Source organism: Sphingobium sp. LMC3-1-1.1 (assembly GCF_040676285.1).
In the GTDB taxonomy this organism is placed as follows: domain Bacteria; phylum Pseudomonadota; class Alphaproteobacteria; order Sphingomonadales; family Sphingomonadaceae; genus Sphingobium.
Window position 1 is genome coordinate 403701 of sequence record NZ_JBEGHQ010000012.1, and the last position, 115343, is coordinate 519043.

At 62.7% G+C, this 115343-nt stretch carries 100 protein-coding genes (1 of these 100 only partly in view); 40 read left to right on the forward strand and 60 right to left on the reverse strand.

What is annotated here, in order from left to right; all coding sequences use genetic code 11:
- Positions 1–73: 73 nt before the first annotated feature.
- From MRBLMC3_RS12080 to MRBLMC3_RS12090, 3 genes are all read left to right on the forward strand, one after another.
- Positions 74–2230, forward strand: a complete 2157-nt coding sequence (locus tag MRBLMC3_RS12080) for a molybdopterin-containing oxidoreductase family protein (protein WP_363829059.1) — start codon at positions 74–76, stop codon at positions 2228–2230.
- 123 nt (positions 2231–2353) lie between these two features.
- Positions 2354–2776, forward strand: coding sequence for a DUF983 domain-containing protein (locus MRBLMC3_RS12085; RefSeq protein ID WP_133651386.1), 423 nt, complete (start codon positions 2354–2356; stop codon positions 2774–2776).
- A gap of 47 nt (positions 2777–2823) precedes the next feature.
- Positions 2824–4206 (forward strand): PLP-dependent aminotransferase family protein, encoded by a 1383-nt coding sequence (locus MRBLMC3_RS12090; RefSeq protein ID WP_363829062.1) that lies wholly within the window; start codon positions 2824–2826, stop codon positions 4204–4206.
- A 164-nt stretch (positions 4207–4370) separates the two neighbouring features.
- Here MRBLMC3_RS12090 and MRBLMC3_RS12095 read toward each other — a convergent pair whose 3' ends face one another.
- A complete protein-coding gene (locus MRBLMC3_RS12095) occupies positions 4371–4928 on the reverse strand; it encodes a TetR/AcrR family transcriptional regulator (protein WP_363752316.1) in 558 nt (185 codons plus the stop codon).
- 258 nt (positions 4929–5186) lie between these two features.
- On the opposite strand from MRBLMC3_RS12095, the gene MRBLMC3_RS12100 reads away from it, so the two are divergent.
- Both MRBLMC3_RS12100 and MRBLMC3_RS12105 read left to right on the forward strand, forming a co-directional pair.
- Positions 5187–6461, forward strand: coding sequence for an MFS transporter (locus MRBLMC3_RS12100; RefSeq protein WP_363829065.1), 1275 nt, complete (start codon positions 5187–5189; stop codon positions 6459–6461).
- Between the two features lie 25 nt (positions 6462–6486).
- Entirely contained in the window at positions 6487–8730 is a 2244-nt protein-coding gene (locus MRBLMC3_RS12105; protein WP_363829068.1) for a TonB-dependent receptor, read from the forward strand.
- A 78-nt stretch (positions 8731–8808) separates the two neighbouring features.
- Here the strand turns inward: MRBLMC3_RS12105 and MRBLMC3_RS12110 are convergent, their stop codons facing one another.
- Positions 8809–10023 (reverse strand): MFS transporter, encoded by a 1215-nt coding sequence (locus tag MRBLMC3_RS12110; RefSeq protein ID WP_363829071.1) that lies wholly within the window; start codon positions 10021–10023, stop codon positions 8809–8811.
- 130 nt (positions 10024–10153) lie between these two features.
- A complete protein-coding gene (locus MRBLMC3_RS12115; protein WP_414714642.1) occupies positions 10154–10942 on the reverse strand; it encodes an EamA family transporter in 789 nt (262 codons plus the stop codon).
- On the opposite strand from MRBLMC3_RS12115, the gene MRBLMC3_RS12120 reads away from it, so the two are divergent.
- Both MRBLMC3_RS12120 and MRBLMC3_RS12125 read left to right on the forward strand, forming a co-directional pair.
- A complete protein-coding gene (locus tag MRBLMC3_RS12120; RefSeq protein ID WP_363829077.1) occupies positions 10935–11636 on the forward strand; it encodes an Lrp/AsnC family transcriptional regulator in 702 nt (233 codons plus the stop codon). The two genes, MRBLMC3_RS12115 and MRBLMC3_RS12120, sit on opposite strands and share 8 nt — an antisense overlap.
- 275 nt (positions 11637–11911) lie before the next feature.
- Positions 11912–12610, forward strand: coding sequence for a pirin family protein (locus MRBLMC3_RS12125; RefSeq protein WP_363736377.1), 699 nt, complete (start codon positions 11912–11914; stop codon positions 12608–12610).
- A 108-nt stretch (positions 12611–12718) separates the two neighbouring features.
- On the opposite strand, the gene MRBLMC3_RS12130 is transcribed toward MRBLMC3_RS12125, so the two are convergent.
- Positions 12719–13198 (reverse strand): pyridoxamine 5'-phosphate oxidase family protein, encoded by a 480-nt coding sequence (locus tag MRBLMC3_RS12130; RefSeq protein ID WP_363829080.1) that lies wholly within the window; start codon positions 13196–13198, stop codon positions 12719–12721.
- 212 nt (positions 13199–13410) lie between these two features.
- On the opposite strand from MRBLMC3_RS12130, the gene MRBLMC3_RS12135 reads away from it, so the two are divergent.
- Together MRBLMC3_RS12135 and MRBLMC3_RS12140 are read left to right on the forward strand one after the other, a co-directional pair.
- On the forward strand, positions 13411–13926 hold the full coding sequence (locus tag MRBLMC3_RS12135; protein WP_363736380.1) for a cupin domain-containing protein: 516 nt from the start codon (positions 13411–13413) through the stop codon (positions 13924–13926).
- Entirely contained in the window at positions 13923–14678 is a 756-nt protein-coding gene (locus MRBLMC3_RS12140) for an SDR family NAD(P)-dependent oxidoreductase (protein WP_363829083.1), read from the forward strand. Before MRBLMC3_RS12135 ends, MRBLMC3_RS12140 begins: the two co-directional genes overlap by 4 nt.
- Positions 14679–14693: 15 nt before the next feature.
- Here MRBLMC3_RS12140 and MRBLMC3_RS12145 read toward each other — a convergent pair whose 3' ends face one another.
- Positions 14694–14867, reverse strand: coding sequence for a hypothetical protein (locus MRBLMC3_RS12145; RefSeq protein ID WP_363752331.1), 174 nt, complete (start codon positions 14865–14867; stop codon positions 14694–14696).
- A gap of 97 nt (positions 14868–14964) precedes the next feature.
- Here MRBLMC3_RS12145 and MRBLMC3_RS12150 point away from each other — a divergent pair, with 97 nt between their 5' ends.
- Positions 14965–16116 (forward strand): alpha/beta hydrolase family protein, encoded by a 1152-nt coding sequence (locus MRBLMC3_RS12150; protein ID WP_363829086.1) that lies wholly within the window; start codon positions 14965–14967, stop codon positions 16114–16116.
- A 168-nt stretch (positions 16117–16284) separates the two neighbouring features.
- Here MRBLMC3_RS12150 and MRBLMC3_RS12155 read toward each other — a convergent pair whose 3' ends face one another.
- The 4 genes from MRBLMC3_RS12155 to MRBLMC3_RS12170 form a co-directional block, all read right to left on the reverse strand.
- Entirely contained in the window at positions 16285–17373 is a 1089-nt protein-coding gene (locus MRBLMC3_RS12155; RefSeq protein WP_363829089.1) for a VOC family protein, read from the reverse strand.
- A gap of 122 nt (positions 17374–17495) precedes the next feature.
- Positions 17496–18506 carry a LysR family transcriptional regulator gene (locus MRBLMC3_RS12160; protein ID WP_363736385.1) on the reverse strand — a complete coding sequence of 337 codons (1011 nt, stop codon included), beginning with the start codon at positions 18504–18506 and terminating at the stop codon, positions 17496–17498.
- Between the two features lie 12 nt (positions 18507–18518).
- On the reverse strand, positions 18519–19436 hold the full coding sequence (locus MRBLMC3_RS12165; protein WP_363829092.1) for an NAD-dependent epimerase/dehydratase family protein: 918 nt from the start codon (positions 19434–19436) through the stop codon (positions 18519–18521).
- Between the two features lie 12 nt (positions 19437–19448).
- Complete coding sequence (locus tag MRBLMC3_RS12170) at positions 19449–21896, reverse strand: TonB-dependent receptor (RefSeq protein ID WP_363829095.1); 2448 nt, start codon at positions 21894–21896, stop codon at positions 19449–19451.
- Between the two features lie 262 nt (positions 21897–22158).
- Here MRBLMC3_RS12170 and MRBLMC3_RS12175 point away from each other — a divergent pair, with 262 nt between their 5' ends.
- From MRBLMC3_RS12175 to MRBLMC3_RS12200, 6 genes are all read left to right on the forward strand, one after another.
- Positions 22159–22872 carry an SDR family NAD(P)-dependent oxidoreductase gene (locus MRBLMC3_RS12175; RefSeq protein WP_363736389.1) on the forward strand — a complete coding sequence of 238 codons (714 nt, stop codon included), beginning with the start codon at positions 22159–22161 and terminating at the stop codon, positions 22870–22872.
- Between the two features lie 142 nt (positions 22873–23014).
- Entirely contained in the window at positions 23015–24154 is a 1140-nt protein-coding gene (locus MRBLMC3_RS12180; protein WP_363736390.1) for an FAD-dependent monooxygenase, read from the forward strand.
- Positions 24155–24383: 229 nt separating this feature from the next.
- The gene (locus tag MRBLMC3_RS12185; protein ID WP_363829098.1) at positions 24384–25094 is read left to right on the forward strand and encodes a Crp/Fnr family transcriptional regulator; all 711 of its coding nucleotides are present in this window, start codon (positions 24384–24386) and stop codon (positions 25092–25094) included.
- A gap of 57 nt (positions 25095–25151) precedes the next feature.
- Positions 25152–25349 carry a hypothetical protein gene (locus MRBLMC3_RS12190; protein ID WP_363736393.1) on the forward strand — a complete coding sequence of 66 codons (198 nt, stop codon included), beginning with the start codon at positions 25152–25154 and terminating at the stop codon, positions 25347–25349.
- Between the two features lie 103 nt (positions 25350–25452).
- Positions 25453–26943 carry an ATPase domain-containing protein gene (locus tag MRBLMC3_RS12195; protein WP_363736395.1) on the forward strand — a complete coding sequence of 497 codons (1491 nt, stop codon included), beginning with the start codon at positions 25453–25455 and terminating at the stop codon, positions 26941–26943.
- Positions 26940–28946: a hybrid sensor histidine kinase/response regulator gene (locus MRBLMC3_RS12200; RefSeq protein ID WP_363829101.1), complete on the forward strand. Its 2007-nt coding sequence runs from the start codon at positions 26940–26942 to the stop codon at positions 28944–28946. Before MRBLMC3_RS12195 ends, MRBLMC3_RS12200 begins: the two co-directional genes overlap by 4 nt.
- Positions 28947–29009: 63 nt before the next feature.
- On the opposite strand, the gene MRBLMC3_RS12205 is transcribed toward MRBLMC3_RS12200, so the two are convergent.
- Complete coding sequence (locus MRBLMC3_RS12205; protein ID WP_363829104.1) at positions 29010–31538, reverse strand: ABC transporter permease; 2529 nt, start codon at positions 31536–31538, stop codon at positions 29010–29012.
- Entirely contained in the window at positions 31535–32254 is a 720-nt protein-coding gene (locus MRBLMC3_RS12210; protein ID WP_414714646.1) for an ABC transporter ATP-binding protein, read from the reverse strand. Before MRBLMC3_RS12210 ends, MRBLMC3_RS12205 begins: the two co-directional genes overlap by 4 nt.
- Here MRBLMC3_RS12210 and MRBLMC3_RS12215 point away from each other — a divergent pair.
- A complete protein-coding gene (locus tag MRBLMC3_RS12215) occupies positions 32253–32954 on the forward strand; it encodes an arylesterase (protein WP_363829106.1) in 702 nt (233 codons plus the stop codon). The two genes, MRBLMC3_RS12210 and MRBLMC3_RS12215, sit on opposite strands and share 2 nt — an antisense overlap.
- A gap of 77 nt (positions 32955–33031) precedes the next feature.
- Here the strand turns inward: MRBLMC3_RS12215 and MRBLMC3_RS12220 are convergent, their stop codons facing one another.
- The 7 genes from MRBLMC3_RS12220 to MRBLMC3_RS12250 are packed head-to-tail and all read right to left on the reverse strand — an operon-like array spanning position 33032 to position 39885.
- The gene (locus tag MRBLMC3_RS12220; protein WP_363736400.1) at positions 33032–34006 is read right to left on the reverse strand and encodes an NAD(P)H-dependent flavin oxidoreductase; all 975 of its coding nucleotides are present in this window, start codon (positions 34004–34006) and stop codon (positions 33032–33034) included.
- 23 nt (positions 34007–34029) lie between these two features.
- The gene (locus MRBLMC3_RS12225; RefSeq protein ID WP_363829109.1) at positions 34030–34812 is read right to left on the reverse strand and encodes an enoyl-CoA hydratase-related protein; all 783 of its coding nucleotides are present in this window, start codon (positions 34810–34812) and stop codon (positions 34030–34032) included.
- A 2-nt stretch (positions 34813–34814) separates the two neighbouring features.
- The gene (locus MRBLMC3_RS12230; protein WP_363829112.1) at positions 34815–35975 is read right to left on the reverse strand and encodes an acetyl-CoA C-acetyltransferase; all 1161 of its coding nucleotides are present in this window, start codon (positions 35973–35975) and stop codon (positions 34815–34817) included.
- Positions 35972–36775: an enoyl-CoA hydratase/isomerase family protein gene (locus MRBLMC3_RS12235; RefSeq protein WP_363829115.1), complete on the reverse strand. Its 804-nt coding sequence runs from the start codon at positions 36773–36775 to the stop codon at positions 35972–35974. Before MRBLMC3_RS12235 ends, MRBLMC3_RS12230 begins: the two co-directional genes overlap by 4 nt.
- Positions 36772–37533: a 3-hydroxyacyl-CoA dehydrogenase gene (locus MRBLMC3_RS12240; RefSeq protein WP_363829118.1), complete on the reverse strand. Its 762-nt coding sequence runs from the start codon at positions 37531–37533 to the stop codon at positions 36772–36774. Before MRBLMC3_RS12240 ends, MRBLMC3_RS12235 begins: the two co-directional genes overlap by 4 nt.
- A 27-nt stretch (positions 37534–37560) precedes the next feature.
- Entirely contained in the window at positions 37561–38745 is a 1185-nt protein-coding gene (locus tag MRBLMC3_RS12245; RefSeq protein WP_363829121.1) for an acetyl-CoA C-acyltransferase, read from the reverse strand.
- 12 nt (positions 38746–38757) lie between these two features.
- Positions 38758–39885 (reverse strand): acyl-CoA dehydrogenase family protein, encoded by a 1128-nt coding sequence (locus MRBLMC3_RS12250; protein ID WP_363829124.1) that lies wholly within the window; start codon positions 39883–39885, stop codon positions 38758–38760.
- 133 nt (positions 39886–40018) lie between these two features.
- On the opposite strand from MRBLMC3_RS12250, the gene MRBLMC3_RS12255 reads away from it, so the two are divergent.
- Positions 40019–40705: an SDR family NAD(P)-dependent oxidoreductase gene (locus MRBLMC3_RS12255; protein WP_363829127.1), complete on the forward strand. Its 687-nt coding sequence runs from the start codon at positions 40019–40021 to the stop codon at positions 40703–40705.
- 73 nt (positions 40706–40778) lie between these two features.
- On the opposite strand, the gene MRBLMC3_RS12260 is transcribed toward MRBLMC3_RS12255, so the two are convergent.
- Both MRBLMC3_RS12260 and MRBLMC3_RS12265 read right to left on the reverse strand, forming a co-directional pair.
- Positions 40779–41561 (reverse strand): SDR family NAD(P)-dependent oxidoreductase, encoded by a 783-nt coding sequence (locus MRBLMC3_RS12260; protein ID WP_363829130.1) that lies wholly within the window; start codon positions 41559–41561, stop codon positions 40779–40781.
- A complete protein-coding gene (locus MRBLMC3_RS12265; RefSeq protein ID WP_363829133.1) occupies positions 41558–42355 on the reverse strand; it encodes an enoyl-CoA hydratase-related protein in 798 nt (265 codons plus the stop codon). Before MRBLMC3_RS12265 ends, MRBLMC3_RS12260 begins: the two co-directional genes overlap by 4 nt.
- Before the next feature lie 156 nt (positions 42356–42511).
- Between MRBLMC3_RS12265 and MRBLMC3_RS12270 the strand changes: the two genes are divergently transcribed.
- A complete protein-coding gene (locus tag MRBLMC3_RS12270; RefSeq protein WP_363829136.1) occupies positions 42512–43771 on the forward strand; it encodes an MFS transporter in 1260 nt (419 codons plus the stop codon).
- 119 nt (positions 43772–43890) lie between these two features.
- Here MRBLMC3_RS12270 and MRBLMC3_RS12275 read toward each other — a convergent pair whose 3' ends face one another.
- Positions 43891–46434 (reverse strand): TonB-dependent receptor, encoded by a 2544-nt coding sequence (locus MRBLMC3_RS12275; RefSeq protein WP_363752374.1) that lies wholly within the window; start codon positions 46432–46434, stop codon positions 43891–43893.
- Positions 46435–46801: 367 nt separating this feature from the next.
- Between MRBLMC3_RS12275 and MRBLMC3_RS12280 the strand changes: the two genes are divergently transcribed.
- Positions 46802–48238 (forward strand): hypothetical protein, encoded by a 1437-nt coding sequence (locus MRBLMC3_RS12280; protein WP_363829137.1) that lies wholly within the window; start codon positions 46802–46804, stop codon positions 48236–48238.
- 40 nt (positions 48239–48278) lie between these two features.
- On the opposite strand, the gene MRBLMC3_RS12285 is transcribed toward MRBLMC3_RS12280, so the two are convergent.
- From MRBLMC3_RS12285 to MRBLMC3_RS12295, 3 genes are read right to left on the reverse strand one after another with little or no spacing between them, the layout of a single operon-like run.
- The gene (locus tag MRBLMC3_RS12285; protein WP_363829138.1) at positions 48279–51395 is read right to left on the reverse strand and encodes an efflux RND transporter permease subunit; all 3117 of its coding nucleotides are present in this window, start codon (positions 51393–51395) and stop codon (positions 48279–48281) included.
- A 4-nt stretch (positions 51396–51399) separates the two neighbouring features.
- Positions 51400–52515, reverse strand: coding sequence for an efflux RND transporter periplasmic adaptor subunit (locus MRBLMC3_RS12290; protein WP_363829140.1), 1116 nt, complete (start codon positions 52513–52515; stop codon positions 51400–51402).
- A gap of 1 nt (position 52516) precedes the next feature.
- Positions 52517–53701 carry a TolC family protein gene (locus tag MRBLMC3_RS12295; RefSeq protein WP_363829142.1) on the reverse strand — a complete coding sequence of 395 codons (1185 nt, stop codon included), beginning with the start codon at positions 53699–53701 and terminating at the stop codon, positions 52517–52519.
- A gap of 461 nt (positions 53702–54162) precedes the next feature.
- Between MRBLMC3_RS12295 and MRBLMC3_RS12300 the strand changes: the two genes are divergently transcribed.
- Positions 54163–55074 (forward strand): glucosamine inositolphosphorylceramide transferase family protein, encoded by a 912-nt coding sequence (locus tag MRBLMC3_RS12300; protein ID WP_363829144.1) that lies wholly within the window; start codon positions 54163–54165, stop codon positions 55072–55074.
- Here the strand turns inward: MRBLMC3_RS12300 and MRBLMC3_RS12305 are convergent.
- From MRBLMC3_RS12305 to MRBLMC3_RS12335, 7 genes are all read right to left on the reverse strand, one after another.
- Positions 54986–56125 carry a glycosyltransferase family 4 protein gene (locus MRBLMC3_RS12305; RefSeq protein ID WP_363829146.1) on the reverse strand — a complete coding sequence of 380 codons (1140 nt, stop codon included), beginning with the start codon at positions 56123–56125 and terminating at the stop codon, positions 54986–54988. The two genes, MRBLMC3_RS12300 and MRBLMC3_RS12305, sit on opposite strands and share 89 nt — an antisense overlap.
- The gene (locus MRBLMC3_RS12310; RefSeq protein ID WP_363736423.1) at positions 56122–57423 is read right to left on the reverse strand and encodes a lipopolysaccharide biosynthesis protein; all 1302 of its coding nucleotides are present in this window, start codon (positions 57421–57423) and stop codon (positions 56122–56124) included. The genes MRBLMC3_RS12305 and MRBLMC3_RS12310 overlap by 4 nt, the downstream gene beginning before the upstream one ends.
- Positions 57420–58211, reverse strand: a complete 792-nt coding sequence (locus MRBLMC3_RS12315) for a glycosyltransferase family 2 protein (RefSeq protein ID WP_363752389.1) — start codon at positions 58209–58211, stop codon at positions 57420–57422. Before MRBLMC3_RS12315 ends, MRBLMC3_RS12310 begins: the two co-directional genes overlap by 4 nt.
- Positions 58208–59404: a hypothetical protein gene (locus MRBLMC3_RS12320; protein WP_363829148.1), complete on the reverse strand. Its 1197-nt coding sequence runs from the start codon at positions 59402–59404 to the stop codon at positions 58208–58210. The genes MRBLMC3_RS12315 and MRBLMC3_RS12320 overlap by 4 nt, the downstream gene beginning before the upstream one ends.
- Before the next feature lie 69 nt (positions 59405–59473).
- Positions 59474–60589 (reverse strand): epoxide hydrolase family protein, encoded by a 1116-nt coding sequence (locus tag MRBLMC3_RS12325; RefSeq protein WP_363829151.1) that lies wholly within the window; start codon positions 60587–60589, stop codon positions 59474–59476.
- The gene (locus MRBLMC3_RS12330) at positions 60586–61386 is read right to left on the reverse strand and encodes an SDR family NAD(P)-dependent oxidoreductase (RefSeq protein ID WP_363829153.1); all 801 of its coding nucleotides are present in this window, start codon (positions 61384–61386) and stop codon (positions 60586–60588) included. Before MRBLMC3_RS12330 ends, MRBLMC3_RS12325 begins: the two co-directional genes overlap by 4 nt.
- A 107-nt stretch (positions 61387–61493) precedes the next feature.
- Complete coding sequence (locus tag MRBLMC3_RS12335; RefSeq protein WP_363829156.1) at positions 61494–63209, reverse strand: N-acyl-D-amino-acid deacylase family protein; 1716 nt, start codon at positions 63207–63209, stop codon at positions 61494–61496.
- 137 nt (positions 63210–63346) lie between these two features.
- Here MRBLMC3_RS12335 and MRBLMC3_RS12340 point away from each other — a divergent pair, with 137 nt between their 5' ends.
- Positions 63347–63898, forward strand: a complete 552-nt coding sequence (locus MRBLMC3_RS12340) for a hypothetical protein (protein ID WP_363829159.1) — start codon at positions 63347–63349, stop codon at positions 63896–63898.
- Between the two features lie 45 nt (positions 63899–63943).
- On the opposite strand, the gene MRBLMC3_RS12345 is transcribed toward MRBLMC3_RS12340, so the two are convergent.
- The 4 genes from MRBLMC3_RS12345 to MRBLMC3_RS12360 all read right to left on the reverse strand — a co-directional run bounded on the left by MRBLMC3_RS12345 (position 63944) and on the right by MRBLMC3_RS12360 (position 68964).
- On the reverse strand, positions 63944–64756 hold the full coding sequence (locus tag MRBLMC3_RS12345; protein ID WP_363829162.1) for a sugar phosphate isomerase/epimerase family protein: 813 nt from the start codon (positions 64754–64756) through the stop codon (positions 63944–63946).
- A gap of 84 nt (positions 64757–64840) precedes the next feature.
- Positions 64841–66001, reverse strand: a complete 1161-nt coding sequence (locus tag MRBLMC3_RS12350; RefSeq protein WP_363829165.1) for an aromatic ring-hydroxylating oxygenase subunit alpha — start codon at positions 65999–66001, stop codon at positions 64841–64843.
- A gap of 48 nt (positions 66002–66049) precedes the next feature.
- Positions 66050–67075 carry a zinc-dependent alcohol dehydrogenase gene (locus MRBLMC3_RS12355; RefSeq protein ID WP_363829168.1) on the reverse strand — a complete coding sequence of 342 codons (1026 nt, stop codon included), beginning with the start codon at positions 67073–67075 and terminating at the stop codon, positions 66050–66052.
- A 95-nt stretch (positions 67076–67170) separates the two neighbouring features.
- Positions 67171–68964, reverse strand: a complete 1794-nt coding sequence (locus MRBLMC3_RS12360) for a flavin-containing monooxygenase (protein ID WP_363736441.1) — start codon at positions 68962–68964, stop codon at positions 67171–67173.
- A 209-nt stretch (positions 68965–69173) separates the two neighbouring features.
- Here MRBLMC3_RS12360 and MRBLMC3_RS12365 point away from each other — a divergent pair, with 209 nt between their 5' ends.
- Positions 69174–69935 carry a TetR/AcrR family transcriptional regulator gene (locus MRBLMC3_RS12365; protein ID WP_363736443.1) on the forward strand — a complete coding sequence of 254 codons (762 nt, stop codon included), beginning with the start codon at positions 69174–69176 and terminating at the stop codon, positions 69933–69935.
- Between the two features lie 27 nt (positions 69936–69962).
- On the opposite strand, the gene MRBLMC3_RS12370 is transcribed toward MRBLMC3_RS12365, so the two are convergent.
- Complete coding sequence (locus MRBLMC3_RS12370) at positions 69963–70586, reverse strand: TetR/AcrR family transcriptional regulator (RefSeq protein ID WP_363829170.1); 624 nt, start codon at positions 70584–70586, stop codon at positions 69963–69965.
- Positions 70587–70757: 171 nt separating this feature from the next.
- Here MRBLMC3_RS12370 and MRBLMC3_RS12375 point away from each other — a divergent pair, with 171 nt between their 5' ends.
- Complete coding sequence (locus tag MRBLMC3_RS12375) at positions 70758–71033, forward strand: hypothetical protein (protein ID WP_363829173.1); 276 nt, start codon at positions 70758–70760, stop codon at positions 71031–71033.
- Positions 71034–71202: 169 nt separating this feature from the next.
- On the opposite strand, the gene MRBLMC3_RS12380 is transcribed toward MRBLMC3_RS12375, so the two are convergent.
- Positions 71203–72147, reverse strand: a complete 945-nt coding sequence (locus MRBLMC3_RS12380) for an alpha/beta hydrolase (protein ID WP_363829176.1) — start codon at positions 72145–72147, stop codon at positions 71203–71205.
- An 11-nt stretch (positions 72148–72158) separates the two neighbouring features.
- Positions 72159–73394 (reverse strand): hypothetical protein, encoded by a 1236-nt coding sequence (locus MRBLMC3_RS12385; protein ID WP_363829179.1) that lies wholly within the window; start codon positions 73392–73394, stop codon positions 72159–72161.
- 181 nt (positions 73395–73575) lie between these two features.
- Between MRBLMC3_RS12385 and MRBLMC3_RS12390 the strand changes: the two genes are divergently transcribed.
- The 5 genes from MRBLMC3_RS12390 (at position 73576) to MRBLMC3_RS12410 (ending at position 79481) form a co-directional block, all read left to right on the forward strand.
- Entirely contained in the window at positions 73576–74451 is an 876-nt protein-coding gene (locus MRBLMC3_RS12390) for an AraC family transcriptional regulator (protein WP_363829182.1), read from the forward strand.
- 52 nt (positions 74452–74503) lie between these two features.
- The gene (locus tag MRBLMC3_RS12395; RefSeq protein WP_363752406.1) at positions 74504–75262 is read left to right on the forward strand and encodes an SDR family NAD(P)-dependent oxidoreductase; all 759 of its coding nucleotides are present in this window, start codon (positions 74504–74506) and stop codon (positions 75260–75262) included.
- Between the two features lie 26 nt (positions 75263–75288).
- Entirely contained in the window at positions 75289–76539 is a 1251-nt protein-coding gene (locus MRBLMC3_RS12400; RefSeq protein WP_363829185.1) for a sulfotransferase family protein, read from the forward strand.
- 85 nt (positions 76540–76624) lie between these two features.
- Entirely contained in the window at positions 76625–78046 is a 1422-nt protein-coding gene (locus MRBLMC3_RS12405) for a hypothetical protein (RefSeq protein WP_363829187.1), read from the forward strand.
- 4 nt (positions 78047–78050) lie between these two features.
- Complete coding sequence (locus MRBLMC3_RS12410; RefSeq protein WP_363829190.1) at positions 78051–79481, forward strand: acyl-CoA reductase; 1431 nt, start codon at positions 78051–78053, stop codon at positions 79479–79481.
- A 24-nt stretch (positions 79482–79505) separates the two neighbouring features.
- Here the strand turns inward: MRBLMC3_RS12410 and MRBLMC3_RS12415 are convergent, their stop codons facing one another.
- Entirely contained in the window at positions 79506–80321 is an 816-nt protein-coding gene (locus MRBLMC3_RS12415; protein WP_363829192.1) for an enoyl-CoA hydratase-related protein, read from the reverse strand.
- Between the two features lie 507 nt (positions 80322–80828).
- Here MRBLMC3_RS12415 and MRBLMC3_RS12420 point away from each other — a divergent pair.
- Positions 80829–83135 (forward strand): arylsulfatase, encoded by a 2307-nt coding sequence (locus MRBLMC3_RS12420; RefSeq protein ID WP_363829195.1) that lies wholly within the window; start codon positions 80829–80831, stop codon positions 83133–83135.
- Between the two features lie 12 nt (positions 83136–83147).
- Here the strand turns inward: MRBLMC3_RS12420 and MRBLMC3_RS12425 are convergent, their stop codons facing one another.
- A complete protein-coding gene (locus MRBLMC3_RS12425) occupies positions 83148–83978 on the reverse strand; it encodes an SDR family NAD(P)-dependent oxidoreductase (protein WP_363829197.1) in 831 nt (276 codons plus the stop codon).
- Positions 83979–84114: 136 nt separating this feature from the next.
- Positions 84115–84975 (reverse strand): SDR family oxidoreductase, encoded by an 861-nt coding sequence (locus MRBLMC3_RS12430; protein ID WP_363829199.1) that lies wholly within the window; start codon positions 84973–84975, stop codon positions 84115–84117.
- Positions 84976–85154: 179 nt separating this feature from the next.
- On the opposite strand from MRBLMC3_RS12430, the gene MRBLMC3_RS12435 reads away from it, so the two are divergent.
- Both MRBLMC3_RS12435 and MRBLMC3_RS12440 read left to right on the forward strand, forming a co-directional pair.
- The gene (locus tag MRBLMC3_RS12435) at positions 85155–86018 is read left to right on the forward strand and encodes an SDR family oxidoreductase (protein WP_363736463.1); all 864 of its coding nucleotides are present in this window, start codon (positions 85155–85157) and stop codon (positions 86016–86018) included.
- A gap of 68 nt (positions 86019–86086) precedes the next feature.
- Positions 86087–86839, forward strand: a complete 753-nt coding sequence (locus MRBLMC3_RS12440; protein WP_363829202.1) for an SDR family NAD(P)-dependent oxidoreductase — start codon at positions 86087–86089, stop codon at positions 86837–86839.
- Positions 86840–86868: 29 nt separating this feature from the next.
- Here the strand turns inward: MRBLMC3_RS12440 and hcaB are convergent, their stop codons facing one another.
- Positions 86869–87702, reverse strand: coding sequence for a 3-(cis-5,6-dihydroxycyclohexa-1,3-dien-1-yl)propanoate dehydrogenase (gene hcaB / locus MRBLMC3_RS12445; RefSeq protein WP_363829204.1), 834 nt, complete (start codon positions 87700–87702; stop codon positions 86869–86871).
- 198 nt (positions 87703–87900) lie between these two features.
- Here hcaB and MRBLMC3_RS12450 point away from each other — a divergent pair, with 198 nt between their 5' ends.
- On the forward strand, positions 87901–88845 hold the full coding sequence (locus MRBLMC3_RS12450) for an alpha/beta hydrolase (RefSeq protein WP_363829206.1): 945 nt from the start codon (positions 87901–87903) through the stop codon (positions 88843–88845).
- The gene (locus MRBLMC3_RS12455) at positions 88842–89552 is read left to right on the forward strand and encodes an SDR family NAD(P)-dependent oxidoreductase (RefSeq protein WP_363752422.1); all 711 of its coding nucleotides are present in this window, start codon (positions 88842–88844) and stop codon (positions 89550–89552) included. The genes MRBLMC3_RS12450 and MRBLMC3_RS12455 overlap by 4 nt, the downstream gene beginning before the upstream one ends.
- A 101-nt stretch (positions 89553–89653) precedes the next feature.
- Here the strand turns inward: MRBLMC3_RS12455 and MRBLMC3_RS12460 are convergent, their stop codons facing one another.
- The 9 genes from MRBLMC3_RS12460 to MRBLMC3_RS12500 form a co-directional block, all read right to left on the reverse strand.
- On the reverse strand, positions 89654–89878 hold the full coding sequence (locus MRBLMC3_RS12460) for a hypothetical protein (protein ID WP_363829208.1): 225 nt from the start codon (positions 89876–89878) through the stop codon (positions 89654–89656).
- 220 nt (positions 89879–90098) lie between these two features.
- A complete protein-coding gene (locus MRBLMC3_RS12465; RefSeq protein ID WP_363829210.1) occupies positions 90099–91754 on the reverse strand; it encodes a thiamine pyrophosphate-binding protein in 1656 nt (551 codons plus the stop codon).
- Positions 91755–91818: 64 nt separating this feature from the next.
- Positions 91819–92856 carry a 4-hydroxy-2-oxovalerate aldolase gene (dmpG, locus tag MRBLMC3_RS12470; RefSeq protein WP_133651455.1) on the reverse strand — a complete coding sequence of 346 codons (1038 nt, stop codon included), beginning with the start codon at positions 92854–92856 and terminating at the stop codon, positions 91819–91821.
- Positions 92857–92859: 3 nt separating this feature from the next.
- A complete protein-coding gene (locus tag MRBLMC3_RS12475) occupies positions 92860–93831 on the reverse strand; it encodes an acetaldehyde dehydrogenase (acetylating) (protein WP_363829450.1) in 972 nt (323 codons plus the stop codon).
- 10 nt (positions 93832–93841) lie between these two features.
- On the reverse strand, positions 93842–94624 hold the full coding sequence (locus MRBLMC3_RS12480; RefSeq protein ID WP_363829213.1) for a fumarylacetoacetate hydrolase family protein: 783 nt from the start codon (positions 94622–94624) through the stop codon (positions 93842–93844).
- Positions 94621–95130 (reverse strand): flavin reductase family protein, encoded by a 510-nt coding sequence (locus tag MRBLMC3_RS12485; RefSeq protein WP_363736476.1) that lies wholly within the window; start codon positions 95128–95130, stop codon positions 94621–94623. Before MRBLMC3_RS12485 ends, MRBLMC3_RS12480 begins: the two co-directional genes overlap by 4 nt.
- Before the next feature lie 47 nt (positions 95131–95177).
- Complete coding sequence (fdhA, locus tag MRBLMC3_RS12490; protein ID WP_363736478.1) at positions 95178–96377, reverse strand: formaldehyde dehydrogenase, glutathione-independent; 1200 nt, start codon at positions 96375–96377, stop codon at positions 95178–95180.
- Between the two features lie 158 nt (positions 96378–96535).
- Positions 96536–97765, reverse strand: a complete 1230-nt coding sequence (locus MRBLMC3_RS12495) for an NAD(P)/FAD-dependent oxidoreductase (protein ID WP_363829215.1) — start codon at positions 97763–97765, stop codon at positions 96536–96538.
- Between the two features lies 1 nt (position 97766).
- Entirely contained in the window at positions 97767–98093 is a 327-nt protein-coding gene (locus MRBLMC3_RS12500; RefSeq protein WP_363736482.1) for a 2Fe-2S iron-sulfur cluster-binding protein, read from the reverse strand.
- A 242-nt stretch (positions 98094–98335) separates the two neighbouring features.
- Here MRBLMC3_RS12500 and MRBLMC3_RS12505 point away from each other — a divergent pair, with 242 nt between their 5' ends.
- Positions 98336–99790, forward strand: a complete 1455-nt coding sequence (locus tag MRBLMC3_RS12505; RefSeq protein ID WP_363829217.1) for an NAD-dependent succinate-semialdehyde dehydrogenase — start codon at positions 98336–98338, stop codon at positions 99788–99790.
- 187 nt (positions 99791–99977) lie between these two features.
- Here the strand turns inward: MRBLMC3_RS12505 and MRBLMC3_RS12510 are convergent, their stop codons facing one another.
- Positions 99978–100463, reverse strand: a complete 486-nt coding sequence (locus MRBLMC3_RS12510; RefSeq protein ID WP_363829219.1) for a nuclear transport factor 2 family protein — start codon at positions 100461–100463, stop codon at positions 99978–99980.
- A gap of 131 nt (positions 100464–100594) precedes the next feature.
- Here MRBLMC3_RS12510 and MRBLMC3_RS12515 point away from each other — a divergent pair, with 131 nt between their 5' ends.
- Positions 100595–102994 carry a membrane-bound PQQ-dependent dehydrogenase, glucose/quinate/shikimate family gene (locus MRBLMC3_RS12515; RefSeq protein ID WP_363829221.1) on the forward strand — a complete coding sequence of 800 codons (2400 nt, stop codon included), beginning with the start codon at positions 100595–100597 and terminating at the stop codon, positions 102992–102994.
- A gap of 73 nt (positions 102995–103067) precedes the next feature.
- On the opposite strand, the gene MRBLMC3_RS12520 is transcribed toward MRBLMC3_RS12515, so the two are convergent.
- Both MRBLMC3_RS12520 and MRBLMC3_RS12525 read right to left on the reverse strand, forming a co-directional pair.
- Positions 103068–104315: a cytochrome P450 gene (locus tag MRBLMC3_RS12520; protein WP_363829222.1), complete on the reverse strand. Its 1248-nt coding sequence runs from the start codon at positions 104313–104315 to the stop codon at positions 103068–103070.
- A 75-nt stretch (positions 104316–104390) separates the two neighbouring features.
- Complete coding sequence (locus MRBLMC3_RS12525) at positions 104391–105281, reverse strand: hypothetical protein (protein WP_363752444.1); 891 nt, start codon at positions 105279–105281, stop codon at positions 104391–104393.
- A 196-nt stretch (positions 105282–105477) separates the two neighbouring features.
- Here MRBLMC3_RS12525 and MRBLMC3_RS12530 point away from each other — a divergent pair, with 196 nt between their 5' ends.
- On the forward strand, positions 105478–106011 hold the full coding sequence (locus MRBLMC3_RS12530; RefSeq protein WP_133651465.1) for a nuclear transport factor 2 family protein: 534 nt from the start codon (positions 105478–105480) through the stop codon (positions 106009–106011).
- Positions 106012–106079: 68 nt separating this feature from the next.
- On the forward strand, positions 106080–106637 hold the full coding sequence (locus tag MRBLMC3_RS12535) for a VOC family protein (protein ID WP_363752448.1): 558 nt from the start codon (positions 106080–106082) through the stop codon (positions 106635–106637).
- Positions 106638–106685: 48 nt separating this feature from the next.
- On the opposite strand, the gene MRBLMC3_RS12540 is transcribed toward MRBLMC3_RS12535, so the two are convergent.
- The 5 genes from MRBLMC3_RS12540 to MRBLMC3_RS12560 all read right to left on the reverse strand — a co-directional run bounded on the left by MRBLMC3_RS12540 (position 106686) and on the right by MRBLMC3_RS12560 (position 113243).
- Positions 106686–107906, reverse strand: coding sequence for a cytochrome P450 (locus MRBLMC3_RS12540; protein WP_363829224.1), 1221 nt, complete (start codon positions 107904–107906; stop codon positions 106686–106688).
- Positions 107907–107973: 67 nt separating this feature from the next.
- Positions 107974–109125: an NADH:flavin oxidoreductase gene (locus MRBLMC3_RS12545; protein WP_363829226.1), complete on the reverse strand. Its 1152-nt coding sequence runs from the start codon at positions 109123–109125 to the stop codon at positions 107974–107976.
- A gap of 97 nt (positions 109126–109222) precedes the next feature.
- Positions 109223–109558: an EthD domain-containing protein gene (locus MRBLMC3_RS12550; protein ID WP_363829228.1), complete on the reverse strand. Its 336-nt coding sequence runs from the start codon at positions 109556–109558 to the stop codon at positions 109223–109225.
- 109 nt (positions 109559–109667) lie between these two features.
- The gene (locus MRBLMC3_RS12555) at positions 109668–110591 is read right to left on the reverse strand and encodes a nuclear transport factor 2 family protein (RefSeq protein WP_363829231.1); all 924 of its coding nucleotides are present in this window, start codon (positions 110589–110591) and stop codon (positions 109668–109670) included.
- A gap of 216 nt (positions 110592–110807) precedes the next feature.
- Positions 110808–113243 carry a TonB-dependent receptor gene (locus MRBLMC3_RS12560; protein ID WP_363829233.1) on the reverse strand — a complete coding sequence of 812 codons (2436 nt, stop codon included), beginning with the start codon at positions 113241–113243 and terminating at the stop codon, positions 110808–110810.
- Between MRBLMC3_RS12560 and MRBLMC3_RS12565 the strand changes: the two genes are divergently transcribed.
- Entirely contained in the window at positions 113224–113688 is a 465-nt protein-coding gene (locus tag MRBLMC3_RS12565; protein WP_363829236.1) for a hypothetical protein, read from the forward strand. The two genes, MRBLMC3_RS12560 and MRBLMC3_RS12565, sit on opposite strands and share 20 nt — an antisense overlap.
- A 26-nt stretch (positions 113689–113714) precedes the next feature.
- Here MRBLMC3_RS12565 and MRBLMC3_RS12570 read toward each other — a convergent pair whose 3' ends face one another.
- Positions 113715–114542, reverse strand: coding sequence for an enoyl-CoA hydratase/isomerase family protein (locus MRBLMC3_RS12570; protein ID WP_363736501.1), 828 nt, complete (start codon positions 114540–114542; stop codon positions 113715–113717).
- 219 nt (positions 114543–114761) lie between these two features.
- On the opposite strand from MRBLMC3_RS12570, the gene MRBLMC3_RS12575 reads away from it, so the two are divergent.
- On the forward strand, positions 114762–115343 hold the 5' portion of the coding sequence (locus MRBLMC3_RS12575; protein WP_133651472.1) for an acyl-CoA dehydrogenase family protein. The gene runs 555 nt beyond the window's last position; 582 of the gene's 1137 nt are visible here — the first part of the coding sequence; its start codon is at positions 114762–114764; the stop codon falls past the right edge of the window.

A 115343-nucleotide genomic window follows, 5' to 3' on the forward strand; every position in this document is an offset into this window, starting at 1 on the left:
AATGCGGTGCAGGGCGTTTCCCATTCTGGCATAATGGAATGGACATGGCGACATCTTCGACCGGGAGAGTGGCATGAAGAAGGCGGCACCCCATGAAACTGATATCAGCCGCATCACGACATGCCGGATCTGCGCCGGCCAATGCGGCATCATCGTGGAGCTCGATGCGGCGGGCCGCGTCGATCGCGTCCGGGGCGATCCCGATAATCCGCTTACAAGGGGCTATGCCTGCATCAAGGGGCTGACGCTCGGCGAGGCGCACAGCAGCCCCAATCGCATCCTGCACCCTTTGCGGCGCACCGACGATGGCCGCTTCGTCCAGGTGGGGATGAACGAAGCGCTGGACGAGATCGCCGAACGGTTGGGGAAGATCCTGGCCGAGCATGGCCCGGATGCGGTCGCCGGCTTTCGCGGCACCATGAACTACACCAACAGCCTGGCAGCGCATATGTTGCCGGCCTGGCTGGCGGCGATGGGATCACACAGCTTCTTTTCGACCATGACCATAGACCAGTCCGCCAAGTGGATAACCGCAGACCGGCTGGGCGTGTGGGAGGCTGGCAAGGACCCCTATGAAAACGCTGAAGTCCTGCTGGTCATCGGCGCCAATCCATTGGTGTCGCTATCCACTTTCACCATGGTGATGCAGAACCCGGTCAAGGCCCTGAAAGAAGCCAAGGCACGCGGCACGCGCCTGCTGGTGATCGATCCCCGCCGGACGGAGACGGCCGCCTTTGCCGACCGATTGCTGCAGCCGCTGCCGGACGAAGATGCGGCGTTGGTCGCGGGCATGTTGCGCCTGATATTGGAGGAGAATTGGGCCGACAGGGAGTTTTGCGAACATAATGTGGAGGGCGTGGAAGCGCTGCGGGACGCCCTTGCACCTTTCACTGTCGACCATGTGGCGCAGCGTTGCAACATCGCGGCCGAAGACCTGGTCGCGATCACCCGCGACTTTGCCGAACCGCATCCTGACGGGCGGCGCAAGCGGGGCGCTGCAGCATCGGGCACCGGGGCGAACATGGGCGCCTTTTCCAATCTCACGGAACATCTTGTCGAATGTCTCAATGTGCTGTGCGGCCGGTTCGCGCGAGAGGGCGATGCGATCGGCAATCCGGGTGTGCTGGGGGCTCGCTGGCCGCGCCGCGCGCAGGCGATTGCGCCAACGCGCGGCTGGGAAAGCGGTTGGCGTGACGGGTGGGGATACGGCCTTCTGATGGGTGAGCGCATGAGTGCCATCCTTCCGCAGGCGATCCTGGGAACCGGGACAGGCGCTGTTCGCGCGCTCGTGGTGGATGGCGGCAATCCCGTCAATGCGCTGGCGGAAACCGCCGAAACAGCAGCGGCCTTCGGCAATTTGCAGTTGCTGGTATCGATCGACCCTTTCCTCAACGAGACGTCGCGGCTCGCCCATTTCATCCTGCCGCCGCCGATGATGCTGGAACGGGCCGATATACGCAGCCGCGACTGGGAGAGCTACACCCTGCACGAACCCTTCCACCAGTTCGCGCAAATGGTTGCCCGGCCGCCTGAGAACAGCGAACTGATCGAGGATTGGCAGGTCTTCTGGGAACTCGCAAAGCGCACCGGCCACAAGATCATTTTCGACGACGTGCCGATCTCCATGGAGACCCGCCCTGAGACCGAGGACCTGTTCCGCATCCTCCTGCGCCATTCGGCCTTCCCGGCGGAGGATCTGCTGGCGGAAAAGCGGGGGGTCGTGTTGCGCGGGGATCCCATGTGCGTCAAACCCGCCGAGCCCTGCCCGCCCCGCTTCCAGGTGGCGCCGAGCGACGTCCTGGCTGAACTTGAGACACTGGCCGGGGTCCGTCGTCAAACCTCTGCGCTACGCCTTGTCTGCGGACGGGTGCGACATGTGCAGAACAGCATGTACCATGACCTGCCATCGATCGCGCGGCGCATGCCCGAAAACCCGCTCAGCATGCATCCCGACGACATGGCTTCCCGGGGACTCGTCCCTGGTGCCCTTGCTCGCGTGCGCTCGGCACATGGTGAGCTGCGCGTCACGGTGGCCCCGGACCGCAATCTGCGTTCAGGCGTCGTGACCATGCCGCACGGTTGGGGCGACGGGCGAGGCGCCAATGTGAACAGCCTGACCAGCCTGATCCAAGGCCGCCAGACCATCAATGCCATGCCCATTCTCAGCGGCTTCGATGTGATGGTGGACCCCATTGATCGGGATGCCGGACAAGGTGGCCCAGGTAATTGAAGACGCCCGCCGCAATCTTGGGATCGCGGCGGCGATAGGCTCGTATATCCATACATATACCGCTATATTTTCCATACATAATATTCTATGTCGGCATCAGCAATGACGATTCGGAACAGACCCATGGCCAACGGTAGCGACAAATTCCAATGGATCCTCAGCAAAGGGTGGCATGGCGACTGCCCGCGCTGCGGCGAGGGGCGGATGTTCGCATCCTGGCTCAAGATCGCGCAGACCTGCGACCGCTGCGGCCTGGACTATCGATTCGCCAGTCCAGACGACGGTCCGGCCTTTTTCTCGCTCTGCATCATCGCCTTTCCGCTCACCTTCATGGTGGTGTGGTTGCAGGTCGCCTTCACGCCGCCATGGTGGGTCCATATGCTGGTCTCGGCTCCACTCATGATCCTGGGTTGCCTGCTGCCTTTGCGACCGATCAAAGGCTGGCTTGTCGCGTCGCAATATGTGAACAGGGCACAGGAAGCGGGCACGGAAAAGGTCTGGGCGCATCTCTATGGCAACGGCTCCGGCAAGGCCTTTGACGATTGACGGCCTTTTGTCTGGATTGTGAAGGCATGCAGTTCAAGGATTGATCCATGCAAAACTGGATGCCCGACATAGATGGAGTGGCAGGGCCGAAATATCTCGCGATTGCCCATGCAATGATGCTGGATATCAAGGCAGGCAGGCTGACTGCGGGCGTGCGCCTGCCCCCGCAACGCGTCCTTGCCGATGCGCTGGACATTGACCTGACGACCGTGACCCGCGCCTATGGTGAAGCGCAGCGACTGGGCCTTATCGAAAGCGATGGCCGTCGCGGCAGCTTCGTACGGGAACAAAGGGTCGAAACACCGAAATATGCGCGCGCCAGGCTGGGCGACGCGGGTATGAACGCACCGCCCGAACAGGCTGGCAGCCTGCTGTCGAGAGAATATAGGCGCACCGCCGAAGCCTTGCTCGGCGATCATGAGTCACTTTCCCTCTCCTATCCGCCGCGAGGCGGAATGCCGGCTACGCGAGAAGCCGGCGCCCAATTGCTGCAGAAGCGCGGCATACCCTGCCTGGACGACACTGTGCTGGTCACAGCCGGCGGCCAACATGCGCTCCACGCGATATTCAGTGCCGAGTTGCGGGCGGGAGACGTGCTGGCAGTGGCCGGCAATGTCTATCCGGGAGTGCTCGCGCTCGCTCGCCGCTTCGACATCCGGCTGGTCGCGATCGGCTCCGACAGCGAAGGCATTGATCCCGATGCGCTCGACGCCCTTTGCCGGACCGTCGAGCTCAGGGGAGTCTATGTCGTTCCGACCAACGACAATCCGACAACGGCGACGATGTCGGTAAGCCGTCGCAAGGCGATCGCCGCCGTTGCGCGACGCCATGGGCTGATCGTGATCGAGGATGACGCCTATGGCCTGTTGCCGAAAGACCCGCTGCCACCCATCGCTTCCTTTGCACCAGAGCAGAGCTGGCACATTGCGAGCACGTCCAAGATCCTGTCCCCGGGTCTTCGCGTCGCCTGGCTTTGCGCGCCCGGCGTGGCCGATGCCTGGCGGCTGGCGGCCGATGTCCATGACACCGCCATCATGGCCCCGCCGCTCAATGCCGCAATAGTGGCGAGATGGGTCGGGGACGGCCTGTTCGAGCGCCTTGTCGCCGAAATTCGCAGCGAGGCTGCCGCAAGGCAACTTCTCGTACGGAAATGGCTCCATGAAGGCAGCTTCCGGGCCCATGAAACAGGCTATCATCTTTGGGTGCCGCTTCCTGCCGACATCAATGGCGCCGCGGTGATGGAGGCGTTGCGACCGCATGGGCTGTCGGTCGTGGGCGGCGAGGCTTTTGCCGTCGATAGGTCGGCGGCGGCGCCGGCACTGCGCATCTCGATCGGTGGAGCGCTGACGCGGGATCGGCTTGAAAAGGGCATCCGGCTGCTGGCCGCCCTGATCGGACCGGAAGCCTCGGCACGCATTCCATTGGTTTGAGGGATGGGCGTTTGGCGTGACGCCGCAACAAGCGCCCTGGTTCCGCTCTGTCGCCGACGGGCATGACCCGCCTCATCGCCGCCATGTTGTGGATCAGCCCGGTTCATCCCATCGGGAAGCAATGGACGAAAGATCAGGCGTCGACCGCATTCACCCGAGCGTCTTCAAGCATATTGCATCAATGAGCGCGCGAAAGTTCGCGAAGTAATGTCTACATCCAGATACCAGGTGCCGTCGGCCGAACTGGATGCGAATTGTTCCACCTGAATTATCAGGAGATGGGCCGCCGCGCGACGTTCTTCCCGTTCCTCGCGATTGCTGATCGCAAGGTCCAGTCGACGGAAATTCTGCCCCAGGATCTCCGCATATTTATCGCGAGCCCTGACGAACCGCCGCATCAGATCAGGATCCAGTGCGACAGCCAGACGCATGAGCCGGACGATACCGGCTTGCTCCTGGCTCGTTTCGCCCACTTTTCTGAACCACAGGGCAACTTGCTCCACATCGGGCCGGCCGAGTTGCGCCAGATCATGGAAATGGCGCATCCTGCGTTCGATATGGTCATCGGCCAGCGCAGCAAGCAAGGCGATCTTGTTCTCAAAATAGGTGTAGAAGCTGGCGCGGCTGATCCGGGCCGCACCCAGCAGATCCTCGACACTTGTCTGGAGGAACCCGCGCTCGACAAACAGGCGCGTCGCCGCCATGACAAGGCGAGTTCGCACGTCCCCCTGCGATTGTCCTCGCGGCCCGCTTGCCCGCCGACGCGCCGCCGCAGTGCTGACAACCGGCGCACCACAGGTCGATTCTGCCGCCAATGTCATCCTACGCCCATATCCTACGCCCATGTGATGTTTTGACGATTATGGCCGCAAGCCGCCCCGACTGGCAAGCTTGTCATTGACCACCATACAAGTTGTATGGAATCTCGCCCGGCAACCCAAGGCCATAAAATACAAGGGCTGCGCGGGAGGAGCAGGATCGTGACAAGGCGCCCATCTTCATATGGGACGACCAGCCAAAGCGCTGGGGGGTCCGCCGGCATATATCGTGGCTGGGCCGTCGTCGCACTTTGCTTCGCCATGCTGATGCTGGGCGCCGGGCCTGTCTATTATGCCTACGGCAATTACGCCCTGGCTTTCGCCCAAAGCTTCAACGCGGATCGGGCCACCATCAACATCGGCTACACGATGGTGCTGCTGCTGGGCAATCTCGGCTCGGCCCCCGTGGGGATGATGGCCGAGCGTTGGCCGATCAAGGGCGTTGCGCTTTTGGGCGTGCTGGGCACCGCCGCCGGTTTCGCACTGGTGTCGACCGCGTCCTCGATCCTGCAGGTCCTGCTGGTGTTCAGCACGCTTATCGCCCTGGCGGACATCTGCATCGGTACCGTGGTCACGAACATCCTGGTGTCGCACTGGTTCGAAAGACGTCGCGGCCTGGCGATCGGCCTCTCCGTGATCGGGACCGCAGTTGCCGCCGTCATCTTTCCACCACTGACGGACATTCTGTTTTCGCGCTTCGGCTGGCGCGCGACTTTCCTGATCTACGCGGTCCTGATGCTGGTGTTGATACCGCCGATCTGGTTCCTGGCGCGACTGCCCGACAACATAGCCGAGCATGAGCGGCTTCCCCTCGCCCTTCGCCGGCCCGGCGGCCCGCCCATCAGCCTTAGTGAAATGTTCCGTTCCCCTGCCTTCTGGATCGTCACGCTGACGATCGGGGCCATGATCGGGGCCAATACGGGGACCATGGTTTCGATCGTCGCCTTTGCCGTATCGCGCGGCTTCAGCAGCCTGGAAGGTTCAGCCCTGCTGTCCGTGATCGGCGCAACGTCGGTGGCGGGAAAGCTGGTATTCGGCATTGCCGCTGACAGATTGTCGCCCGTCATTGCGCTGCGCATCGGCCTGGCTCTCATGGCATCCGGTCTGATCGTCCTTGCGACCGGCCTGCTCTACCCGATGCTGTTCGGGGGCGCGATGCTGTTCGGCTTTGGCCTTGGCGCGATGCTGCCAGTCTGGGGCGGGATCGTCGCGAAGATCTTTGGCCTGGGCAGCTATGGACGCGCACTGGGATGGACGCGCGCGGCGATGGCCCCCATCAGCATGGTCTGCCCGATATTCGCCGGACTGATTTCCGATGCGACGGGTGACTATGCGCCGGTATGGATGATGTTCGCCGCGCTGCTGGCGCTGTCCTTCGCCTTGACTTTCGCGGCGCCGGGTTGGTGGCGCCCAGGGCATGCATCCACCGAAATATAATCTGAACATCAAAAAGGGGAGGAAGATGATGAAGATATCGGCATCCATATTACTGCAGGCTGCGAGCGGGATCGCCTTGTCCGCCGCGACGCCGGCCTGGGCGCAAAATCAACCCATTTCAGCCGCCCAGGCGCCTGACGGTTCGGAAGACATAGTGGTGACGGCCCGCCGGAAGGAGGAGCGGCTGATCGACGTCCCGGTGGCCGTGACCGCCAAAAGCGGCGACGCTCTGCGCGCGGAAGGGGTGCAGACGCTGCTGGATCTTGGGCGTGTCGCCCCATCGCTTACTGTCTCCCAGTCGCCGCGCGGGTCCAACACGCCCAGCTTTACCATGCGCGGTCAACGCGTGATCGACACCTCGCTGGTGCTGGATCCCGTGGTCGTCAATTATTTCAACGAGGTCCCCTTCATGCGGCCTCAGGGTTTGAATGCGGCGCTGTTCGACATCCAGTCGGTGCAGGTGCTGCGCGGGCCGCAGGGAACGCTGTTCGGCCGAAATACAACGGGCGGTGCGGTGCTGGTGACGACCGTCCAGCCCAGCAATGCAATGGAAGGCAATTTCGAAACAACGATGGGCAATCTGGGGCTGCTCGACGCCAAGGGTGCTTTCAACATCCCGCTTGCCGAGGGCGCCGCGCTCCGTATCGCCGGGACGATCCGCACGCGCGACGGGTTCATGCACGATCGGCAGACCGGATTTGATGCCAATAGCCAGAACTACAAGGCGGTGCGGGCCACGCTGAAGCTGGAACCGGCGGCAGGCGTTACCAGCACCTTCTACGCCAATTATTTCCAGTCCAAGGATCATGGCACGGCCAACGTCATCTATGCCGTCAATCCTGCCATTGCGTCGCTGGCCCCCGTTCTCCCGACGCTGAATGCGCAGGTGGCGGCAAACAAGGCGGATCCGTGGAGCTTCAACAATAATGACGCCCCGATGGAAACCGCCAAAACCTATGACTTCTCCAACATCTCGACCATCAATCTATCGGATTCCCTGACTCTCAAGAATGTTGCGGGTTATCGGAAGATCAATACCTTCTCGAAATGGGATATTGACGGATCATCCCTGTTTCTGCTGCGGTTCAAGGGTGAATCGCACATTCGGCAATTTAGCGATGAATTGCAGTTGCAGGGCAACAGCCGCGCCTTCGACTGGATTGTCGGCTTGTTCTATTTCAACGAGAAAGGCAGCGACATCGCCACCAGCAATCTTCCATCTGCGCCGACCGTCGATCGCCCATCCGGTGTCTATGCGAAGAATATCAGCTACTCGGCCTTTGCGTCGGGCACATACCGCTTTGGCGAAACGGGGCTTTCGCTCAACCTCGGCCTTCGCTACACCCATGACAAGAAAGCCAGCGACGGCCTGCAGATGACCGGCAGCAACTGCACTTTCAGGCTGCTCGACGGGACGGTCATCGCACCCCCCTGCCTGTTCCATCAGGAAGTTTCGTTCAACGAACCGAGCTGGCTTGCCAGTCTCAACTACAAGTTCAACGACGAACTGATGATCTATGCCGCGCACCGTCACGGTTATCGCGCCGGCGGATTGCAGTCCCGCGCCACTACGGAGGCAGCGGCGATCCCCTATGACCCTGAGAAGGTCAACGACGTCGAACTTGGCCTGAAGTTGGACACCGACCTGGGCGGCGGAGCAAAGCTGCGGTTCAACGTGGCGGCTTATGAGGCCTGGTACAAGGATATCCAGCGACAGGTCAGCTTCGTTTCGCCGACCAGCGGCACATTGGTGTCCTCCATCTTCAATGCGGCGCGGTCCCGCATCCGTGGTGTGGAAGTAGAGGCGACGCTCCAGCCAGTGACGGGTCTCAGCCTGTCGGGTAGTTTCAGCTATACCGACCCGAAATATAAGAGCTTCATCAATAATGGCGTCGACGTCGCGGCCATCACGCCCTTCGGTTATATTCCCAAATATACGGCGAACGCCCAGGTCAGCTATACCTTGCCAGCCGATGACAAGGGTGGCGAAATTGTCGGTACGGCGGGATACAGATATCAAAGCCGCTATTATTCAGCGGATGTTGTCGTACCCGTGGGAGGCTATATCAATGGGTGGGATCTGGTCAATCTACGCCTGGATTACAATAATATCGGCGGCAGCGGGATCGGCCTGTCGGCCTATGTCAACAATCTGTTCAACAAGGCCTATTTCGCCTACGCGACCAACCTGACGGCTTCCAGCGGATATGCCACGGGCCTTCGCGGTGATCCGCGCATGTATGGGGTTTCCGCACGGTTCGAATTCTGAGGTCCGATCGCGAGTGGAGGCTTCGCTTGATACCGGCCTTCACTCGCGAGCACTTCGGATCATGCGTGGTGCCGCAAGTCAGGACGAAACCGGCTCCGCCACCTGCCGGCGAGCCAGCACCATTCCGAACGCGATGCCGGCCCCGATCAACCCGACAAGCGCGCCGAACAGCAGGAACACGCCGCCCAGACCAGCCACGGATCGCAGCCATGCCGCCAGTAACGGAAAGGCCAGTTGCGCGCCGAACATCACGCCATTGGCGAGGCCGATGGCCTGTGCGGCGAGATGAGGCGGACTGAATGCGACGGCCGAGGCGCTGACATTGGGCGCCATGAGCGCAACCATCGCGCTGTTGGCGACAACGGCGACAGTGAACAGCGTCATGTTGGTGCTGATGCCGGCCAAGACCAGCGCGGCCCCCATCGCAAGCATGGCGACCGCCCATAGGCCGCGAATGCCCAGCACGGCGTGCATCCGGCCATAGAGGGCCGATGCGCAGACAGCGGCGATCGAACCACATGTCGCCGGGACGGCGAACAACCGGGTATCGCTGATCCCCAGTTGCACCAGATAGAGCGGCGCATAGATCGGCCCGATCAACATGCCCATGCCCGCCATGGCCGCCAGGACGAGAAGGCCGATCATCGCCGCATTGAGCAGACCGCGATCCCGCGCCGCGTCCAGCCGGATGGCCGCGTCCTGCGGCGCCGCCATGCCGAGCGTCCGGGGCAATGTCATCGCCAGGGGCACGGCCGCCAGAGCCATAAGGTTCACCAGAAAGGCCGGCTGCCAGCCGAAATGGCCGATCGCGCCGATCAACGGGAACAGGATGATCGCCGTCGCCCCGCCGACCACGGAAAACAAGCCGAACAGCCGCATCTTCAGACCCTCCGGCAAGGCGCCGATGCCGGCCAATGCACTGGTGAAGACTCCGGACAAGGCAAAACCAAGCACGAGACGGGCGGCCAATATGCCCCAAAGATCCTGCAGCAGCGCCGGGGCGGCACCCGCAACGGCAAACAGCAACAGGGCGGGCAAGAGAACACGCCGACAGCCAAGGCGCGCGATCAGTGCGCCTGCTATCGGCGCGCCTATGGCGAAGGCGAAGCCGGCCAGCGTCCCGACCAGTTCGGTCAACAGCTTCACATTGGGCGTGTCGATGAACGCGTGCTCAATCTGCGGCAGCACCAGGCCGGGCGAAAACAGGCCGATGGTTGGAAACAGGCCGCAGGCCAGCAAAGCCGCCACCCCTATCTTTGGCAGCACGGCGCCTTCATTCCTCTCGCCCATCATCGGTTCTCCCCGGCATCATGGCCGTTTGGGGCAATGGGGTTCCAGAAAGACGTCGGCCGGTCAATCCAACCGCCCCTTCGCGCCAAAACACCATGTGTGTGATGGACCTTCGCGGCCGATCCGCAGGGTATCAGGGCTGTTCCATCACCTCACCCGATCGGCCGGTGACGGCAGTGCCGATGGAAGCGCAGATGATGAGGCCGATCGCCATCCATTGGGACAGCGTCAGTACCTCGCCCAGCAGGACCAGCGCCATGATGGCGCCGACGGCGGGCTCGGCGCTCATCAAAATACCGAATGTGTTGGCGGGTAGCCGGGGTAGCGCGACCATCTCCAGCGAATAGGGAATGGCGCTGGAGACGATGCCCACGGCTACGCCAAGCAGAAGCACCTCCGGCCTCAACAGCGCAGAACCGGCATGGACCAGCCCGACCGGCGCGATCAGCAGGGCTGCAACGATCATGCCTCCGGCCGAGGCCGCCGCGCCATGGATGCGCCCGGCATGCCGCCCGATCAATATATAGCCGGCCCAGCATGCCCCGGCCAGAAGCGCCAGAGCGATACCACGCCCGTCCATCCGGGACGATGCGCCCCATAGCGGCAGCAGGCTGGCCAGGCCCGCCACCGCAAGACTGATCCAGAGAAAGTCCAGCTTCCGCCGCGAGGTGAGCAAGGCCACGGCCAGGGGGCCTGTGAATTCGATCGCTATGGCAAGGCCCAGCGGAATATGGGCCAGGGCATTGTAGAAGGACAGATTCATGACGCCCAGCACCACGCCATAAGCCAGCAGGGGGCGCCAACCCGCGCGCCAGTCCAGCCGCCACGGCCTGAACACCAGCGAAAGGATGACCGCACCCACGATGAGGCGCAGCGTCGTCGCGCCTTCGGGCCCGACCAGCGGAAACAGCCGCTTGGCCAAGGAGGCGCCGCAGGTCACCGACAGAAGGGATAGAGAAAGCGCTCCCAGCGCGACGGGATCGACGCGCGCGGTGGTGGGCCGCGGCGCAGCAACACAGGACATGCAGCACTCGAAATTTGTGGACGATTGCCAGCCTGCTAGCGCAAGGGGCCGGATAAGTGCGTTCTTTTTTGTCCCTTTTTCGATAAAATTTATCGCATATCCTGCACGAGCGATGAAAAATGATCCCCTTGATTCGTTCGACAGAAAGCTGATCGAATTGTTGCAGGCCGATGCGCAGCGGCCGGTCTCCGCACTGGCGGAATCCGTCGGCCTGTCGCCTCCCGCCTGTTACCGGCGCATACGCCGCCTTCGCGCAATCGGCATCATCGAACGCGAGGTCGCCATCGTACGCCCGCGAAATCTGGGCTGGCCCCTGTCGATGATCGTCCTCGTCTCGCTGGAACGCGAAAGCGCGCGCACGATGAACGAGATGATGGAGATATTTCGCAACGAGCCTGAGATACTGGAGGCCTGGAACGTCACGGGGGATCATGACTTTGCGCTACGTATCGTGGCCCGCGACATGGAGGGCTATGACAATCTCGCGCAGCGCCTGTTCGCCGCCAATGACGGCATCCGCACGTTCAAGACGCTGGTGATCATTCGCGAGGTCAAGCCGCTCAGCCCGGTCCCGGTCAAGGGACCGTCGTGATCCGGCCAATGTCGGTTACCGCACCGGCCCGCAAATGACGCCGGAGGAGGTGATGGCGTTCGTGCAGGCGGAAAATCACTCCCCTCATCCTGAAGCGTCAGCCGCAATGGCTGGATTTCAATCCGGATCGCCAACGCAGGAGCCTGATCAAATCTTCCATTTTCTCGAACGGTTTGATGCAATTTATCCCACTGAACGGGAAAGCCGGTCCGCTGTAAAGAGATGTTCAACAGGGCGAGGCCATTTCCGGTCCCCACCCGATCAGGAGACAAGACATGATCGAACTGCGTCCTTTCGACAGCCTCGGCAGCGCCAATCACGGCTGGCTGAACGCCAAGCACCATTTTTCCTTCGCCGACTATCATGATCCGGCCCGCATGCACTGGGGCAATCTGCGCGTCTGGAACGACGACACCATCGCCCCCCAGACCGGCTTTCCGCCGCATCCGCACCGCGACATGGAAATCATCACCTATGTCCGGGAAGGCGCGATCACGCATCAGGACAGCCTTGGCAACAAGGGCCGCACCGAAGCGGGCGACGTGCAGGTGATGAGCGCCGGTACGGGCATCCGTCATTCGGAATATAATCTGGAGGATGTGACGACCCGGATTTTCCAGATCTGGATCATGCCCACCCGCAACGGCGAAGCGCCAAGCTGGGGCGCCCGGCCCTTTCCCAAGGGCGATCGCACCGGTCAGTTCGTGACGCTGGCTTCAGGCTATGACAATGATCATGATGCCCTTCCGATCCGCACGGATGCGCGGGTGGTTGCCGCGACGCTGAAGGCCGGGGAGAGCGCGGATTATCCGATCGGTCGTGATCGCAAGGCTTATCTAGTGCCGGCGACCGGCGCGATCCAGATCGACGATGTCCGGATCAACGCCCGCGACGGCGCGGCCATCAGCGATATGGACGTCATCCGCGTCACCGCCATCGAGGACAGCGAGATTGTCCTGGTGGACGCAGCATGAGGCCAGCATGAAGCAAAGGAGGGCCGCGACTCCCTGGTCGCGTCCCTCCTTCGAGCACGTCGGGAGAACCGCCCTGCCGAATATCGCCACGGCCCACCGGGGCGAAATTCAGGTCGCTGTCGTCTCGACGCGGGCGTGGCTGCCCTCCTCGCTCGGGCGGATCTTGCCGCCGAACAGCATCTTCAGCTTTCCGGTCAGCGACACATCCGCTTCCCACAGCTCAGCCTCGTCAATGTCAAAACGCAACAGGGCAAGATTGGGATCGGACTTGCCACCGGGGAACCAGGCTTCCACCGTCGTCGACCACAGCTTGTCGATCATCGCCGGGTCATTGTCGATACGCGCGCGTCCAGCAAGGCAGGCGAAGAAATCGTGCCCCTTGGACACGAACTGGCTCATGGCCGCGCCGCCGCCGGCAAGACGGTTATCCTTGCCGATGAAGAACCAGAGCGTGTCCACCTGATCCCTGTCCAACTGAACGGTGAGAGGCTCGCTATGCTGCCCGCCGCCCGTCAGGCCCATCATCATGAACGGGCTGTCCGACATGCGGGCCCACAGATGTTCCTTCAGCTTCTGCGCATCGGTCATGATCATCTCCTGATTATGGAACCCACTATACGAACGGGACGCGCGAAGGGTCCGATGCGCCAGGCCGGACGCAAGGAGGCCGTTGTCGGCTGAGGTTGCCGACGTGCAGGTCAAATCGAATTTATGGAGGCCGACTATCCATATATTGGCTTTGACCATCACGGTCCACCTGCCCCATCGCTTGCCGCATGGCACAAGGAAGAGAAGCCCCGATGACTGAATTGAGCGACTCCGGCCTGCCCCTGGTGCAACGCGTCGTCACGGGCCATGATGCGCAGGGGCGCGCCATCTTCAAGTCCGAGGACATGACCCCGACGCGGATGATTCCATCGGGCGACGCAGCCTTCCTCCTGCTCTGGACGACCGAAACAGTCCCGGCCGACAATAATGACGAGACGGACGGCCGCGAACGCGATGCTGGCCTGACATTGAACAGGGGGTCGGTGATCCGCATCGTCGACATGCTGCCCGGAAAGCAGTCCCCCATGCATCGCACCAACAGCATCGACTATGGCATCGTCATGTCGGGCGAGGTCGAGCTGGAACTGGATGACGGCCGGAAAACGCGCATAGGCGAAGGTGGCATCATCATCCAGCGCGGGACCAATCATCTTTGGCGCAACGTTTCGGACAAGCCGTGCCGGATCGCTTTCGTCCTGATCGAGGCGCCCGCCTATCTTCATGACGGCCGGCCTTTGCCGGAAGACAAGCCGGAAGCGGCGCATTGAACCTGTTCGACCTGCACGGCAAGGTCGCGATCATCACCGGGTCAACGCGCGGCATTGGCCTGGCGATAGCCCGCGCCCTTCAGGATCAAGGCGCGAAGGTGGTGATCTCCAGCGAAAATGCGGACGATTGCGACCGTGTCGGCCAGGAGATGGGCACGCTGGCCATTCCCGCCGATGTCACCGATGCAAGGCAGCTTGAGAAGCTGGTCCATGGCACGGCCGATCATCATGGCGGAATCGACATTCTGGTCTGCAACGCGGGGATCACGGGTCGCCCCGGCCCTTTCGCCACGGTCGACATGGACGATTTCGATCAGGTCATGGCGATAAACCTGCGGAGCCAGGTGACGCTGTGCAACCTTGCCTTGCCTCATATTGCGGCGCGGGGCGGCGGCAGCACCATCCTTATTTCTAGCCTCTCGAGCCTGCGCGGTAACAGCGCCATCAACGCCTATGCGCTCGCCAAGGCGGGTGTGGCGCAACTGGCCCGCAATCTTGCGGTCGAGTGGGGGCCGCGCAACGTACGCGTCAACGCAATCTCACCGGGCTTCATCCGCACCGAATTGTCGGCGCCGCTGCTGGCCGACGCTGCCTTCATGCAGCGGCGCATGGCCATGACCCCGCTGCGCCGACCGGGGGAAGTTCATGAGGTTGCCGGGGCAGCCCTTTTCCTGGCTTCGGCCGCCGGCGCTTTCGTCACCGGACAGAATCTGGTGGTGGATGGCGGGACATTGATCAGCGACGGAACATGATGCTGAACACCACCGTCATGCAGCCTGCGTGCACAGGACAAAGGCATTTGGTCGATAGCCTGCCATCGATATAATGCGATGGTCGCGCGCCGTGACCTGTTGCAAGGGCAGCATGATTGCAAACAACCGCGCGGGGAGATTCATGGCGATCTGGCGAAGCGGCCGATGCTGCCGCAGCTCAGTGAACATGCCGCCCGATCACCAGGATTACCGGCGTTGTCATGCCGGATGACCGGAACCGCCATCCTAGCCCCCGCCGTCTGAGCACAGCACAGGACTTATCGCAATGTTCGAACCCTTTCCCGGAAATTACATCTGGAACCTTGGCATCAACCTTGCCCTGATCGCCGGGGGCAATCACGGCGAACTGGACGAAGTATGCCGTCCCGTGCGGGAGGCGGCAAAGGCCGGGGCCGATGCCGGATCGTCCCAACTTTTCGACAGTTGGATCGCCGTGGCCGATCAGGTTGCGCGCAATGCCGAAAGGGACGAGGCCGAGGGCTTCCTGCTTTCCGCAGGGGCCAAATATCTGCGCGCGTCCGGCTATTATCTTGGCGCCGAGCGCCTGCAGAGCCGCGATTATGCCCCACGCTGGGCAGCCTATAACAAGGGCCTTGAGCTCTATCACAGGGGCAGCGCGCTCAGCGGCCTGCATGTCGACAAGGTCGAAATCCCCTATGAGGGAACAAGCTATCCGGCGATCTTCGTGCACGATGGATCGGGCACGCCACGTCCGGCGCTGGTTTCGGTCAATGGCCTGGACTCCATGAAGGAGCAGGTCAATATGGCTGGCCACGGCGCGGTCAATCTCGCACGCGGAATGAACACCTTGTTCGTGGACCAGCCGGGCACAGGCGAGGCGATCCGCAAGCGGAATCTGGCCGCCGTCTACGATGCCGAACGCTGGGGCAGCCCCGCCTTCGACTATCTGCTGACCCGCGACGATGTGATCCATTCAAGGATCGGCATTTTCGGCCTGTCCTTCGGCGGTTATCACGCGCCGCGCATCGCCGCCAACGACCCACGCTATGCCCTGTGCGCGGTCATGGGCGCGAACCATGTCTGGGGCCAGCGCCAGCGCGAACGCGTCGCCAATGAGGGCGAGAACCCGGTGCCGCATTATTGGGATCATGTGATGTGGGTATTCGGCATCGATGATCGCGATGCCTTCCTGGAATATGCCGACCAGATCACGCTGGATGGGCAGGTTGCGAAGATCAAGGTTCCGTTCCTGATCACCCATGGCGAAAACGACCGGCAGATTCCGGCCTACAATGCTGAGATGAGCTACGATCAGGCGGTGAACAGCCCCAAGCGAACATTGCGGATATTCACCAAGGATGATTTCGAGGTGGAGCATTGCGGCGCCGACAACGGCACCGGCATGCGCGACTATATCGCCGACTGGTGTGCGCAGACTTTCGCCGAGATGCGCTAGGGCATTTTCCAACTTGACCGTTTACGGTCAACGGCTCGGAAAATGCGGCATCAAAAGACGGGAGCTATTTCCTGGCTCGGTACCGATTGCCGGTCAGGACAAGCGGATTGAGGTCCACAAGCAGGAGGGCAACGGCGGCGCTGATCGCCGCTGTTGCCCTCCTGCCATTCAGATCGCGTGCTCGTCATCGGCCGTGAGGCGGGAGAGATCCCCCTCGATTGGCTGCTTGCCCTGCCGTGCACGGCGAAACGGTTCGAAGCTGCTGCGATCGGCATCGAAGGTCATGTCCCAGGGAATGTTGTCGCCGCGGAAAATGGCCGGCGCATTATGCGACCACAGCAGCGAACCGAACTTGAAGTCCCACGCCCGCGGTACCCAGTTGTCGTCGAGATAGTCGGTGTCGGCATGATATTCAGCCTCGCCCGCATGGCCGGGCATCTCGCAATAATAATAGATGGCGCTGGAAATCCGATGGCGCGAAATACCGCCGGAGGTGTTCATCGTGGTGTTCTTCCAGCCCTTGTTGTCCATGATGTTGGCGCCCAGCATGACCTCGTCAATGTCGTCGCAACCGAAGGCGATGTGCATGAACCTGAAATGATCCGGCGCGATCGGCAGGTCGCAATTGACCCAGAAGATCGAGTGATGCTCGAACGTGCCGCCCGCGCGCGCAAAGATGCCGGTCCCCTTCGAATGGTCGACATAGCGGAAGCCCAGGTGCCGTTCGTAGAATTCAAAGCTGCCCACATAGTCCGGGCTGAAGAACACGACATGGTTGATGGTCTTTGGGATCGCGCGTTTGCGCCATATACGGTGCTGGTTGAAGCGCGGCCAGTTGGAGGGCGTGTTGACGGGGCTCGCCTCCGATACCACGGGACGCTTGTCCCACGGGCGCAGCGCGATCGGCTGGCCGTCGGGGCAGACGCAACGGACCGTGCCGTCCGGATCGCGCGTGACCGTCACCTCGCTGGCAAGGCTCGCCGCGATCCGATCGAGATTCTCGGCCGTGTCCACTCCCCACACGGTCTCCTTCACGCCATCGCCGGGGAACGGATCAGGTGACGGCAGCCGCTCATCGCCATGCTGCAACAGGATGATGCGGCTGCCCGACTGCAGTCGGAACACGGTCTCGCTTTCGCTTGCCGATTCCAATGGCAGGCCGAAATCGGTCCAGAAGCGGGTGTGTTCGGCAAGATCGGCGACACCGAAGACGACGGCTTCGACACCTAGCACTGCGGGGGTAAGATGATGGGACATGGTTTCTCCCGAATTTGTTTCAGGACATATCCATGCCCAAGCGGAGGCAAGTCCGGAAACGCAAGTTTCCGGACCCAAGCTATCGACGTTACAGATGGATCAGCGCGGAAGTCCGTACGGGCTTAACGCTGGGGGTGGTTCATGCGGTATTCGGCCTCGATCTCGTTGAGGTCAATCTCATTGACGGCATTGAGCGTCACGACATTGCCCTCCGGCGCCGGCACCTCTCGCATTGCCGCGGCCTGAAGCCGCTCGGTAACCCAGCGCAGGGCGCGGTCGTTGCTGTTTGCGATGTTCCACTGCACGCTTTCGCGGATCGGTGGGATGGCAAATGGGATTTCGCGCATGACCAGCGGCCTCGACCGCACGACGATATCCGCCATGCGCCGATGCATCGTCGCGATGCGGTTGGTGCCGACGATCAGGCCGGGCAGCGAGAGGAAAGTGGGCGCGATCACCTCGATACGGCGCTGCTGCTTCTGGCGACGCACGAACCAGTCCTCAAATGCCGGAACCCGTTGTTTGCCGAAGCGGGGCGAAACATGGCCAAGCCGGAAATAGAGATCGCGCGTCATCGGTTCGTTCATCGCCGGATTGCTGCGATCACCGACCACGACATAATCGTCCTCGAACAATAGCTGGCTGGGATGGTCGGGCGAAATGGCATAGTCGATCGTCAGCAGCAGATCGACATAGCCCCGCTCGATCGCCTCTATCGGACTGTCGTTCATCGGCTGAATTTCGAAACGCATCTGCGGCGCTTCCTTCTCCAGCTCGGCCAGAGCGCCGGCCAACAGCACCTCGGTCGAATAATCCGAGGCCATGATGCGGATCATGCGGTCCGTCGTCATCGGGTCGAAGGGCGGCGCGACCGCAACCGTGGTCCGGATTTGTTCCAGCACGGCGCGAACGGGGTCGATCAACTCCTCCGCGCGGGCCGTCAGGATCATGTTGCGTCCCTTGACCACCAGCAGTTCGTCGCCGAAATATTCGCGCAATCGCCCAAGCGCGCTGGACGTGGCCGACTGCGACAGGCACAGGCGATCTGCCGCCAGGCTGACGCTGCGCTCGGTCAGCAACGCGTCGAGCGCCACCAGCAGGTTGAGGTCGAGCCGTCCGAATCGCATCGCCATCTCCAATCGCCCTCAGATCGTTGCGAGGGCGTTGGAGACAAGTGTAGCAAGGTCTCCGTCATGCGCAAAGCCGGCGCGCTCGGCCGCAGGCGTGGCGAGCGGCGGCTGCGCGGCAAAAGCCGCTTCAAGTGCCGCGTCCGGCGCATAGCGCACAAGGTCCGGCGACACGGCGCATTGCCGCGCGATTTCCGCGACAAGGTCCGCCATGCTGATGCGCAGAGCAGGCAGCGTTACCGCGCGGGTCGGCGGCATCAGCCCGGAATCCAGCGTCAGCGCATGAAGGAAGTTGCGCGCGCATTGCCGCACCGACTGCGCCCAGATGCTGCCAGCGGCGGAAACGGGACAAGTATACCCCTCCCCCGCCCGCAGCGCATGGAACAGGTCCGACATGAAGGCCGACTTCATGCCCGACGGCCCCTTTGGCCGGGCGAGAATACCGGGCAGTCGCACGGTCACCCCATCGATCAGGCCTCGATTGGAAAACATGGCCACGGCATGTTCCATCATCGCCTTGTGCCCGCCATAGATCATCCTGGGTGAAAGCGGCGTGGCATCATCGACCTGGGCTGGCAGGGGATCGCCGAACACCGCGATGGAGCTGGCATAGACCACGCGAAGACCGGGCTTCAGCGCCGAAGCCTCGACCAGCAGGTCGTACATCGCGTCGACATTGATGCGGCGCGAAGCGGACGGGTCGGCCTCCGCCGCGCCGCCCGGCACCGTGGCCAGGTGGATCAGCGCGTCGCAGCCGGTGCCGAGCGCTTCGGCCCGAACCGCAGGATCGGCAAGATCCCCCTCAACGGCACGGATGCCGGCGGGAATCCCCCCGGCATCCGTGTCGATCCCGACAAGCGCGTGATCGGCGCCCACCAGCAGGCGGCCAAGTTCCCGCCCGACAAATCCGCCGGCCCCGGTCAGCAGGATATTCACGTCGGCATGCCCCTAGAAATTGCCGGAAAGACGCAGGCCGTAGGTGCGCGGTGCCGAGAAGTGGCCGACCGCCATGCCCAGAGGGGACGCCTGCGGAGCGAGGTTGCGGCGCTTGTCCTCGAGATTGCGGACATATGCCGTCAGCGACCATCCACCGCTGGGATCACGCAGGGTCAGCGCTGCATCCGTCGTCCAGTAGGCGGGAATATTCTCGAACGCGAGATATTCAAATCCTCCCCACTGGCGGTCGCGCCATGCCGTATCGACATTGGCGACCAGTTCCAGTTTTTCGCCCAGCGGCACGATCTGTTCCGCGCCAAGATTGACCGTCCATTTGGGCGAGAACAGCAGAGGGTTGCCCGAACAGTTGAAGTCCTTGACCGGCGCGCCGCCGGCCGTGCCGCCGGTGAAGGTGTACGGGCAATTGAAGTTGTCACGCGGCGCGGCAGTGTAGAGGTGAAGGTCATCATATCTGCTATCGAGATACTGTACCTTGGCATTAAGTGTGGTGCGACCCGTCGGCTTTATGAGTAGATCCACGTCGAAGCCCTTGATCGTGGCCCGACCGGCGTTTTCGTTCGAATTGATCAGCGTGCCCGAAGTATCGACGGTGAAATAGGTGATCTGCTGATCACGATATTTCCAGATGAAGCCTTCGAGGTTGAGCTGGACGTGATTGTCAAAGAACCTGTTCTTCGAACCGATCGTGTAGGCGGTGATGAACTCCGGCTTGTAGCTGGTCTTGCTTTCCGTCATCTGCAGGCCGCCGGCACGGTAGCCGCTCTCGACCGTTGCATAGAGCAGATTCTGTGGGCTGAGGTCGAACTCGGCCGAACCCTTCCAGGTCACGCGCGAGAAACCCTTGCTGTCCACCACTGGATTGTAGGTCTTCAAAATGGCGCCCGCGCCCGTCAGCAACGGGAAGACCTGATAGCCCGCCTGATCCGTGCTGCCCGACGCGATCCAGTTGTTGGTCCTCAGCCAGTTTATCGTATCCGTGGTGTTCAGGAAGTTCGGATAATAGGGCATGTTGCCGGGCGTGGCGCAGCCGATGCCGAAGGAGGCAGGCGGCGTCACCAACGCCGGGGGCGGACCGCCGCAGAAGGTGATGAAGTTGTTGATCAGGCCATTGATCGACTTCTTGTCATGCGTATAGCGCGCGCCGCCGATCAACCGGAAGCGGTCTGATATATTGGCGGTCAGCTGGCCAAATCCGGCATAGCTGTCGGTCTTGTGCCGATAATTGACGATCGGGAGAACGAACTCCTGATTATACTGGTTGTTGGCATCGATCTTCTCATTGAAGAAGAACCCGCCCACCACATAGTCGAACATGCCGGTCTTGCCGGCGAGCCGCGCCTCCAGGCTGGTCTGGCGGATTTTTTCGTTCGTCATCGCCGTATTGAAGGCAGGACCGTAGAACAGCGAGTGGTCCTCACTCTCGCGATAGGCGGGGATGATCGTGACCTTGCCGATGCCAGTCGTCCAGTTGAGCTCTGCATTCACGCCCCAATAGGTGCTGTCCTGCCGCTGGTCGCTGTTCATCGCGCTGAGGAAGGCAAATGCCGGGGCGCCAAGATTCTGGTTGCGGAAGGCATTGGCGGCGGGCGTATTGAACCCTTCGCTGGCATCCAGACCCGACGGGAAGAAGGCATAGCCGCCCGCGCCGTCGGGCGCATAGCCGCCGACATAGGATCCGCCCACGCCCCTGCCGCCCAGATGCGTATAATCCGCACCGATGCGAAGCGAGAGATCGTTGGAAGGCTCGATGAGGAATTGCGCGCGCAGCGATCCGCGGCGCAGGTCATCGGTTCCATCGCGATTGTAACCGTCGCGCACCGCATAAGCCGCGCCCAGGCGCAGCGCGCTGATATCGCTGACGCCAAGGTTCACATAGGCATCGGCATCGACCGCATCGTAGTTGCCAGCGCTCACGTTGAACCCGGCGCCATTGCGGCCTATGACCGGCCGGTTCGGGATGATGTTCACCGCGCCGCCGGTGGCATTGCGGCCATAGAGAATGCCTTGCGGCCCCTTGAGCACCTCGACCCGCGCAAGATCATAGAAGGCCGCGCCGAAAACGCCGGCGCCGCGACCCAGCACCACGCCGTCATAGCTCGGCGTCACTGCCGGATCATTATAGCTGCTGGTCGTGACATTGCCGACGCCGCGAATGAAGATGGACGAGATGTTGCCGCCCGGCGATGGCAAGGAGATTGCCGGAACAGCCTTGGTGATGTCGGTCGCACTGGCGATGCCGCGCTGGGCCAGATCGTCGCCCGAGACCGCGTCGATCGCCAGAGCGGCCTTCTGCAGCGATTCTTCCTTGCGCTGCGCGGTGACGATGATCTCGCTGATGCCGCCATTGTCCGATGCCGCCGATTGCGCCTCCTGGGCGAATGCGGGCGAAGCAAGGGCGATCGCCGTCATTGCCGTGGTGACCAGAAATGCTGTGCGCATAAGGATTCCCCTCCCCTTTCACGATATTTTGCTTGGAGACGGGATAGAGGCTTTCAGGCCGAAACTCCCGCCATTTGTATCAATGCATTCCTATCCATGGTTCGAATGTATGCGCCGCAACGGCACGGCGAAGGTTGCACGAACCTTGCGCATGGATGGTTTTCCATCGACAATTCGAATTTTCCCACGGAGCTGCAGCCTATTAGGCTACCCAGATGGTATCAGGGCGTCACGGGCGCGGAACAGATCGAGGGAGAGGACATTGGCAAACCGTCTGGCAGGCAAGGTGGCCGTGGTCACGGGCGCCGGCAACGGCATCGGCAAGGGTTGCGCGGAAATCTTCGCCGCGGAAGGCGCGACGGTGATCGGCGTCGATCTTAAAGATGCCGATCGCGCCTGCAACCTTCTCGACGAAGCGGCAACCAACGCGCTGTTCGCCGATATCGGGTCGGAGTTCGGCAAGGTGGACATCCTCCTCAACGCGGCGGCCTTTGCCGTCTTCGCCTGGATCGAGGACCTGACCTATGCCGACTGGAGGAAGACGCTCGACGCCGAACTGGACATCGTCTTTCTTCCCACCCGTGCGGCCTGGCCATGGCTCAAGGCCAGCGGGGCGGCGAGCGTGATCAACTTCGCCAGCGCAAATGCGTGGAAGGCACTCGAAGGCTCGCCCGCCCTCGCCCATTGCGCCGGCAAGGGCGGAGTCCTGGCCATGACGCGCCAGTTGGCGATGGAAGGCGCCCCACACAACATCCGCGCCAACACCATCGCCCCCGGTTTTATCCGGACCGAAGCAACCGGGCGCCATCTCGACGCGCATCCCGAATTCCTCGACATCGTGCTGTCCAAGAACATGCTCAAGTTGATCGGAGAGCCCTCCGACATCGGCTGGTGCGCCACCTGGCTTGCCAGCAACGAGGCGCGCTACGTCACCGGGGCCGACTTTTCGGTCGATGCCGGGGCGACCGCCTGGTAGGATTGGACGCGGGTCATTTGCCGACCGTGGCGGAGAAGGGCGCCCTTGCACCCTCGTCCTCTCTATCGCACCGTTCGCGTGGATGGGTTCCTATCCATTGTTCCAATTTGCCTGTTGCCCATGCTCCGTTCATGCAGAGGGCATGACTGAAGCGGCAATCAAAAGCATCGCAACGGCGCTTGTCGTGGGCGGGGGTATCGGCGGAATGGCAAGCGCGATCAGCCTTGCCGAACGCGGCGTGAAGGCAGAGCTGATCGATCTGGATCCCGACTGGCGCGTCTATGGCGCGGGGATCACGATCACCGGCCCCACATTGCGCGCCTACAAGCGCCTCGGCCTGCTCGACCAGATCAAGCAGAAGGGAGCGATCACCAGCAAGACGCGCCTGTTCCGCTATGACGGAACGCATATCCTCGATCTCGACGAACCAGTGATCGAGGAGGGGCTGCCCGCGACCGGCGGTATCATGCGTCCGGTGCTGCACCAGATCATGCAAAAGCGCGTGGGTGAGCTTGGCATCCCGGTCCGCCTCGGGCTGACGGTGACGGCGCTTGAAAACGACGGCAGTGGGGTCAATGTCCGCTTCTCCGACGGGAGCGAGGGCCGCTATGATCTGGTCGTGGGCGCGGACAGCATATTTTCCGCCGTGCGAGACATCGCCTTCCCGCACATGGGACCGGCCAAGATGACCGGCCAGGGGTGCTGGCGCATTTCGATCCGCAAACCACCCGAACTGCAGATGGGCGAATTCTTCCTTGGCCACGCCAATCCCTGCGGCATCACAGCCTGCGCGCCCGACCGCGTCTACATGTGGATGCTGACGCCCCATATGGAGCGGGACAGGTTCATGGACAAAGAGGAACTGTTCGTGACGCTCACCGGCCTGCTGCATGATTTCGGCGGCAATGCAGGGTGGATCCGCGACAACATGACCAGCGACGACTGGATCAACTACCGCCCGCTCGCCGCTGCATTGCAGCCCAGGGACTGGTTCAGCGGCCGCATTGTGCTGGTGGGGGACGCTGTCCACGCCACCACGCCGCACCTTGCATCGGGAGCGGGCATGGCGGTGGAGAGCGGCATCGTCCTGGCCGAGGAACTGGCGCGGACCGACGATGTCGAAACCGCACTCCACGCCTATCAGGAACGGCGGTTCGATCGTTGCCGCGATGTGATCGAAACCAGCATCGCCCTGGGCAAGCTGCAACTTGAACATGGCGATCCCCAGGTTCACGCGCAGATGCTCGAAGGCGCGCTGAAGCGGCTCAACGAGCCTTTTTAGAGCATTTTAAAGTTGACCCTTTACGGTCGACGGTTCGGAAAATGCGGCATCAAAGGACCAGAGCGTTTCCGCTCATAGTGAAAACGCTCTAGCGCCTTCTTCCCTCACCGATAGCGGTACGCCGCGGCGCGCTGCTAGAGCGAGCCATTGTTCGCAAGAGAAGAAGCTGGCCGCCGACATTGGCTGCTGTTAAGTCTTGAGGCCGACCTCATGCCTTGGGACATGCCGGATGATCTTCGCCGACTTCCTTCGCAATCGTCGCCGCGAGCAGTTATCGGACCAGGATCTCGCGGCGCTGGAGGCCAGCGTGAGCCAGGTCCGGAAAGCCCATGCGCGACAGATCATCGCCCAGGCCGGCGAGCCGATCTCCTGCAGCACCTATCTGATGGACGGCTTCATCTGCCGCTATATGGACGACAGGAATGGCCTGCGCCAACTCGTCGCCGTCCATGTACCCGGCGATTTCGTCGACCTGCATGGCTATCCGCTCAGGCGGCTCGACCATGATGTCGCGACACTCGGCGCCTGCAGGATCGCTCTGGTGCCGCATGAAACACTCGACCGCTTGCTGCCCGAACGGCCCAATCTGACCAAGCTTTTGTGGTTCAGCACCCTGCTGGACGCAGCCATGCACAGGGAGTGGATATTCCGCCTTGGCAGGCTCGACGCCGTGGCGCGGATCGGCCATTTCTTCTGCGAGATGGAAGCGAAGCTGCGCGCGGTGGGCCTGAGCGACGGCAGCCGGTTCACCCTGCCGCTGACGCAGGCCGATCTGGGTGAGGCCTGCGGCATGACATCGGTGCATATCAACCGGATGCTGCGCGAATTGAGGGAACGAAAGCTGCTCCAGATGCAACGCGGCAAGGTCACGATCTTCGATCTCGCCGCGCTGCGGCGGCTTTGCGATTATGATCCATCCTATCTGTTCATAGGCGGCTGAGGGAACAACATCCGCCTGCGAAGCGTCCTGAACTGCCGAACAGGAAGAGGATGGTGCATGCCCCGCGACGGCGTATTTGATGAATCCGGCAAGGCCTATGCCGAGGAAGGACAGGTGATGCTGGACGGCCCCGACGGGGTCGCGATCAGCATGACGCCCGACGCCGCGGACGAGACGGGGCATGAACTTATTCGCGCAGCATCGGAGGCGCGGGAACAGATCGGCGAGATGAAGAGCGGCACGCCCGGCGGATGAGAGGATTCGGACGGATCGACTTGATCGAAATCAATCTGCAACGCATTCAGGGCCGCCGCGTCCCGTGATAATCGCCGATGCTCCTGATCTGAAAGGAGATGACGTGAAGACCCATTCGACCGAACAGGCTCTTTCCGGCGTGGATGGCTTTGACGACATCCTTTCGGGCGGACTGACCCGCGGGCGCGTCTTCCTGCTGGAAGGTAGTCCAGGTACGGGCAAGACCACCATCGCGATGCAGTTCATGATCGAAGGCGCGCGGCATGGCGAACGTTGTCTTTACATCACCTTGTCCGAAACAGAGGATGAAATGCGCGACAGCGCCGCATCCCACGGCTGGACGTTGGAAGGGGTGGACCTGTTCGAGCTGGTGCCGCCCGAAAGCCTGCTGGATGAACAGCAGCGGCAAAGCCTGCTCTATTCATCGGACCTGGAACTGGGCGAAACGACCCGCCGGATCTTCGAAGCGTTCGAACGGATCCGGCCCGACCGCGTCGTGCTGGACAGCCTGTCGGAAATCCGGCTGCTGGCGCAAAGCTCGCTGCGCTACCGCCGCCAGATCCTGGCGCTCAAGCATTTCTTCTCCAAGCAAAATGCGACCGTGCTGATGCTGGACGACCTGACGGCGGAGGTTTCCGACAAGACCGTGCACAGCGTCGCCCATGGCGTCATCCGGCTGGAGGAACTGTCCCCCGGCTATGGCCCGGAACGCCGTCGGTTGCGCGTCATCAAATATCGCGGTCGGCATTTTCGCGGCGGCTTCCATGATTTCGTCATTGCGCAGGGCGGCGTCCGCGTCTTTCCCCGGCTGGTGTCGGCTGAGCACAAGACCAGCTTCCGCCGGGACATGTTGAAAAGCGATTCCGGCGAGCTCGATGCCCTGCTGGGCGGCGGGATAGAGCGCGGTTCGAGCGTACTCGTCCTCGGCCCGGCGGGCACGGGCAAGTCGCTGCTCGCCCTCACCTTCGTCACGGCAGCGGTCGCGCGGGGGGAAAAGGCGGCGATGTTCGTCTTCGACGAGGAGCTGAGCCTGCTCTTCGACCGCGCGCTCGGCCTTGGCATCGACATGCGGTCCATGGTCGAAAGCGGCGACCTGATCGTCGAGCAGGTGGACGCGGCTGAACTGTCCCCCGGCGAATTCTCCCAACGCGTGCGCAATTGCGTGGAACGACATGGGGTGATGACCGTCGTCCTCGACAGCCTGAACGGCTATCAGTCCGCCATGCCGGAGGAAAATGCGCTCGTGCTGCACATGCACGAGCTGTTGCAATATCTCAACCGGCAGGGGGCGACGACCTTCCTGACGGTCGCGCAGCACGGGCTGGTGGGCGACATGAAGACGCCAGTCGATGTCACCTATCTGGCCGACACGGTCATCCTGCTGCGCTATTTCGAAGCGCTGGGACGTGTGCGCCGCGCCATGTCGATCATCAAGAAGCGCACCGGGTCGCATGAGGACACGATCCGCGAATTTCGCATCGGCTCCTACGGCATCCGTCTGGGCGAACCGCTGGTGGGCTTTCAGGGCGTGCTGCGCGGGGTTCCGCATTTCGTCGGCAGTGCGCCCGCGCTGCTGGAAGACGACAAGGCGTGATACCGCATCTGTCCGAACGGGCGCTCATTCTCGCTCCGGTCGGGCGTGACGCCGACATTGCGGCCTCGGTGCTGGCCGAGGCGGGATTGCGGACCCAGATCTGCCAGGATCTTTGCGCATTGTTGAGCGGCATCGACAATGGCGCCGGCTTCGCGCTGGTGACGGAGGAGGCCTTGCACAATCGCGACCTGCATCCCCTGGTCGGCTGGTTGCAGAACCAGCCCAAATGGTCGGATTTCCCGTTCATCCTGCTGACCCGCCGCGGCGGCGGGCTGGAGCGCAACCCATCGGCGGCGCGCTATCTGGAGGTGCTGGGCAACGTCAATTTCCTGGAGAGACCCTTTCACCCCACCACGCTGATCAGCCTGGCCCGATCGGCATTGCGCGGCCGGCGCCGGCAATATGATGCCCGTGCGCGGCTGGAGGAACTGCATCACGGCGCGGAGAAATATCGTTCCCTCTTCAATTCGATCGAAGCGGGCTTCTGCATCATAGAGATGATCTTCGACGAGGCGGGAAAGCCCGTCGACTATCTCTTTATCGAAACCAATCCCGCCTTTGCGCGCCAGACCGGCCTAAACGACGCGGTGGGCAAGAGGATGGGCTCGCTGGTGCCCGATCACGAACAGCATTGGTTCGACATTTACGGCCGGGTCGCCCGCACCGGAGAGGCCGTACGTTTCGAGGACGGGGCGGACGCGTTGGGGGGCTATTGGTACGATGTCTACGCATTCCGCGTGGGCGACCCCAAGGCACCCGTTGTCGCCGTGCTGTTCAACGACATCACCGAACGGCGCCGCATGGAGGCCGCCGTGCGGCGGAGCGAAGAGCGGTTGCGCGCGCTCAACGAGACATTGGAAGAGCGCGTGCAGCAGCGCTCGCATGAGCTGGAATTGGCGCAGGAGGCACTGCGCCAGTCGCAGAAGCTGGAATCCATGGGCCAGCTTACCGGCGGAGTCGCCCATGACTTCAACAATCTGTTGACGCCGATCGTGGGCAGCCTCGACCTGCTCCACCGGCGAGGACTGGGCACGGAGCGGGAGCGGCGACTGATCGAGGGGGCGCTGCAATCGGCCGACCGGGCGAAGATGCTGGTGCAAAGGCTGCTGGCCTTCGCGCGCCGGCAGCCTTTGCAGCCCACCGCCATCGACATAGGCGATCTGGTGCGGGACATGCGCGACCTGATCGTCAGCACGTCCGGCCCGCGCGTGCAGGTCGAACTGGCGGTGGCGGACGATCTGCCGGCGGCCCATGCCGACGCCAACCAGATCGAGATGGCTTTGCTGAATCTTACCGTGAATGCGCGCGACGCCATGCCCGATGGGGGGCAGCTTCGTATAGAGGTAAGCTGCGAAAGCATCGCCGCCGACAGCCGCTTCCGGGAAGGAAGATATGTCAGGCTGTCGGTGAAGGATACCGGCGTCGGCATGGATCAGCGGACCGCCGAAAAGGCGATCGAACCCTTTTTCACGACCAAGGGCGTGGGCCAGGGGACCGGCCTTGGCCTGTCGATGGTGCACGGCCTCGCCGCGCAGCTGGGCGGCGGCCTGACCATCGACAGCACCGTTGGCCAGGGCACGACGGTCAGCCTGTGGCTGCCGACCAGCGAGAGCGCGGCGACCAGGAATATCGCCGGTCCCGACGTCGATCCGGTCAAGCTCGATCATGGGACCGCTCTGGTGGTCGATGACGAGGATCTGGTGCGCGCAAGCACCGTGCACATGCTGCGCGAACTGGGCTATGACGTGCTCGAGGCGAGTTCGGCCGAACATGCGCTGGCGATCATGAAGACCGATCCGGACATCGACATACTGGTCACCGACCATCTGATGCCGGGCACCACCGGCACCGACCTTATCGAACAGGCGCGAGCGCTGAAGCCCGAAATCCGCGCCCTGCTGATTTCGGGCTATGCGGAGAATGCCGGCATCTCACCAGGGCTGCCGCGGCTGACCAAGCCCTTCAGGCAGGTCGATCTGGCTCGGAGCCTCGCCACCCTGTGAAGACCCCGTGGCAGGGAGGAACGATCACGGGGCTGGAGCGGCGGCTGTACCCGGACCCAAAGCTCACAGCGCCCGCAGCGCTCTTGCCGGCCGCACCGACATCAGCGGGATCGATCCCAGCAACCCGATGCCCAGCGTCAGCATTGCGCCCGCGCCCAGCGTGGAGAGTATCAGCAACCAGTCCGGCGCCCAGTGGAAGTCGAATACCCGCACGATCACGAACCACCCCGCCGCCAGGCCCAGCGCCAGGGCCAGCAGAGCCACGGTCCCGGCCAGCAGCGCATATTCGATCCCCTGTGCGCCCAATATCTGCCAGCGCGTCGCGCCCAGCGTCTTCAAGATCACGCCATCATAGGCGCGCGCCTGACGCGAAGCCGCGATGGCGCCGATCAGCACGGCGATCCCCGCCAGGATCGCGACCGATCCCGCCAGCACGATCGCCGCCGACATCTGTCCCAATAGGAGAGTGACCTGCGTCACCACCTCGCTCACCGCGATGATGGATATGGAGGGGTAGGCCGCCAGCAAGGCGCGCGTCATCACGCCTTGCGATCCGCCCTTCATCGTGATCGTCGCGGACAGGCTGTGCGGTGCGCTTTGCAGTGTATGGGGCGAGAAGACCATGATGTAATTGAAACCCATCGTCTGCCAATTGACCTGCCGCAGGGAGGCGATGCGCGCCTCTATCTCGCGCCCCAGCACCGAGACGGTGAGCATGTCGCCAATGCCGACGCCCATAACCTCCGCCGCCTGACGGTCCAGCGAGACAAGCGGCGGCCCGGCATAATCGCGCGGCCACCATTCGCCCTTCACCAGCTCTGAACCCTCCGGCAAGGTCTCGCTATAGGTGACGCCGCGCTCACCGCGCAGGAACCAGGCGCCCTCCGGCAACTGCTTGAGGTCCGCGACCCGCCGTCCGCCATAGGCGACGATGGTCCCTCTCAATGTCGGCACCATGTTGACCCTGGCGCCGGGCGCCTCCTTGCCGACCAGCGTCAGGAACCGATCCCTGGCCGCTATCGGAATGTCGAGCACGAACTGGTCGGGCGCGGTCCGGGGAACGGTGTTGCGTATCTCCGCGCTGAGGCTCGACTGGATCGCCGCCAGCGTCACGAACAGCGTCAGGCCCAGGCCCAGCGCCACCACCAGCGCTGAAGTCTGCGCGCCCGGCCTGTGCAGATTGGCGACGGCCAGCCGTGCCAGCGGGCGGCGTGGCGGGGGCAGGCGGCGGGCGATCCGCCGCACCAGCAGCCCGATCCCTGTCAGCAGCGTCAGCACGGCGGCGACCGCGCCCAGCATCGCCGCCGCGAACCACGGCTCCTTCGCCGTGCCGAGGGCCAGCGCAACGAGCGCAGCCCCCGCCGCGCCAACCGCAACCATGCTCGCGCGATCCAGGCCGCGCCGCCGGTCCACCACATCCCGGAACAGGGCGGCAGCCGGCAGGGTCCGCGCTCGCGCCAGCGGCGGAACGGTGAAGATGAAGGCGATCAGCAACCCGTAAAGCGCGCTGCTGATCAAAGGCCAGGGCGCTACGGCAAAACCGGGCTGCACCGGCAATATGTCCCGCATCGCCGTTGTCAGCGCCAGCGGCAGCACAATGCCCGTCGCCAGTCCGCACGCGATGGCAAGCAGCGCAACCGCGCCCACCTGCATCAGGTAGATGCGGGCGATGTCGGCGGACGATGCGCCCAGGATTTTCAACGTTGCAATGCCGTCCCGTTTGATCGCCAGATAGGACGCGACACCATTGCCGACGCCGATCCCGGCTATGGCGAGCGCGGCAAGTCCGATCAGCGACAGGAATTGCCCCATCCGTTCGAGGAAACGGCTGGTTCCCGGCGCTGCGCCGTCGCGATCCTTGATCTCGAACCCGGCAGAGGGAAAGACGCGCTTCAACCTGTCGGCCGCGGCGCCGGCATCGACGCCGGGCGCCATGCGGATGCGATATTTGCTCTCATACAGGCTGCCCGGCTGGATCAGTCCAGTGCGCCTGATGCCCTCCATCGACGTCAGCGCGACCGGCCCCAGGGTGAAGCCCTCCCCCACCCGGTCCGGCTCGTCCGAGATGATGTCGCGGATGCGGAAGGTCGCCGTGCCATAGCGCAAGCGGTCGCCCGGCCTAACGTCCAGCCGGTCGGCCAGCGCCTGTCCGATGACCAGTTCACCGGCGCGCATCGGCCCGGCCCATCCGCCTTTCAGCATCAGCGCGCCGTAAAGAGGATAGGCCGCGTCCACGCCCTTGAGTTCGGTCAGCACGGCGGACGGGCCCGCGCCTTCCGCCCGTTGCGCTCCCGCGCGCTGCGCCATGGCGCGCAGCCTGATCGTTTCGCTCACCACCCCGTCACGCCGGAAGGCCGCCTTCTCCGCCCTGCTCGCCTCGCGTTGCGACATCGCCACCTCAATGTCGCCGCCCAGCAGCAGCTGTCCCTTGCTCGCGATCTCGCCGGTGATCGCGGCGGTCAGGCCGCCGATCGTCGCCAGCGTCGCCACGCCCAGAAACAGGCAGACGAACAGCAACCGCAATCCCCGGAAACCGCGATGCAGGTCGCGTCGCGCTATCCGCCAGCAGGCGCCCCAACCCAAATCCGTCATGGGCGCCGATCCGCGACGATGCGCCCGTCGCGCATCTCCACGATGCGGTCGCACCGCTCCGCCAGCGCCGGATCATGGGTGATGATCACCAGCGTGGCGCCGTTCGCCGCCCGCCGGGCAAACAGCAGGTCGACGATGGCGGCGCTGGTCACACCATCCAGATTGCCGGTCGGTTCATCGGCGAAGATGATGTCCGGCGCCGGCGCGACGGCGCGGGCGATGGCCACCCGCTGCTGCTCGCCGCCGGAAAGCTGGGCCGGATAGTGATGCAGCCGGTGCCCCAGCCCCACAGCCTCCAATTCGCTCGCCGCGCGAGGGAAGGCGCTCGTGAATCCCGCCAGTTCCAGCGGCACGGCGACATTTTCCACCGCCGTCATCGTCGGCAGCAGGTGGAAGCTCTGCAACACGATGCCCACGCGCCCGCGCCTTGCCCGCGCCAGCGCGTCTTCATCCAGCGGACCATAATCGATCCCGGCAACCCGCACCTCGCCGCCGCTGGCACGCTCCAGCCCGGACAGGATCGCCATCAACGACGACTTGCCCGACCCTGACGGTCCCAGGATCGCCAGGCTTTCGCCCTGGGGAATGGACAGGTCCACGCCCTTCAAGATCAGGGTCGGCGCTTCGCGGGTGCCGAGCGAAAGGGTGACATTGCGCGCTTCAATCGCAATATGGACATGGGTGGACGAGCCGTGCATCAGCGAAAGGAACCCCATGAAGGCGGGAAGATGGTCGATATATGTGGGCGCCATGGCGATTGTGCAATTGCTCACCGCCTGTTCGGGCCAGCCCACGGGAAACCAAGGCACGGCACAGACGGCGGAGGTCCGGAACACCGCTGCCCCGGTTGCCGACGGCAAGCTGGTCGTCGCCTTCGGAGACAGCCTCTATGCCGGCTATGGCGTGGCCCAGAATGAGAGCTTTCCCTTCCGCCTCGAACAGGCGCTGAAAGCCGGGGGGCTGGCGGTTCAGGTCCACAATGCGGGCGTGTCCGGTGAAACATCCCTGGGCGGCATGCAGCGCCTTGCCTTCACGCTGGACGGGCTGCCGCGCAAGCCCGACCTGCTGCTGCTCGACCTGGGCGGCAACGACATGCTGCGCGGCTTGCCGCCGGAGGACAGCGAGAAGAATCTGCGCGCCATATTGGACCAGCTCAAGCAGCGGCATATTCCCGTGCTGCTGACCGGTATGATGGCCGCGCCCAATATGGGCAAGGATTATGGCGCGAAGTTCGATGCCATCTATCCCCGGCTGGCGAAGGATTACGACCTGCCGCTCTACCCCTTCTTCCTGGATGGCGTGATCGGTGATCCGAAGCTGATGCAGGCCGACTCGATCCACCCCAATCCTGCCGGGGTGACCATCATCGTCGGCAAGATCGCGCCGATGATCGCGGGCTTGCTGAAGGACGCCTAGGGAGAGACTAGGGGCAACCGGATTGGACCCAAGCCAATCCGGATTCTTCGCCCCCTTCTGCGCCCTGCCAGAGCCGGTCAGGGCCGCAGATAACCGGCGAGCCTGTCCCTGATGATCGCTTCGGCCTCTGCGACGATACGGGCGATCAGAGCATCGCAGGTCGGAATGTCGCGGATCAGCCCCTGAACCTGCCCGGCCCAGACGAGTCCGGCATCGACGTCTCCGGTCTCCAGTGCGGTACGTCCCTTGGCGCCCGATACCAAGGGACGGATATCTTCAAAGACCGCGTCTTCGCGCGTGCTGATCGAAACCACTTCGTCGGACACGCTGTTCTTTGCAACGCGGCCGGTGTTGTGGAATTTGCGAAAGATCAGATTGGTGGACCGCTCATCATTATCGACGATGAACTGCTTGATCCGCGGATGGATCGGCGCCTCCACGGTGGCGCAGAAACGCGTGCCCATGTTGATCCCCTCCGCGCCGAGCGCCAGGGCGGCGACAAGGCCGCGACCGTCGCCGAAACCACCGCTCGCGATCATCGGGATCCTGACCTTGTCGGCGGCGGCCGGGATCAGGATGAGGCCCGGAATGTCGTCCTCCCCCGGATGGCCGGCACATTCGAAGCCGTCGATCGAGATCACGTCCGCTCCCATGCGTTCTGCCGACAATGCGTGACGGACGGCCGTGCATTTGTGGATGACCTTGATCCCGTTCCCCTTGAAATCGTCTATATGCTCCTGCGGCTTATATCCTGCCGTCTCGACGATCTTCACGCCGCTGTCGATGATCGCCCTGCGATATTCGGCATAGGGGGGCGGGGACACGGACGGCAGGATGGTCAGGTTCACGCCGAACGGCTTGTCGGTCATGGCCCGGCACCGATCGATTTCGCGGCGCAGATCGTCGGGCGTGGGCTGCGTCAGCGCCGTCAGCATGCCCAAACCACCGGCATTCGACACCGCCGAGGCGAGTTCGGCCCGCCCGACCCACATCATGCCGCCCTGCACGATCGGATATTGAACGCCGATCAGGTCCGTGAAACGTGTACGCATATATTCTCCCTACCCCCTGCCGTTCAGCGGCCGCGCCATTTGCCGGCACGCTTTTCGACGAACGCCTGCATGCCTTCCAGCCTGTCCTCGGTCGCCGTCAGGATCTGAAAAAGTCGCCGCTCGGTAATCAGCGCCTGGGACAGGGTCGTCTCGAAGGCGAGATTGACCATTTCCTTGTTGATCATCGCGGCCATGGGCGGCATCGCCGCGATCGCCGCGGCAGTCTTGAACGCTTCGTCGATGAGCTGGTCGGCGGGCACGACACGGGTGACCAGACCCGCCCTTTCCGCTTCCGCCGCGTCCATCATCCTGCCTGTCAGGCACATGTCCATCGCCTTGGCCTTGCCCACGGCGCGTGTCAGACGCTGTGAACCGCCCATGCCAGGCGCCACGGCCAGCTTGATTTCCGGTTGTCCGAATTTCGCCGTGTCGGCCGCAATGATAAAGTCCGCCATCATCGCAAGTTCGCATCCGCCGCCCAGTGCGAAGCCGGCCACAGCGGCAAACCATGGCTTGCGCGCCGCGGCGACATGATTTTGCCACCCGGCGAAAAAATCCTGGAGGAAGAAATCGGCGCCGGATTTCTCGACCATTTCCTTGATGTCGGCGCCGGCGGCAAACGCCTTCGCGCTGCCGGTCACGATCAGGCATCTCTGATCGGGATCCCGTTCATATTCGGCGAACGCATCCGTGAAGTCGGCCAGAACCTGGCTGTTGAGGGCATTCAGCGCATCGGGCCGGTTCAATGTCAGCAGCGTCACGGCGTCGCGTCGTTCGACCAGGATGGTCTCATAAGTGCGGGGCATGATCACAACGCCTCCACGATGGTGACATTGGCCATGCCGCCGCCTTCGCACATGGTCTGAAGGCCCCACCGCTTGCCCTGCTGTCGCAGGGCGTGGATCATCGTCGTCATGAGCTTGGTACCGCTGGCGCCAAGCGGATGGCCCAGCGCAATCGCGCCACCCCTGGCATTGAGTTTCGCGGGATCGGCGCCCAGCGCCTTGAGCCAGGCCATGGGAATGGAAGCAAATGCTTCGTTCACTTCAAAGAGATCGATATCCTCCAGCGTCATGCCGGCCCTGGCCAGGGCCTTGCGCGTCGCGGGAATGGGTTCCTCCAGCATGATGACCGGGTCCCCGGCAGTGACCGCCAGGGAATGAATGCGCGCAATAGGGGTCAACCCATGGTCCTTCACCGCCTGCGCGCTCGCCACCAGAACCCCCGATGCGCCATCGGTCATCTGGCTGGCGTTCGCCGCCGTGATGGCGCCGCCCTCGATGATCGGCTTCACCCCGGCCATGCCCTCTGGCGAGGCATCGAAGCGCACGCCTTCATCCGTGTCGAAAATCGTGCCATCGACATGCACGGGCACGATCTCTTCGCGGAAGAGACCAGCCTTGATCGCGTCTGCCGCCCGCCTGTGGCTCTCCAGCGCGTAGCGATCCATATCCTCCCGACTGAAGCCATATTTGTCGGCTATCGCCTGGGCCCCATGAAACTGACTGAATTCGGATACGCCGTAACGGTCCAGTATCCGGCGGCTCCAGGGCCCCTGGCCCATTCCGGCCTGGGCATGCAGCGTATAATTCGATCCCATCGGCACGCGGGTCATGCTCTCGACACCAGCGGCGATGAGCAGGTCCTGCGTGCCTGACATCACGGCCTGCGCCGCGAAATGCAGCGCCTGTTGGGAGGAGCCGCATTGCCGGTCGATCGTGACTGCAGGCACGCTGTCGGGCAGGCCGGACGCCAGCACCATGTTGCGGCCGAGGGCGAAAGACTGCTCGCCGGCCTGGCTGACGCATCCGGCGATCACATCCTCTATCGCGGCGGGATCAATGCCGGACCGCTCCACCAGCGCGTCCAGCACCATGCCGCCCAGATCGGCGGGATGCACGCCCGCCAAGGCACCCTTTCGGCGCCCTCCTGCGGTTCGCGCCGCTGCGACAATGAAGGCATCGGTCATTTACTATTCTCCTGATGGAAATTCGGCGGACGTTTTTCGACGAACGCGGCAATGCCTTCTCGGCCTTCGAACGTCCGGGCGCGGGCGGCGATCGCGCGGCTTTCCAGTTCCATCTGTGTTTCCAGAGGTCGCGTGAAGGCATCGAGCAGCAGCGCGCGCGTCGCGCCGATCGCGCCCGTCGCGGCATTGCTCAGCTCCAGCGCAATGGCATCGGCCTCGGTCGCCAGGGTTCCTTCCGCGACCACGCGAGTGATGAGGTTCATGGCCGCGGCATTCTCCGCCGAGATCCTGGGGTTGCGCAGCATCATTTCCTGCGCCTTTCGCAGGCCGACCAGCCGAGGAAGAAGCCAGGTCGTGCCCCCGTCGGGCACCATGCCGATCGCGGTGTAGGCCAGGGTGATGTGCGCTGCGGGCTCCGCCAGGACAATGTCGCCCAGAAGGGCAAGGCCGACGCCCGCACCCGCCACGGGACCATTGATGGCGGTCACGACCGGCTTGTCCATGCGTGCAAGCCGGGCGATGCCCGAATGCAGATAGGCGGTAATTTCCTTCAGGAATGATGGCAGCGCATCGCCCGCCCCGTGAAATGCGGCCACATCGCCGCCGGCGCAGAACAGCCGGCCTGCCCCGCTGATCAAAACGCACCGCACGCCGTCATCCTCATCACAGAGGATGGCCGCATCCATGAAGGCGCGCGCCATCGGGATATCGATGGCGTTGCCGACCGCCGGCCGGTCGAGCGTGAGGCGCATGACGGCGCCGTCCCGCTCGACCCGCAGGCCATTGTGCGTCTCGGTCATCGCGGGGCCATGCGGATGGCGCCATCCAGCCGGATGACTTCGCCATTGAGCATCGGATTGCGGATGATGCTTTCGACGAGCTGCGCATATTCGGAAGGTTTGCCGAGCCGGCTGGGATGGGGCACCTGCGCGCCCAGGGCATCCTGGACATTCTGCGGAAAGGATTCCAGCATTGGCGTCAGGAAGATGCCGGGAGCAATCGTCATCACGCGGATCTTGAACTGGGCGAGATCGCGCGCCACCGGAAGCGTCATGCCAACCACGCCGCCCTTGGACGACGAATAGGCGGCTTGCCCGATCTGCCCGTCAAAGGCCGCGACCGACGCTGTGTTGACGATCACGCCGCGCTCGCCCTCGATTTCCTCCGCGGCGGCAAGCTGCGCGGCAAATTTCGAGATCATGTTGAAGGTGCCGATCAGGTTCACTTCGATCGTCCGGCGATAGATATCCAGCGCGTGCGGCACATTTTCCTTGCCGACGGTCTTCACCGCGGGCGCGATGCCCGCGCAATTGACCAGGATGCGCGCCGTGCCATGCCTCTCGGCAGCCCGGCGCAGCCCTTCGGCGACGCTTTCGTCCTCGGCCACGTTGACCTTGAAGAAGGCGCCGCCCAGTTCCTGCGCCGCTTTCTGGCCGACCTCCTCATTCAGATCGAAAATGGCGACCTTCGCGCCTGCTGCTGCCAGCATCCGGGCCGTCGCATTGCCGAGGCCCGAAGCGCCGCCAGTGACAATCGCCGGCATGTTCGTGAGATCCATATTCCTACTCCTTCAATCTGCTTCGGGTCACATCAGTTCGACGGCGATCGCGGTAGCTTCACCCCCACCAATGCACAATGAAGCTATGCCACGCTTCAACCCGCGATTCTGCAATGCTGCGAGCAGCGTCGCCAATATGCGGGCACCCGATGCGCCGATTGGATGGCCGAGGGCAGTCGCGCCGCCGTTCACGTTTAGCTTGTCTGCGGGAATGGAAAGATCCCTGGCGGCGATCATGGCGACGACCGCGAAGGCTTCGTTGATCTCGAACAGATCGACATCCCCGATGGACCAGCCCGTTTTCTCCAGCAGCTTGCGGATCGCCGGGACCGGGGCCGTGGTGAACTTTGCAGGATCGTGGGCATGTGCGGCGGTCGCGACGATCCTGGCGATGGCGGGCAGACCGTGCTTCACCGCGACGCTGGCACGGGTCAACAACAGGGCAGCCGCACCGTCGGAAATGGACGAGGCATTGGCGGCGGTGATCGTGCCGCCTTCGAGAAAGGCCGGCTTTAGTGAAGGAATCTTGTCGGGTCGGGCCTTGCCGGGCTGTTCGTCCGTATCGACAATGACGTCGCCGCCCCGGCCGGGCACGCGGACGGGCTCGATCTCATGCGCGAAAGCGCCGCTTGCGATGGCATCGGTCGCGCGGCTGAGCGAACGCAGCGCATAATCGTCCTGCTCGGCACGCGAAAACTGATATTCGCGGACGGCGTCCTCCGCAAAGGCGCCCATGGGCTTGCCCGGCGCATAAGCGTCCTCAAGGCCGTCCATCATCATCGTGTCAATGACGCGATCATGACCGATGCGTGCACCGGCGCGATGTTTTGGCAGCGCATAGGGCGCGTTGCTCATGCTTTCCATGCCGCCCGCAACGATCGCTGCCGCTGCGCCCGAGGCAAGCGCCTCCGCCGCCATGATGACCGCCTGCATGCCTGAGCCGCACATCTTGTTGACTGTCGTCGCCTCCGCTGACTGGGGCAATCCGGCGCCAAGCGCCGCCTGTCGCGCCGGAGCCTGCCCCAGGCCCGCGGGAAGGACGCAGCCCATATAGACCCGATCGATCATGGAGCGTTCCATGCCGGATCGCTCGACCGCAGCCCTGATCGCGGCAGCGCCCAGTTCCGTGGCCTTCATCCCGGACAACGCGCCCTGGAAGCCGCCCATCGGCGTGCGCGCATAGCCAAGGATCACGACGGGGTCGTCGGTCATGTTTTGTACCTCCTAGAGTGAGCGGGCGATGACCATCCGCTGAATATCGGACGTTCCCTCGTAAATCTGGCATACGCGGACATCGCGATAGATTTTTGCGACGCCGAATTCCTCAAGATAGCCGTAGCCGCCCAAGGTCTGGAGCGCGCCGGAAACGACGGTTTCGGCGGTCTCCGACGCGACCAGCTTCGCCATCGACGCCTCGGCAAGGCATGGCAGATGTCCATCTTTCATCGAGGCGGCATGCAGGACCAGCTGCCTGGCCGCCTCCAGCTTCGCGGCCAGGTCGGCCAGCCTGAAACCGACGGCCTGATGATCTATGATCGGCTTGCCGAAACTCTTGCGTTCCTTGGCATAGCCGATCGCGATGTCGAGAGCGGCCTGCGCCATGCCGATGCATTGCGCGGCAATCCCTATCCTGCCCGCTTCCAGATTGGCCAGCGCGATGCCATAGCCCGCGCCTTCCGCACCCAGCCGCAGGTCATCGGGCACGAACAGATCATCGAAGCGGATCGCGCATGTATCGGACGCGGCCTGGCCCAATTTATGTTCGACCTTGTCGACCGCATATCCCTTGCTGTCCGTAGGCACGATGAAGGCGGTGATGCCGCGCTTGCCTGCCGCCGGATCGGTCACGGCATAGACCATGGCAATACCGGCGATGCGGCCGGACGTGATGAACTGTTTCCCGCCGTTGAGGACATAGCCGCCCTCCACCTTCACGGCCCGCGTCCGGATCGCCGACGCATCGGAACCCGCGTCGGTCTCCGTGAGGGCAAATGCGCCGATCAGGCGGCCGGCGATCAAGTCAGGAAGGAAGCGCGCCTGCTGCGCCGGCGTGCCGTCCTTCAGCAAACCCGCGACGATCAGGCTGTTCTGGATGCTGACGATGGTCGAGAGAGCGCCGTCAGCCGCAGCGATCTCCATCAGCGCCAGTGCATAGGATATATAGTCGGCCCCTGCCCCGCCCACGGCTTCGGGCGCGGTCATGCCCATCAGGCCCAGGGTCGCCATTTCTTCAAAGAGGCTGTCGGGATAGGCTTTGGCCGATTCGAATGCGAAGCTGTTGGGCCTGATCCGGTCCTGTGCGAATGCCCGCACCGCGTCCCTGATCGCGCTCTGAGTTTCGTTCAATAGCATATATGCTCCACTGGATGGCCGGAAGGCCTATTGCAGGAAGATCGCGCCGCGCGGTTCGTCCGTTTGAACGTGTGCAGCATTGAGGATTGCGGCAATGGCCGTGGCCTTACGGAGATTTATCCAGGAGGAAGAAATGTTGCCGCGCATTGCCGTCGTGACCGGGGCGTTCGGGATATTGGGCGAGGCCGTCTGCGCCGCCCTGCTTGCCAATGGCGATCGCGTTGCCCGCGTCGATTATGCGCAGCCTCGCGCCGCTCTGGCGGGCTGTGTCGATTTTGGCGGCGTCGACCTGGCGGATGCCGATTGCGCCAATCGGACGATCGACGCGATCGTCGAAACAATGGGACCGCCCGACATCCTCGTGAACGTGGCCGGCGGCTTCACATGGGAGACGCTGGCCGACAGCACGATGGAAAGCTGGTCCCGCATGTTCTCCATGAACGCCATGACCTGCCTCAACATGACCAAGGCCGCGCTTCCCCAGTTACGCAACCGGCCAAATGCCCGGATCATCAACATCGGATCGATGTCCGCGACATCGGCGGCGGCCGGAATGGCGACCTACGCCGCCTCCAAGACCGCCGTCCACAAGATCACCGAAGCCCTCGCGGCCGAGCTTGCCGACACATCCTGCACCGTCAATGCCGTATTGCCGAACGTGATCGACACCCCGACCAATCGCGCCGACATGCCCGACGCCGATTTTTCGAAATTCGTGCAGCCAGCGGCAATCGCGGACCTGATCCTGTTCCTCGCCTCCCCGGCGTCGCGCGGCATATCGGGCGCGCTCATTCCTGTGTCACGCGGCGGAACCGAATAACCGTCGCTGGGGGAGCGCAAGCTTTCACAGGCGATTTGCTGATACCGACCGCTTCCATGGCCGGACACTACAGCTAAACCGCCTCCCCGCCATCGGCGGTGATAGTCTGGCCGGTGATGAAGCCGGCCAGACGAGAACAAAGGAATAGCGCGGTCTGGCCTATTTCTTCTGGCAGTCCCAGACGTCCCAGCGGAATCGACCTGCGCTTGCTCTCCGCGAGGCCGGGCATCGCCGCCAGAAGCCGATCATTGGTCTTGCTGGAAATCCAGCCGCAACGCAGGCTGTTCGCCCGGACGCCATATCGGCCTTCCTCCTTGGCGATGACGGCGATCATGCGATCGAGCGCCGCCTTCGATATCGCCGAGGTGCCGCCCCGCACCTCGATCATGTCACCCTGATAGCTGCTCAGAGTCAGGAAAGCGCCACGGCTGCGCCGCAAGTGAACGATCGATTCCTGCGCCAGATGGATCGCCGCCAGGACATCGCCTTCCAGCCAGCTGCGCCACATATCCTCTGATGTCCGACCGAAGAACTCGGGCGAAAAGGACGGGCCGGCCGCGTATATGATGCTGTGAAGCCCTTCGAAGTCCTCTGCCGCCTTGCTCAACGCATCGTTGACAACAGCTCGTTCGCGGGCGTCCACGGCGTAGATTCTCGCCCGTACGCCATAGCTTTCGACCATGTCCGCTACCCGCCGGGCAGCCGCCTCATCGCTGCGATAGCTGAACGCCACGGGTATGCCGGCTTGCGCGAACGCCTGGCATATCGCCGAACCCAGTCCGCCGCTTCCGCCGAGCACGAAAGCGCCGCCGGCGGGGAACATATCCGGCAGCGCTGTTGCCCGCTCCCCGCTCATAGACCGTACCAGCCGGCATTACGGTCGAGCGGAAGGTAGGACGGATCGCGCCCTTCGCGGAACGCCGCCAGGGCTTCCTTGGAATCGGGATGGCCGCTCATCCTCTCGGTCGCCGATTGTTCGAACGCATAGCCCTCTTGAACGTCCATCCACTCGATACGATCGAGAACGCGCTTGCTGACCCGGACCGCCGTGGGGCTATATCCTGCGATCCGTCCTGCCAGGCGTTCCGCCTCGGCCAGCACGGTCTCACCGTCGCAGACCTTGATCGCGCCGCCTGCCGCGGCGAAGTCCGGCGCCGACATCGCCTCTCCCGTGAAATACATGCGGCGGACCAGCGGCTGTGGCGCAAGGCGGGCGAGGTGACGCGCCCCGCCCATCACGCCGACCGTCAGTTCGGGCAAGCCGAAGAGCGCATCCTCACCCGCCAGTACAAAGTCGCAGGACGCCGCGATCGCCAGCCCGGTGCCCAGGGCGGCACCCCTCACCACGCCTATGACGGGGACCGCGCATTCCATGATCGCGAAAAAGGCTTCGCGTACCCGCCACATGCGTTCGCGCGCGTTCACGGGGGTCATCGACGCGAATTCGTCCAGGTCGTTACCACCGCAGAAATGCCGGCCAGCGCCGCTCAATATGATGGCCCGTACCGATTTGCAGAACGCGTCGGGATTTCTGAACAGCTCCGCGATCTCGACATACATCGCCTGGTCCACGGCATTCACCGGGCCGCGATTCATGGTCACATGCACGATGCCATCCCGATCGCCTGTCGCAATGTCCAGAAACTTCATGCACCTCTCTCCGACCGATAGAGGCAGCGGCAGTCCTGCCCTCGATCGCGCCCTAATATCCTTCGCTGCTCCAGGCTTCGTCCGTTTGAGCGAATTGCAATTCCCTTTGGGAAGATAGGCCAAGCACGAAGACCGACGACAGAGAGGATGCCAGCCATGACGCATTTCAGCGGATCCCCCCAATCGGCCAAGGAGGAGTGGCGCAGATATTGGCCGGTGGTGCTGGGCGGCGCGATGGGCTATTCCTGCATAGGTCTTCAGACTTTCTGCTTCGGCCCGTTCGTGGGTGCGATCGAGCAGGAATTTGGCTGGTCGCGCGCGCAGACCATGTCCGGTTTTACGGTCATGTCAGGGGCGGCGATACTGTTCAACCTGCTGGGCGGGCTCGCGGTCGATCGCTTCGGTGCGCGGCCCGTCGCCCTTTTCGGCCAGTTGCTGCTGTGTTTGTCCTTCGCACTGCTGTCCCAGGCGGACGGAAGCATGGGCAACTGGATTGCGCTTTGGGCGCTGGTGGCACTGGCTGTTGGAATGATGCAGGGTCCGGTATGGACCAGAAGCATCGCCGCCCTGTTCGACAAAGGGAGAGGGCTGGCCATTGCCGCCGTGCTCAGCGGTTCATCCCTGACGGCGGCCCTCGCGCCGCTCATCGCGACGGCACTGATCGAAGCCTTTCAATGGCGCGCAGCGTTGATCGGTACAGCCGCCATCTGGCTCGGCCTTACGCTGCCCTTCTCCGTCAGCCTCTTTGCCCGGCCGACCGGCCCGGCGCGATCCGCAGCTGCGCCGATGGGCATGGATCCCACCTCTTCCCTCCCCGGCGTGACAGCGCGGGAAGCCATGCGCCAGCCGGCCTATTGGCTGATCGTCGGCGGCATGTTCAGTTTCATACTATATACGATGGCGCTCGCGCCCAATCTGGTTCCCCTTCTGATGAGCAAGAATATCAGCCTTGGGGCAGCGGCGCAGATCGCGGCGCTTGTCGGCATCGTCGGCCTGGTTGCCCGACTTTCGGTCGGGCATCTCCTCGACATCTTCCCCACCCATATCGTCGCGACCCTCATCTTCCTGTTGCCCCTGTTCGGCCTGGGGTTGATGATGCAGCACGATCCCGGCGTTGGCGTGCTTGTGATCGCGACGGCCATTTTCGGGGCTACCGTCGGCGCGGAGAATGACGTCGTCATCTATCTGGTGTCGAAATATTTCGGCATGCGCAGCTTTGGCGCACTGCTTGGCGGCATCAATTCGATCGCCGCGGTCGCCGCGACGATGGGGCCGATCGGCGCCGGCTGGATATACGACCGAACCGGCACTTACGACATGATGTTGCTGGTCCTGGGGGGGGTCATGGGTATGGGCGCGCTTGGCATGTTCGCGCTGGGCAGGCTGCAGCCGCCGGTACCCGTTCCAACCATGTAGGGCATTTCCACATCGCGTCCCGCTCGGCGAGGAACACCGCGACCCGAACGTCCGGGCGGCGAATGCGACAGACGCAAAAAACCGGGCGATGCAATCGCATCGCCCGGTGGTCTTGTTGATCAGAACTTGACTGACAGCGTCGCGCCATAGGTGCGCGGATCGCCCCACTTGCAAGCGGCGTAGCCGATGCTGTTGAGGTTATTGCTGCAGTAAAGCTTGTAATAATTGTTTGTTATGTTCGATCCCCACAGGGCAAGGGAGAAGTTGGATTCGAAAAGTTGATCGAACGACAGGCGCGCGCCAAGCGTATCGAAAGCAGGCGTTCCGAAATTACCCTGCACCGCCAGCCCCTTGGTTTTCGTGCGGTAGAAGTAATTCACGCTCAAACGCGTCTTGGCAAAGCTTTCGGGGATGAAGTCGGCCTCATACGTCCCAGAGAGCGTCAGCGTCTGGCGTGGAACACCCGCGAATTCCTTGCCCGAAAGGTCCACCCCACCCGCGAAGTTGATGGGATTGGCCGCGTTGACCGGATTGGCAGGGTCGGTAGGCTGAGGCACGATAGAACCACTGCCATAGCGGCCAACCTGATAGGAATAGCCGGCATTCAACTCAAGCTGCGGGACCGGCTTGATCGAACCTTCCACTTCGATGCCTTTGATCGTGGCCTTGCCGACATTGAGGAGGATGAGTTCGGTGAACACGCCGCCACCAGAGCAGCCTACGTTGTCGTTGGTGCAGAATTGAAGGATATCCGACGTCTGGATATCGCGATATTTGCCGATAAATCCGGCAATGTTCAGACGATAGGGAACGCTGCCCAGGCGCCCCTGATGTTTGAGCCCCAATTCGAAGTCCGTAATCTTCTCCGGTCCGAACATGCTGAATTCAAGGACTCGGGTCGTCGGGTTCGGGCCGCCTGCCTTGAAGCCCCGGCGCGAGGCGAAATACAGGAGTGTGTCGGGCGTCGCTTGATATTCCAGCGATCCTGTCCAGGTTACAGCCTTATAGGTCCGATGGTTCGTCAAAGAGCATTCAGCGCCATTGTTCACGCCGACAGCATTGCCGAAAGTGCCGTTCAGTTCGTTGCATTGTCCTTGCGGGAACGCAGGATTCCACGACTGCACTGTCTCCGTAGACGTAGAGTAGAAACCTTCCCCCCGCATCTCTTTCTTGTCGCGGGTATAACGCGCGCCCAGCGTCAGGCGCAGGCCGTCCAGCCCGACACCACTGAAATCATAGGTGCCCTGAGCAAACGCAGCCATCGATTCGGTCGAATCCCGCATCGCTCCATGCTTCTCAAAAGCCGGACCGTAGAAAGATGCGGGGCCGACGACGAAGGATGAATTGACGTTATACTGATGCTTGACATGGGCATAGTACAAGCCGGTAATCAGATTGAGATTACCCCATCTTCCGATGACCTGGAACTCATCAGAAAATGTTTTATACTGATTTCGATAATATGTGTCGTTGTTCGTAGCCTGACCTGTCACAAACCCTGGAGGCGCGCCGAACAACGTACCGAAGTCGAAAGTCATTCCGGTAATTCCCGAAGGATCCTGAAAGTCCAGAGCCTCCTCATAGCGGGCGCCGATGATGTTCTTCAGCGTGACCGCGTCACTCAGTTCGAAGCTGGTGGTATTGGCGATCCCATAGACTTCGGAACGTGCCCCGAAGCCTGTCAGGGCAGGATAACGCGCATTGGTGAGCGTTTTACCAATGCCCGTGAAGGCGACCGAGCGGAATGGATTGCCTTGGCGCACCAAAAGACCGTTGGCCGTGTCCACAAGAGGAGTGCTGCCACCAAGGGCGCTTTGCTGCGTCACCGCCTGCTGCGTGACGCTGCGGAAGAAATTATTTGCGAGCGGCGCAGCCTCGATCAAGGACGGCGTGGGTATTTCGTCTTTGTGAATATAGTCGAATGTCGTGAGGTTTTCAAAACGATCGCCCGGTTTCACCAAAAGGGAGACACGGAAACTTTCGTTGTTTCGGTCGTTCAGATCCTTGCCACCCGGACGCAGATTCTTGAAGAATCCATCCTGCCTCTCGATTCGCCCGGCGATGCGGAGCGCCGCCACTTCGTCGATTAGGGGAATGTTGCCCATCACGGTGCCCTGGACGCGATTGTAATTGCCCATTTCCAGGTCAAAACGCGCTTCAGGATCGAATTTGGGCCGGGCGGTGGTGAAGACCATGGCGCCACCCATCGAATTCTTGCCGAAGAGCGTCCCCTGGGGACCCTTTAGCGCCTGAACATTTTCAAGGTCATAGAGAGACAGACCGCGCGTACTTTGCGCAACGCCGTTGACATATGTCACGACGTTCTCATCGGTATAGAGAACCTGACGCTGTCCGCGAATGATGAATTCGGGCAGGCTTGGATTATTGTTGCTGGGCTTGATCTGCAGATTGGGGACACTGAACTGAAGATCGTTCACTGCAACCACGTTTCGGCGTTCCATGGACGCCGCCGTCAATGTCGTCACGGCGACCGGAATTTTCTGTTGATTTTCCTCGACCCGGCGTGCCGTCACGATGATATCTTCAAGATTGCTGGCCTGGTTGCCCGACTGCGCCTGCGCGATAGTCGACGACCCAGCCATTGCAATCGCAATACACGCAGCGGAGACGGTGTAGTGGAATGCGGGTTTTACGGCCCTCATATTCATCCTCCCATTTCTACCTCTCCATGACCCCGGAGATGGTGCAACGAATCTACCACCGGCGTTCGCCATAATTTTAGGCCGAACGGACTAGAGAGGGTTCCATCTGGTCGAATCAGATTGCCGCCATTGATTTTTTGCGTGAATTCCTGCCCGAAGACAGCTTCCGATCGAATGGATTCGCTCTGGTCCGCATATAATTTGAACGGCACCCCAGCCATGGCTTTCCACAGGGCGGCTGTCCGGCCAGTCCGCCGCGACGCGCACGAGCGTCTGGTCTTGGCGAAAGCAAGGTCATGCTCCATGAGGATTGCATCATGCTGACTGGATGAAGCTTCGCATATCAATATATTCGGGAAGTCACCTGATGGAGGCAAGCAAAGCGATGGAGGGCAGCCCAGAACAGCGGATGGGCTCCGCGCCGGCCTGGCCGATGATCGCTGCATGCTTGCTTCTGGCCGCATCACTGCCGCTGTTCTGGCCAGGCATCGCCGCATATGACACTATCGTCCAGTATCGCGAGATACTGAGCCAAAGCTACACCGACTGGCATCCGCCGGTGATGGCGCGGCTCTGGTCCCTGTTCGCTTTCGCCGGGCCTAGCGCCGCGGTTCTGCTGGTCATCCAGATGGCGGCATATTGGATCGGACTGGGATTGACAGGACAGGCGGTCGGCAGCAACCGCAAGGCTGCGGCGCTGCTGGCCGTCGGTGCGTCGCCACTGCTGCTCGGCTGGCTCGCGGTCGTGATCAAAGACAGCCAGCTTGCAGGTGCGTTGACCTTGGCCACCGGCATTGTCAGCGCTTATCGATTGCGCGGCAGGCCCGTTCCCCTTACCGCCTCGACGATCGCCATTGTCTGCCTGGTCTATGCCACGCTGGTCCGCGCGAACGGCGCATTTTCCACAATACCCATCGCGATGCTGCTCTTGCCCCGGCCGCGCAATGACCTTGCCTGGATCGCGGCCATGATCGTGGCGATCCCGGCCGCGCTGCTTCTGTCCCAGCCGGTCAATCATGTCCTGCTTGGCGCGCGCGACAGCGGCGTGCGCAGCAGCCAGCCGATATATGACCTTGCCGCGATAGCCGTCCGGACGGACGACCCGTCCTTCGGCCTTCCGCGTCCGTCCATCTGGGTGCTGCAGGCGCATCATTGCGTCAAGCCGCTGTTCTGGGATCCTCTCGACGAAAATGCCACATGCGCCGCCGCCATCCGTCCCTGGAGCCACGCATCGCTCGGCCAGCTCTTCCGCCAATTTTCCAGAGCGCTGGCGACACATCCCGCCGCCTATGCCGCCCATCGGCTCGCGCATCTGAATTCGACCGAGCGCTGGCTCGTGCCATTGCACTGGCCCCTGGCAGCGCCGCCGATGCGATCGGAACCCAATGATCTGGGTTTCGCCGACCCCTCGCCCATTGCGATGCAATGGCAGAAGGCCGCAGGATGGATGACGGACGTTCCCCTGGCGTGGCCGATCCTCTGGACCGTGGCTGCCATTTGGGGATTGTGGAACGCCTGGCATCGACCGGCGGATGCGCGGCGCGACCTTGCAACGGCGCTGTTCCTCTCCGCGCTCTTTCAGGAGGCGAGCTTCGTCCTGATCAGCATTTCGTCCGACCTGCGCTATCACCTCTGGGTCATGCTGGCGACGGCGCTGGGGTGGATCATCCTTTGGCAGCCGGGGAAAGCCCTGCACGCAAGGAGGCTGGCTTTGCTGACGATGGCATTTCTTCTCGTCTCGGGCGCCATGGCGCGCGCCACCCTCCCATTGCCGCCGACGCACTATCACGACCTCATGAACTGACGTCCCAAGCACTTTCGACCGCTGTTCAGAAGGCGGCAGGTCAGGCCGGTTGCCGTTCGCGCTCTATCCACAGCAGTGAGAGAGGCAAGAGCAGCAGCATGAACAAGGTTGCGGAGATGATGCCGCCGACGATGACGCACGCAAAGGGACGCTGCGTCTCGGACCCTATCCCCGTCGACAGCGCCGCCGGCAGCAGGCCCAGCCCCGCCATCAGGGCCGTCATCAATATCGGCCGCAGGCGGTCGATCGCACCCTCCACCACGGCCATGCCAAAGGCGTCGCCATTTTCAAATCTGTGGGTAATATGCTCCAGCATCACCACGCCATTCTGGACGGAGATGCCGGCGACAGCGATGAATCCGACAGCCGCGGATACCGACATATGAAGGCCTGCGAGCGCGAGCGCCGCAACGCCCCCGATGGCGGTGAAAGGAACCATCGCAAGGATCAGCAGGGCCGATCGCACCGAACGGAACGCTCCGAAAAGCAGGATGAAGATGCCAAAGAGCGCGATGGGAACGATCATTTCCAGCCGCTTCATGGCGCGCTGCTGATTTTCGAACTGGCCGCCCCAAACCATCCGGTAGCCGGCGGGCAGCTTCACCTGCTCGGCCACCGCCTTTTGTGCATCCGCCACGAAGCCGCCCTGGTCGCGACCGTCGACATTCGCCTTCACCGCGACGTTGCGACTGCCATTTTCGCGGCTGATGCGGGACGCGCCCATTTCAACGCTGATATGCGCAACCTCGCCCAGCGAGATGGTGCCGCCCGCCGGCAGCGGAATTTGCAGCTGGGCGACATCGTCGATCGCATTGCGCTGGTCCGCCGCAAAGCGCACGACAATGTCGAAATTCCGGTCACCTTCATAGGCTGAACCGACCGTCGCGCCGCCGAACGCCGTCGCGATCGCCTTGTTGGCATCATCGGAATTCAGGCCGTAGCGGGCCATGGCATCCCGATCCAGCACGGCGCGCACTTCGGTCTGGCCGCCGATCTTCACGGCATCGACATCCGAAGCGCCAGGCACGGCCGCAACCACGCGCGCTGTCTTTTCGCCAAGCGCTTCCAGGATGTTGAGGTCGGTGCCGATGATCTTGATGGAGATTTCGCCCTTCACGCCGGACAGGCTTTCCTCGACACTGTCCTCGATCACCTGGCTGAAATTGGTCGGCACACCGGGTATGGCGGCGATCTTCCTGCGCATGTCGTCCTCCAGCGCCGCCTTGGTCGGGAATTGCGGACGCCATGTGTTCCGTGGCTTGAGGTCGATCAGCATCTGCATGCTGGACGGCCCCTTGGGGTCGGTACCGTCGTCAGGGCGCCCGGTTTCCGAACCTACATGGGCGACTTCAGGATAGGACAGCATGATCCCGCGAATGCGCGCTTCCACCTTGCGGGTGGTGTCCATCGATGCCGACGGGGTCAATTGCACGGTCAGCCAGATATTGCCTTCATCAAGCTTGGGCAGGAATTCCGAACCCAGCCGGGGCACCAGCGCGACCGTGATGAGCAGCACCAGCGCGGAGGCGCCGAAAAGAACCTTCGTGCGCGGCTGCGACCGGGTGATGATCCGCCGATAGCCATCCTTCAGCCGGTCCATCCACGCAATGTGCTTTTCAGCCATGTCGTAGCGTTCCACCAGGAAACCGAGCACGGCGGGCAGAAAGGACAGGGTGAGCACCAATGCGGCGCCCAGCGCGAAGGACAGCGTCAGCGCCACCGGCGAGAACATCTTTCCTTCCACCCGCTGGAAGGTGAAGATGGGTACAAAGGCCATGATGATGATGGCCTTTGAAAAGAGGATCGGCCGCGCCAGGCTGGTGACCGTATTGCGCAATACCTGCTTGCGGCGGATCTTGTCGGGCTGGGTACCCTGATGTTTCGCCGCCTCCAGCGCCAGTGCGACCATCAGCGCTTCGACCAGCACCACGGCAGAGTCGATGATGATGCCGAAATCGACCGCCCCCATGGAGATCAGATTGGCCGGCACATTGGCGAAGCTGAGCCCGGAAAAGGCAGCGAGCAGCGCCAGCGGAATGATCGCCGCGACGACGAGAGCGGCGCGCCAGTTGCGCAGGAAGACGAGCAGCAGCACCGTCACGAGAGTCGCGCCGACGACCAGGTTTTCTGCGACCGTCTCGACCGTGCGGTCCAGCAGCTTCGTGCGCTGATAGGTCGCCCTGATCTGGATCGGTTCATGCCCCGTTCGCTGGGCGTCAAGGCGGAACTGCGCGTTCAACCTGTCCACCGCCTCGCGGACGCCGGCGACGACCACAGCGGCATTCTGGCCCTTTACCATGGTGACGATGCCTTCACTCACATCGTCCTTGTGGTCATAGGCGACCATGCCGCTTCGTTCGGGCGTGCCGATCTTCACGTCACCCAGGTCTCGAACGCGCACGGTATTGCCGTTCTGCGCCTTGACCACGGTGTTCCCGACATCGTCTATGCCCTGATAAAGGCCGATGCCGCGCACCACGACAACCTCGTCGCCGCGCGGAATGACGCCGCCGCCGACGTTGGAATTGGCGTTGCCCACCGCCGACTGGATGTCGGCGACCGTGACGCCATAGCGTTTGAGCAGATCCGGACGGATCAGGATCTGATATTGCTTGATGCTGCCGCCAAAGCTGGTGACGTCCGCGACACCTGGCACCATGCGAAGCGCCGGACGCACCACGAAGTCCTGGATCGCGCGCGCTTCGTACAGCGGCATGTCCTTGGGCTTGTCGAGAACATAGCGATAGACTTCGCCGACCGCGGTGGAAAGGGGCGCCAGACTGGGCACGACGCCGTCCGGAAGATCGGCGTCGCGCAGCTTTTCAAGCACCTGGGATCGAGCGAAATAATCGTCGGTCCCGTCGTTGAAGATCAGCGTTACGACGGAGAGGCCGGTGATCGAGACCGAACGGATGTCATTGACCCCTGGCGTCCCGGCCAGCGCACGCTCGATCGGCAGCGATATGGAGCGCTCGACCTCCTCCGGCGCCTGCCCCGGCCGCTGGCTGATGACGACCACCTGGACGTCCTGCACGTCCGGAAAAGCCTCGATCGGCAGCGTCGTCACGGCGCTGCCGCCAACGATGATCAGAGCGACCACCATCATGATCACGAATATCCGCTTCTCCACGACGAAGCGGGCCAGACGTTCCAGCATCGATTCAGTCCCCGGAGAGCTGTGCGTTCAGCAGCAAGGCGCCCTCGCCCACGATGCGATCGCCGTTGCGCAGGCCGGCGGTCACATAAGAATAGGCGTCGCCGCGCTCGCCCACCTCTACCGCCACGCGCCGGAAGCAGTCCGCCCCTTCGGCACGGAAGACGTAGTTTTTCATCCCTGATTCGAAGATCGCGGCATTGGGCACCTTGATCGCGCGGCGGCCGTCATCCGTCGTCAGACGCGCCCGGGCGTACATTTCGGGTTTCAGCGCAAGGTCGGGATTGTCCGCTTCCGCGCGTACCTGGACGCGGCGGGTGGCGGGATCGACCGCGAGACCGATCTGGGTGACGGTTCCGCTGAAGTGGCGGTCGGGATAGGCCGGAACATCGAATTCGATCCGTTCTCCAACACGCACGCGGCCGACGGAATCCTCGGGCACATCGACATTGACCCAGAGATGACGCGGATCGGACACCGTGTAGAGCGGGCTCTGCCCGGCTGAAATCTGCTGCCCAGGGTTGATCTGCCGATCAATGACATATCCGCCGACCGAGCTTGTGAGCGGCAAGGCATCGCCGCTCCCGCCGCCCAGATTGCGCAGCCGCAGGCTGGCGCGCTCCAACTCGGCGGATGCGGAGGCAGCATCGGCCTCGGCCGCATCGACGTCGCGGCGAGCTATGGCGCCGCCCGCGAAGAGCATCCGCGAACGTTCCATTTCCCGCGCCTTCAGATTGCGCTGCGCCTGCGCCGTCAGCAGGTCTGCGCGCGACTGGCCGACGTCGGGCGCATCGAGATAGGCGAGCGGCTGGCCCGCCCGAACGGCCTGACCGATATCCGCCAGCACCCGGGTCACGCGACCCGCCACGGGCGCGCCGACGCGACTGGTGCGCGCTTCATCCAGGACGATGCGGGCATTGAGATCGGCGGAAACGGGCAAAGGACCGCTCGACGCCGTTACCAGTTGCAGCGAATCCAGTTCTGGCGAACCCGGCGCATAGCTGATCATGTCCGGCGATTTTTTCGGCGCCTTGGGTGGCGGCGCATCGGCGGCGCCACAGGCTGCAAGCAGCATCAGCACAGCCAGCGAGGCGCCGGAGCGCAGAGGAAAACTCCTCGTCATATCAGCGATCGTCTCCGGTAGTTTCAGCGGCGCTTAGCCGCGCAATGGCGTTGGCCACATCAGATTGCGCATCGATCGCGCCCAGTTCCACGGCGCGCAGCGAACGGCGGGCGTCCAACAGTTCCATCAACGATGTGGCGCCGTGGCTGTAGGCGAACTCGGCCACCTCCGCCGCCCTGCGGGCTGCGGGAAGCTGCGTTGTGTCGAACGCGCGCTGGCGATCGACGGCTTCCTGGAGCGCCTGTCGCGCAATCATGATGTCGGCCGTGGCGACCGAGATCGCCTTGCGTTCCTCGGCTTCCGCCTGGACCAGCGCGGTCTCGGCAGCCTCTCCCTCTCCGACATAGCGGTTTCGAACAGGGATGGGCAGGGACACGCCCAGACCAACCGAGTCGCCGACGCCCAGGGCGCCGCTGGCGCGTTCATACTGGACCCCGACGGTCACATCGGGATGGCGCAGCGCGCGCGCGCCATCGACATCACGCCTCGCCGCCATGGTCCTGGCCTGCGCCGCGAGAACATCCGGCCGACGCAGAGCGATCAGATCGGCCGCCTGTTCATTCATGCCGCCGAGCGCGGGCCAGTCGCCGGTCGTCGCCAGCATGTCCGATTGCACCTCTCGCCCAATCAGCGTTCCCAGCGCGAGTTGCGCGGCATGCCATTGGGTGACGCTCTGCGCCGCGTCGGTGCGGGCGCGGGCGGCCTCCACCGTCTGCCGGGCGAGATCCCCGCTGGAGAGAGCCCCGACATGCTGCTGCTTGCCTGCAATGGCGAGGCTGTCGGCATAGCTGCTGGCTATGGTCTGCAATATCCGGACGCGGTCTTCGGCCGCCTTGAGGTCGAAATAGGCGTCATACACGGCCTCGCGCATGTCACGGCGCGCACTGACCAGATCATCCTGCGCCGCGTCGATCAGCGCGTTGGCCGCCGCCGTTCGCGCGCGCCGCTTGCCCCCCCGCTCAAGCGGAAGGTCGACGCGGGCCACCGTGTCGGCCAGCCGATCATAAGGAACAACCCCGATTTGCGACGGCCTGATCTGCGTAGAATTGACGCTGAACACCGGATTGGGCGCCGTATCGGCCATGCGGAGGTTCGCCTGCGCGGTTTTCAGCGCAAGACGGGCACGGATGACGTCGATATTCGCCTCGTCCGCCAGGGTCAGGGCGGCATCCAGGCTGATGGGCACGGCGGCTGTCTCTGCTTGCGCGGGAACAGCCGCAATCGCCGGAAGCGGATGCAGAATCGCTGCGCAAAACAGGCATGCCGCCAGGCTCGCAAACCGCGAGCCTGGCGCAACGTTGGAAAACGGCATTGGCGGCTGAACATTCCCTGAAGATGGACTTGGCCCATCTATCAGAAGGGAGGCGTGCCGCAAGATTGTCGATCAATCTAAACTAAATTTAATATAGGCGTAATTCGTCATTTTTGGCATATTTATGACAATGATGGATATGAGTATTTGATGATAGGATATTATATCTTATCAATAGCTGAAATCTCTATGCATATATTGCGATTATTGCTTCAACATCTGCCGAAGACTTTGCAAGACAACAGACATTTGACGATGGAGTGATCCCCCAAGCCAGGGCAATCCATGCCCGGATGTCTGCTTCACTCCCCCTGATACAATTGATATGGACCGTCATGCCTCGGCGTAAGGATATATGGAGATGCGGGATACTCGCCCGCCCGCTGGAACATGTTCTGGCGACCGGCGCGATGGACGGGCCGGTCACCTGGCTTGCCGAGGAACCGTCCTTCCAGTTTCTGGCCGACCCTTTCGGCTTGCGCGACGAAGAGGGGCGGTTGCATCTGTTCGTTGAGCAATATGATTATCGTTCCCGGCACGGAACAATAGAAAGGCTGCTTTTCGATGAACATATGCAGCTTGTGGATCGCAACCCCTGCCTCAGCGAACCTTGGCATCTCTCCTATCCACAGGTCTTTGCCGCAGACGGCGCCGTCTGGATGCTGCCCGAAGCGCACCGGTCGGGAGCCCTGACGCTTTATCGCGATCATGGCGATCTTCTGGACTGGCGGCCCGAATGCCGCATCGAACTGGATTGCGTGCCCGTCGACGCCACCATCCTCCGGCGGGACGGACGCTGGTACCTGTTCTATTCACCAGCGACGACCAGAACCACGAAGCTGGCCCATCTTCATGTCGCCTGGGCGGACAGGCTGTGCGGCCCATGGATTCCCCACCCGGCCAATCCCGTGCGGATCGACCCCCGTTCCTCCCGTCCGGGCGGGACCGCTGTCACGCTCGGCGACAGGATCATGCTGCCGGTGCAGGATTGCACCGCCACCTATGGCGGCGCACTCAGGCCCCTGTGGATCAATCGCCTGGATGAGCGGCAGTTCGAGGCGGAGGCCGGCGATGCCCTGATACCCCCCGCCGACGTCGGCGACTACAGCCAGGGCATGCACAGCTTGACGGCATGCGGCGACATCACCCTGTTCGACGTCAAGCGGATCGACGCATCGCTGCGGGGCCTGGCGCTGGACGTTCAGCGTCAACTGGGACGATTTCGTTCAGGATCGCGCCGCCCGTAGCCGCAAACTGCGCCCAGGAAAAGCGATCCAGCATGTCGGCCCGCGCGGCCTGCCCCATCGCATGCAGCCTTTCCGGCTGCGACAGCATGGTCTGGAGCGCCCGCGCCAGAGCGTCGGCATCGCCGGGCGGAACGATCAGGCCGGTCGCATCCTGACGGATGGAATAGGGCAGTTCCCCCACCGACGACGCCAGGACGGGAAGCCCCGCCGTCAATGCCTCATGCGCGGCGATGCAGAATCCCTCCGACCGGGAGGGTTGCACATAAGCATGCAGGTTCGAAAGAAAGGCGTGCGGCTGATCAACGAAGCCCGGAAAGGCGATGGTGTCGAGCGCCGCGCTCGCTGCCATGGCCTCAAGTCTTTGCCGTTCCGCGCCCTCGCCTCCAATCACGAACTGGACGGGAGTAGCGGGGGTGAAGCCGCCAGCCTTCAACCGGGCCAGCGCAGCGATCAGCAGGTCATAGCCTTTAACTGGATGCAGGCGGCCAAGGCTGCCGATGCGAAGCCATTCGCCCGGCTGCCACGGCCGCGCCTCGACCATTGCCGGATCGGCCGCGAAGATAGGCCAGCATCTCAGGCGCTCCAGCGGAACCCCGAGCCGTTCCGCGGTCAGGTCCGTCACGGACCGGGAATCCCCTACCCACAACGTCGCGCGCCGCGACAGCAGCCGCATGAGGCGCCGGTTCCAGGGCTTGAGGAAGGCCGCATGCTGCCAGCAGATCACCGGCAGGCCCATGGACGGACCAAGGATCAGGCTGAGGATCGTCGCGCGGCTCAACGACGACCAGATATGGGTCGCGCCCCAGGCCCGCAGTTCGCGCCGAAACCAGAGCGCGGCGGCGACATGGTCCGTCAGGCCGCCCTCGCGCACGGCGGGATCCAGCCCCGCCGCCGCCATGGCGGGAAGGCCCCGGCGATCCCGGGGGGTAAGCGCGAACAGGCGCACCTGCGCTCCGCCATCGCGGAGCACGCGGGCTATGGCGGGAACGGGCTGGCTTGCCCCTCCCCCCTCCACGGAGTTGATGACATAGGCGATCCGCGGGCGGCTCAATGAAGCTGGCTCCGCCGCCACACCAGGCCTGAAAGCAGGGCGCTGGACAGCAGCGCCTGCCCCACCGCCTGCAAACCGGCGCCCATCAGGCCAGCTTCGCTCAGCAACCATGGCAGTATCGGAAGAAAGATCATGCTGGCGAACAGGTTGGCGCTCATCGACAGGGCGGGATATCCCATAGCGGACAGGGCCGAGCTGCACGGCGGCCCAATGACCGCGATCATGCGCGCGGCGATCAGCACGACCATGATGCCGCCCGCCGCCTTGAACGCCGTCCCGCCCAGCAGCGTGATGATCGGCGTCGGGAAGAGTGCGGCGATCAGGACGACGGGCGCCGCCGCGGCCAGGGCGATACCCACGACCCGGACCAATGTCCTGCGCAACGGAGCGCCGCCTTCGCCCGCCGCCACCATGCGCGCCAGTTCGGCATAGGCGGTGTTACCCAATATCTGCGCGGGTTGGGCGATGATCACGGTGGCGCGCTGGGCGATGGCGAACAGCCCGGCCATGGCCGGTCCAAGCACCCAGCCGACGATCAGCGGCGCTATGCGGCCGGCCAGTTCGTTCAGCGTGACATCCGCATTGCTGGCGACCAGGAAGCGCCAGATGCCGGGATTGTCGGTCCTCGCGCTGCCGCTTTCGGGACGATGCAGGACGGGGCCCAGATGGCGGCGCGCGCACCACCACCCCATGCCCCAGAGCACCGCGAATTCAGCCAGCGCGGCGATCAGCCATGCGACCAGAAAGCCGGCGATGCCCCATCCCGTCAATAGCGCCAGCAGCGCGCCGGCCAGTCGGATCGTCGGCTGAACCACATTATGCACCCCGATAAGGTCGAAACGGCCGATCAGTTGCAGATAGCCGGCAGGTACCGAACGCACCGATCCCAGCACAGCGAAACTATAGGGAATGGCGAAGGCGACCGTCTGGGGTGGCCAGCCAAGATGCGGCCCGACGAACGGGGCCAATATCATCGCCACCAGGATCGCTGCGGCACCCCCGGCGAGTTCGACCGTGGTGCCGAACCGCAGAAGCCTGGCGAGCCGATGGGGCGAATTGTCCGCCGTCGCCTCCGCGCCATAGCGAATGATCGCCTGCCAGGCGGGAAATTCGACGATACCGCAAACCGCCGTCACATAAGCATGGACCAACACCAATATACCATAGTCGCGCGGCCCGAGGGCGCGGGCCGCGATGACGAGGTAAATCAGGCTGATGACACCCGCGCCCGCCTTTCCGCCGAGCACAAGTCCCAATCCCTTGAATATGCGCCCTGCAATTCCAACGCGTTCCGTCATGCCGATGGCGAAGCCCAATCCTTGTTCCGCAAGGCGACGCCCATGCTGTTGCGGGCGGCAAGGCGGCGCCCCAGGAAATGATAGAAATACCAGTCTAGCGCCCTGCCGGGCAAATAGCGATAGAGCAATCGCTCTGCCCTGGTCCAGCTTACGGCATCGCGTGATACGCGCCGTTCCGAGGGGAAACAGACATGGTCGGGATGGTAGACCACGCGGCCATGGCGCATGATGCGATGGACGATTTCATGATCCTCCAGCACATAGGGCCAGCGCGCTGCGTCGAAGCCGCCGCCGGCGCGCAGCGCCGCGGTGCGGAAGGCCTGCGCATAGCCGCCGGCATGGCATTTGGTCGCAAAGCGCCGGCCCTTGCGCAGGATGAAGGCGATGCGGCGCTGCGAACGCATATCCTCTGCCGGCGCATAAAGGTCGATCGCCATCACCGCCGCGGCGCCGTCATGATGGCCGAACAGGGCGATGATGCGCCTTACATAATCGGACGGGTAAATGGTGTCCGCGTCGCAGGTGGCGACCAGCGGCGTATCGACCTGCGCCAGACCGGCCGCCAGCGCATTGATTTTCCCCGGTGTGGGGCAGGAGAGAATTCTCGCGCGGTCGCCCAGAGCCGCGATATGGATGGCCGCTTCGGCCGCGCCTCCATCCGTCGAACCGTTGTCGATCAGCAGCAGCAGGAAGCGCTCGTCATTCTGCGCGACAAGGCTGTCGATCGTGCGGCCGATCCATCCCTGTTCATTGAAGAAGGGAAGGATGATGGTCAGCAGCGCCGTCACGCCGCGCGAACGGCCGAAAGGGGATCACGACCGGTGCTTCGGCGCTCTGCCAGCATGGCGATCACCTCCGCCGCCCTTTCGGACGAGGGACGGCCATTCAGGTCGAAGCTCTCGGCGAACAGCCTTTCCTGTACGGCGCGGTATCTTTCGTGGTGCAGAGCGTCCGCGCGGTCGAACGCGGAACTCAGCGCTGCGGGATCGGAAATGACTTCACCGGCTTGCCAATGGGCGAAGTTGGGATTCCCTTCCCATTGGATTGCGTGGCTGTTCAGGAAGATGCAAGGGCGCGGACGAAGCAGGAATTCATAGATCTGGCTGCTCGCATCACCCAGGTAGATGTCGGCAGCGGTCGTGTAGCTCATGTCCGTGGACGCGCGGCTGCCCAGGTCGATGTGGATGTTGTCCCCGTGCAGATAGCGGTTTTCGATCACGCCCGCCCGGCTGATCGTCAGCCTGTCGATGGTGACCACGAACGGCCGTTGAAACAGCATGACATGGGGCGCGAACAGCAGGGCCCGATCGTCATGGCGCTGGAAATGGTCAAGCACCTGCCGCCCATGCCTGTACCAGGACGAAAGGTGCGGCGAGGGATGCGGATTGTAGAGCACGGTCGGCCGATCGCGCTCCACATGATAGCTGCGTCCAGCCTGGCGGATCATGTCGAACTTGGGATAGCCGACGATGCTGATGGCGTCCGGATCAACCTGCGCTTCGGTTATCAATCGGCGGCGGATCTTCTCGCCCGAACAAAGGACATGGTCAAAGCGCGCGCTGGCCTTGTCGAAACCAATGGCACGGTCACCCGCACCGTGGCGGGTATGCACGATGAACAGATTATCCAGGCGATAGCGCGACCTGAGCAGCAGCGATGTTTTTTCCGCGACGACCAGAATATCAAGGCTGCGGAAGAAATCGAGATTGTCGCGATAAACCAGCAATTTGGAGGCCGGGACGACATGTTCCAGCAGCCGGCTGATCCTGGCCGTAGAGGGGGAGAGCGAAAGTTCCACATGCTGGATTTTCGAATCCAGCCATTCCCCGGCCAGTCGCCTGACTTCGGCGGCCAGTTGACCGTTGGTGGTGGCGACCATGATTTCGCCTGCAAAGCCCCCCTTTGCCAGCGCGATGGCAATAGGCAGGCTGTGGGCGATCTGATGAATCTGATCGTGGTTGAACAGAAATCCTATGCGCATTTGCCTGTGACGCCACCGCCACCAGCATACCGCAGCCCGGATTCCCGAAAGCTGCAAAAAAATTCCGGGTCAGCAATCCTGCCCGTCCAGAAAGGCGATGAGATCGGAGGCAAACGCCTCCGGCGCTTCCATCGCGGCGAAGTGCCCGCCGGCAGTCATTTCCGTCCAGCGCACGATATTATAGCGCCGTGCGGCGAGCGATCGGTCGGCCAACGGGTAAAATTCGCCTGGAAAATGCGCAATCGCGGTCGGCACTTCGACCCGCCCTTCCTTGCCCTGTTCATGGGACGAGCCGTGATACATCCAGATCGATGAAATCACCGAGTCCGTGACAAGATAGGTCATCATGTTGGTGATCAGCTGATCGGTCTGGAAACCGTTCGCCCCCGTGCTCCGCCAGTCGCTCCATCCATGAAATTTTTCCAGGGTCCAGGCCGCCCAACCGAGGGGATTGTCGTGCAAGGCGAGCGCCAGTGTCTGCGGCTTCGTCCCCTGCTGATGCAGATAGCCCGATTCGGGATAGGTGAGCGATGCGAGCTGTTGCCAATAGGCTTGCAGTTCCGGATCGGCCGATGTTCCGGGACCGTCGGGCAGGTAGAAGTTGAGGTGGAGGGCGGCAACGGCATCGGCATGCCAGATGCCTAGCTGCGTCGCGACCAGCGATCCGAAATCGCCGCCCTGCACATGGAAGCGGGGATATCCCAGAACATCCACCATCAGCCTGCGCATCAGCGCGGCCATGGCCTTTTCCCCCAAGGGACGAGGCGGCTTGCCGGACCATCCGAAGCCGGGAATGGAGGGCACGACGAGCGGATAGCCCGCATCCAGAAGAAGGGGGATGACAGCCTGAAACTCGACGATCGAACCCGGCCAGCCATGCATCAGCAGAATGGGCAGTCGTCCGGCCTCGCCGCCGGGTGCGGGAATATGATAGAAATGCAGCAGCACGCCATCCACCTCGGCCAGCGCCTGCGGCCAGCGGTTCAGCATCGCTTCCTGCGCCCGCCAGTCATAATCGTTGCGCCAATGATCGACAAAGGCGCGAAGACTGGAAGCGTCGGTGCCATAGCGCCAGTCCCTGTCGTCCTGTGGCGCATAGCCGATGCGGCTGTCGGCGAGCTTGCGGTCGATCCGGTCGAGCGTGGATTGCTCCACATCGATGACAAAGGGGCGAGGGGTCGTCATCTGTCCTGCCCCATGCTCCGGAAGGCCGGCACAATGGGAGTGGCAATCGAAAAGCCGCCGTCCATCACGAGAACATGACCGGTCAGGAAAGCGGCGGCGGGCGACAGGAGAAAGGTGATCGCCTTAGCAATTCCGTCGGCCGTCCCGAGCTCCGCCGTCATATGATGATGCCGCAGCATGTCCAGCATTGCCGGATCAAATGCCGTCTGTGCCGCCGGCGTCATCACCAGACCGGGCGCGATGCAATTGCTCCTGATGCCCTGCTTGCCATATTGCACCGCGATCGATCGCGACAGGCCGAGCAGGCCCGCCTTTGCAGTGCCGTAACAGGTCCTGGTATCTTCCCCGCGCAAGCCGCCAACCGACGCGACATGGACGAAGGCGCCGCCGCCGCGATTGATCATCGAGGGTATGGCAGCGCGCGCCAACAGCGCTGGCCCGATCAGATTGACCGCCAGCAACTCCTGCCATAATGCCGCGTCTATATCCGCGACCTGTTCGTCCCGTCCGTCCGTCCGCACGGCGTTGTTGACGACAAGGTCGATGCCGCCCTCATCATCGATGACCTCTCCCGCCAGGGCCGCGATGCTGACGGGATCGCCCATGTCGACTGGCCTGACGACGCAATCCAGGCCATCCCGGCGCAGCGAGGCCTGCGCACCGAGACTTCCCGGTTCGTCGATATCCGCCATCCAGACCCGAGCGCCGGATGCCGCCAGGCTTCGGACCGTCGCGAAACCTATGCCGGAGGCGCCCCCCGTCACGATCGCGACCTGGCCATCCAGTCTTGTGTCCATTCCGCACCCTTCTTCAGCCTGGAGAGACGACTCCGCCAGCCATCGGCCCAAGGGCGCAGCGAAGCGCAGATGGCGGAAGCTCAGGTTCCGCCATCATCGCAGCTTGTTCAGGCCGCGATGCGATCGCTCGCATCGAGGAAGCGGGCAGCCAGTTCGCCGGTCAGTTCCCCGTCCCGCTGCGCCAGGACGCCGTTGACGAAGGTGTAGCGGAAGCCGCCCACCGGTCGGCGGAACCGCGCCTTGCCGCCCGGAACATCCTGTACCTTCTTCTCGACATCCCAGTGCAGCTTGTCGAGGTCGAAGACGGCGATGTCGGCTATCGCGCCTTCCGTGATGACGCCGCGGTCCTTCAGCCCAAGGATGAGCGCCTGATCGCGCGACATGCGCTTCACGGCATTTTCCAGCGTCATGTCGGGGCGATCACGCACGTGGCGGGTGAGAACGAGCGTGGTGTCGCCCGCGCCGTCGAACATCCCGATATGCGCACCGGCGTCGCTCGCGCTGATGATGCTTTCGTCCGCCGCCAGCAACTCGCCGACGATGCGCTCGTCCGTATTGGTGAAGGGATAGACGAACTCGGGTTCGAAATCATTTTCGAGCACCCAGTCAGCCAGAATGTCGGACGGATGGCCTTCGCGCTCGTCCAGGACGACGTCGAACGTCTTGCCGATATAATTCTCATATTCCGCTTTCCCGACCTTGACGATGCGGAAGCCGCGGATCATGCCGCCGCTCGGGAAGCCTTCCTTCACTGAATCCCAGTCCGCGCGCGCCTGCGCCCGCCATTCGGGATCGGCCAGGCGCCGCCGCTTTTCCTCGATCGCCATGCCCGGCTGCACCACAGCATTCCAGCTGGGCACATAGATGAAGACCATCGCCTGGTGGAAGTTCACCAGCAGTTCGATCGATCGTGGCGAAGCCAGGAAATGGAAATTGGCGCCCTTCGCCCGCTCTTCCCTGGCCATCTTCATCAACCGGGGATGGTAATCGGGGTCGTCCGGGCGCTGATAGATGCCGTTGGACAGCACCGGCACGCCGCCATGCTTGATCGAATAACCACAATATTCCCGCAGGTCCTTCTCCTGCTGATCCAGGCTCCCCATGTCCGGGATCACCTGGAACACGCCCTTGTACTTTTGCGCGATGCCGAAGATGCCAGCCAGTTCGCTGTTGTCCGCATGGAAGCTGGGCACCAGATCGCCCTCAGGATTGCGGTCGAACCGCGAACTGGAAATGCCGAAGGCGCCTGCCGCCATGGCGGAATCGAAATTGGCGGTGATCCGCCCGATCTCTTCGTCGTTCGAGGCGCGCGTCCAGGCATCCTGTCCCAGTTCGAAGGTGCGCAGCAGCGAGTGGCTGACCAGGGACGCGACATTGACGCCGAACCGGCGGCTCCGCATCTCGGCGGCATATTCTTCAAAATTTTCCCAGGTCCAGGGAATTTCCTGTTCGAACGTGTCCTTCGGCAAATCCTCGATATAGCTGAAGAGCGTGGCGAGATCGGACACGCTTTCCTTGCGCACCGGGGCGAGGCCGAGCGAGCAGTTACCGATCAGGACGGTCGTCACGCCATGCTGCAGGATCGGATCGCACGACGGATCCCAGAACAGCGAACCGTCATAATGGGTGTGTGTGTCGATAAAGCCGGGGCTGACATAACAGCCCGAGGCGTCGTACACCTCGGATGCGCCCGCCACCAGATCGGGCCCGACCTCGACAATGCGGCCGTCCGCCAAGCGAACGTCCGCCGCGAATGCAGGCGCACCCGTGCCATCGATGACCTGACCGCCCTTGATCAGGACACTCCCCACATTCTTCGACACCTTCATCTCCTTCAGTCGCAACCATCAAGCTATCATGCCGGTTTATCCCCATGGATCGCGCAGCCAACGTCCCACCGGACTAAGACCGGCGAACGGCTGCTGCTACTCTGCCTTTGCTGGAGCAAGGAGAGGTATTGATGACCGAAGTTTCCCAAGTCGCATATTCGACGCAGGACATAAAGGCTACCGCGCTCGACATGATCGCCAGGGACGGCGTCGGCCCGTTCTATTTCGCCGAATTCCCGCTTTACGACCTGACTTATCAGGGCAAGGCCGCGCATTATGACAGGATACAGGTCGCCTTCGGGTACAAGGGGGATCTGCAGATCGAACTGCTCCAGGTGCCAGCGGGTGGACATTCCATCTATGCCGAGGGGATCGCCGGGCGACGCGAACTGTTCCACCACAGCTACGTCAAAAATGACGAGGATTATGATGCGATCGTCGCCCGTCATGAACAGGCCGGCGAGATGGCGACCTATAAGGGCGTATCGCTCGCAGGGGATGACCGTATCCGCTTCTGCTATGTCGATGCGCGCGAACGGCTGGGCCATTTCGTGGAGATATTGGAAACCAACAAGATGGTCGGTCCCGCCGCGAAGATTTTCGACGCCTATGAACAGATAAAGCGGGCCGCCAGGGGCTGGGACGGAAAGGATCCGATCCGTCAGATGGCCGATCTTTTCTGAACGCAGATCAGCCCGGCGGACCAGCCCGCAATATGTACGGGTCAACTATGATCCGGGTTCGCAAGCCGCGCGCGCAGCCGCCTCATACATGGACAGGGCGCGCTCTTCTGGCGGCACCTTGCCGAACAGGGCGGCCTGTGGCGCTTCCACGCCGATCACCAGATCGGCCGGCGCCCAGTCCAGCATGGCCCGGATCGGGAATTCCCCCGTTCCCGGCAACATCCGGTTGAGCGCCTCGTCAAGCGCATCGACCGGCGGCTTTGCCAGCCCGTCGCAAATCTGGATCGATCCGACCATGTACGGATCGATCCCATCCAGCCCCAGCAGGCCGCCACTCGTTCGCATGAGGTGCAATATATCGAGGACGATGCCGCCATTGGTTCGGCCGGCATCGCGAACGAAATCCCGAACGGCGGCAATCCCATACAGGCTCCTGCATGCCGCGAAGAATTCCACATTGACCCGAATGCCATGTTCCGCGGCCATATCGCAGGTCCGCCGATATTTGGTCAACGCGTCGGCCCGGTCCGCATTCTCCCAGACGATCGCCGTCGCCGTACGCGCCCCCAGCGCAGCGCCGCATTCCAGCGCCCGGCGGAAACTTTCCGGGTCCGCCTCAGGCGTCAGGTTGAAGCATTCCAGATTGAGCAGGCCGACGCCCGTCTCCTTCATGCGGGCAAGCATCTCCTGCCGCTTTCCCAGGTCCCCAACGACCTCATCGACCTGCATTTCGGGGGTTGGCGCATGGGCAAAGATGCTGACGAAGCGAAATCCTGCCTGCGCCGCCGCGTCAACGAGCTTGGCTCCGTTCAACTCCGGCACGCCGAGCGGCTCCAGGCAGAAGTCCCGGCCGCTCACAATGCCCTCCTGCACTTCGTTACGGCTGGTTTCAACGCATCGATCATCCTGCTTTCCTCATTCCGGATCGCCCTCATCTGTCGGCTATTCGGCGGCAAAGGGCATTTGCTGCCTGAGATTTTCATGAAACAAGATCGGCCCCAGTTCATTGCGGCCGAAGAGGATCGCATCCTGCGCGCCGCTGGCGAGGCCGCGCTGGATCTGGAAGCTGGCCAGATAATCCTCGTCCGCGACCAGCTTCGCCACGCCATCCAGCATCGTCTCGGCCTGTGCGGCCGCCAGATCATTGTCGGCCAGATCCTTTTTGACGCCGTAGACCAGCCGGCTAACGGAACTGCCCGGCTCCGCCCCTGGCTGGATAACCTGCGCAATGATCGCCGAATCCCATATCGTCACCATCGTGCCCGGAAACATCAGATATTGGGGGTTGATCATGTCTTCTCTCAGCGGCTCCCATTGCGCCTCCGGAATGTCGCGCAGCCGGTGTATCGAATTCTGGCAGAAGGTGATCAGGATATGCGGACCGAAGCGGTCGAGCGCCGTGCAGTTCGACACCATGAAACGGCCGACGCTGTCCCGATGCAACTGCGCGAAATGATACGCCTCCAGATGTCCTTCGACGACCAGCTTCCAATTGGCGGCCTGCACGGTTCGCGATCCGACCACACGATAATCGGCAAGCCGCTGCTCCAGTCCCATATGCCGGTCCGCGCCGGCCATCCACTGGCCGATGTTGAACGAGATACCGGGCGTCAGGACGATGAAGATCAGGCCCGATCGTTCGGCGGCAGCCAGTTCCGTGAGGCCGCGGCTGGCCCGGTCCACCGGGCCGAAAGTGGCGGCATCGGCGACGCCCAGCAGGCGTCCCTCATTATCATATGTCCATCCGTGATAGGGGCAGGAAAATCGCGTCTGCCGGCCGCTGCAATTTTCCGGTGCAACAACCGCGCCGCGGTGGCGGCAGACATTGAGGAAAGCCCGCAATCCCGTTGCCGTGCGGGTGATGAGAACGGCCGTGTCCAGGATCGTCAGGGACAGAAACGACCCGGCGTCCGGCAATTCGCAGGAGAGCGCGACCGCAAGAGGCTTCTGCCTGTAGATTTTCTCGACCTCGCTCGTCCAGATCCGCCGGTCGAAATAATCGGTGACCGGAACGCGCATCTGGCTTTCGGCGGCATCCGTCGTCTTCGCCTCAGCATGGGCGAGAAGTCGTTTGGCCAGGCCGATCTGTATCGCCTTGTCCATATCCTCCTCCTGTATGTTGCGGCGGTCCGGGCTGGCCGTCCGTCCGCATCATGGGAATGGCGTGATCAACACCTTGCACTGTCGCGGCGACGTGCGCAGAGCCTCGAACATTTCCGGCACGGCATCCAACCCCACCGTATCGGTCACCATGTGGCGCGGCTCGACAGCTCCCGCGTCCAGCACATTGACCGACATTTCAAACTCGCTGCGCGTATAGAGCTGCGGGAAATGGAGCTGCAATTCGCGCATGCCAAGGCCAGCCGGAACGATGGGGTCATCGCCAAAACAATAGCCAAGGGAAACCAGCCGTCCGCCATGCCGCGCATAGGCCGCCGACGCCATGAGCAGGCCGGGGCGGCCGACGCATTCGACCACCACATCGGCCGCTTCCCCCATGGGCAATTCGCCATAATGGCGGGCAAAGCCGTCGCCGCCGGAGGGCGCCTGGGGCAGGAAGACGCCGGTCGCCCCCATCCTTTCGGCTATCGCCCGACGTTCAGGGACTTTTTCGATCACATAGGTCCGGGCGGCACCAAAATGGCGGGCCCAGAAGAGAGCGGCAAGGCCGATCGGCCCCGCGCCCACGATCGTCACCACATCGCCCGGCATGATCCGCGCGGCGACGATGCCATGAAGCGCGACCGCCAGAGGCTCAGCCAGTGCGGCATCGTCGAGGGACACCGTGGATGGCAATCGAATGGCGGAAGTCGGATCGACCGCGACATATTCGGCATAGCCGCCTGACGTGAACCGCATCGACGCACAGCGGGCCGGCATGCCCTGACTGCATGCGGTACAATGGCCACAGCCGAAGATCGGCATGACGGCAATCTTGTCACCCGCCGCGACCCCCTCGACGCTCCGTCCGACCTCGACAACCTCGCCGCTGATTTCATGGCCGAATATCGTGCCGGGGGGCGGCACATAGCCATGCCCCTCCGCCATGTGCAGATCGGACCCGCAAATGCCGCACCGAGCGACTTTCACAAGAACCTGATTTGCCGCCGGCGCCGGATCGGCAACTTCATCGACCGCAAGCGGCTGGCCAACCTCCCTGAAAAGGACTGCGCGCATAGGAACCCTTCATCATTCGGCGATCGGCTGGCGACGCGGACGGTGGATGCCCGGCCGGGTAACCCGGCCAGGCGAAAGGTAGCGCCTGCCGCGCTTCACGCGATCTCGCGGTCCGCGACCAGCCCCTCCAAGGCGCCGGCAGCCCGCCAATCCTCCAATATCTTCACGAAAGCGAACAGGCCGCCGCCGAAAGACCCGTTTCGGACAAGTTTGCGGGACGGTTTGCCTTCGTCATTCCAGAAGCTGGGCGTGCATTCCGCCCATTGTTCGATGACAGCGGCAGCATTGTCCTCGTGGAACTGTACCCACGCGCGCTCCACATCTTCCGCGACTTCGACCGTCTTCAGGTCGCGCGCGCCCATCTCCGCAATGATATAAGCGATATGGCGCGCCTGTTCGTTCATCATGTGGGGGAAATTCGGCCCCCAAGGGGTCTGGGTGGTGCTCAGGATGAAGAGATTGGGGAAGCCGTTGACGAGCATGCCGTGCAGCGTCGTCGCGCCGTCGTGCCATTTCTGGCCCAGCGTCAACCCGTTCCGGCCGATGACGGGCATGACCGCGTCATTATTATAGGCGGCCAGTTCGAAACCTGTCGCATAGACGAGACAATCGACCTTATATTCCCTGCCCTGGACGATCAGCGCATCTTCGGTGATCCGTTCCACGCCATGCCCCGCCGTGTCGATCAGGTGCACATTGGGGCGGTTGAAGCTGTCCAGATAATCATCGTGGAAGCAGGGCCGCTTGCAAAGCCGATTGTACCAGGGCTTGAGGGCCTCAGCCGTGTCCCTGTCCTTCACGACATCGTCGATCCGCTTGCGTACCGATTCCATATAGGCGAAATCGGCCATCTGGAACATCTGGCCCAGTTGCTGGGGCGTCATGTCGGGCGTGGCTTTGCTCATGACGGCGTGGATCATCTTCGTCCAGCCGTCGTCGACCTGATCCTCGGGACAGGGAATGCCCATGACCACCGCCGTATAATTGTCCATCCGGCGCTGTTGCCAGCCGGGCGTCAACGATTTGAACCATGCCTGGTCGGTTGGATGATCGTTCCTGTACCCGATCGATGAGGGCGTGCGCTGGAAGACATAAAGTTCGTTCGCCGCCGCGCCGAGATGGGGCACGCACTGCACGGCGGTCGCGCCCGTGCCGATGATCGCGACATTCTTGTCCTTCAGCTTGTCGAGGCCACCCAGCGCGTCGCCGCCGGTATAGTCATAGTCCCAGCGGCTGGTGTGAAAGCTGTGGCCCTTGAAGGTCTCTATGCCCGGCACGCCCGGCAGCTTGGGCGTCTGAAGAGGGCCGGATGCCATGATGAAGGACCGCGCCCAGAGGCGGTCACCCCGATCCGTGCTGATCAGCCAGCGCCCGCGTTCCTCGTTCCAGCGCGCCTCCATGATCTGGGTGTGGAAAAGGGCCTTGTCATACAGATCGAATTTCCGGCCGATCCGCTTGGAATGCTCGAAAATCTCCGGCGCGCGCGCATATTTCTCGGTGGGCATATAGCCCGTTTCCTCAAGCAGCGGCAGATAGATGAACGATTCCACGTCACAGGCCGCCCCAGGATAGCGGTTCCAGTACCAGGTGCCGCCGAAATCGCCGCCCTTTTCCACGATGCGGACGTCGGAAACGCCATTCTGCTTCAGCCGGGCACCCGCGAGCAGCCCGCCAAAGCCCCCGCCCAGGATGACAACCTCCAGCTCCTCCTCAATGGGCGCGCGCTCGATGCGCTCGGCATAGGGATCGTCCAGATAATGCGCCAGCGCGCCTTCCATCTTCACATATTGCGCGGTGCCGTCGGAGCGCAGGCGCCGGTCGCGTTCTTCCCTGTATTTCTTGAGCAGGGCGTCAGGATCGAAGGTAAAGCCACCGGTATTATCCGCCATTTTCCTCATCTCTCAGTCAAGTTGCAGGCAGCGCGCCCGACATTCTCCCAGCCCCGCTTATTCGGCGATCGCGGCCCCGGCATCGTCCGTGCGGACAGGGGATACAAATGGTGGCGGGCAGGCAGTGGGGCGCAATCCGGAGAAGGCTTTTGGCGGATATCGTCCGATCGCGCTAGGACGATCCAATCGAAACCCGCTATGGCCCGATATTGACCAATATTGCCCATTCGGCAGACGTCCGTCTGCAAAATAGGGTGGTATTTCGTGATTGTCGGGGCTTTTGTCGGATGTTAACGTCGAATATTGACCGTCAGACGGGGGAACAGAAAGTTTTGCATCGTGCTGCAGAACGTAGCCGGGGTGCTGGCAGACCTACGCGCGCCAGGGCGGCGGAAATCAAGGATGTCATTCTTCGCGCAGCGATGACCGAATTTACCGAACGGGGATTTCACGCCAGTTCCGTAGCCAGCATTGCCGCGCGGGCGGAAGTTTCGCGCCGGACCGTGTACAACCAGTTCCAGACCAAGGAACAACTACTGGAGGTTCTGGCCAAACATACATGTACGCGGCTCAGAACGCTGCTGGCTGAGGTAATAGAAAACGAAGAGCCCATCTGGGACACGCTCTATGGCGTTGGCATGTGCTTTTACAATGATGCCATGGGCGCTGACTCGCGCACCATTTCCAGGCTGCTCGTCATGGAAGCAGAACGCATGCCTGCGCTGGCCCGCCAGGGCCTTTCGTTCCGGCAATATGCGCTGGAGCCACTGGTAAACTATCTGGAGCGCCAGGCCCTGGAAGGAGTCATCACCGTCGAAGACCATGCCCGCGCGGCCCAGCAATTTCTTCATCTGACGACCAGCAGCATCGACTATCTCTTTGGCGACAGCGGACATACGCTGGAAGAGCAGCGCCAATGGGTGGCCGCCGCGGTCAAGACATTCCTTTACGGGGTGCACGCGCGACGCTGATGGCGGACAGAAGGCCGACCGGCGGCGTCAATCCGGCGCGGCCGATGACGCGCCATGCTCCGCAACGGATTTGACGATCCTTTCGAGCGCCGGCCGATAATCGCCCAATATTGACGGCAGCGGGACCGGATTGCCCTCTTCATCCAGGGAGTGGCGGGCAAGAACATGGCGGCGCGCCAACATCACGGCTGCGCCGATAATGACCTGGTTCGCTTCTATATAGGCTGCAACCGCCGACGGCCGTTTCAGGCCCCCGGCCTCGAGCAGTGCCACGAGCTTGCGGCCATAGACGATCTCCTCGTCGTCCCCACGTCCTTCGATCAGATTGCAGATCAGCGCCGGATCGGACCGGAAGGTCGAATAGCACATTTCCGCATGCTGCCGCAGCACGACACGCCAGTCTGTGCCCGCCTCGACCGCAAGAGCCTTCATCGCCAGCCGATCGGCGACGAGTTGAAGCAAATGCTCTCGCCCTTTCACATAGCCATATAGCGTCGCCACGCCTGTGTTCAGGCGTTCGGCCACGCACGCCATTTCCAGCCGTTCCAGTCCGATGGCGCAGGCAGCGTCGACGATCGCATCCCGCGAAAGCGTCTTGGGACGGCCCGAGGAGCGCCTTTCCGCCGGATGCCTTCGCGCCTGCCTCTTCACTTGGTCATCATCCTTTATATTTCACCTTGGAAACCGTTATCATGGAACATTACCGAATACAGATCGCAAATGTTTTCGAATCAGACTCGACAATTTTTCTGCGGCGCTTTAGTCGTTGCGCAAAGCAGCCAATCAACGCGCTTTTGCCCCCCAATCAAGATGGTGATCGATATGCATTTTCGTTTCGCGCTTGCCACCGCACTGGTCGTCCTTGCCAGCCCGGCGTTCGTTTCCGCCCAGACTCCGGAAACGGGTCAATCGGTGAAGAGCGGCGCCTGGGTCTTTTCGGCCGATGGCCGCCGGATCGGCCGCGTAGATGACGTCGCCGACGGCACGGCCGCGATCATCTATAACGGACATCTGATCCGCATTCCCCTCGACAAGCTGGCCGCCAGCGACAAGGGGCTGGTCAGCTCGCTGACGCGCAAGGAGATCGATCAGTTGTAGAGCCGATTTCGATCCGATTGGATGAGATCGTCGATCCAGTAGTTTTGTTTGCAGCGACGTCTTGCCGGCGATCGGTTCGATCGCCGGCAAGACGTCCTGATATCCATGCTATATTCGGTGCAGTCCGCGTCATACAACTGATGACGGCGCTGAATAGAGCATGCCCCGCCTACCCCTCCGCCGTTGAGTCCGGCGTGGCCGCGATCAATCGGCGCGTCGCCGCCGCTATTTCGTCGAAGGCCATGGCCGCGCGGTCGGAGACATGCGCGAAGTTGAAAAATCCGTGCGGCAAGCTGGCATAGCGAAGGACGGTCACCTCGTTTCCGGCGCGGGCAAGCTGGTCGGCATAATTCAAGCCTTCATCGCGCAGGGGATCGATCCCGGCAATGGCCAGGACAGCGGGGGGCAGACCCGCATGATCGCGTGCCTCACAGGGCGAAAGACGGGGATCGCGCCGATCCGCCTGCCCGGCATACTGATTCCAGTACCATGCCATGTCCCTGCTGGTGAGCAGCGGGCAGTGGGCGTTCTCCCGCCAGGAAGGCGTATCGCAACGGCCATCGATCGCGGGATAGATGAGCAGTTGCCCGTGGACCGGGGGTCCGCCCCGGTTGCGCGCCTCCAGGGCCAGGACCGCGGCCAGATTGCCCCCGGCGCTGTCGCCCGCCACCAGAAGCGGGGCTGCGGCGCCCACAAGCTCGTCCCGATGGGCGTGGCACCATTTCAACGCAGCATAGCCATCCTCCAGGCCAGCCGGAAAGGGATGTTCCGGCGCCAGCCTGTAGTTGATCGAGAGGATCGCCGCCCCGGTCCTGTTGGCGAAAGCGCGAATGGCGGGATCATGCTGCGCCAGATCGCCCAGCACCCAGCCGCCGCCGTGCAGATACAGGATGAACGCAGTGGGACGCGCGGGACAATAGAAGCGCGCGGCTATGGCGCCGCTCGCGCCGGGCACATCCATATTGCGTACGCGCCAGACCGCCTCCTTCTCGCCCATGTCCGCATCGGCCCACAATGCCCTGGCCTCTTCCGGCGCCAGGCTGGATACCGGAGGCGCGGCCGCCAGCATCGCCAGAATGGGCTCAAAGGCTGTGTCCAGCTTCGTCTCAGACATCTGTCCCTCCCTCAGACGGCCAGGCCGCCGCTGACTATTGGCTCAATCCCATCCAGGCAGGCAAGGCCAACCGCCTGCAAATCGGCAAGCGCGACGCGCCTGACGAGAACCTCCGGCGGGCTGCCCGACGTCCGGATCAGGCGCAGGCTCCAGCCGCCATGCACATGTCCGAACGGATCGATCCAGTTTCCGCCGATCCCGGGATCGCGATGCGCGATGACGACGCGAACCGATCCGTCCGCTTCACAATGTGCCCGGTATTTCTGCAAATATCCGCCGCCATCCTCATAATTGTCGAGATTTTCCTGCCACATGTTGCACAGCTGGAGGATCCAGTAGTCACAGGGCGTCGGTATGAACTCGACCACCAGCGTTTCATCCGCGCCGCATTCCCACGTGCCGAACCCATGGTGTCGGTCTGCCACGCCGCCATTGGCGAGATAAAGGGTCAGGTCGAACAACAGGCGGTTCGGCTGGCCGTCGAAATTGTCCTGCCACCAGCGGCGGACCAGCTCGGCATATCCCAGGGTGATCTGCCCGGCCCTCGCCAGCCCGGCGCTCAGCTCCGCGGGGCGAAGCGGGCGAGGCATGCCGCCGTCCAGCCGTTCGATCCGCAAGGAGGGCGCGATCGTTTCCTCGCGCAGATGATAGAGCGTCCGCACCAATATCCCCACCGAGGAGCCGGTGATCGGAAGCCAGGCGCCGCCGCCCGGCGGCTTCTCCCTGCTGACGATGACTTCGAAATTACCGGCTTCATCGAATTGGATCTGGTCGCTCGCGATGAAGGCCGTCGCTCGCATCACGGCGGGATCGAACATCTTCAATCCGTCGACACCCTCCTCCGCCCAGTTGCGCGCACCGTGATCGGCCGGAAAGGCACCCTCCCACGCGGCCATGACGAAATAGGGAATCGTGCCGCGATTGCCGGCGATGCGATAGTCGTGCGCGCCGTCGAAAAATTCGGCGATCAGATGGTCCTGATCCGGGGACTGAAAGTTGATCCCCTGGCGCCATGGCGTGTCCAGCAGCCGGGGTCTTTCCGGTTCGGAATTTTCCACATAGCGATGGAAACCATGCCGGACCAGGCGGGACAGGAACCTGTACCATTCCGTCCGGTCGAGTTCATTCACCGCGTCGCCGAACTGGTCGATCACACGTCCCGCCTGTTTCAGAACATCGCACAGGTCGTTCCAGGCGTCCCCCGTCAGCAGCCGTTCGCCAGCCCTTTTTTCCAGTTCCGCATCCATCTCACATCGTCTCCATACGTGTCGCCGCCCTTCAGACAGCCGTTCGGGCCGAGCTGGCTTTGTTTGCGTCTAGTCCGATCGGCTGCGGCTCCGTTCGCAGCGCGCCATATGCTGGCGGCAGAGAGTGATGTTGCGGCAATGAGTCGAAAGGACGGTTGCCGCGTGCGAAGGAAATGCCGCCATGTCCTTTACCACGGAAACCCGTTTTTCGTCCCCGGCCGGGATGGTGGAGATACGCAACTATCATTGGCCCACTCCCCTCGACGATGTTCTGGGCGCTGACGCGGCGGTATTCGGGCTGTCTCTTTCCCGCGTTCCCGATGGATCGGTCGCGCGCTTCCATGGCGAGGGCGGCGGGCCGGATTTCCGGCCCGTGGGACGAATGCTGTTCCGCCCGGCCGGGTCGGAAATGAGCTGCCGCAATGCGGGAGGACGACAAAGGCTACTGATGTGTTCCATGCCGGACGACCGGACTGGCGAAGGCATGCCGCTCCCGGTCGCACATCTGCCGCCCGCGCTGGACCTTCGCGAACCGGCCCTCGCGCGGACGATGCACAGGCTTGCCCATGAAGTCGTCACGCCGGGCTTCGCCGCGCCTGCGCTCATCGAAGCGCTGATTGCGACCCTGCTGGTCGATTTCACGCGCAGCCAGCGCACGCAGCCGCCTCGCCAGGCCAGGGCTCGCGGCGGCCTCGCGCCGTGGCAGATCAGGCGCATCGAGGAAGCGGTGCGCGAAACCGATGGCCCCCCGCCCAGCGTGTCTGCTCTGGCCCGGCTTGTTGACATATCGCCACGGCATCTGCTTCGGGCATTCAGAACGAGCATGGGCTCTTCCGTCCTTTCCCATATCGCCCAGATCCGTCTGGACCGGGCCTGCGCATTGCTATCGGCGTGCTCCATGCCGATCAAGCAAGTGGCGGGCCTGTGCGGTTTCGCCTCCACAAGCGCCTTTTCCGCGGCTTTCCGCCGTAAAACCGGAATGACGCCCCGCGATTTTCAGCGCCGGGCAGGATATTCGAGTCCGATCCGCGACATAATGGCCGAAGGAATGGACTGATCGCCACCCTTCCCGCGCCCATGCTGATAGAAGACGATCCGGGGAGAGTGACATGAGCATGGCTGAGATTTGCAGATTCGATTATTCCGGACGGACGGTCCTGGTGACCGGCGGGACGGCCGGCATCGGCCTCGCCATTGCCCGCGCCTATCGCGATGCCGGCGCCAGCGTGTTCGTGACTGGGCGCAGATCCCGATCGGCCGATTATGGCGACGAAATCAGCGGTCTTGGCTATTTCCCCATGATCGCCAACGATCCGGTCGCCTGTGCCGCGATCGCGGCCGGCCTGCCCGCGCTGGACATATTGGTGAACAATGCAGGGGAATCCCATCCGGGCGGGTTCGAAAGGCGCTATGAACCCGACATCTTCGAGGATGCCGTCTCCATCATCCTTTTTGGGCCCTATCGGCTGGCGCACGCGCTGCACGCCGTCCTCGCCAGAAGCGCCATGCCCGGCGGCGCAAGCGTCGTGAACCTCGCCTCCCTGTCCTCCTATTTCGGGATGGACGCCGTGCCCGGCTATGGCGCGGCCAAGGCAGCGATCGTGCAATTGACCAAGACACTGGCCATCGCCTGGGCCGCCGACAATATCCGCGTCAATGCGATTGCGCCTGGCAATGTCCAGACCCGGATATTCGACCATGTGAAGGATGTGCCCGAGGTGATGGAGCCGTTGATAGCCCGCACCCCGATGCGGCGCTTTGGCCGGCCGGAGGAAATTGCGGGACCGGTCCTGTTCCTCACCAGTCCGGCCGCGAGCTTCATGACCGGCCAGACCATTCCCGTGTGTGGCGGCTTTTCCATCGCCTGACCGCGCCATTCGATACGGAGGTCCATTTGTATATCGATGATCTCGCTTCGCCCCGGCAGACGCCGGCCGCACTCGCCGCGCTTCAGGCTGCCGAAGGCCAACCCGTCATCTTGACGCGGGACGCCGTGCTGGACGCGGCGCGCAGCATGACCGGCCTTTCCGATTTCGGCCGCGAGGATTTTCTCCCTCGACTCGACATCATGCTGCGCAGCGCCGACGAGGACGGTCTCAACGCCTTTGGCCGCACATTATTCTTCAACGACATGGTCCGCTATGCGGCCAACCGGCTTCGTGTCGAGCATATGGTCGCCCGGCATCCGGAAATACTGGATGTCAGGATTGACCGGCCGATCATCATTCTGGGCATGCCGCGGACAGGCACAACGCATCTCGTCAACCTGATGGCGTCGGACGACAGGCTGCGATCCATGCCCTATTGGGAATCGCTGATGCCGGTCCCCACCGAGGGTGTCCCTGACACCCGGCTCGCCGATACCGAGGCGTCCTGGGCCGGCCTCGACGCCCTGCTGCCGTTCCAGAAGAATGTTCACGAACTCAGCCCGACCCATATCCATGAAGAGATCGAGCTGCAGATGCTCGACTTTTCCTCCTACATGATCGAATGGATCTCCCGGCCCTATCGCTGGCGGGACCATTATCTCTCCCACGACCAGACTTCGAGCTACCTCTACCTGCGCAAGGTGCTTCAGGTGCTGACCTGGCTGCGCGGCCCGGAACGCTGGATCTTGAAATCGCCGGGACATCTGGAACAGCTCGGGCCGCTGATGACGGCCTTTCCCGACGCGACCATCGTCATGACCCATCGCGACCCGGTCGACGTCGTCGCCTCCTGCCTGACGATGAACTGCTATATCGACCGCTTGCGGCGGCTGAAGGTCAATCCGGGGGAAGTCGCCAATTACTGGGTGGACCGGATCGAGCGGCTGTTGCGCGCCTGCGTGCGCGATCGCGACCTGTTGCCGCCTGACCGCGCGGTCGACGTTCGTTTCCGCGATTTCATGTCGGATCAGATCGGCACGGTGCGCCGGATCTACGCCATGGCCGGACTTGAACTAACCGGGCAGGCGGAACAGGTGATGCAGAGCTACATCGCCGATCATTCCCGCGACCGTCACGGACAGTTGGAATATCGGTTGAAAGAGGATTTTGGTCTGGAACCAGCGGCCCTTGCCGAAAGATTCCGGTTCTACAGCGATCGGTTCGTGACGGCCCCCAATTCGCTTTCCACCGGTCCCCTTTCCCCAGGCATACTCTGAACAGACGATGCGCCATGGGCGGATGACCGCGAGTGGGGGAGACAGGAGTTCTTGCCCTTTGAGGCACAGGAGAGAGGATCGAATCTTGGCAGAAGCCGGCATATCACGCGTGGTGAACGCCGCGTCGTTCGACGAGCATCCCGAGGAGATGTTCTGGCAACCCCTGGACGCCAGCCTCGCCATGCCAGCCGAAGAGGTATCGCGCATCCAGCTTCACGCCGTGCGCAAGCGGTTTGAGGAACTGCGGGAGCATCTTCCGGCCCTGCGCAACCTCGCCGCGGAACAGGGCATCACCCAGATCGCGACCCTGAACGACGCCGCCGCGCTGCTGTTCAAACATTCCGTCTACAAATCCTATCCGGTCTCGCTGATCGAAAAGAACCGTTACGACCGGCTGACCCAGTGGCTCTCCAATCTGACCACGGTCGACCTTTCCGATGTCCAGACGAGCGGCGTCGAATCGATCGACGACTGGCTGGACGCGGTCAATCGCGATGCGGGCGTGCGGATCATCCACACCACCGGCACCAGCGGAAAATTGTCCTTCCTGCCGCGCGGTCCGGCGGAGGCGAGCCGCCAGCTTCGTTCCGGACGCCTCTCGCAGCAGGCAATTGGCCAGCCCGAACCGACCGGACTGGACCAGGTTCCCACCATCGTCCTGGGCAACCGCATCATGTACAATGGCTATGGCGCCATGGTCGAAGCGCTGCTGCACGATCTCTACCAGGGTGACGACGCGATGATCGTCGCCATGAATCCCGGCCGGCTGAGCGCCGATGTCCTGTCGCTGGCGGGCCGCCTTGCCGCCGCGGGCAATCGCGGCGAACTGGGCCGTTCGCAGGTCTCGCCCGCGATCTTGAACCGCCTGGACGACTTCGTTGCTGCCCAGAAGGAAGGGCCGGCACGCCGCGCCCGCTTCTTCGACGAGATATTCGATCGACTGGCGGGCAAGCGGGTCATGATGTCCGGCAACTGGTCCATGTATCATGAAATGGCCGAAGCAGGCGGGCAGCGCGGCGTAGGCGGCATCTTCGCGCCGGACAGCCTGTTCCTGTGCGCGGGCGGCACCAAGGGCGCGACCCTTCCGGACGGGTACAGGGAGACCATTCCGGCGTTTCTCGGCATATCCATGCTCAATGAACTGTACGGCATGAGCGAGATGACAGCGCTGATGCCGAAATGCAGCGAGGGCAAATATCATGCCCTTCCCTGGATGCTGCTGTTCCTGCTCGATCCGGAAACCGGCCAGCCCGCTCCGCGCAGCGGGACGCATACGGGACGTTTCGGCGTCATCGACCTGTCGATCGAGACGCGCTGGGGCGGCATTGTCAGCGGAGACGAAGTGACGATGACCTTTGGCCGATGCGCATGCGGACTGGACGGTCCGTTCCTCGACTCCGACATTCGCCGCTATAGCGAGAAGGAAGGCGGCGACGACAAGATCACATGCGCCGGCGCCCCGCAGGCGCACGACAATGCGCTCGCTTTCCTCGCGGAAATGGACTGACAAAATGACGGATCATGGTTTTCGCGTGCCGCTGGTCATCCGGGGCGAAGTAATCGAAGAGGATGGCGTGTCGCATGGCGGGCGCGGCGGGGGCATCAGCTTTACCGCACCCGATGTGGCGGCCCATCTGGGCAAGCTTGCCCTGTCCACGCCCAGCAGCATGAGCGACCTCTACTCCCTGAGGATGGAGGAGATTTTCGACTATCTGGGCGAACTGGGAAGCCGTCTGCCTCCCTCCCGCAATCCATGGATGGAGGAGGCATTCCGGATATCCTGCCATACATCGGGGCTGGGTGCCGACATCCTGCACGCCATGTACGATAATATGGACAGGATGCTCGATCCCGCCGCCTTGCGCGAGGCAGCCGAAAATTCCATCGGCATCGATTATCTTGAGAACTGGGTCGAAATGCCGCTGGAGGGGCCGGTGACGGCACGTATCCGCGCCTTCGGCGCGCGCGCAGTCCATATCGTGGCGGGCAACGCGCCGGGCACGTCGCTTCTGACTGTCGCCCGCAACGCCATCACCCGGAGCGACGCGATCATCAAGACGCCGAGCAATGATCCGCTGACCGCGGCGGCGATCGCCCGGACGATGATCGACATGGCGCCCGATCATCCGCTGACGCGCCACCTCAGCGTCGCCTATTGGAAGGGCGGCGACGAGCGCGTGGAGGCAAAGCTCTACACGTCCGGCAATATCGAGAAGATCATCGCGTGGGGCGGCATGGCGTCGATCAAGCATATCGCCAAATATGTGCAGCCAGGCATAGAGCTGGTCGCGCTGGACCCCAAGCTGAGCTCAACGATCATCGGGCGCGAGGCCTTCGCCGACGAGGAAACATTGGCGCGGGTGGCAGGGGCGCTCGCGCTGGACGGCGGCGGCCTCAACCAGGAAGGCTGCGTGAATGCGCGCGTCGTCTGGGTCGAAAGCGGCACCGACAAGGCGGGACTGGAGCGGCTCAATCGCCTCGGGCAACTTGTATATGACGCGATCCAGGCATTGCCCCCGCAGATTTCAGGCCCCGCCGTGCGCATGGACCCGGCCCTGGCGGATGAGGTGAGCGCGCTGCGTGTGGGCGGCGATGACTGGTACAAGGTCATTGGCGGCGGCGTCGAGGGTGCGGTCATCATGTCGCAGATGGAAGAACCGGTGGATTTCGCGCCGCTGCTCGCCAACCGCGTGCTCAATCTGGTGCCGGTGGACGACGTCGAGACCCCCGTGCAGGCCGTCACCAGCTATACCCAGACCATCGGCATATGGCCCGAGAGCCTGAAGCGCCGGCTGCGCGACCAGCTTGCGATTCACGGCGCGCAACGCCTCGTGACCCTTGGCAACGCCGTTGGCATGCCCAACCACGGCATCCAGGACGCGATCGAGCCATGGCGGCGCATGTGCCGCTGGATCGTGGAGGAGGAAGCGACAGCGGCCTGAGCGGGCGCCCCCGATGGGCCGCGATCAGCGGCCTTTCCAGATCGGGGCGCGCTTCTCGACAAATGCGCGTGGTCCTTCGCTTCCGTCCTCCGATCCGGCGAGAATCCTTGTGGCGGGCAGCGACCATTGCCGCCGTTCCGCATCCTCCAGAGGCAGGGCTGCGCAATCCAGCGCCACCCGCTTGGAGGCCCGCACCGCAAGAGGCGCGGCGGCAACGATATCCTGCGCCCACCGCATCGCCCGGTCAGCCAGCTCGCTGGCCGGTGCGACGTCGGTGACGAAACCCATCTCGCGCGCTTCGATCGCGGACACGGGCTTTCCCGTGAGGATCAGGCCCATGGCACGGTGATAGGGGATCTGCCGCGACAGACGCAGAACGCCCCCGCCCAGCGCCGCCATCCCGACCTTCACTTCCGGTAGCGCGAAAGAGGCATGCTCCGCCGCGACGATGATATCGCAGGCCAACGCCATTTCGAACCCGCCCCCGAACGCGAGCCCGTTGACGGCCGCGATGATCGGCTTGTCCATGTCGAACCGCGCGGTAAGCCCGCCGAAGCCCCCGGGAAGGAGTTCATCCCTGCCCTTGGGCGGCGGTGTCTTCAGGTCGAAGCCGGCGGAGAAGGCCGCGTCGCCGGCGCCCGTCAGGATGGCCACCCATTGCTCGCCATCGGCGGCAAAAGCGTCGAGCGCATCGGAAAGGGCGGATTGCGTTGCCCGGTCCAGCGCATTGCGCCGCGCCTGCCGATCCATAGTGATGCGGGTGACGCGGCCCAGCCGCTCGACCTTTATGGGCCCTGCATCCATATGCTCGCCATGGATCGGGTCAGAGGAAGATGTCACAGGATGCTCCGTCCACCGGCCGATCGCCATAGCTGTTCCACAGATGCGATGGGGGCTGCTGGCGCGCAATCTGAAAATTGCCTCCGAATCTGTCCGGAAGAGATCACACCGCCTGCCCGCGAAGCCGTCGTCATTTGCACCACCCCATTTCCATTCCCGGCGATCCTGACGAACGGGCCAGCGCGCCACATCGTCGTTTGCGACTAGTGACCCGAATCTGAAGTTCGTCCACTGCTGCGTAGGCATTGAACGAACTTCAGACTCATCGGGGTCACTAGCAGATATAGGATTCTAGTGTGTTTTTTGATTTGAAATACGCTCCCCACCTAACCGCTATAATAAGGCGTATTTCACATCCACCACAGTAGGCGCGAATCATAGTCCGATGCTCCTTCCCGCTTTCCTAGTCCGTTCATGGGTTTGACGTGCGCCGCCGCCCTGAAAACTACAACGAAAATGAGGAGAGGAAAGATGGCGAGCCGATTTGGTCGAGTGAGAAGGCGCTGCATGCTCCTCGCGCTGATTGTGCATGCGGTCCCGGCTTTGGGCGGCACGGTGCTGCCATCTACCGATGCTGGAATGGCTTCCGCACCGCTTCCCAACGCCTTTCCGGCGATCCCGACCGCACCCGAGGGCGCCCCCAATATTCTCCTCGTCCTCACCGATGATGTCGGCTTTGGTGCGGCCTCGGCCTTTGGCGGCCCGGTTCCAACCCCCAATCTGGAGCGGCTGGCTCAGAATGGATTGCGGTACAACCGCTTCCACACCACCGCCATGTGTTCCCCGACGCGGGCCGCATTGCTGACCGGCCGCAACCACCATGCCGTGGGCACCGGGACCCTGACCGACTTTGCCCTCGGCGCGCCCGGCTATGATGCAATGATACCGCGAAGCGCCGCCACTATTGCCCGTCTCCTGCAGGACAATGGGTATAACACGGCCTTTTTCGGCAAACATCACAACATACCGAAGGGACCGTTCAGTTCATCAGGGCCTTATGACTATTTCCCCACGAAGCTGGGGTTCGATCACTTCTTCGGCTTCATAGGATCGGACACGGATCAATGGCGCCCGACGCTCTATCGCGACACAAGCCGCGTCATCGACGAAAAACCGCCGAGCCGGATCCTTGACCAACGGCTCGCCGACGAGGCCATAGACTGGATTCATCAGCAGAAGGCGGCGGCGGCGGACAAGCCGTTCTTCATCTATTTCGCGCCGGGGTCCGCCCATACTCCACATCAGGCGCCCGCCGACTGGATCGAACGTTTCCACGGACAATTCGCGCAAGGCTGGGACAAGCTCCGCTCAGAGACCCTTGAGCGGCAAAAGGCGATGGGCCTTGTCCCGGCGCGGACATCGCTGCCCCGCAGGCCCGATTATATACCGGCATGGCAAAGCCTGTCGATGGAGGAGCGAGCGTTCCAGCAGCGGCAGATGGAAGTGTTCGCGGCCCAGCTTGCCTTTCAGGACGCGCAGTTCGGCCGGATCGTCGATGAGTTGCGGCGCATGGGCCTGAACGACAATACGCTCGTCATCTTCATCGAAGGTGACAATGGACCGGACAGCGCCGCTTCCCCTGCCGGCGCGATCGGCGAAGCAACGGAGATAGCGAACCGGCGACTGGGGCTGGCAGAGCATGGACGGCAGATCGACCAGCTTGGCGGCCCCCGAAGCCACAGCAATTACTCCACGGGCTGGGCGCTCGCGATGAGCACGCCCTTCCCCTATTACAAGCAGATCGCCTCCCATCTGGGCGGGACGCGCAACGGCGCCGTTTTCTCCTGGCCTTCACGGATTACCGATCGCGGCATGCGCAGCCAGTATCACCATGTGATCGATGTCTTTCCGACCATTCTCCATGCCGCCGGGATAAAGGCGCCCGACATCGTCGACGGCGTCGCGCAGCAGCCGGTCGACGGCATCGACATGACCTACAGCTTCGCCGATCCTCAAGCGCCGGATCGCCGCACGACGCAATATTATGAGATGCTGGGCAACCGGGCCCTCTATGATCATGGCTGGCTGGCCAATACCCGTCCCGAACGCAAACCGTGGGAAATGGGTTTTGGCGCCGACGCCAACGTGAACCTCGCCCCTGGCTACCGCTGGGAACTTTACGACCTCGCCGCCGACTTCAACCAGACACGGGATCTGGCGGCCTCGCAACCGGCCATCCTGGCCCGGATGCGCAAGGCGTTTGATGTTGAGGCCGCGCGCTACAAGGTCTTTCCGATCAACGACCGTACAGACGCCGCGCGATCGGGCCTTTCGGCGCGCGCCTATGTCAAACCGCGGAGCAGCTATATATTCTGGGGCAAGGATATCAGCCTGCCCTCCGACGTCGCGCCACCGATCACCGGACGCGCCTTCACGCTGACAGCGGATGTCATAGCGGGAAATGGCGTGATCGCCGCGCTGGGCAGCTTTATGGGCGGGTGGAGCTTCGGCATCGAGGACGGCCATCCTGTGGTCCGCCATGCGCTGACCCCTTTGCCGGAAGATCAATTCCGCCTCGCGGCGCCCACCGTCCTTCAGCCGGGATCGACGGTTCGCCTCTCCTTCGACTTCGACTATGACGGCGGCGGATATGGCAAGGGTGGATTGGTTCGCATCGCCGTCAATGGCGCGCCGGTCGCAGAACGGCGGCTGGAACGCTCTCTTGTCGTGCAGGAGGCACCGGGCGAGACATTCGACATTGGCCTGGACAGCGGCGGCCCGGTCAATGAGGCGGCTGGAGCGCCGGATCGCTTCACGGGCGAAATCCGCAGGCTGGAAGTGACGCCCGGACCGCCGGGCGCGCGGCGGCAATAGGGATCGACCGGATCATGCGCCTGCCTGCATCACCGCCCCCAGATCCGCGCTGTAGGTCTGATGCGCCAGCAAGCCGCCATCGGCAGGAATGATGGCACCGGTGATGAAGGCAGCCTCGGCCGATGCGAGAAACAGCGCAAGCCAGCCAATATGTTCGGGTTCGCCAAGATAGGGCGTCAGCGTATGTTTTTCGAAGATTTCCAGCGCTTCCGGCGTGACGTCGCGCCTGGCCTTGGACGACAGGACAAGACCGGGCGTGATGGCGTTGCAGCGTATATTCTGCTTGCCGTACATGGTCGCGACATATTGGGTAAAGCTGTTGATCGCAGCCTTTGAGGGACCATAGGCAATGCGCGTCACGTCCCCCTTCACGCCCGAACCGGACGAGATGTTGACGATCGACCCGCCGCCGCGTTCCAGCATATGGGGCAGCGCCATTCGCGTGCACAGGAAAACGCCCCGCGCGTTGACATCGAAAACCCGTTCCCAGGTTTCGACGCTCGTGCTGAGAAGATCCGTATCGTCGGGCAGGACGGCGACGGCATTGTTCACCAGAATGTCGATCCCGCCAAAGGCCGACAGCGCCGCGTCGATCATCGCCCGAATGGATGCCTCGTCACCCTGGTCGAACGTGCAGGCCACCACCTCCCCGCCTTCTGAACGGATGAGGTCCGCCAGGGCGTCGCCGTCGCGGCCCGTCCGCGTGGCGACCAGGACCCGCGCCCCTTCACTGGCCAGCAACCGCGCTGTAGCGCCGCCGATGTTGAGACCGCGTTCGTTCAATCCAGCGCCGGTGACGATGGCCACCTTTCCGCCGACGCGCGATGATTTGGCGACGCCCATTCATGATCTCCTTCGGTCTCTCCAACGATCGGGACAATAGGCCGCCATGCGTGTCCGGCGCTCGTCCATTCAGACATCGCCGATGGAAAGCGCCCGCCGACGGCCCGTTCAGACCCAGCGGACGCCATACCGGTCGTCAGCACTCCCTGGGACCGGGCACCTGCCCGGCCGCGCTTTGCGGATCTTCGGTCGTCATACCGGACCATTTGAGCGCGCCCATCATGCCGCCGTCGACCAGCAGGTCGGTGCCCGTCACGAAACTCGCTTCGGGACCGCACAGCCAAGCGACGGCCGCCGCAATATCCTCCGACACGCCGATCCGGCCGACGGGCACATTGGACACCGTTTTATCCACGGGCGCTCCGGCGTCCCGCTCGAAATGGATCATGGGGGTGGAGATGATGCCAGGGCTGACGGACAGGATCCTTGCGCCCTTTCGGCCCCATTCGGCAGCGGCGGCCTGCACGCGCAGCTGGTTCGAACGCTTGGCAAGCCAATAGGCGCCCAGGCCCGTGTCCCAGCCAGGAACGGTGCGCACGCTCGCCAGCATCTCCTCGGCCGATCCCAGAGCCAATATCCGCTCCACCTCCGGCGGCACCGGCGCATAATAGGCCGCGTTGCTCGACATGACGACACCCACACTTCCCTCCACCGCGATGGGCAGGAACGCGTTGATGACGTGGATCGTGCCCAGCAGATTGACGGCGTAGATCTTCTCCGGCGTCGCCATGCGCGGGGATACGCCCGCGGTGTGCACCATCGCATGCAGTCGCCCGATCCGCGTCGCTTCCGCCACCAGCGCGTCGATCGACGCGGGATCGGCCACGTCCACGAGCGTGGGCGTCACGCGATAGCCTTCGCGTTGCAGATCGCCCGTCACCTGCTCCAGCACGTCGGCGCTGACGTCCGCGACCAGCAGATGCCGGCCCGCGCCAAGCCGGCGAGCACATGCAACGCCAAAACCCCGAACGCCCACGACCACAGCCACATCAGTCATTCGCCATCTCTCTTTGAAAATATCCGCCTTGCAGCATCTCGCCTAGCAACCGCCGGACCGGCGGCATCAGCCGTTCGGACGACAGGCCCGCAATGAGGCCGGTTGTCCAACCAGACGATGATCACAGGCAGGCTGCCTTCTATCATGGGCTGAAAACAGCCTATGGATGGACGGCATATATGACAGGATCAGGCGACAAGCCGGTTGCGGTAGTGACGGGAGCGACATCGGGCATCGGGCTGGAAACGGCGCGCGCGCTGGCGCGGGAGGGGATGCGGGTCATTGCGCTGGGCAGGGATGAGGCACGGATCACCAGCGCGGCGAAAGAATTCGAAGCCGAGGGCCTGACCGCGCAATGGGTGAATGCCGATCTCTCATCCATCGCCCAGACCCATGCCGCGGCCGCCCGCATCGCGGAAATTGTCGACCGGATCGACATATTGGTCAACAATGCCGGGGGCCTGCTCGACACAAGGCATGTGACAGCCGATGGGCTGGAAACGATGTTCCAGGTGAACCATCTGGCGCCCTATATCCTCACGCTCGATCTGCTTCCCCAACTGAAGCGTTCGTCCGTTCCCCATGTCATCACGGTATCCTCGATCGGCCACAGCATGATCGACGATCTGCATTGGGACGATCTGCAAATGGAAATCTCTTTCCTCCCGATCACCGCCTATGCGCAGAGCAAACTCGCGAACATCCTGTTCACGCGCGAACTGGCGGCACGCCATGCGGCAGACGGCATCGTCGCCAGTGCCGTCCATCCGGGACTTGTCGCCTCACGCTTTCCCGAAAGCGCGGGCGTAGAGACCCGGACCTATTATGCGGCGGCGGAAAAGAGCGGGGAGGCGCTGACATCGGCGCAGGGCGCGGACACGATCGTCTGGCTGGCGATGGACCGCGATCGCGCCCTGCCATCCGGCGGCTATTTCCATGAGCGCAAACGCGTCGAACCATCGCCAGCGGCGCAGAGCGAGGAAGGGGCCAAGCGGCTCTGGGACATCAGCGCGCGCCTTTCCTCGCTTGAGACGGCAGGATGATGCCGCGTGTTCCGCGCCGCATCATCTCTGCCCCGAACGCATGGCAGCAACGCGCTGGAAGTTAGGCGATGATCCGCTTCGACGGCAGGGTGGGCGTCATCACAGGCGGCGCTTCGGGTATTGGCGCTGCGGTCGCTCGGCTTTTCGCCGCCCATGGCGGAACGGCCGTGATCGCCGATCTGGACGGGACACGAGGACAGGGCATCGTCCAGGACATCCAGGCGGCGGGCGGCAAGGCCGACTTCGTTCCCTGCAACCTTGGCGATGCGGCGATGATAGACGGGATGATCGACACAGCGCTGGCGCGCCATGGCCGGATCGATTTCCTGCACAATAACGGCTATGCCCCGTGGAGGGGCGAGGATGCCGGTGCGCTGGCGGCCGACATATCCGACGGCCAATGGCAGCATACCATGGACCTTGGCGTCACATCGGCCTTTCGCGTCGTTCGGCGTGCCGTTCCCGTCATGACGGCCCAAGGGGGCGGTTCGATCGTGAACACATCCTCTATCGCGGCTTTTCACGCCGAACCGCGCATCGGCGCCTATGCGGTGGCCAAGGCGGCATTGTCGCAGCTGACGCGCGCCGTCGCGGTCGAATATGCTGCCACGGGCATCCGCTGCAACGCCGTCTGTCCGGGGGTCATCCAGACGCCGCTGATCGACGGGGCGCCCCTTGACCCGGATTTCATGCGGACGATCCCCATGGGAAGGCTGGGCACGCCGGAGGAGATCGCCCATGTGGTCCTGTTTCTGGCATCCGATCTTGCCAGCTATGTGACGGGCGCCATCATCGTCGCCGATGGAGGGCGGACCATCTGAACAGCCTGCCGCGGAACTCCATATCCGGGTCAGGTGTGGACATAGCCCTTCTTGAAATGCGCCCCGGTCAGGAAGGTCGTGCCACGTATCCCAAGGCCGTCCGCAGCATTGATGACTTCGCCAGTAGTCGTCGCCGCATTGCGGCGGGACGCAAGGGCTACGAAAAGACCGGTATAATCCGCCGGGTCGTCGCATTTGAGCGGAAAAGCCTGAAACACCATATCGGCAACTTCCTGGGTCTGCGGTGAAAACACATAATCCTGTGGCGCCAATGCCTTGCTGCCGCGCAGGTCGGTCCGCATTGGGCCGGGGCCGACGCCGTTCACGCGCACCTCAGGCGCGAGCTGATAGGCCAGTTCGCGGACCAGGCCGACGACGGCATGCTTCGAGGCCGTATAGAAAATGCCGCCGCCGCCGGGAATGAAGGATGCGGAGGACGCCGTGAAGACCATGCTGCCCTTGGTCTTCCTGAGTTCTGGCGCGGCTGCGTAGGCGGCCAGTATATAGCCTTTGACATTGACGCCCATCACCTCGTCGAACGCGGCGTCCAACTTGTCCTCTGGCAGGTCGAGGAGCATGGCGGGCAAATCCATGATGCCGGCATTGCCCACCAATATATCGAGCTTCCCGAACTTCTCGACGGCGAGCGCCACCGCCTTCTTGTTGTCGGCGATCGAGCGCACGTCGCCGACGACGGTGGCGACGTCATCGCCAAAATCCTTTTCGAGCGCGCTGGCCTTGTCAGGGGAATATTCAAGGACGACGACACGGGCGCCTTCCTCCAGGAAACGTTCGACCAGAGCCCGCCCCAGTCCGGAGCCGCCACCCGTGATCAGCGCCACATCGCCTTCAAGCCAACCCATCGACCTTCTCCCGTTCAACGCAAGTTTCGCTTGGCGCGCCGGCCTCGCCGCGCCTTGCGGCGTCCGGAGCAATCCCGATTATGCAGCGGGAAGTAGCAGGGCGAGCGGCCCTTGACCTAGTCTGGTCAGACGTCGCCCCGCCTGGCATCCTTTTCCTACATGATTGTCTTTCCTGTCACTGTTCCAGAGGCCTCCATCATGAGCCAAGAACCGAGCCTTGCGCCGGAATTCGGCCCTGTCCTGCAAGGACTTGCCCAGACACCTCCCATTCCGACGCTCCCGGTCGAAGCCGTGCGGGCCATGTTCGAACAGTTCAATTTCGGCGAGGATGAAGCACTTGCAGAAGTGCGCGACCTGCAAGTCGAAGGCGCGGCGGGACCGATCGCCGCCCGCTTCTATCGCCCGCTCGGCGATCCGCGCGGGTTGATCCTCTTCTATCATGGCGGTGGATGGGTGGTAGGCAACCTCGAGAGCCACGACAAGGCCGTGCGCGCCTTGGCAAATCGCTCGCAATGCGCCGTTCTGGCGGTCGATTATCGCCTTGCGCCCGAACATGTCTTCCCCGCTGGTCTGGAGGATTGCTACGCGGCGCTGCAATGGGCGGACCGGCACAAGGGCGAACTGGGCCTGGACGACATCCCGCTGGCCGTCGCGGGCGACAGCGCCGGTGGCAACCTGGCAGCCGCCGTCGCTGTCATGGCGCGCGACCAGAAAGGGCCCGCACTGGCGGCGCAACTGCTGATCTATCCCGCGACCAGCGGTGGTCAGGATAGCCCGTCCTACACCGAAAGAGGGACCGGCGGCCTGCTCACCGCAGCCGACATGATATGGTTCTGGAATCATTATGCGCCGGAGGGCATGGACAGGAACGATCCCAGGATGTCGGTTCTTCTGACCGAGGATCTTCGCCAACTGCCTCCGGCGGTGCTGATCATAGCGGAATTCGATCCGCTTCGGGACGAGGGACTTGCCTATGGCCGAAAACTGGCGTCAGCGGATGTTGCGGTAACCGTCCACCATTATCGCGATCTGCCCCACGGCTTCATGACCTTTTATCAGATATCGCCCGCCGCAGCCGGCGCGCTGGACGAGATGGCCGCCAGCCTGAAGAGCGTTTTCGACGAGGAGTTGAGAGTTTCATGACCAGACAAGCAGTTATCACCGGGGGTGCGCGCCCTGACGGCATTGGTTGGGCCGCCGCGCTGGCAATGGCAGACGCGGGATATGAAGTCGTCGTAACGGGCGTTTCCGATCAGGAGGTCAGCGGCGCGGCGAGCCATGCGGGCATCAGCGCCAAGGTGCTGGACGTCCGCAACGATGACGCGGTCAAGGCCTTCTTCTCCGAGTTCGATCGGATCGACGCGCTCGTCAACTGCGCAGGGGCCGCCGATCCCAGCAGTGAATTCACGCCCGAAGGTTTCGCCCGCATCCTTGACATCAATCTGACCGGCACGCAGCGCTGCTGTCTTGCGGCGCGCGATCTGCTCGCGGCGGCCAAGGGTGCGATCGTGAATGTCGGTTCGCTCTATTCCACGTTCGGCAGCGCCGGGACGCCTGCCTATTCCGCCAGCAAGGGCGGCATAGTTCAGCTGACGAAATCGCTTGCCGTGGCATGGGCGCCGGACATCCGCGTGAATGCGGTCGCGCCCGGCTGGATCCAGACGGGCATGGCAAAGCCGGTGTTCGAGAACAAGCAATGGGCCGACATGCTGCTCGCGCGATTGCCGATGAAGCGTTTCGGCGAACCTGGAGATCTGGCCGATCCGATCCTCTTCCTGTGTTCGGACGCGGCGCGCTACGTCAATGGGGTGCTGTTGACGGTCGACGGCGGCTACAGCTGCAGCGGATAAAGCGATTCTGGAGCGATCCTAAAATCACGGAAAACAAGAAATGCAGAACAGCGATCTGATCCAAAATCCGATCGCTGTTCTGCTCGTTGGAGAGGGGCGGATCAGGTGGCCGGCCCGCCCGTAGCGAGCCATTGCAAGGCCGCCTCCTCATTATCGAAATATTCGAAGCGGTCGTCCTTCAGGAAACGGCGGTTCTGCATCTTGAGCAGGGTGGAACTCATGACCATGGCCGTTCGCCCCAGAAACACGTGATCCTCCTTCTGCGCCAGACGGGCCAGGGCATCGGCGACCTCAGGCGTGCGCACTTCGCATAGGGAACCGTCCATCAGGCAATCATGGTGAGCGCCGACAATGGACCGAACGTGCTTCACGTCCCGGGCAAATTGATCGACGACCTCAAGCGTCCAGAAACCATAAGACGAAAGACGGACAATATTCAGCTCATGGTCAAAATCTATGCTGTAAAAGCCTTCCAATATCCTCATAGCATCCGATCACTTCTGCGTCGCACCATGGCGGTGACCTTACCTCTGCCTGAATGCAGGCCTAATCACCGAACGGCAAGCTGATAATGATCGCGTTTGGCCCTTCTTTCGCCGAACGCCATGCCGCCTCCAATGCTTCGCGCGCGTCCTGCGGAGCCACCGGCCCGGTGCATGGCAGGCCAAAGCCGCGGATCAGGTCGGCCAGGGAACCGCCGGTTTCGCGAAAGTCCATGCCGGCATAGCTGGGCGCGTTGCGTCCCCCACCCGGCTTTGCGCGTTCCGCATAAGCCCGGGAAAAATAGCGGGTCGACCCATAGCCGCCATTGTCCAGGATCACGAATGTAATCGGCAATCTTTCCGCCACGGCGGTCCAGAGGCCGTGGAGACCAAAGCGCAACGCGCCGTCCCCCAGCACGCAGGTAACCGGCCCGCCCGAACCCAGCGCGGCACCGACGGCCGCGCCGGTTCCCCAGCCCAGCGACCCCCCCGTTGCCCCCATATATCGTCCGCCATCACCCGATCGCAGCGCTCCCACAAGGGCAACCGATCCCATGACGGCTTCGTCGACCACCCAGCCGTGATCCAGCGCGTCGTGAAGCGCGCCAAGTGCGGTTCCATAGGATGCCAATGTCTCGGCAAAGGGATTACCGGGCGGCAATCGGGCCGCCTTCGCCTCGTCGATGAAGGCGCGCCTCTGCCGCATCAGCGCATCATCGGCATCGGACACCGCCTGGAGCAGAGCGGCCAGCAAGGCCGAAGGATCGCAGGCGCAGGACCAGTGGGCGACTCTTGTCTCCTCAAGCTTCGCATGATCGGCATTGACGTGGGCGACGAATTCGGCCCCTGGAAAATAGGGGTTTGGTCGCGGATGCCCCTCCGGAATGAAACGTCCCCCGACCACCAGCACGAAATCCGCCCGCGCCTCTGCGACGCTGCCGTAGAGTCCGGTCATTCCTCCCAGGAAATTCGGATGGCCAGGCGATATGGCGAGCCTGTCATTGAAGCCCGGCTCCGCCGCGACCGCGATTTGATGGCGCTCGGCAAGCGCGGCCAGCGCATCCGCACCGCCATGGCGCCGCACCTGGCCGCCCGCGACGATCAGGGGCCGGCGAGCCTTTGCCAGCTTCTCTGCAAGCAGGCTTATGTCAGGCGCGCCTGACGGCAGGCGGACCGTCCGGGGGACAGAAACGACGGGTCCATCAGCCTCCAGCACATCTTCCGGCAGGGAGACGAATGCCGGCCCTGTCGGTACGCCTCTTGCCGCACGACTGGCGGCCGCCAGATGATGATAGACCGGCATGCCCGGCGCGAGTTCGCGGGCATGGCGGCAGAAGGGCGCGACCAGGGGAACAAGATCCCCCTCACCGATCGTGCCTTCACGCGTGCGGGCCCAGGCCGCCTGCTGGGACGCCAGCACCAGAATGGGACTTTCGTCGCGCCAGGCATTGTACAGATTGGCAAGAGCATTGGCCGTGCCGGGCACCATGTAGATATAGGCCGCCCCGGCCCCGGTCACCCGCGCATAGCCGTCAGCCGCCGCGATCGTCACTGATTCATGGATCGTCGGAACCACTTTGACGGGAGAATCCGCCAGTTCCTGCAAAAGCGATACGAGCGAACTTCCCGGAAGACCGAAAATGTGACGGAATCCGCTCTCTTTCAGGAAACGGACAACCTCACGGGCTCCCAGTTCCTTCCTCTCCTGCTCCAGACCCACACTTCCTCTCCCGGGGATTTTTTCGTCTTGCAGGTGGGCGGGACTCTCCCCGCCCCGCCCTGGATCAGGCCTTTTCCTTTAGCATGTCCAGCGCAACGTCGACGATCATGTCCTCCTGTCCACCCACCATCTTGCGACGGCCGAGTTCGACCAGGATCGTGCGGGTGTCCAGGCCATAGGTTTCGGCCGCCTTTTCCGCGTGGCGCAGGAAGCTGGAATAGACCCCTGCATAGCCCAGCGCGAGCGTTTCGCGATCGACGCGTACTGGCCGGTCCTGCAAGGGACGAACCAGATCTTCCGCCGCATCCATGAGTGCGTTGACGTCACAGCCATGGTTCCAGCCCTTGCGGTCAGCCGCGGCGACGAACACTTCGAGCGGCGCATTGCCAGCGCCCGCACCCATGCCGGTCAGCGACGCGTCGATGCGGACCGCCCCGCATTGCGCGGCCACGATCGAATTGGCCACGCCCAACGAGAGATTGTGATGGGCGTGGATGCCGCGCTGGGTTTCGGGCTTCAATACCCGGTCATAGGCCTCCAGCCGCGCCTTGACGCCATCCATGTCGAGCGCGCCGCCGCTGTCGGTGACGTAGACGCACTGGGCGCCATAGCTTTCCATCAGTACTGCCTGCGCCGCCAGCTTTTCCGGATCGATCATGTGGCTCATCATCAGGAAGCCCGAGACGTCCATGCCCAGATCGCGCGCGATGCCGATATGCTGCTTGCTGACGTCGGCCTCCGTGCAATGGGTGGCGACCCGCACCGATCGCACGCCGATATCATAGGCGCGGCGCAGTTCATCAACCGTGCCGACGCCCGGCAGGATCAGCGTGGTGAGGACGGACCTGTTCAGCACCGATGCGACGGCCTCCAGCCACTCCCAGTCAGTATGCGCGCCAAAGCCATAGTTGAAGCTGGCGCCATTCAGGCCATCGCCATGGGCGACCTCGATCGCGTCCACGCCGGCATCGTCAAGCGCCTTGGCAATCGCCTTGACATGATCGATGCCGTACATATGCCTGATCGCGTGCATGCCATCGCGAAGGGTGACGTCCTGAATGTACAGCTTCTCGCCCGCTTCGACGTTGAATTTCGCGCTCATCTCTTAATTCTCCGTCTCGGCGAGCGACCCGGTGGCCGCCGCCTTCTTGCCTTCAGCAATGCGCTGCGCCAGCAGCTCGCCGGTCGCCTTAGCGGCGGCGGTCATGATGTCGAGATTGCCCGAATAGCTGGGAAGATAATCACCTGCTCCTTCGACCTCGAGCAGGATCATCGTCTTGATGCCGGTGAACTCGCCGCGCCCCGGGATCTTGAGCTTGTTGTTGTCGCCAAAGCGCTCGAACTGCACCTCCTGCTTGAGGCGATAGCCGGGCACATAGGCCTGGACCTTCTTGACCATGGCCTCGACAGAGGCGCGGATGGTTTCCTCGTCGGCACCCTCGGACAGAGTGAAGACGGTGTCGCGCATGATCATCGGCGGTTCGGCCGGATTGAGGATGATGATCGCCTTGCCCTGCGCCGCGCCGCCGACCTTCTCGATCGCACCCGCGGTCGTGCGGGTGAACTCGTCGATATTGGCGCGCGTGCCGGGGCCCGCCGAACGCGAGGATACGGACGCCACGATCTCGGCATAGTGGACGGTCGCGACCTGGCTGACGGCGGCCACCATCGGGATGGTCGCCTGTCCACCGCAGGTCACCATGTTCACATTGCCCGCGTCGAGATTGGCTTCGCCATTGACTGTCGGGATGGTGTAGGGACCGATGGCAGCCGGGGTGAGGTCCACCACCTGCTTGCCGTCGGCGCGCAGGGCCGCATCATGGACCTTGTGCGCATAGGCCGAAGTCGCGTCGAAGACGATCCCGATCTCGGGATAGACGTCCATCGCCTTGAGGCCTTCCAGCCCTTCATGCGTTGTCGCAACGCCCCGCTCGCGAGCCATGGCCAGGCCTTCCGACGCCTCGTCAATGCCGACCACGACCGCCAGCTCCATATTCTGCGGATATTTGATCATCTTGATCATCAGGTCGGTGCCAATATTGCCCGATCCGATAATGGCTGCCTTGACCTTGCCCATCATGTTTCCTTCAGATGAAATTGGCTGTGCACGTGCCGATGCCGTGCAATGTCATTTCGAAGCGATCGCCCTTCGCCGCCGGCTCCAGCGGCACAACGGATCCCGACAGGATCACGTCGCCCGCCTCCAGCGTCACGCCATAGGCGCCCAGCGTATTGGCGAGCCAGGCCACCGCCATGGCCGGATCGCCCTGCACGGCATGGCCATAGCCTTCCGAAAGTGGCGCGCCGTTCTTAGTCACGGTGACATGCAGGTTCGGCAGATCATGGGCGCGCGGATCGGCCCGCGCCTCGCCCAGCACGAAGACACCGCAACTGGCATTGTCCGCCACCGTGTCGACGATGCTGATCTTCCAGTCCCTGATGCGGCTGTCGACGATCTCGAAACACGGTGCTATCGCCTCCGTCGCGGCGATCACGTCGGCGGGGGTGACGCCGGGGCCGTTCAGCCTGTCCTTCAGTATGAAGGCGATTTCCGCTTCCGCGCGCGGCGCTATCAACGCCTTGGCGTCGACATCGATATCCCCCTCCACATGCATCCAGTCCGTCAGGAAGCCGAAGTCAGGCTGGTGCACGCCCAGCATATCCTGCACCGCCTTCGATGTAACACCGATCTTCTTGCCCACGACACGCTCGCCATCGGCCGTACGACGCTGCAGAAATCCCAGGCTGATCGCATAGGCATCGTCAATCGTCAGTGATGCCTGCTGCTCGACAAGAGGGCTGATCGTATGCCGTCCGCGAAGCGCGTCATAGAGGGCGTCGCTGAACGCAGCGTTGTTGGTTGAGGTCATTGATATTTTCCGTTGCAGTAGATCAGAGGGTCCACGCCCTCCCCAATCCGGACATGACGCACTTCGCCGATGACGATGATGTGCGACCCATATTCGACCAGCTTCCCTACGTCGCATTCGATCGACGCGATCGCTTCCGCCATCACGGGCACGCCCCGCTCCGAAAGTTGCCAGCCCCCGTCGCGAAAACGCTCTGCCCGCAAGCTGGAACTGCCGAAGGCATTGGACACATTCTGATGCCGGCGGTCGAGGAGATTCACCGAAAACGGCTTGTCCTGGTGCAGCATCGGCGTCAGCGACGCCGACCGGTTGAGGCAGACCAGCAATGACGGCGGTTCCATCGACAGGGACGTTACCGATGTCGCGCTGAGGCCGAACCACTCCCCGTCGCTTTCGCACGCCACGATCGATACTGCCGAGGCCAGTCGCCGCATCGATTGGCGAAAAAGATCGCCAATCGCATCGACGGCCGCGACGGAGGCATCGACATCGATTACCCTGTTCATTCACATGCCTCCGGCAAACGCCTAACCATAAGCCGTCAAGGTCGCCTTCAGGCGGCCTTCGGCACCATTCCATTGGGATCGATCACGAACTTTTTGGCCGCGCCATGGTCAAATACTTCATAGCCGCGCGGTGCTTCATCCAGACCGATCACTTCGACATTGACGATGTCGGCAATTGGCAGGCGGTCCCACAGGATCGCCTGCATGAGCTGGCGATTATATTTCACCACCGGCGTCTGCCCGGTGAAGAAGGCGTGGCTCTTCGCCCAGCCCAGCCCGAAGCGGATCGACAGGCTGCCGATCTTGGCCGCTTCGTCGACGCCGCCCGGATCACCAGTGACATAAAGGCCGGGAATGCCGATCCGTCCTGACGCGCGGGTCACCTGCATCAGCGCGTTCAACACCGTGGCGGGCGCCTCATGACCGGAATCGGCGCCATGCCCCCTTGCCTCGAACCCGACCGCGTCGATGGCACAATCCACTTCAGGAACGCCCAGGATCTGCGCAATCTGTTCGCCCAGATCCGCATGTTCGGAAAGGTCGACCGTCTGGAAGCCCATGGCGCGGGCATGCTTCAGGCGCTCCTTGTTCATGTCGCCCACGATGGTGCAGGCGGCGCCAAGGAGATTGCAGGACGCCGCAGCCGCCATCCCGACCGGCCCCGCTCCCGCGACATAGACGGTGGAACCCGGACCAACGCCCGCATTGACGGCGCCGTGGAACCCGGTCGGCAGGATATCAGACAGGCAGGTCAGGTCGCGTATCTTCTCAAGCGCCTGGTCACGATCGGGAAATTTCAGCAGATTGAAGTCGGCGTAGGGCACCATGACATAATTGGCCTGCCCGCCGATCCATCCGCCCATGTCGACATAGCCATAAGCCGCGCCGGCGCGATCCGGATTGGTGTTCAGGCAGACGCCCGTCGCCTGTTCCTTGCATGTGCGGCAACGGCCGCATGCCACGTTGAACGGGACGGAGACGATGTCGCCCTTTTTGAGGAACTCGACACCGCTGCCGACTTCTGCGACTTCCCCGGTGATTTCATGCCCCAGGACCAGCCCGGTCGGCGCCGTCGTACGTCCGCGCACCATGTGCTGATCGGATCCGCAGATGTTGGTGGACACGACCTTCAGGATGACGCCGTGATCGATCTTGCGTCCCTGCGGCGTTTCCATTCTGGGATCGCCGATATCCATCACTTCCACATTGTTCGGTCCGAGATAAACGACACCACGATTGCCCGCCATGACTTCGCTCCTGCTCTTTTTTATTACCAATTGGGACAGGCTCTCGCCCTCGCTGAGGCCGGCTGGCCGGCCGGCGCTGATTGAGGGAAGGCGCCGATCGCCATCATCTTAATCCCGCCGGGGCTGCGACATACGTCCCACCGGACTATGCCCGTGCTTCAGGCTGTGGCGACCTTCGACGCGATCAGATCCCGCGGGTTGAAGGCCGGATCAGCTAACATCGCCGCACTCACACGATGGTCGACCGCCAGCAGCTTTCGACCGAGCACATGATCGCTCACCGCATTGACGGATTCGATCGCGACGACGCGCTCGTCGCGCAGGTAGAAAACGGAGAATTTTCCGTCTTCCAGCGACCCGCGCACAACCTCCTGCTGCGCATCCTGGGAAAAGCCGACCATCTGCAATTTCATGTCGAACTGATCCGACCAGAACCAGGGCACGGACAAGTTGGGCATGGTCCTGCCGGCGATGGCCGCGCCGGCAGCCTTGCCAAGGTCGGTCGCATTCTGCACCGATTCCAGGCGCATGTCGCGCCCCGCGAACAGGTTCATGCCGAATGCGCAGTCGCCCGCCGCGAACATCGCGGCATTGGCCGTCCGACCGCAGCTGTCGACATGGATCCCCTGCCCGCTGGCGAGGCCAAGCGGCTCTGCCAGCCCCGTATTGGGCACCGCGCCCACCGCCATCACGACGAGATCTGCAGCATGGACCACATCATGGCTGTCCCGCACTCCCGTGACCTTGCCCTGGTCCCCTTCGATCCGCTCCACGCCTGTCGCGGTCAATATGCGGACACCTTCAGCCGCGAACCTGCGCTCGACGAAATTCGAGATCACGGGCCCGGTCACCCGCGCCATCACCCGCGGCAACCCTTCCAGTACCGTCACGGGCTTTCCCGCCTTGGCGAGCGACGCGGCGAGCTCCAGCCCGATGAAACCGCCGCCGATGATCACGACCGACGACGTCTGCTCCAGCTTCTCGCGAATATGGTTGGCGTCAGCGAGCGAGCGCAGCGTCACGACACCGTCCAGATCGGCTCCGGCCAGCGGTATGCGGCGCGCCTGCGTTCCTGTGGCGAAGGCCAGCTTGTCGAACCCGAACGTCCCCTTGGTCGTGACGACACGGCCTTCCGGCTCGACATGCTCGGCACGCGCGCCGAAGACGACGTCCACCTGATTGTCGCGATAAAAGACTTCTCCGCGCAGCGGCAGGCTTTCGGCGTCGACCGCGCCGGTCAGATATCCCTTCGAAAGCGGCGGCCGGTGGTAGGGCAGAAACGCCTCTTCGGTCAGCATTGTGATCGCGCCGTCGAAGCCATGCTGCCGCGCCGATGCCGCGATGTTCAGCCCGGCATAGGAGCCGCCGACAATAAGCAGCCCGCTCATGTCAGAACTGACGTTCCGGAACCTCGACGCTCAGCCCTTCCAGTTCATCGGTCACGATGATCTGGCAGGACAGGCGACTGTTTCCGGTCCTTTCGCAGGCGGTGTTCTCCAGCAGGTCGTTCTCGACGTCATCCATGGCCGGCAGCCGGTCGATCCACTGCGGATCGACATAGACATGGCAGGTCGCGCAGGAAAGCGTGCCGCCGCAATCCGCATCGATGCCCGGAACACCGTTGATCGTCGCGGCCAGCATCAGCGAGCGCCCAGCAGCGACGTCCACCTCCCGCACGTCCCCCTGATGGCTCTTGAACGTCACTTTTGGCATCATGATCTTCCTGTACTAAACCCACCGGACCATCCGGCGCACGCCCCATTATCCTTCAGGCCCAACCTGGCCGGCGGGTACTTCGATGACAGAACCCGCCAAAGGCCGCTGACTGCCTTTCCCCGGCTCTAGCCGCAGGGACCGTGGAGAACATGGTCCAACCGGACGATGGATAAGCGAGGGTTCCCCGGAATAGGGCAAAGCTGACGCCTCGCTCCATCCGACTCCCGCAGAAGGACCGCCTCATGGCCATTTACAATTTAAAGCGCCCGCAATTGCTGGAAGAACGCTGCCTGATCGGAGGGCAATGGATGGACAGCGAGGCAAAGATCGCCGTGCGCAATCCCGCGACCGGGGAAGTGATCGCGAACGTGCCGCGTTTTGGCCATGCCGAAACCACGCGCGCCATAGAGGCCGCCGCACAGGCCATGCCCGCCTGGGCAGCCCGAACCGCCAAGGACCGTGCCGCGATCCTGCGCCGCTGGTTCGACCTCATCATCGCCAATACCGAAGACCTTGCGGCGATCATGACCGCCGAACAGGGCAAACCGATGGCGGAGGCGCGCGGCGAGGTGGTCTATGCGGCCAGCTTCATCGAATGGTTCGCGGAAGAAGGAAAGCGCGCCTATGGCGACGTGATCCCCGCGCATGACAAGGGGATGCGCCTGCTGGTCGTCAAGCAGCCGATCGGCGTGACGGCTGCGATCACGCCGTGGAACTTCCCGGCGGCCATGATCACGCGCAAGGCGGGACCGGCCCTCGCGGCGGGATGCCCGATGATCATCAAGCCGGCCAGCGCCACGCCGCTGACCGCCTTTGCGCTCTGCCGTCTGGCGGAGGAAGCAGGGATTCCCCCCGGCATCCTGTCCTGCATCACCGGCAACGCCGGGGAAATCAGCGACACATTCTGTTCGAACCCCCTGGTGCGGAAGATCAGCTTTACCGGGTCGACAGAAATCGGTCGCGACCTCATGGCCAACGCAGCGCAGCATATCACCAAGCTCAGCCTGGAACTGGGCGGCAATGCCCCCTTCATCGTGTTCGACGATGCCGATCTGGATGCCGCGGTTGCCGGCGCGATGCAGTCCAAGTTCCGCAACGCGGGCCAGACCTGCGTGTGCGCCAACCGGCTCTACGTGCAGGACGGTATCCACGACGCCTTTGTCGAGCGGCTGGCCAAGGCGGTGGGCGGCCTCAGGATGGGCAACGGGTTTGACGAGGGGGTCACGATCGGCCCCCTCATCAACGAGGGCGCCGTGGCGAAGATCGAAAGCCATATCGGCGACGCACTCGCGAAAGGGGCCACTCTGGTAGCGGGGGGAGGCCGGTCTGACCTTGGCGGCAGCTTCTTCGAACCCACGATCATGACGGGTATGACCAGCGACATGCTGGTGGCGAAGGACGAGACTTTCGCGCCATTGGCTCCGGTTTTCCGGTTCAGCGACGAAGCGGAAGTCGTGCGCATGGCGAACGACACCTGTTTCGGCCTGGCCGCCTATTTCTTTGCCCGCGATCTGGGCAAGGTGTGGCGCGTGGCAGAGGCGCTCGAATATGGCATCGTCGGCGTGAACACGGGCCTCATCTCGACCGAAGTCGCCCCTTTTGGCGGTGTCAAGGAAAGCGGGCTGGGCCGTGAAGGGTCGAAATATGGGATCGAGGATTATCTGGAGATCAAATATATCTGCATGGGCGGCATCTGAAACCCGATCTCGGGGGGAATGGCGGGGCGATGCGGTCGCCCGCCTAAGACGGATCGACATTCAGATGATGACGAGCCGAAAATGGTGATTTTTCGTGACCCGGCGCGCAGCATACTTCCGGTACGTGAGCACTGGAAGCACGGAAAGTCGCCATTTGCAGGCCGTCAGGCCTGAATGTCGATCCGTCTTAAATCCATTCGATCAACAGGCGGCTGAGCCTCAGATGGGCGATCCGCCATTCCCCCTCCGCCACACGCCGATAGCGTTCATGATAATGCCCATAGCCGCGCAGCTGCCGCACCGGACTGCCCTCCGGCATCAGGATGACGTCCCGCATCGGCCATATTCCCTCTGCCTCGTTATCTGACAGAATATCGATCTCGCCCATATGCCCATGATGGACGGTGATCGTCCCCACAAGTGCGCTCGACATCGCCTGCAGGATCGCCGGTTGCCCTTCGATAAGCCCAGCTTGCGGGTCCACCGCCAATCCCGCATGCGCCAGCGCCGCCATTTCCGATCGCATGTCCATGACGGCGTCATCGACAAAAACGTCGATCATGGCTTCCCAATCCCGCTGGTCCATATTCCTGAAATAGCGCGCCTTCAGCATCCGGATCGCTTCGGCATGCGCCAGGTTTCTCTCCGTCATCGGGACAGTGGTGGACATCATCGTCTCCTCTCCTTGTCGACCGTCAGCGGTGCCCGAACTTGCGGATGGCGCGACGTCCCAATGGACGATGTGATGCGGGCTCCCGTCATCCCACAGACCCAATTGGCGGTGTCGCCAACAGGAGAGAGACGATGTCGGAAAAGCCGGCGCCCCATCACCGCATCCCCAACCGGCCTTATGCGTCAGCCACGATCCTGCTTCTGACAGGGTTGTTCTTCCTCATCGGGGGACTGAGGCTGCTGCAACTGGGCGGATCGCCTTATTATGCGGTGTCGAGCCTTCCGCTGCTGGCCAGTGCAGTGATGCTGTTCCGCCGACGGCCCTCCGGCTATCTGCTCTATGCGGTTTTTCTCGCCGGAACGGCGATATGGGCTTGGGCAGAAGCGGGCCCTGCCTTCTGGCCGCTATTCGCTCGGTTGGGTGCACCCCTTTTCCTTGCCGCCGGCATGGCGCTGCCATGGCTGTGGCACCGGTTCGGCGCGCGCCGGCTTGCTGTTGGAACCGTTCTGGTCCTGCTGCTTGGCGCCATGACCTGGACCGTCACGATGCGCCTGCCCAATCCGGACGACGGCTCGATGCCGCCTGTCGCACAGGCGACATCGGACTGGGCGACCTATGGCGGCGATCTCGGCGCAAGCCGCTTTTCGACGCTCGGGCAGATCGACGGCGCCAATGTGGGCAGGCTGGAACGGGCCTGGGTCTATCGAACAGGCGACCTGCCCAGCCCCAATGATGCGCAGACCGCCTGGACCTTTGAAACGACGCCGCTGCAGGTCGGCAACCGCCTGTTCCTGTGCACCGCGCATACGCAGGTTCACGCCATCGATGCGACGACCGGCCGGCGATTGTGGATGTACGACCCCAAGGTCAGCTATGGCTGGTCTCCGCTGAAGGCATGCCGTGGCGTCGCCTATTATGCCACCGCCGACAATCAAGCCGGCAGCGGCGAATGCCGGCAGCGCATCTTCTCCCCGGTCGTCGACGGCGGCCTGCAGGCGCTGGACGCCGTGAGCGGCCGTCCCTGTTCCGGCTTTGGTGAGGGGGGACGCGTCGATCTCAAAAAAGGCCTCGGCCGCGTTCGTCCGGGCTATTATTTCACCACCTCTGCGCCACTGGTCGTCGGCGACAAGGTGATCGTCGGCGCCAACGTCATGGACGGGGCAGAGGTGGGCGAACCATCCGGCGTGATCAGGGCGTTCGATGCCGTCAGCGGAAAGCTCGCCTGGGCATGGGATCTGGGCGCCGGCGATCGCGCCGCAATCAATGGCGCGGATCCCCAGGCGGGCGATTATGCGCGCGGCACGCCCAATTCCTGGGCGCCACTGACGGCGGATGCGCAAAACAACCTGCTGTTCGTGCCCCTGGGCAATCCCACGCCGGACTTTTTCGGCGGAGGACGCAAGCCGGTGATGGAACAGTTCGGCAGCGCCCTGGTGGCGCTGGATACGCGGACTGGCCAGTTGCGCTGGAGGTTCCAGACCATTCACCACGATCTGTGGGATCAGGATCTGCCCGCACAACCCAGCCTGGTCGATTTCCCGATGGGCAGCGCCACTGTCCCGGCGCTCGTCCAACCGACGAAAAGGGGGGAATTGTTCGTGCTGGACCGTTTGACGGGCAAGCCGCTGACCCGCGTCGAGGAACGTCCTGCACCCGGCGGCGCCGTACCGGGAGATTTCACGGCGCCGACGCAGCCCTATTCCGTGGGCATGCCAAGCCTTGTCGGGCCACGACTGACCGAAGCGTCGGCATGGGGGATGACGCCGATCGACCAGCTCATCTGCCGGATCAAATATCGCCAGCTACGCTATGAAGGCCCGCTCACGCCGCCATCGACGCAGGGAACCATATCCTATCCCGGAAGTGCCGGCGTAGTCAGTTGGGGCGGCGTCACCATCGACCGGCAACGCGGCATTCTTATCGTGAACACCAGCCACACGCCGTTCAAGACGACCCTCATACCCCGCGCCAAGGCGAACGCCATGGGCCTTAGCCGAGCACCCAATTCGACCGGAGCTGGCCAGGCCAGCCGTGGATCGCCGGAAACGAAGAGCGGCGCGGAGGCCGGGCTGCCACAAGTAGGGACTCCCTATGCCGCGCAGGCCGTTCCCTTCCTGTCCCCCCTGTTCGTCCCCTGCATCCAGCCGCCATGGGGCCGGATCAGCGCGATTGACCTCAAGACCCGCAAGATCCTCTGGCAGCATCCCTTCGGGACATCCAGCGATACCGGGCCACTCGGCATGAAAGTGGGACTTCCGCTTCCGATCGGCGTGTTCAATACCGGCGGATCGGTTGCGCTCTCCAGCGGGATCTTCTTCATCGCCGCCGCGCAGGACCGTTACCTGAGGGCCTATGAAAGCGCGACCGGCCGCGAGCTATGGCGCAGCCGCCTTCCGGCCGGCGGACAGGCTACCCCGATGACCTATTATTCGCCCGCCAGCAAAAGGCAGTATGTGGTGGTCGCGGCCGGGGGACATGCCGGCATGGGAACCCAGGTGGGCGACTATGTCATCGCCTATCGCCTCCCCTGATCCCTGAAAAAATGGGGCGAACCACTCAGGCCCGCCCCCTTTCCTTGCAGAACGCCGAAGGCTGCCCCAAAACTTAAGCCACGCGGACGCGGAGGCTGTCATAACCCCGCACAAATGCGTCGCGAAGCCTTGGTTCCTCGGCGAGTTCAAGCACCGGCAATCTCGTCATGATACCACGGAACATGATGCGCGCTTCCGTGCGCGCGAGCTGGTTGCCGAGACAGAAATGCGGCCCGCCGGCAAAGGCCAGATGGCGGTTCGGATTGCGCTGAATATCAAAGCTGTCGGGCTTGTCGAACAGGGAGGGATCCCGATTGGCGGCGAGCAGCGACAGCAGGACAGGCGTGCCCGCCTGAACCGGAACGCCACCCAGTTCGACATCAACGACCGGCTCGCGCGGAAGCGACCATTGGGCGGGGCTGCAATAACGCAGCATTTCCTCGACCGCGCCGTCGGTCAGTTCGGGCTGGTCGCGCAGCAGCGCATATTGGTCGGGATGCCGCAGCAATTCGTACATGCCATTGGCGATCAGATTGCCTGTCGTTTCATGGCCCGCCTCTATCAGCATCTGCAACGTGCCCAGCAGTTCGACCTCGCTCAGCCGGTCGCCCTCGCTTTCGGCGCGGATCAGGAGGGAAACCAGGTCATCCCCCATGTTCGCGCGCCTTTGCCGGACAAGGTCACGAAAATAGAGGAAGAAATTGCGATGCGCATCCTCGACCGCCTTCATCGTGGCGGGGCTCGGTTCATGCGTCCGGGCGGCGGCGACGATATCCGCGGTCCATTTGCCCCACAGACCGTGATCTTCCAGCGGAACGCCCATCAGTTCGCAGATCACCCGCTCCGGCAGGAGAAAGGCCAGTTCGCGCAGAAAGTCGAACTCTCTCCTGCCGCTTACATTGGCTATCAGTTCGTCGGTAATCGACTGGATGCGTTCCGCCCATTTCCGTATCTGGGTCGGCTTGAACGCGACTTCCAATATCTGGCGCAGCCGCTTGTGGTCGGGCCCGTCCGCGTTGATCAACATCGCGGTCGATGCTTCCCAGGCCAGTTTCAGCGTCTCGTCCCGCGCGTTGCCTGCCCCATGGGCCAGGGCTTCGGCCACCGCCTGCCTGTGGCGGCTGAAGCACTGGTCGCGATATCCGGTCAGGACATCCTCGAAGCGGGTCGCCACGCGTATGCCATTGGCCTCCGACACCGGGTCGATCTCCCGAAGTTCGGCATAGAGGCTGTCGGGCCGGCCGAAGCCGACCTGGTCGCTCATCGCGCGCTGCAAATCCCGACGCAGGGCCGCTACCCTGCTCTCTCCGTCGTCCGCCATCTTGCTTGATCCTTCAGACCTGCTGCGACTGAACGGCAGGGCACGGCTGCCACGTCCTGCCCGGTTTCGTCCTTTTCAGCGCTTGATCTTCAGTCCGTCGGGCGACTCCGCCATGTGGCGACGATTGCCCATATTGGCCCTGAACGCGTCCTCCAGCGCCTTCTGGGCCGGCGGCAGGTTATGGGCCTGTTCGGCCGTGAAACGGTTGGTAATCGCCGTGTAGCAGGCGATGCCGATGCTGTCGGGCTCGACGAAGGGACAGTCGAGTATCGTACTCGCCTGCGCCAGATGGCTGTCCAGGCTTTCGACCGCGACCATGGGATCGGCAATATGGTAGACGGCGGAAAACTCATAACGGGGCACGGCATCGATCAACTGGATATCGGCCGCCTTGTAGAGGTCTCCGGCGATAAATCCCGTAAGCCGCAAGGTCCGCGGCAGATAGTCCTCACGATACCATTTTATGAACTCGCCTTCCTTGCCCTTCTTCACATTCATGCGGATGAGCAGGACGTCGCCATTGCGCGAGTCATAGGATTCGACCGCTGTCTTTCCCGATAGCGCGGGGACATAATAGAAGTCTTCCGCCTTGTCGATGCGCTGCGCCGAGGTTATCGGCATGCGATCGCTGAAGCATTGCTCGATATGATCGTCGATATTCTGTTGCGTGTCGTTCAGTTCATAGATGCACAGCCAGCGTTGTTCAGGCCCGAAGTGCCGGGCATTATAGCGGAGCTGATAGGGTGATAGTTTCCACCGTTGCACCGCCACGCTGCCCTGCAGGCGCATCGTGTCATGGCAGTGGATATTGGTGTACCAGTCGTTGAATTCATCCTCCTGACCTTCGAAAGCTTCCGTCATGACGATGAAGATGGACGAAAGCGCCTGGCGCGGAGGAGGCGCGGCTGGGCCTTGATCCAGCACCGCGGAAGCGCCCGCTTTTCCGGCCTTTACACTGTCGGTCATGGCTCTCTCCAATTTCCGGCGCCTCTGCCGGCGTCCGTTTAAAATCAGCGCGCAGATCGCGACAAAAGGTCGCATTTCCGGCCGTCGAGCGACACAGCAGCATGCGTTTCGCGCCGGCACCACGTTCGATCGGACGATGCCAATGCGGCATTGGTGCATCATGCGGGTCGGATCGCGATAAAAATGGGAGAGCGAAATGGACCCCAAAGTGCAGCGCCTCGTCGATCATTTCGAGATTCGCGAGGTTATCGAGGCCTATGTCCATGCCTGCGACCGATGCGATCGCGACGCGGTGGAGGATGTCTATCATCCCGACAGTTGGGACGATCATGGTCCGATGAAGATGACCGGCCCCCAGTTCGCCGACGCGGTCACGGACTCGCTGAGTTCGGTCTGGAAGAACGCGACCCATCTGCTCGGCCAGTCCCGGATCAGGGTGGACGGCGACAGGGCGGGTGCGGAAACGACCTTCTTCGCTTCGCTGACCCGTGACGCCGACGGAACGGAAATGCTCGACATGATGGTCGGCCGCTATGTCGATGTCATGGAAAGACGCGACGGCGTCTGGGCGATCAAGGATCGGCGCTGCGTTTCCGAATGGTCCTCCAGCGCCCCCATCGGCGAGGATTTCCTGCGGGGCGATCTCTTCATCCAGGGTTCCCGCTCGGTCAAGGATCCCGCCTATGAAGTACTGAATCTAGTCGCGGGCCGTGCCCGGATCGAGCGATAGAAGGCGGGACCGCCGGACAGGATGACGCCCTCCCGGCAGAAGCCGGGACATGCACGGGAAGTCATGGCATGAGCATATATATCGACGCCAAACCCTATCATGTCGCCTATGTCGTTCCCGACATCGACGCGGCCGTGGACAGGCTGCTGGCATCGGGGATCGGCCCTGCGCATTTCATCCGCGGTACGGAAATGGCGGCGCGTTTCCGGGGGGAATTGATCCGCATCCATGTTTCGGCCGCCTTCGTCGTCATTGCCGGACAATTGACGGAACTGGTGAGCCAGGACGACGACAGGCGCTCGACCTTCACCGAGTTCCTTGACCGCCACCCCTCGGGCGGCCTGCACCATGTGGCTTATTTCAGCAATGATTTCGAAGCCACGGTCGGGGACGCGGCGGCACGCGGCCTGCACCTGAAGCCGCACATGGAATATGTCGATGAAGCCGGAAACGCCTTCGAATCCTATTATGAGCCGCAGGAAAATCCAGACGCTGTTCTTTTGCAGCTCGCGCTGCCCAGCCCGCTCGACCCGGTCTATCGCGCGATCGTCGACATTGCGGACCATTGGGATGGTTCCGATCCCCGCCGCGATTTCTGGGCCTTGGTCAACGAACCCGCCGCCTGACGCCCCGGATGACTCCAAAGGGGTCAGGCGGCCCTCCAGGGCGGCCCTTCAGCCGAGACGGGGCCACACCAGCTTCAGTTTCCGCATGGAATTGACCATCCCGCGCTCCAATATCGCACATTCATCGGCGGCGACGTCGAATTCCGGAATCCGCTGAAGCCATTCCTCGATGAAGATGCGCATTTCAAGCCGGGCGAGCATGGCGCCGATGCAACGATGCTTGCCCTGCCCGAAGGTTGCGTGGCGGACATCCTTGCGGTTGAAATCGACGATGTCCGGATTGTCAAAGCGCCGCTCATCCTGGCCATGGAACATGGTCTGGATCAGGATCCGATCATCCTTCCGGAACAGGATGCCATCATGTTCGATATCGCGGGTGACCACGCGCGCGGTTCCGGTCGCCCCGTAAAAGCGCATCAGTTCGTCGATCGCCCGCGGTATGAGGGCATGATCTTCCCTGAGTTGCCGGCGATGGTCGGGATGCGTGGCAAGGAAGCGCGCGATGACGCCCATGGTCGCCATCACGGTATCCAACCCGCCCAGCAACACGTTCAGGATCATGCTGTGCCGTTCCTCATGGGTCATTTCCCGGTCAAACACCTGCCCGCGCATAATCATGGAAATGACGTCCTCACGCGCACCGTCCGCCCGCTCGGCCATCAACGCCTCGATATAGGCGGACATCTGGCCATAGCCCCAGATGCGTTCCTCCAGCGTCCGCGGGTGGACCGAGGCATCCGCCCACCTCATGAGATCCGCCTTGTCGGATTTGGGCAGATCGGCAAGCTGCATAAAGATCTCGATGGGCAGGATGGCGGAAAATTCGCCGACGAACTCGCACTCGCCCCTGTCGACGAACCCTTCGATCAGCTCGATCGCCAGGGCGCGGATATCCCGTTCCAGTTGCATGATCCGGGCGGGCGTGAATGCAGGCTGCAGGACGTTGCGATAGGCCGAATGCGCAGGCCCATCGGTTTCCAGCGGGATATTGATGAACGGCTTCGCGCCGGCCGGCAGCACGACGTCCTGCATGGAAAACAGTTCTCCATCGCGCTGGCACATGTCAATCTCACGCGCGCGGGTGACGACCCAATGGCCCCCATTTTTGGGCGTCCAGAAGATATCGGGCGCCTCCCGGTGGAGGCGGCGGACGATATCGATCTGATAATCGCTCGTAACCTCGCGGGGCGCTTCATACAGGTCATATTCGTAAACGCGATCGGCTGGCACATGATCGGGCCGAACGGGCTGCGCTGTCTCTTCTGCCATGGTCATCCTCCAATATCCTGTCCGTGCGTGCTTCCCTGTCGGCGAGACGGCCGGGTTTTGAACCGCATCAGTGCAATCTCGCCAGGGCGTCCGCCGAATAATTGCCCAGCTTGTCCCACCGCCGGTCGCGCAGATCGCGGGTCCAGTCCGGATTGGTGATCATAGCGCGCCCGACAGCGACAAGGTCACATTCACCCCGCCCAAGCATGCCCACGACATGCTGGATGCTGCGCGGGCAACGGCCATGCAATTGCCGCTCGGCCGGCCTGTCACCCACTTCCTTGCTCGGCAGCGGATCATGATCCAGCGAGATCGAGCCGACGGTCACGGTGGGCTTGCCGGTGATCCGCCTGGTCCACCCGGCCACATTCAGCGGGCTGCCATCGAATTCGGGTTCCCATACGCGGCGGGTCGAACAGTCGAATATGTCAACGCCCGCCTCCGACAATGGAGTCAGGAAGTCTTCCAGTTCAGCGGGCGTCTGGCACAGCTTCGCCCAATAATCCTGCTGTTTCCATTGGGACCAGCGAAAGAAGACGGGGTAATCCTCGCCGACGGCCTCACGCACTGCCCGTATGACCTCGGTTGCAAAGCGGGTGCGATCGACCAAGCTGCCGCCATAAGCATCCTGGCGCCGGTTCATCTTGTCCCAAAAGAACTGGTCGATCAGATAACCGTGGGCGCCATGCAGTTGCACACCGTCGAAACCCAGGGCCCTGGCGTAGCGCGCGCTGCGGGCGAAACCATCAATGGCTGCGTCGATATCCTTGACGGACGCCGGCTCGGCCACCTGCCTGACCGCCGGCTTGTCGCCAAAGGATTCAAAGGGCAGATACAGGCCCGACGGACTGAGCGGCGCCAGATCGGGATTGGGCGACGCTCCGACTTCGCGGACGGTGCCGCAATGCACCAGCTGAGGGATGATCCGTCCCCCTGCCCCATGTACCGCCTCCACGATGCGGCCATAGGATTCCAGTGCATCCTCGCCATGCAGACGCGCATAACCCGGATGCGCCTGCGAAACGGGATGTTCGACGGAGGCCACTTCAGTGATCAGCAGGCCCGTGCCAGCGGCGGCGCGGCGGCGGAAATAATCGACATAGGCTTCGCTCGGCACGCCATCGTCATTGAAATGGCGTCCCATGGCGGGCATGACGATGCGGTTGTTCAGCCTGAGCCCACGGATTTCAAAGGGATCGAACAAGGGGCCGAGTTCCATGTCCGGCTCATCCAATCCATGCGCAGCCATCGCCGTCCACTTTCCTTCTTCTGTCGCTCCCCGAAGGGCGATGCCCCAGACCGGCCCTGTTCCGTCATCAGTCCGCGATCGGCCCGCCTCGTTCCTCGACCACGCGGACGAGCGTTCGAGAGCGGTCGAACAGCTTTTCCTCATCTTCCGCGATCAGGTCGCCGCCGGGGGGCTGACTGGCAAGCGCCATCGCCTTGTCGAAGGCCGCCTGATCGGCATACCAGATTTCCGTCACCACGTCGAAGCCGCCCACGGACTCAGGAAGAAAGTTGCGCCGGTAATCGACAATCCCGGGCATGATGCTGAGGACCAGCGGCACGTGACGAGTTTCGTAATGGGCAATGAAGGCTGCCCGCGACATGCCTTCCCTGGCCTTCAGAAATGCCATCATCTTTACCGGCATCAACGTCTCCCGTTCGCCTTTTTGTCTTCGGAACTGGTTAGAGTTGGGGACGCCTTGCTGCATGGTCCGTAGAGACTAAGGCAGGTGACGCGGAGGCGCCGTTCCTGGATCAGATGACGCGCAGAGTCTGGCCGTCGATCGCTGCCGCCTGGGGGAGAAACAGCATCAGGGCGGCATTCGCCACGCGCGCCGCGGCCTCTTGCGACACTGCATGTCCGCCATCGACGATCAGGGCATTGCTCCTAATGCCGTTGCCCGCCGGCCGCCGCGCGATCGTTACGGGGTCCGAATACATGATATCCACGATAGCGCCTGATCGCCCACTGGCGGCGATTTGCGACGCGCCGTTCCACCGGACAGTCGCATCCTTTTCTGTAACGACATTCACCACATGATCCAGCCGCCCCATCAGATCGATCGCGCGGGACGGTGCATCTTGCGCAGGACCGGAGATCGCGATCGCCTGTCCGCCGATAGAAAGAAGCTCTTCGACCAGGCGTTCGCGGGCGGATTCGGAGTCCCCGCTTACGACCACGCGTGCGCCGGCAAGCGTCAAAAGGCGCGCGCAGGCATGACCGATCGATGTGCCGCCAGTCGCGACCAGTGCCACACGCCCGGCCAGCGGCAACAGCAAGGGAGCGCCCGGCGCCTGGTCCTCGACAATGCCGCCGAGGTCGGGTTCACCCCAGAAGGCGCGCATTTCGTTGATCTTGCCCGCATCGTCGAACCGGAAACTGTCGAAGATCCGAACGACGTGGAGATCGGCTCCAGTGCCGATGCAGGCGACGAAGGAGAAGGCGATGGCCGATTGCGCGACACGACAATCACCGGAATAATGGAGATAGGATGGCTGGTCCTTATATTGCTCGTAGAAGGCGCGTATGGCCGGCCTGCCGCGCACGATCGTGCTGCCGACCGGGTCCTCCAGGGTCGCATCTTCCGCATAGAGCGATGCCACACTGTCCAAATCGCGCGCGTTGAAGGCGCGGACATAATCGCGAATGAACCGATCGATATCACCTGGCAGCGCCATGTCCGTTCCCAGTCATCCTATCCTCTGGCGACACAGACTATCCCTGACCAGACATCACCCCTTCGTCCGGGCAGACTAGAGCGGGTTTCGATCAGCGATCGGTCCGATCGCTTGGAAATCGCTCTAGAGAGCAGCTCTGCTTCACAAGCCGCTACCGGCTATGTCCCATAAGGGAAGATCTCCGCCCGAAACCATGCCGGGCGGAGATCCAATCGATCAGAACTTGAAGCCGAGCGTGGCGCCATAGGTCCGGGGCTCACCCCAACGGCAGGAGGCATAGCCGATGCTGTAGAGGTTGTCGGCGCAGTACAGCTTGTGGTCCTTGTTCGTCAGATTCTGCGCCCAGAAGGACAGCGACATCGGCGTTTCGAACAATTCGTTGAACGACAGTCGGCCGCCGAAAATACCGAAGGCGGGCGTCTGATAGATGCCCTGGACGCTCAACCCCTTGGTATTGCCGCGATAGGAGTAATTGCCGCTCAGCGAGACTTTCGCGAAGCTCTCCGGGATGAAGCTGGCATGATAGGTCGCCGCCACGTTTAAAGTCGTGCGCGGCACGCCGGCAAATTCCCGACCGTTGAGATCGGTGCCGCCCGTGTAATCGATCGGATTGCCGTCATAGATTGGCTTCGTGGCGTCGGTCGGCTGCGGCAGGATGGAGCCTTTCCCGTAACGCCCCACCTGATAGGAATAACCGACATCCAGGGTAAGGTCGGGGAAGGGCTTGACCGACGCTTCCACTTCCACGCCCTTGATCGTCGCCTGCCCGACATTGAACACGATGAGATCGGTATAGGTGCCCTGAGCGGAGCTGCAATTGATGCTGTCGCTGCAGAAAGTCAGGATATTCTGGGTCTGGATATCCTTATACTTGCCGATGAAACCCGCGACATTGAGCCTATAAGGAACGGAACCCAGGCGCCCCTGATGCTTGAAGCCCAGTTCGTAATCCGTGATCCGCTCCGGATTGAAGAAGGCGAATTGCGGAGAGCGGGTCGTCGGATTGGGGCTGCCGGCCTTGAACCCGCGGCGGTTGGCGAAATAGACCAGGGTCTGCGGCGTGACCTGATATTCCAGAGACGCGGTCCATGTGAGGGCCCTGTACGTACGATTACCCGAAATCGAACAATTCGTGCCGTCATTGACCCCTGTCACACCGTCAGCGCTGCCGTTCAGCTCATTACAGATCGCGCCGGGGGAGGAAGCGAATTGCTGTTGCGCCGCGTTGCTTGCAGAGAAGAAATTTTCACTGAAATAATCACGCTTGTCCCAGGTGTAGCGCGCGCCGGCGGTCAGGCGAACGCCCTCCAGTCCCAAATTCGAGAAATCGTAGGTGCCCTGCGCGAACACGGCATAGGAATCGCTTTTGGTCGTCGCCGTGGCATGGCGCGTCTGCAAGGGATAAAGCGAAAGCGGGCCGACCGAGAAGTAGGAATTGACGGTATAAAGCAGATTATTATGGCTGTAAAAACCACCTGCGATGAAGTTCAGACTGTCGGTCTTGCCAATGACCTGGAATTCTTCCGTCAGTGTTTTTATGTTATTGAACATATTGGTGTTGTTGTTCGAAAACTGACCGGGGAACGGCGACGGCACCCCGCCGTTGCATGCGCCGGTGGGATCGAACACGCAGTTGAGGAAGAGCGAGGTGTCGACTGTCGTACCGGATATGCCGGCCGGATCGGAATGGTCGGTTGCTCGCTCTTCACGGTATCCGAAGATGTTCTTCAGCGTGATGACATCGCTCAGTTCATAGGTAGAACTGTTCGAAACACCCCAGGTTCTCACCTTCGATCCGAAACCGTTGACGGGGGTGATGGGCGTGGCGCCAGGCGCAATCGGCCCGATTCCGGGAATGACCCGATTGATGCCCGTGAGCATGTTGACGTTAAACGGGCTTCCGGTCCGCACCAGCAGATTGCCCTGCACCTGCGCCGTGCCACCGCCCAGCGCGCTCTGCTGGGTGACGACCTGCTGCGTGAGGTTGGAGACCAGCGCAGCAAAGCCGGTCGCGTTGAGCGGAGCGGCCTCGATGATGGCAGGATAGGGAATTTCGTTCCGGCGCTGGTAGTCCACGGTCAGGAGGTTCTCGAACCGGGAACTGGGTTGCAGCAATAGGGTGGCCCGAAGGCTGTCATTGTCACGATCGCCCAGATCGTGCATCCCCGGATAGCTGTTCTTGTAGACGCCGTCGCGTCGTTCGACCTGGCCGGCGATACGCAGCGCTGCGACATTGTCAACCAACGGCACGTTGACGACGCCATTGAACCGCATCAGGTTGTAGTTGCCGTAATCGAACGTGCCCTCTGCGCCGAAATCATATTTCGGCTTTGTCGTGGTGAACACCATGGCGCCGCCCATGGAATTCTTGCCGAACAGGGTGCCTTGCGGGCCCTTGAGCGACTGGACATTTTCCATATCGTAGAGGATGAGTCCGCGCGTGCCCTGCGGTACGCCGTTGACATATGTCACCACATTTTCATCCGTGTACAGCACCTGGCGCTGGCCGCGTAGGATGAACTCGACCTGCGAGGGATAAAGCGTGCTCGGTTTGATCTGAAGATTGGGGACGTTATATTGCAGATCGCTGACCGAACTCACATTCCGCTCGCGCAGTGCGCTGGCGGTCAGCGTGGTGACGGCCACGGGCACCTTCTGCTGGTTTTCCTCGACCCGGCGAGCCGTAACGACAATCGATTCAAGCTGGTTCGTGTCGTTCTGGCCTGCTTCGGACTGGGCGGACGCGGCTGCAGCCGGCTCCTGCGCCATTGCCGGATTCGCGAAAGCCGCCAGGGACAAAATCGCGGTAGACGATAAAAATACGACCTTCCTCACATTCCAACTCCTAGAATTTGAAATTTCAGCGACAAGTTCCGTCGCCTTGCCACTTCCTCGAAATTCCGTGGCGAACATCACCCTGCCGTTTCAGCATGGCCCTGAAACGGAAGCGGAATTCCTTGGATATTCTGCGCCGATTAGTTTTCTTTCTGATTCTTCTTTCGTCCGATCGGACTACTTCGCGGATACTTACGGGCATTACGGCAATTTTTCCCGCTCCGTTGCAAAAATGTCCCGCATCAGCGGGCGAGCATGCTGAAAATCGGAAAGTTCTTCTCCACGACTTCACCAGAAGCCGCTACCCCGATCGTCAAACTCCGGCGCGACACGATTCCGATAGGCCCGCATCGCTTCCTGATTTTCGGCGCTGCCGAAATTGATCATCTCGAACGCTGCCGAAAGATCGAAAACATCCTGATTTTTGCGCAGGAAGGAATTCAGCAGATATTTGGTCATGCGCAACGCCGTCGGCGCGGTGGCGGCAAGGTCCACCGCAATGGCCAGCGCCGCCTGTTGCAATTCTTCGTCCGGAACGGAAAGGGACACCAGGTTCATGGCCTCTGCCATCTCCCCCGTGACCGGACGGTTGGTCATCAGATGATATTTCGCCTTGGCAAGGCCACACAGCAGCGGCCAGATGAGCAGCGCATGGTCGCCGGGCGCCACGCCGATCCGCAGATGCCCGTCGAAAAGCTTGGCGGTGCTGCCAGCGACCGAAATGTCCGCCAGCAATGCGATGGCGAGGCCGGCGCCCACAGCCGGGCCGTTGATCGCCGAAACGACGGGTTTGCGGCAATTGACGATGTTGTTGACGAGGACACGCGCCTCGGCGAAATCATGATTGAACTGAACGCCCTTTTCCTGCGCACCATCGGGCATGGCATCAAAGGCGCCCCCCGCGCAAAATGATCGCCCCGCGCCGGTGATGATTGCGACGCGGGTGAGCGGATCGCTGTCCAGCACGCCCCAGACTCCGTGAATGGATTTCAGCAGGGGCTGGTTGAGCGCGTTCATTTGCGCTGGATTGTCTATCGTGATCCGCAGCACATGGGGGGCAGGACGTTCGAAGGCCAGCCCCTCGAAATGCGCATAGGAAGAAAGATCTGCGGACATCAACGGTCCCTTTTGTTCTGACGGGGGCAAGGTGGTCGATCGCCGCGGTGCGGGTTGCGCCGGCACCCCGTGGCACGAGGCGAACGTCCGGAAGCAAGCGGTAAAACCAGCCCGCCCACCCGTCATAGTCCTATAAGACGTGGTGCCCCGAACCTTTCGGTGCCAACCGCATCTCCAGGTGCCGCTTTTTCCCCGTGATCGAGAAACTGGAGAGTTGGAATGGAGTTTGGATGGAATGAGGACGAGGTCCGTTACAGGGACCGGGTCCGAAAGCTTCTGGACGAAAGCCTTCCATCCGACTGGAACGAGATCGCCGTGCACGGTCCGGGGTCGCGGCAGCAGACGGAATTCTCCAAGTCCTTCTGCAAGACATTGGCCGGGGAAGGCATGCTGATCCCCCATTGGCCGAGCGCGTTCGGCGGCGAAGACGGAAAGTCGTGGGACCATTTCATCCTGGGGGAAGAGATCTGGGCGGCGGGCGAGCCCAGAGGCCCCCAATATATGAACGTCAACTGGATCGGCCCGGTGATGATGCGCTATGCCACGCCGGAACAGCAGCAGCGCTATCTTCCCGATATCGTCGCGGGCGATGTGATCTGGTGCCAGGGCTTTTCCGAACCGTCGGCCGGATCCGACCTCGCCTCCCTCCAGACCCGCGCCGAAAAGGTGGACGGCGGATATGTCGTCAACGGCGCGAAGGTCTGGACCTCCTATGCCGGGCTGGCGGATCATTGTTTCCTGCTTGCCCGCACGGGGACCGGCAAGGCCGGCATCGTGATCCTTCTGGTCCCGATGACCAGC

Bases quoted from the DNA above. Each gene is read 5' to 3' on its own strand.
- MRBLMC3_RS12540 (WP_363829224.1), bottom strand. From the start codon at position 107,906: ATGGCAGAAGAGACAGCGCAGCCCGTTCGGCCCGATCATGTGCCAGCC.
- MRBLMC3_RS12355 (WP_363829168.1), bottom strand. From the start codon at position 67,075: ATGCGCGCAGTCCTTTTCAGGGAGGTTGGCCAGCCGCTTGCGGTCGAT.
- MRBLMC3_RS12270 (WP_363829136.1), top strand. From the start codon at position 42,512: ATGACGCATTTCAGCGGATCCCCCCAATCGGCCAAGGAGGAGTGGCGC.
- MRBLMC3_RS12550 (WP_363829228.1), bottom strand. From the start codon at position 109,558: ATGCCGGTAAAGATGATGGCATTTCTGAAGGCCAGGGAAGGCATGTCG.
- MRBLMC3_RS12260 (WP_363829130.1), bottom strand. From the start codon at position 41,561: ATGAGCGGGGAGCGGGCAACAGCGCTGCCGGATATGTTCCCCGCCGGC.
- MRBLMC3_RS12495 (WP_363829215.1), bottom strand. From the start codon at position 97,765: ATGAGCGGGCTGCTTATTGTCGGCGGCTCCTATGCCGGGCTGAACATC.
- MRBLMC3_RS12535 (WP_363752448.1), top strand. From the start codon at position 106,080: ATGAGCATATATATCGACGCCAAACCCTATCATGTCGCCTATGTCGTT.
- MRBLMC3_RS12210 (WP_414714646.1), bottom strand. From the start codon at position 32,254: ATGGGGTTCCTTTCGCTGATGCACGGCTCGTCCACCCATGTCCATATT.
- MRBLMC3_RS12220 (WP_363736400.1), bottom strand. From the start codon at position 34,006: ATGCGTACACGTTTCACGGACCTGATCGGCGTTCAATATCCGATCGTG.
- MRBLMC3_RS12190 (WP_363736393.1), top strand. From the start codon at position 25,152: ATGCCCCGCGACGGCGTATTTGATGAATCCGGCAAGGCCTATGCCGAG.
- hcaB (WP_363829204.1), bottom strand. From the start codon at position 87,702: ATGGGTTGGCTTGAAGGCGATGTGGCGCTGATCACGGGTGGCGGCTCC.
- MRBLMC3_RS12475 (WP_363829450.1), bottom strand. From the start codon at position 93,831: ATGGGCAAGGTCAAGGCAGCCATTATCGGATCGGGCAATATTGGCACC.
- MRBLMC3_RS12505 (WP_363829217.1), top strand. From the start codon at position 98,336: ATGGCCATTTACAATTTAAAGCGCCCGCAATTGCTGGAAGAACGCTGC.
- MRBLMC3_RS12150 (WP_363829086.1), top strand. From the start codon at position 14,965: ATGTTCGAACCCTTTCCCGGAAATTACATCTGGAACCTTGGCATCAAC.
- MRBLMC3_RS12435 (WP_363736463.1), top strand. From the start codon at position 85,155: ATGACAGGATCAGGCGACAAGCCGGTTGCGGTAGTGACGGGAGCGACA.
- MRBLMC3_RS12485 (WP_363736476.1), bottom strand. From the start codon at position 95,130: ATGAACAGGGTAATCGATGTCGATGCCTCCGTCGCGGCCGTCGATGCG.
- MRBLMC3_RS12215 (WP_363829106.1), top strand. From the start codon at position 32,253: ATGAAGGCGGGAAGATGGTCGATATATGTGGGCGCCATGGCGATTGTG.
- MRBLMC3_RS12525 (WP_363752444.1), bottom strand. From the start codon at position 105,281: ATGACCGACAGTGTAAAGGCCGGAAAAGCGGGCGCTTCCGCGGTGCTG.
- MRBLMC3_RS12410 (WP_363829190.1), top strand. From the start codon at position 78,051: ATGACGGATCATGGTTTTCGCGTGCCGCTGGTCATCCGGGGCGAAGTA.
- MRBLMC3_RS12570 (WP_363736501.1), bottom strand. From the start codon at position 114,542: ATGTCCGCAGATCTTTCTTCCTATGCGCATTTCGAGGGGCTGGCCTTC.
- MRBLMC3_RS12090 (WP_363829062.1), top strand. From the start codon at position 2,824: ATGCAAAACTGGATGCCCGACATAGATGGAGTGGCAGGGCCGAAATAT.
- MRBLMC3_RS12500 (WP_363736482.1), bottom strand. From the start codon at position 98,093: ATGATGCCAAAAGTGACGTTCAAGAGCCATCAGGGGGACGTGCGGGAG.
- MRBLMC3_RS12170 (WP_363829095.1), bottom strand. From the start codon at position 21,896: ATGCGCACAGCATTTCTGGTCACCACGGCAATGACGGCGATCGCCCTT.
- MRBLMC3_RS12105 (WP_363829068.1), top strand. From the start codon at position 6,487: ATGATGAAGATATCGGCATCCATATTACTGCAGGCTGCGAGCGGGATC.
- MRBLMC3_RS12330 (WP_363829153.1), bottom strand. From the start codon at position 61,386: ATGGACACAAGACTGGATGGCCAGGTCGCGATCGTGACGGGGGGCGCC.
- MRBLMC3_RS12480 (WP_363829213.1), bottom strand. From the start codon at position 94,624: ATGACCTCAACCAACAACGCTGCGTTCAGCGACGCCCTCTATGACGCG.
- MRBLMC3_RS12085 (WP_133651386.1), top strand. From the start codon at position 2,354: ATGGCCAACGGTAGCGACAAATTCCAATGGATCCTCAGCAAAGGGTGG.
- dmpG (WP_133651455.1), bottom strand. From the start codon at position 92,856: ATGAGCGCGAAATTCAACGTCGAAGCGGGCGAGAAGCTGTACATTCAG.
- MRBLMC3_RS12205 (WP_363829104.1), bottom strand. From the start codon at position 31,538: ATGACGGATTTGGGTTGGGGCGCCTGCTGGCGGATAGCGCGACGCGAC.
- MRBLMC3_RS12375 (WP_363829173.1), top strand. From the start codon at position 70,758: ATGCATTTTCGTTTCGCGCTTGCCACCGCACTGGTCGTCCTTGCCAGC.
- fdhA (WP_363736478.1), bottom strand. From the start codon at position 96,377: ATGGCGGGCAATCGTGGTGTCGTTTATCTCGGACCGAACAATGTGGAA.
- MRBLMC3_RS12385 (WP_363829179.1), bottom strand. From the start codon at position 73,394: ATGGATGCGGAACTGGAAAAAAGGGCTGGCGAACGGCTGCTGACGGGG.
- MRBLMC3_RS12080 (WP_363829059.1), top strand. From the start codon at position 74: ATGAAGAAGGCGGCACCCCATGAAACTGATATCAGCCGCATCACGACA.
- MRBLMC3_RS12555 (WP_363829231.1), bottom strand. From the start codon at position 110,591: ATGGCGCTGCCAGGTGATATCGATCGGTTCATTCGCGATTATGTCCGC.
- MRBLMC3_RS12455 (WP_363752422.1), top strand. From the start codon at position 88,842: ATGACCAGACAAGCAGTTATCACCGGGGGTGCGCGCCCTGACGGCATT.
- MRBLMC3_RS12155 (WP_363829089.1), bottom strand. From the start codon at position 17,373: ATGTCCCATCATCTTACCCCCGCAGTGCTAGGTGTCGAAGCCGTCGTC.
- MRBLMC3_RS12350 (WP_363829165.1), bottom strand. From the start codon at position 66,001: ATGGACAAGGCGATACAGATCGGCCTGGCCAAACGACTTCTCGCCCAT.
- MRBLMC3_RS12180 (WP_363736390.1), top strand. From the start codon at position 23,015: ATGACTGAAGCGGCAATCAAAAGCATCGCAACGGCGCTTGTCGTGGGC.
- MRBLMC3_RS12130 (WP_363829080.1), bottom strand. From the start codon at position 13,198: ATGACCGATGCGCAGAAGCTGAAGGAACATCTGTGGGCCCGCATGTCG.
- MRBLMC3_RS12425 (WP_363829197.1), bottom strand. From the start codon at position 83,978: ATGGGCGTCGCCAAATCATCGCGCGTCGGCGGAAAGGTGGCCATCGTC.
- MRBLMC3_RS12125 (WP_363736377.1), top strand. From the start codon at position 11,912: ATGATCGAACTGCGTCCTTTCGACAGCCTCGGCAGCGCCAATCACGGC.
- MRBLMC3_RS12225 (WP_363829109.1), bottom strand. From the start codon at position 34,812: ATGCCCCGCACTTATGAGACCATCCTGGTCGAACGACGCGACGCCGTG.
- MRBLMC3_RS12135 (WP_363736380.1), top strand. From the start codon at position 13,411: ATGACTGAATTGAGCGACTCCGGCCTGCCCCTGGTGCAACGCGTCGTC.
- MRBLMC3_RS12280 (WP_363829137.1), top strand. From the start codon at position 46,802: ATGGAGGCAAGCAAAGCGATGGAGGGCAGCCCAGAACAGCGGATGGGC.
- MRBLMC3_RS12230 (WP_363829112.1), bottom strand. From the start codon at position 35,975: ATGACCGATGCCTTCATTGTCGCAGCGGCGCGAACCGCAGGAGGGCGC.
- MRBLMC3_RS12440 (WP_363829202.1), top strand. From the start codon at position 86,087: ATGATCCGCTTCGACGGCAGGGTGGGCGTCATCACAGGCGGCGCTTCG.
- MRBLMC3_RS12310 (WP_363736423.1), bottom strand. From the start codon at position 57,423: ATGACGGAACGCGTTGGAATTGCAGGGCGCATATTCAAGGGATTGGGA.
- MRBLMC3_RS12460 (WP_363829208.1), bottom strand. From the start codon at position 89,878: ATGGACGGTTCCCTATGCGAAGTGCGCACGCCTGAGGTCGCCGATGCC.
- MRBLMC3_RS12545 (WP_363829226.1), bottom strand. From the start codon at position 109,125: ATGGAACTCGGCCCCTTGTTCGATCCCTTTGAAATCCGTGGGCTCAGG.
- MRBLMC3_RS12240 (WP_363829118.1), bottom strand. From the start codon at position 37,533: ATGGATCTCACGAACATGCCGGCGATTGTCACTGGCGGCGCTTCGGGC.
- MRBLMC3_RS12245 (WP_363829121.1), bottom strand. From the start codon at position 38,745: ATGACCGACGACCCCGTCGTGATCCTTGGCTATGCGCGCACGCCGATG.
- MRBLMC3_RS12520 (WP_363829222.1), bottom strand. From the start codon at position 104,315: ATGGCGGACGACGGAGAGAGCAGGGTAGCGGCCCTGCGTCGGGATTTG.
- MRBLMC3_RS12275 (WP_363752374.1), bottom strand. From the start codon at position 46,434: ATGAGGGCCGTAAAACCCGCATTCCACTACACCGTCTCCGCTGCGTGT.
- MRBLMC3_RS12510 (WP_363829219.1), bottom strand. From the start codon at position 100,463: ATGATGTCCACCACTGTCCCGATGACGGAGAGAAACCTGGCGCATGCC.
- MRBLMC3_RS12340 (WP_363829159.1), top strand. From the start codon at position 63,347: ATGACCGAAGTTTCCCAAGTCGCATATTCGACGCAGGACATAAAGGCT.
- MRBLMC3_RS12320 (WP_363829148.1), bottom strand. From the start codon at position 59,404: ATGCGCATAGGATTTCTGTTCAACCACGATCAGATTCATCAGATCGCC.
- MRBLMC3_RS12360 (WP_363736441.1), bottom strand. From the start codon at position 68,964: ATGGCGGATAATACCGGTGGCTTTACCTTCGATCCTGACGCCCTGCTC.
- MRBLMC3_RS12160 (WP_363736385.1), bottom strand. From the start codon at position 18,506: ATGGCGATGCGATTCGGACGGCTCGACCTCAACCTGCTGGTGGCGCTC.
- MRBLMC3_RS12300 (WP_363829144.1), top strand. From the start codon at position 54,163: ATGCCTCGGCGTAAGGATATATGGAGATGCGGGATACTCGCCCGCCCG.
- MRBLMC3_RS12515 (WP_363829221.1), top strand. From the start codon at position 100,595: ATGTCGGAAAAGCCGGCGCCCCATCACCGCATCCCCAACCGGCCTTAT.
- MRBLMC3_RS12290 (WP_363829140.1), bottom strand. From the start codon at position 52,515: ATGACGAGGAGTTTTCCTCTGCGCTCCGGCGCCTCGCTGGCTGTGCTG.
- MRBLMC3_RS12265 (WP_363829133.1), bottom strand. From the start codon at position 42,355: ATGAAGTTTCTGGACATTGCGACAGGCGATCGGGATGGCATCGTGCAT.
- MRBLMC3_RS12185 (WP_363829098.1), top strand. From the start codon at position 24,384: ATGATCTTCGCCGACTTCCTTCGCAATCGTCGCCGCGAGCAGTTATCG.
- MRBLMC3_RS12395 (WP_363752406.1), top strand. From the start codon at position 74,504: ATGAGCATGGCTGAGATTTGCAGATTCGATTATTCCGGACGGACGGTC.
- MRBLMC3_RS12145 (WP_363752331.1), bottom strand. From the start codon at position 14,867: ATGTTCACTGAGCTGCGGCAGCATCGGCCGCTTCGCCAGATCGCCATG.
- MRBLMC3_RS12430 (WP_363829199.1), bottom strand. From the start codon at position 84,975: ATGACTGATGTGGCTGTGGTCGTGGGCGTTCGGGGTTTTGGCGTTGCA.
- MRBLMC3_RS12530 (WP_133651465.1), top strand. From the start codon at position 105,478: ATGGACCCCAAAGTGCAGCGCCTCGTCGATCATTTCGAGATTCGCGAG.
- MRBLMC3_RS12285 (WP_363829138.1), bottom strand. From the start codon at position 51,395: ATGCTGGAACGTCTGGCCCGCTTCGTCGTGGAGAAGCGGATATTCGTG.
- MRBLMC3_RS12380 (WP_363829176.1), bottom strand. From the start codon at position 72,147: ATGTCTGAGACGAAGCTGGACACAGCCTTTGAGCCCATTCTGGCGATG.
- MRBLMC3_RS12235 (WP_363829115.1), bottom strand. From the start codon at position 36,775: ATGACCGAGACGCACAATGGCCTGCGGGTCGAGCGGGACGGCGCCGTC.
- MRBLMC3_RS12450 (WP_363829206.1), top strand. From the start codon at position 87,901: ATGAGCCAAGAACCGAGCCTTGCGCCGGAATTCGGCCCTGTCCTGCAA.
- MRBLMC3_RS12250 (WP_363829124.1), bottom strand. From the start codon at position 39,885: ATGCTATTGAACGAAACTCAGAGCGCGATCAGGGACGCGGTGCGGGCA.
- MRBLMC3_RS12325 (WP_363829151.1), bottom strand. From the start codon at position 60,589: ATGACGACCCCTCGCCCCTTTGTCATCGATGTGGAGCAATCCACGCTC.
- MRBLMC3_RS12255 (WP_363829127.1), top strand. From the start codon at position 40,019: ATGTTGCCGCGCATTGCCGTCGTGACCGGGGCGTTCGGGATATTGGGC.
- MRBLMC3_RS12390 (WP_363829182.1), top strand. From the start codon at position 73,576: ATGTCCTTTACCACGGAAACCCGTTTTTCGTCCCCGGCCGGGATGGTG.
- MRBLMC3_RS12110 (WP_363829071.1), bottom strand. From the start codon at position 10,023: ATGATGGGCGAGAGGAATGAAGGCGCCGTGCTGCCAAAGATAGGGGTG.
- MRBLMC3_RS12420 (WP_363829195.1), top strand. From the start codon at position 80,829: ATGCTCCTCGCGCTGATTGTGCATGCGGTCCCGGCTTTGGGCGGCACG.